At 62.2% G+C, this 109,833-nt stretch carries 117 protein-coding genes and 6 tRNA genes (1 of these 123 only partly in view); 40 read left to right on the top strand and 83 right to left on the bottom strand.

What is annotated here, in order from left to right; translation table 11 throughout:
- The 5 genes from sthA to B5M41_RS13170 form a co-directional block, all read right to left on the bottom strand.
- A protein-coding gene (gene sthA / locus B5M41_RS13190) for a Si-specific NAD(P)(+) transhydrogenase (RefSeq protein ID WP_134649173.1) crosses the window boundary here: on the bottom strand, window positions 1–171 show its 5' end (the start). The gene continues 1,236 nt to the left of window position 1, outside the view; 171 of the gene's 1,407 nt are visible here — the first part of the coding sequence; the start codon lies at window positions 169–171; its stop codon lies beyond the left edge, outside the window.
- Between the two features lie 136 nt (window positions 172–307).
- Window positions 308–1,117, bottom strand: a complete 810-nt coding sequence (gene radC, locus B5M41_RS13185; RefSeq protein WP_230640085.1) for a RadC family protein — start codon at window positions 1,115–1,117, stop codon at window positions 308–310.
- A 29-nt stretch (window positions 1,118–1,146) separates the two neighbouring features.
- The gene (gene map, locus B5M41_RS13180) at window positions 1,147–1,974 is read right to left on the bottom strand and encodes a type I methionyl aminopeptidase (protein WP_134649175.1); all 828 of its coding nucleotides are present in this window, start codon (window positions 1,972–1,974) and stop codon (window positions 1,147–1,149) included.
- Window positions 1,975–2,004: 30 nt separating this feature from the next.
- Window positions 2,005–2,724, bottom strand: a complete 720-nt coding sequence (gene sfsA / locus B5M41_RS13175) for a DNA/RNA nuclease SfsA (protein WP_134649176.1) — start codon at window positions 2,722–2,724, stop codon at window positions 2,005–2,007.
- Window positions 2,725–2,739: 15 nt separating this feature from the next.
- Window positions 2,740–4,596, bottom strand: a complete 1,857-nt coding sequence (locus tag B5M41_RS13170) for a PHA/PHB synthase family protein (RefSeq protein WP_134649177.1) — start codon at window positions 4,594–4,596, stop codon at window positions 2,740–2,742.
- A 126-nt stretch (window positions 4,597–4,722) separates the two neighbouring features.
- Here B5M41_RS13170 and B5M41_RS13165 point away from each other — a divergent pair, with 126 nt between their 5' ends.
- The 4 genes from B5M41_RS13165 to recJ all read left to right on the top strand — a co-directional run bounded on the left by B5M41_RS13165 (window position 4,723) and on the right by recJ (window position 9,873).
- Window positions 4,723–5,061, top strand: coding sequence for a hypothetical protein (locus B5M41_RS13165; RefSeq protein WP_134649178.1), 339 nt, complete (start codon window positions 4,723–4,725; stop codon window positions 5,059–5,061).
- Between the two features lie 274 nt (window positions 5,062–5,335).
- Window positions 5,336–6,556, top strand: a complete 1,221-nt coding sequence (locus B5M41_RS13160; RefSeq protein ID WP_134649179.1) for an LL-diaminopimelate aminotransferase — start codon at window positions 5,336–5,338, stop codon at window positions 6,554–6,556.
- A gap of 54 nt (window positions 6,557–6,610) precedes the next feature.
- A complete protein-coding gene (locus B5M41_RS13155) occupies window positions 6,611–7,933 on the top strand; it encodes a homoserine dehydrogenase (protein WP_134649180.1) in 1,323 nt (440 codons plus the stop codon).
- 137 nt (window positions 7,934–8,070) lie between these two features.
- A complete protein-coding gene (gene recJ, locus B5M41_RS13150; RefSeq protein ID WP_167719071.1) occupies window positions 8,071–9,873 on the top strand; it encodes a single-stranded-DNA-specific exonuclease RecJ in 1,803 nt (600 codons plus the stop codon).
- A 34-nt stretch (window positions 9,874–9,907) separates the two neighbouring features.
- Here recJ and B5M41_RS13145 read toward each other — a convergent pair.
- From B5M41_RS13145 to B5M41_RS13125, 5 genes are all read right to left on the bottom strand, one after another.
- A tRNA-Glu gene (locus B5M41_RS13145) sits at window positions 9,908–9,982 on the bottom strand.
- A 140-nt stretch (window positions 9,983–10,122) separates the two neighbouring features.
- Window positions 10,123–10,197 (bottom strand) — tRNA-Glu (locus tag B5M41_RS13140).
- 137 nt (window positions 10,198–10,334) lie between these two features.
- A tRNA-Glu gene (locus B5M41_RS13135) sits at window positions 10,335–10,409 on the bottom strand.
- A gap of 144 nt (window positions 10,410–10,553) precedes the next feature.
- Window positions 10,554–11,819: a YcbK family protein gene (locus tag B5M41_RS13130; RefSeq protein WP_134649182.1), complete on the bottom strand. Its 1,266-nt coding sequence runs from the start codon at window positions 11,817–11,819 to the stop codon at window positions 10,554–10,556.
- A 338-nt stretch (window positions 11,820–12,157) separates the two neighbouring features.
- A complete protein-coding gene (locus B5M41_RS13125) occupies window positions 12,158–12,598 on the bottom strand; it encodes a VOC family protein (RefSeq protein ID WP_134649183.1) in 441 nt (146 codons plus the stop codon).
- Between the two features lie 195 nt (window positions 12,599–12,793).
- On the opposite strand from B5M41_RS13125, the gene B5M41_RS13120 reads away from it, so the two are divergent.
- The 10 genes from B5M41_RS13120 (at window position 12,794) to B5M41_RS13075 (ending at window position 21,665) form a co-directional block, all read left to right on the top strand.
- Window positions 12,794–13,372, top strand: a complete 579-nt coding sequence (locus B5M41_RS13120; RefSeq protein WP_134649184.1) for a cold-shock protein — start codon at window positions 12,794–12,796, stop codon at window positions 13,370–13,372.
- A 17-nt stretch (window positions 13,373–13,389) separates the two neighbouring features.
- A complete protein-coding gene (locus B5M41_RS13115; RefSeq protein WP_134649185.1) occupies window positions 13,390–13,875 on the top strand; it encodes a DUF192 domain-containing protein in 486 nt (161 codons plus the stop codon).
- A 101-nt stretch (window positions 13,876–13,976) separates the two neighbouring features.
- Window positions 13,977–14,053: transfer RNA gene (locus tag B5M41_RS13110), tRNA-Pro, on the top strand.
- A 290-nt stretch (window positions 14,054–14,343) separates the two neighbouring features.
- Window positions 14,344–15,342 (top strand): septal ring lytic transglycosylase RlpA family protein, encoded by a 999-nt coding sequence (locus tag B5M41_RS27030; RefSeq protein ID WP_160872310.1) that lies wholly within the window; start codon window positions 14,344–14,346, stop codon window positions 15,340–15,342.
- Window positions 15,343–15,413: 71 nt separating this feature from the next.
- Entirely contained in the window at window positions 15,414–16,577 is a 1,164-nt protein-coding gene (locus B5M41_RS13100) for a D-alanyl-D-alanine carboxypeptidase family protein (RefSeq protein ID WP_134649187.1), read from the top strand.
- A gap of 128 nt (window positions 16,578–16,705) precedes the next feature.
- Entirely contained in the window at window positions 16,706–17,389 is a 684-nt protein-coding gene (gene tmk / locus B5M41_RS13095) for a dTMP kinase (protein ID WP_160872280.1), read from the top strand.
- Window positions 17,386–18,417 (top strand): DNA polymerase III subunit delta', encoded by a 1,032-nt coding sequence (locus tag B5M41_RS13090; protein WP_134649189.1) that lies wholly within the window; start codon window positions 17,386–17,388, stop codon window positions 18,415–18,417. Before tmk ends, B5M41_RS13090 begins: the two co-directional genes overlap by 4 nt.
- Window positions 18,418–18,497: 80 nt before the next feature.
- Window positions 18,498–20,048, top strand: coding sequence for a methionine--tRNA ligase (gene metG / locus B5M41_RS13085; protein WP_134649190.1), 1,551 nt, complete (start codon window positions 18,498–18,500; stop codon window positions 20,046–20,048).
- A gap of 7 nt (window positions 20,049–20,055) precedes the next feature.
- Window positions 20,056–20,835, top strand: a complete 780-nt coding sequence (locus B5M41_RS13080; RefSeq protein ID WP_134649191.1) for a TatD family hydrolase — start codon at window positions 20,056–20,058, stop codon at window positions 20,833–20,835.
- Window positions 20,836–20,837: 2 nt separating this feature from the next.
- Entirely contained in the window at window positions 20,838–21,665 is an 828-nt protein-coding gene (locus tag B5M41_RS13075) for an MBL fold metallo-hydrolase (protein ID WP_134649192.1), read from the top strand.
- On the opposite strand, the gene B5M41_RS13070 is transcribed toward B5M41_RS13075, so the two are convergent.
- Complete coding sequence (locus B5M41_RS13070; RefSeq protein WP_134649247.1) at window positions 21,653–22,597, bottom strand: phosphoribosylaminoimidazolesuccinocarboxamide synthase; 945 nt, start codon at window positions 22,595–22,597, stop codon at window positions 21,653–21,655. The two genes, B5M41_RS13075 and B5M41_RS13070, sit on opposite strands and share 13 nt — an antisense overlap.
- 172 nt (window positions 22,598–22,769) lie before the next feature.
- Complete coding sequence (locus tag B5M41_RS13065) at window positions 22,770–23,168, bottom strand: GFA family protein (RefSeq protein ID WP_134649193.1); 399 nt, start codon at window positions 23,166–23,168, stop codon at window positions 22,770–22,772.
- Between the two features lie 273 nt (window positions 23,169–23,441).
- Between B5M41_RS13065 and B5M41_RS13060 the strand changes: the two genes are divergently transcribed.
- Complete coding sequence (locus B5M41_RS13060; RefSeq protein ID WP_134649194.1) at window positions 23,442–23,864, top strand: DUF4864 domain-containing protein; 423 nt, start codon at window positions 23,442–23,444, stop codon at window positions 23,862–23,864.
- A 12-nt stretch (window positions 23,865–23,876) separates the two neighbouring features.
- Here B5M41_RS13060 and tgt read toward each other — a convergent pair whose 3' ends face one another.
- The 6 genes from tgt to coaD form a co-directional block, all read right to left on the bottom strand.
- Window positions 23,877–25,007 (bottom strand): tRNA guanosine(34) transglycosylase Tgt, encoded by a 1,131-nt coding sequence (gene tgt, locus B5M41_RS13055; protein WP_134649195.1) that lies wholly within the window; start codon window positions 25,005–25,007, stop codon window positions 23,877–23,879.
- Window positions 25,004–26,062 (bottom strand): tRNA preQ1(34) S-adenosylmethionine ribosyltransferase-isomerase QueA, encoded by a 1,059-nt coding sequence (queA, locus tag B5M41_RS13050; RefSeq protein WP_134649196.1) that lies wholly within the window; start codon window positions 26,060–26,062, stop codon window positions 25,004–25,006. Before queA ends, tgt begins: the two co-directional genes overlap by 4 nt.
- Window positions 26,063–26,069: 7 nt before the next feature.
- The gene (locus tag B5M41_RS13045) at window positions 26,070–26,519 is read right to left on the bottom strand and encodes a DMT family transporter (RefSeq protein ID WP_134649197.1); all 450 of its coding nucleotides are present in this window, start codon (window positions 26,517–26,519) and stop codon (window positions 26,070–26,072) included.
- A 76-nt stretch (window positions 26,520–26,595) separates the two neighbouring features.
- The gene (locus B5M41_RS13040; RefSeq protein ID WP_134649198.1) at window positions 26,596–27,111 is read right to left on the bottom strand and encodes a peptidylprolyl isomerase; all 516 of its coding nucleotides are present in this window, start codon (window positions 27,109–27,111) and stop codon (window positions 26,596–26,598) included.
- An 80-nt stretch (window positions 27,112–27,191) separates the two neighbouring features.
- Window positions 27,192–27,758 carry a peptidylprolyl isomerase gene (locus B5M41_RS13035; protein ID WP_134649199.1) on the bottom strand — a complete coding sequence of 189 codons (567 nt, stop codon included), beginning with the start codon at window positions 27,756–27,758 and terminating at the stop codon, window positions 27,192–27,194.
- A gap of 33 nt (window positions 27,759–27,791) precedes the next feature.
- Complete coding sequence (coaD, locus tag B5M41_RS13030) at window positions 27,792–28,286, bottom strand: pantetheine-phosphate adenylyltransferase (RefSeq protein ID WP_134649200.1); 495 nt, start codon at window positions 28,284–28,286, stop codon at window positions 27,792–27,794.
- A 372-nt stretch (window positions 28,287–28,658) separates the two neighbouring features.
- On the opposite strand from coaD, the gene B5M41_RS13025 reads away from it, so the two are divergent.
- On the top strand, window positions 28,659–28,823 hold the full coding sequence (locus B5M41_RS13025) for a hypothetical protein (protein WP_167719054.1): 165 nt from the start codon (window positions 28,659–28,661) through the stop codon (window positions 28,821–28,823).
- A gap of 123 nt (window positions 28,824–28,946) precedes the next feature.
- Here B5M41_RS13025 and gyrA read toward each other — a convergent pair whose 3' ends face one another.
- Window positions 28,947–31,736, bottom strand: coding sequence for a DNA gyrase subunit A (gene gyrA / locus B5M41_RS13020; RefSeq protein ID WP_230640080.1), 2,790 nt, complete (start codon window positions 31,734–31,736; stop codon window positions 28,947–28,949).
- A 238-nt stretch (window positions 31,737–31,974) separates the two neighbouring features.
- Here gyrA and B5M41_RS13015 point away from each other — a divergent pair, with 238 nt between their 5' ends.
- Window positions 31,975–32,604, top strand: a complete 630-nt coding sequence (locus tag B5M41_RS13015; protein ID WP_134649201.1) for a MarC family protein — start codon at window positions 31,975–31,977, stop codon at window positions 32,602–32,604.
- Window positions 32,605–32,612: 8 nt separating this feature from the next.
- On the opposite strand, the gene B5M41_RS13010 is transcribed toward B5M41_RS13015, so the two are convergent.
- Window positions 32,613–33,179 (bottom strand): GNAT family N-acetyltransferase, encoded by a 567-nt coding sequence (locus tag B5M41_RS13010; RefSeq protein ID WP_134649202.1) that lies wholly within the window; start codon window positions 33,177–33,179, stop codon window positions 32,613–32,615.
- 178 nt (window positions 33,180–33,357) lie between these two features.
- Window positions 33,358–33,897: a single-stranded DNA-binding protein gene (locus B5M41_RS13005; RefSeq protein WP_134649203.1), complete on the bottom strand. Its 540-nt coding sequence runs from the start codon at window positions 33,895–33,897 to the stop codon at window positions 33,358–33,360.
- A gap of 282 nt (window positions 33,898–34,179) precedes the next feature.
- On the opposite strand from B5M41_RS13005, the gene uvrA reads away from it, so the two are divergent.
- Both uvrA and B5M41_RS12995 read left to right on the top strand, forming a co-directional pair.
- Window positions 34,180–37,098, top strand: a complete 2,919-nt coding sequence (gene uvrA, locus B5M41_RS13000; RefSeq protein WP_134649204.1) for an excinuclease ABC subunit UvrA — start codon at window positions 34,180–34,182, stop codon at window positions 37,096–37,098.
- Between the two features lie 19 nt (window positions 37,099–37,117).
- A complete protein-coding gene (locus B5M41_RS12995; protein WP_134649205.1) occupies window positions 37,118–37,930 on the top strand; it encodes a DUF72 domain-containing protein in 813 nt (270 codons plus the stop codon).
- 61 nt (window positions 37,931–37,991) lie between these two features.
- Here B5M41_RS12995 and B5M41_RS12990 read toward each other — a convergent pair whose 3' ends face one another.
- Window positions 37,992–39,482 (bottom strand): NAD(P)H-hydrate dehydratase, encoded by a 1,491-nt coding sequence (locus tag B5M41_RS12990; RefSeq protein WP_134649206.1) that lies wholly within the window; start codon window positions 39,480–39,482, stop codon window positions 37,992–37,994.
- Between the two features lie 365 nt (window positions 39,483–39,847).
- Between B5M41_RS12990 and B5M41_RS12985 the strand changes: the two genes are divergently transcribed.
- Window positions 39,848–40,186, top strand: coding sequence for a P-II family nitrogen regulator (locus tag B5M41_RS12985; protein WP_003515720.1), 339 nt, complete (start codon window positions 39,848–39,850; stop codon window positions 40,184–40,186).
- Window positions 40,187–40,248: 62 nt separating this feature from the next.
- Window positions 40,249–41,658, top strand: a complete 1,410-nt coding sequence (gene glnA / locus B5M41_RS12980) for a type I glutamate--ammonia ligase (protein WP_134649207.1) — start codon at window positions 40,249–40,251, stop codon at window positions 41,656–41,658.
- 90 nt (window positions 41,659–41,748) lie between these two features.
- On the opposite strand, the gene B5M41_RS12975 is transcribed toward glnA, so the two are convergent.
- Entirely contained in the window at window positions 41,749–42,783 is a 1,035-nt protein-coding gene (locus B5M41_RS12975; RefSeq protein WP_134649208.1) for a TAXI family TRAP transporter solute-binding subunit, read from the bottom strand.
- Window positions 42,784–42,912: 129 nt separating this feature from the next.
- Complete coding sequence (locus B5M41_RS12970; RefSeq protein ID WP_134649209.1) at window positions 42,913–43,866, bottom strand: hypothetical protein; 954 nt, start codon at window positions 43,864–43,866, stop codon at window positions 42,913–42,915.
- A gap of 155 nt (window positions 43,867–44,021) precedes the next feature.
- Between B5M41_RS12970 and hspQ the strand changes: the two genes are divergently transcribed.
- Complete coding sequence (hspQ, locus tag B5M41_RS12965; RefSeq protein WP_134649210.1) at window positions 44,022–44,354, top strand: heat shock protein HspQ; 333 nt, start codon at window positions 44,022–44,024, stop codon at window positions 44,352–44,354.
- A gap of 115 nt (window positions 44,355–44,469) precedes the next feature.
- On the opposite strand, the gene B5M41_RS12960 is transcribed toward hspQ, so the two are convergent.
- From B5M41_RS12960 to pcsA, 6 genes are read right to left on the bottom strand one after another with little or no spacing between them, the layout of a single operon-like run.
- Window positions 44,470–45,540 (bottom strand): BMP family ABC transporter substrate-binding protein, encoded by a 1,071-nt coding sequence (locus tag B5M41_RS12960; RefSeq protein WP_134649211.1) that lies wholly within the window; start codon window positions 45,538–45,540, stop codon window positions 44,470–44,472.
- 53 nt (window positions 45,541–45,593) lie between these two features.
- Window positions 45,594–46,514 (bottom strand): ABC transporter permease, encoded by a 921-nt coding sequence (locus B5M41_RS12955; RefSeq protein WP_134649212.1) that lies wholly within the window; start codon window positions 46,512–46,514, stop codon window positions 45,594–45,596.
- Entirely contained in the window at window positions 46,514–47,608 is a 1,095-nt protein-coding gene (locus B5M41_RS12950; protein ID WP_134649213.1) for an ABC transporter permease, read from the bottom strand. Before B5M41_RS12950 ends, B5M41_RS12955 begins: the two co-directional genes overlap by 1 nt.
- Window positions 47,598–49,172: an ABC transporter ATP-binding protein gene (locus B5M41_RS12945; protein ID WP_134711023.1), complete on the bottom strand. Its 1,575-nt coding sequence runs from the start codon at window positions 49,170–49,172 to the stop codon at window positions 47,598–47,600. Before B5M41_RS12945 ends, B5M41_RS12950 begins: the two co-directional genes overlap by 11 nt.
- A 48-nt stretch (window positions 49,173–49,220) precedes the next feature.
- Window positions 49,221–50,192, bottom strand: a complete 972-nt coding sequence (locus tag B5M41_RS12940; RefSeq protein ID WP_134649215.1) for a quinone oxidoreductase family protein — start codon at window positions 50,190–50,192, stop codon at window positions 49,221–49,223.
- A gap of 18 nt (window positions 50,193–50,210) precedes the next feature.
- Complete coding sequence (gene pcsA, locus B5M41_RS12935) at window positions 50,211–50,936, bottom strand: phosphatidylcholine synthase (RefSeq protein WP_134649216.1); 726 nt, start codon at window positions 50,934–50,936, stop codon at window positions 50,211–50,213.
- A 247-nt stretch (window positions 50,937–51,183) separates the two neighbouring features.
- On the opposite strand from pcsA, the gene B5M41_RS12930 reads away from it, so the two are divergent.
- Window positions 51,184–52,392 (top strand): UbiH/UbiF family hydroxylase, encoded by a 1,209-nt coding sequence (locus tag B5M41_RS12930; RefSeq protein ID WP_134649217.1) that lies wholly within the window; start codon window positions 51,184–51,186, stop codon window positions 52,390–52,392.
- On the opposite strand, the gene B5M41_RS12925 is transcribed toward B5M41_RS12930, so the two are convergent.
- Window positions 52,360–53,322 carry an AEC family transporter gene (locus tag B5M41_RS12925; RefSeq protein WP_134649218.1) on the bottom strand — a complete coding sequence of 321 codons (963 nt, stop codon included), beginning with the start codon at window positions 53,320–53,322 and terminating at the stop codon, window positions 52,360–52,362. The two genes, B5M41_RS12930 and B5M41_RS12925, sit on opposite strands and share 33 nt — an antisense overlap.
- Window positions 53,323–53,364: 42 nt before the next feature.
- Window positions 53,365–54,114 carry a cytochrome c biogenesis CcdA family protein gene (locus tag B5M41_RS12920; protein ID WP_134649219.1) on the bottom strand — a complete coding sequence of 250 codons (750 nt, stop codon included), beginning with the start codon at window positions 54,112–54,114 and terminating at the stop codon, window positions 53,365–53,367.
- Between the two features lie 258 nt (window positions 54,115–54,372).
- Here B5M41_RS12920 and B5M41_RS12915 point away from each other — a divergent pair.
- Window positions 54,373–54,457: transfer RNA gene (locus tag B5M41_RS12915), tRNA-Leu, on the top strand.
- An 87-nt stretch (window positions 54,458–54,544) separates the two neighbouring features.
- On the opposite strand, the gene wrbA is transcribed toward B5M41_RS12915, so the two are convergent.
- Entirely contained in the window at window positions 54,545–55,144 is a 600-nt protein-coding gene (wrbA, locus tag B5M41_RS12910; RefSeq protein ID WP_134649220.1) for an NAD(P)H:quinone oxidoreductase, read from the bottom strand.
- A gap of 168 nt (window positions 55,145–55,312) precedes the next feature.
- On the opposite strand from wrbA, the gene B5M41_RS12905 reads away from it, so the two are divergent.
- The 4 genes from B5M41_RS12905 to B5M41_RS12890 all read left to right on the top strand — a co-directional run bounded on the left by B5M41_RS12905 (window position 55,313) and on the right by B5M41_RS12890 (window position 62,144).
- Window positions 55,313–56,068: a competence/damage-inducible protein A gene (locus B5M41_RS12905; protein WP_134649221.1), complete on the top strand. Its 756-nt coding sequence runs from the start codon at window positions 55,313–55,315 to the stop codon at window positions 56,066–56,068.
- Between the two features lie 64 nt (window positions 56,069–56,132).
- The gene (locus B5M41_RS12900; RefSeq protein WP_134649222.1) at window positions 56,133–56,975 is read left to right on the top strand and encodes a universal stress protein; all 843 of its coding nucleotides are present in this window, start codon (window positions 56,133–56,135) and stop codon (window positions 56,973–56,975) included.
- Window positions 56,976–57,098: 123 nt separating this feature from the next.
- Window positions 57,099–57,596, top strand: coding sequence for a xanthine phosphoribosyltransferase (gene gpt, locus B5M41_RS12895; RefSeq protein ID WP_134649223.1), 498 nt, complete (start codon window positions 57,099–57,101; stop codon window positions 57,594–57,596).
- Between the two features lie 729 nt (window positions 57,597–58,325).
- Window positions 58,326–62,144, top strand: coding sequence for a vitamin B12-dependent ribonucleotide reductase (locus B5M41_RS12890; RefSeq protein ID WP_134649224.1), 3,819 nt, complete (start codon window positions 58,326–58,328; stop codon window positions 62,142–62,144).
- A gap of 658 nt (window positions 62,145–62,802) precedes the next feature.
- Here B5M41_RS12890 and B5M41_RS12885 read toward each other — a convergent pair.
- Complete coding sequence (locus tag B5M41_RS12885; RefSeq protein ID WP_167719057.1) at window positions 62,803–63,834, bottom strand: AIPR family protein; 1,032 nt, start codon at window positions 63,832–63,834, stop codon at window positions 62,803–62,805.
- On the opposite strand from B5M41_RS12885, the gene B5M41_RS12880 reads away from it, so the two are divergent.
- The 5 genes from B5M41_RS12880 (at window position 63,816) to B5M41_RS12860 (ending at window position 69,148) form a co-directional block, all read left to right on the top strand.
- A complete protein-coding gene (locus B5M41_RS12880) occupies window positions 63,816–64,409 on the top strand; it encodes a hypothetical protein (RefSeq protein ID WP_167719060.1) in 594 nt (197 codons plus the stop codon). The two genes, B5M41_RS12885 and B5M41_RS12880, sit on opposite strands and share 19 nt — an antisense overlap.
- Window positions 64,410–64,597: 188 nt before the next feature.
- Complete coding sequence (locus B5M41_RS12875) at window positions 64,598–65,869, top strand: KAP family P-loop NTPase fold protein (protein ID WP_134649226.1); 1,272 nt, start codon at window positions 64,598–64,600, stop codon at window positions 65,867–65,869.
- Window position 65,870: 1 nt separating this feature from the next.
- Complete coding sequence (locus tag B5M41_RS12870; RefSeq protein ID WP_134649227.1) at window positions 65,871–66,914, top strand: hypothetical protein; 1,044 nt, start codon at window positions 65,871–65,873, stop codon at window positions 66,912–66,914.
- Between the two features lie 881 nt (window positions 66,915–67,795).
- Entirely contained in the window at window positions 67,796–68,185 is a 390-nt protein-coding gene (locus B5M41_RS12865; RefSeq protein ID WP_134649228.1) for a hypothetical protein, read from the top strand.
- Between the two features lie 9 nt (window positions 68,186–68,194).
- Window positions 68,195–69,148, top strand: coding sequence for a TniB family NTP-binding protein (locus tag B5M41_RS12860; RefSeq protein WP_134649229.1), 954 nt, complete (start codon window positions 68,195–68,197; stop codon window positions 69,146–69,148).
- A gap of 520 nt (window positions 69,149–69,668) precedes the next feature.
- Here the strand turns inward: B5M41_RS12860 and B5M41_RS12855 are convergent.
- From B5M41_RS12855 to B5M41_RS12840, 4 genes are all read right to left on the bottom strand, one after another.
- Window positions 69,669–70,922, bottom strand: a complete 1,254-nt coding sequence (locus tag B5M41_RS12855) for an OmpP1/FadL family transporter (protein ID WP_134649230.1) — start codon at window positions 70,920–70,922, stop codon at window positions 69,669–69,671.
- A 346-nt stretch (window positions 70,923–71,268) separates the two neighbouring features.
- Complete coding sequence (locus B5M41_RS12850; RefSeq protein ID WP_134649231.1) at window positions 71,269–74,196, bottom strand: valine--tRNA ligase; 2,928 nt, start codon at window positions 74,194–74,196, stop codon at window positions 71,269–71,271.
- Between the two features lie 138 nt (window positions 74,197–74,334).
- Window positions 74,335–75,129: a PopZ family protein gene (locus tag B5M41_RS12845; protein WP_134649232.1), complete on the bottom strand. Its 795-nt coding sequence runs from the start codon at window positions 75,127–75,129 to the stop codon at window positions 74,335–74,337.
- Between the two features lie 238 nt (window positions 75,130–75,367).
- Complete coding sequence (locus B5M41_RS12840; protein ID WP_134649248.1) at window positions 75,368–76,018, bottom strand: protein-L-isoaspartate O-methyltransferase family protein; 651 nt, start codon at window positions 76,016–76,018, stop codon at window positions 75,368–75,370.
- 316 nt (window positions 76,019–76,334) lie between these two features.
- Between B5M41_RS12840 and exbB the strand changes: the two genes are divergently transcribed.
- Window positions 76,335–77,312 carry a tonB-system energizer ExbB gene (exbB, locus tag B5M41_RS12835; RefSeq protein WP_230640078.1) on the top strand — a complete coding sequence of 326 codons (978 nt, stop codon included), beginning with the start codon at window positions 76,335–76,337 and terminating at the stop codon, window positions 77,310–77,312.
- A gap of 4 nt (window positions 77,313–77,316) precedes the next feature.
- Entirely contained in the window at window positions 77,317–77,745 is a 429-nt protein-coding gene (gene exbD / locus B5M41_RS12830) for a TonB system transport protein ExbD (protein ID WP_134649233.1), read from the top strand.
- Window positions 77,746–77,810: 65 nt separating this feature from the next.
- Here the strand turns inward: exbD and B5M41_RS12825 are convergent, their stop codons facing one another.
- The 7 genes from B5M41_RS12825 to B5M41_RS12795 all read right to left on the bottom strand — a co-directional run bounded on the left by B5M41_RS12825 (window position 77,811) and on the right by B5M41_RS12795 (window position 81,616).
- Window positions 77,811–78,308: a YciE/YciF ferroxidase family protein gene (locus B5M41_RS12825; RefSeq protein WP_134649234.1), complete on the bottom strand. Its 498-nt coding sequence runs from the start codon at window positions 78,306–78,308 to the stop codon at window positions 77,811–77,813.
- Window positions 78,309–78,429: 121 nt separating this feature from the next.
- Window positions 78,430–78,503 (bottom strand) — tRNA-Cys (locus B5M41_RS12820).
- Between the two features lie 537 nt (window positions 78,504–79,040).
- Window positions 79,041–79,733, bottom strand: a complete 693-nt coding sequence (locus tag B5M41_RS12815; protein WP_461675937.1) for a sunset domain-containing protein — start codon at window positions 79,731–79,733, stop codon at window positions 79,041–79,043.
- Window positions 79,726–79,932 (bottom strand): hypothetical protein, encoded by a 207-nt coding sequence (locus B5M41_RS12810; RefSeq protein ID WP_134649236.1) that lies wholly within the window; start codon window positions 79,930–79,932, stop codon window positions 79,726–79,728. Before B5M41_RS12810 ends, B5M41_RS12815 begins: the two co-directional genes overlap by 8 nt.
- Window positions 79,929–80,213 carry a hypothetical protein gene (locus B5M41_RS12805; RefSeq protein WP_134649237.1) on the bottom strand — a complete coding sequence of 95 codons (285 nt, stop codon included), beginning with the start codon at window positions 80,211–80,213 and terminating at the stop codon, window positions 79,929–79,931. Before B5M41_RS12805 ends, B5M41_RS12810 begins: the two co-directional genes overlap by 4 nt.
- 90 nt (window positions 80,214–80,303) lie before the next feature.
- Window positions 80,304–80,582, bottom strand: coding sequence for a hypothetical protein (locus B5M41_RS12800; protein WP_230640077.1), 279 nt, complete (start codon window positions 80,580–80,582; stop codon window positions 80,304–80,306).
- On the bottom strand, window positions 80,582–81,616 hold the full coding sequence (locus B5M41_RS12795) for a glycoside hydrolase family 19 protein (RefSeq protein ID WP_230640076.1): 1,035 nt from the start codon (window positions 81,614–81,616) through the stop codon (window positions 80,582–80,584). The genes B5M41_RS12800 and B5M41_RS12795 overlap by 1 nt, the downstream gene beginning before the upstream one ends.
- A gap of 81 nt (window positions 81,617–81,697) precedes the next feature.
- Between B5M41_RS12795 and B5M41_RS12790 the strand changes: the two genes are divergently transcribed.
- Window positions 81,698–83,182: a hypothetical protein gene (locus B5M41_RS12790; RefSeq protein WP_134652640.1), complete on the top strand. Its 1,485-nt coding sequence runs from the start codon at window positions 81,698–81,700 to the stop codon at window positions 83,180–83,182.
- Between the two features lie 247 nt (window positions 83,183–83,429).
- Here the strand turns inward: B5M41_RS12790 and B5M41_RS12785 are convergent, their stop codons facing one another.
- Genes B5M41_RS12785 through B5M41_RS12730 form a run of 12 tightly spaced genes read right to left on the bottom strand, consistent with a single transcriptional unit; the run spans window position 83,430 to window position 92,591 of the window.
- Window positions 83,430–84,437, bottom strand: coding sequence for a hypothetical protein (locus B5M41_RS12785; RefSeq protein ID WP_134652638.1), 1,008 nt, complete (start codon window positions 84,435–84,437; stop codon window positions 83,430–83,432).
- A 2-nt stretch (window positions 84,438–84,439) separates the two neighbouring features.
- Window positions 84,440–84,628 (bottom strand): hypothetical protein, encoded by a 189-nt coding sequence (locus tag B5M41_RS12780; protein ID WP_134652636.1) that lies wholly within the window; start codon window positions 84,626–84,628, stop codon window positions 84,440–84,442.
- Window positions 84,625–85,407 carry a hypothetical protein gene (locus B5M41_RS12775; protein WP_134652634.1) on the bottom strand — a complete coding sequence of 261 codons (783 nt, stop codon included), beginning with the start codon at window positions 85,405–85,407 and terminating at the stop codon, window positions 84,625–84,627. The genes B5M41_RS12780 and B5M41_RS12775 overlap by 4 nt, the downstream gene beginning before the upstream one ends.
- A gap of 3 nt (window positions 85,408–85,410) precedes the next feature.
- Window positions 85,411–86,343 carry a hypothetical protein gene (locus tag B5M41_RS12770; RefSeq protein ID WP_134652632.1) on the bottom strand — a complete coding sequence of 311 codons (933 nt, stop codon included), beginning with the start codon at window positions 86,341–86,343 and terminating at the stop codon, window positions 85,411–85,413.
- Between the two features lie 15 nt (window positions 86,344–86,358).
- Window positions 86,359–87,159 carry a DUF2612 domain-containing protein gene (locus B5M41_RS12765; protein ID WP_134652630.1) on the bottom strand — a complete coding sequence of 267 codons (801 nt, stop codon included), beginning with the start codon at window positions 87,157–87,159 and terminating at the stop codon, window positions 86,359–86,361.
- Complete coding sequence (locus B5M41_RS12760; RefSeq protein WP_134652628.1) at window positions 87,159–88,049, bottom strand: hypothetical protein; 891 nt, start codon at window positions 88,047–88,049, stop codon at window positions 87,159–87,161. Before B5M41_RS12760 ends, B5M41_RS12765 begins: the two co-directional genes overlap by 1 nt.
- Window positions 88,046–88,411, bottom strand: a complete 366-nt coding sequence (locus B5M41_RS12755) for a hypothetical protein (RefSeq protein WP_134652626.1) — start codon at window positions 88,409–88,411, stop codon at window positions 88,046–88,048. Before B5M41_RS12755 ends, B5M41_RS12760 begins: the two co-directional genes overlap by 4 nt.
- On the bottom strand, window positions 88,408–89,067 hold the full coding sequence (locus B5M41_RS12750) for a Gp138 family membrane-puncturing spike protein (RefSeq protein ID WP_134652624.1): 660 nt from the start codon (window positions 89,065–89,067) through the stop codon (window positions 88,408–88,410). Before B5M41_RS12750 ends, B5M41_RS12755 begins: the two co-directional genes overlap by 4 nt.
- On the bottom strand, window positions 89,067–90,035 hold the full coding sequence (locus B5M41_RS12745) for a baseplate hub protein (protein WP_134652622.1): 969 nt from the start codon (window positions 90,033–90,035) through the stop codon (window positions 89,067–89,069). The genes B5M41_RS12750 and B5M41_RS12745 overlap by 1 nt, the downstream gene beginning before the upstream one ends.
- The gene (locus B5M41_RS12740) at window positions 90,035–90,349 is read right to left on the bottom strand and encodes a phage baseplate plug family protein (protein ID WP_134652620.1); all 315 of its coding nucleotides are present in this window, start codon (window positions 90,347–90,349) and stop codon (window positions 90,035–90,037) included. The genes B5M41_RS12745 and B5M41_RS12740 overlap by 1 nt, the downstream gene beginning before the upstream one ends.
- Window positions 90,349–90,921, bottom strand: a complete 573-nt coding sequence (locus B5M41_RS12735; RefSeq protein WP_134652618.1) for a phage baseplate protein — start codon at window positions 90,919–90,921, stop codon at window positions 90,349–90,351. The genes B5M41_RS12740 and B5M41_RS12735 overlap by 1 nt, the downstream gene beginning before the upstream one ends.
- A complete protein-coding gene (locus tag B5M41_RS12730; protein WP_134652616.1) occupies window positions 90,921–92,591 on the bottom strand; it encodes a tape measure protein in 1,671 nt (556 codons plus the stop codon). Before B5M41_RS12730 ends, B5M41_RS12735 begins: the two co-directional genes overlap by 1 nt.
- A 54-nt stretch (window positions 92,592–92,645) precedes the next feature.
- Here B5M41_RS12730 and B5M41_RS12725 point away from each other — a divergent pair, with 54 nt between their 5' ends.
- Together B5M41_RS12725 and B5M41_RS12720 are read left to right on the top strand one after the other, a co-directional pair.
- Entirely contained in the window at window positions 92,646–92,969 is a 324-nt protein-coding gene (locus B5M41_RS12725) for a hypothetical protein (protein WP_134652614.1), read from the top strand.
- Window positions 92,954–93,430, top strand: a complete 477-nt coding sequence (locus B5M41_RS12720; RefSeq protein ID WP_134652612.1) for a thermonuclease family protein — start codon at window positions 92,954–92,956, stop codon at window positions 93,428–93,430. Before B5M41_RS12725 ends, B5M41_RS12720 begins: the two co-directional genes overlap by 16 nt.
- A 178-nt stretch (window positions 93,431–93,608) precedes the next feature.
- On the opposite strand, the gene B5M41_RS12715 is transcribed toward B5M41_RS12720, so the two are convergent.
- Genes B5M41_RS12715 through B5M41_RS12660 form a run of 12 tightly spaced genes read right to left on the bottom strand, consistent with a single transcriptional unit; the run spans window position 93,609 to window position 100,706 of the window.
- Entirely contained in the window at window positions 93,609–94,046 is a 438-nt protein-coding gene (locus B5M41_RS12715) for a phage tail assembly chaperone (RefSeq protein WP_134652610.1), read from the bottom strand.
- The gene (locus B5M41_RS12710) at window positions 94,039–94,473 is read right to left on the bottom strand and encodes a phage structural protein (protein WP_134652608.1); all 435 of its coding nucleotides are present in this window, start codon (window positions 94,471–94,473) and stop codon (window positions 94,039–94,041) included. The genes B5M41_RS12715 and B5M41_RS12710 overlap by 8 nt, the downstream gene beginning before the upstream one ends.
- A gap of 13 nt (window positions 94,474–94,486) precedes the next feature.
- A complete protein-coding gene (locus B5M41_RS12705) occupies window positions 94,487–95,629 on the bottom strand; it encodes a DUF3383 family protein (RefSeq protein WP_134652606.1) in 1,143 nt (380 codons plus the stop codon).
- Between the two features lie 32 nt (window positions 95,630–95,661).
- The gene (locus B5M41_RS12700; RefSeq protein ID WP_134652604.1) at window positions 95,662–96,171 is read right to left on the bottom strand and encodes a phage neck terminator protein; all 510 of its coding nucleotides are present in this window, start codon (window positions 96,169–96,171) and stop codon (window positions 95,662–95,664) included.
- Window positions 96,168–96,494 (bottom strand): phage head completion protein, encoded by a 327-nt coding sequence (locus B5M41_RS12695; protein WP_134652602.1) that lies wholly within the window; start codon window positions 96,492–96,494, stop codon window positions 96,168–96,170. Before B5M41_RS12695 ends, B5M41_RS12700 begins: the two co-directional genes overlap by 4 nt.
- Window positions 96,491–96,970, bottom strand: a complete 480-nt coding sequence (locus B5M41_RS12690; protein ID WP_134652600.1) for a hypothetical protein — start codon at window positions 96,968–96,970, stop codon at window positions 96,491–96,493. The genes B5M41_RS12695 and B5M41_RS12690 overlap by 4 nt, the downstream gene beginning before the upstream one ends.
- Window positions 96,967–97,173, bottom strand: a complete 207-nt coding sequence (locus tag B5M41_RS12685) for a hypothetical protein (protein WP_134652598.1) — start codon at window positions 97,171–97,173, stop codon at window positions 96,967–96,969. Before B5M41_RS12685 ends, B5M41_RS12690 begins: the two co-directional genes overlap by 4 nt.
- Window positions 97,174–97,183: 10 nt before the next feature.
- Window positions 97,184–97,573: a DUF4054 domain-containing protein gene (locus B5M41_RS12680; protein ID WP_134652596.1), complete on the bottom strand. Its 390-nt coding sequence runs from the start codon at window positions 97,571–97,573 to the stop codon at window positions 97,184–97,186.
- A 49-nt stretch (window positions 97,574–97,622) separates the two neighbouring features.
- Window positions 97,623–98,135: a hypothetical protein gene (locus B5M41_RS12675; protein WP_134652594.1), complete on the bottom strand. Its 513-nt coding sequence runs from the start codon at window positions 98,133–98,135 to the stop codon at window positions 97,623–97,625.
- Between the two features lie 10 nt (window positions 98,136–98,145).
- Entirely contained in the window at window positions 98,146–99,084 is a 939-nt protein-coding gene (locus B5M41_RS12670; protein ID WP_134652592.1) for a DUF2184 domain-containing protein, read from the bottom strand.
- 12 nt (window positions 99,085–99,096) lie between these two features.
- Window positions 99,097–99,561 carry a structural cement protein Gp24 gene (locus tag B5M41_RS12665; RefSeq protein WP_134652590.1) on the bottom strand — a complete coding sequence of 155 codons (465 nt, stop codon included), beginning with the start codon at window positions 99,559–99,561 and terminating at the stop codon, window positions 99,097–99,099.
- A complete protein-coding gene (locus B5M41_RS12660; protein WP_160871309.1) occupies window positions 99,561–100,706 on the bottom strand; it encodes a DUF2213 domain-containing protein in 1,146 nt (381 codons plus the stop codon). Before B5M41_RS12660 ends, B5M41_RS12665 begins: the two co-directional genes overlap by 1 nt.
- Window positions 100,707–100,741: 35 nt before the next feature.
- Here B5M41_RS12660 and B5M41_RS12655 point away from each other — a divergent pair, with 35 nt between their 5' ends.
- Complete coding sequence (locus B5M41_RS12655) at window positions 100,742–100,933, top strand: hypothetical protein (protein WP_134653274.1); 192 nt, start codon at window positions 100,742–100,744, stop codon at window positions 100,931–100,933.
- Here B5M41_RS12655 and B5M41_RS12650 read toward each other — a convergent pair.
- The 5 genes from B5M41_RS12650 to B5M41_RS12630 form a co-directional block, all read right to left on the bottom strand.
- A complete protein-coding gene (locus B5M41_RS12650; RefSeq protein WP_160871308.1) occupies window positions 100,930–101,619 on the bottom strand; it encodes a phage head morphogenesis protein in 690 nt (229 codons plus the stop codon). The genes B5M41_RS12655 and B5M41_RS12650 overlap by 4 nt on opposite strands.
- Before the next feature lie 125 nt (window positions 101,620–101,744).
- On the bottom strand, window positions 101,745–103,601 hold the full coding sequence (locus B5M41_RS12645) for an anti-CBASS protein Acb1 family protein (protein WP_134653270.1): 1,857 nt from the start codon (window positions 103,599–103,601) through the stop codon (window positions 101,745–101,747).
- Window positions 103,594–103,752: a hypothetical protein gene (locus B5M41_RS12640; protein ID WP_160871306.1), complete on the bottom strand. Its 159-nt coding sequence runs from the start codon at window positions 103,750–103,752 to the stop codon at window positions 103,594–103,596. Before B5M41_RS12640 ends, B5M41_RS12645 begins: the two co-directional genes overlap by 8 nt.
- On the bottom strand, window positions 103,749–105,290 hold the full coding sequence (terL, locus tag B5M41_RS12635; RefSeq protein WP_230640075.1) for a phage terminase large subunit: 1,542 nt from the start codon (window positions 105,288–105,290) through the stop codon (window positions 103,749–103,751). Before terL ends, B5M41_RS12640 begins: the two co-directional genes overlap by 4 nt.
- A complete protein-coding gene (locus tag B5M41_RS12630) occupies window positions 105,190–105,639 on the bottom strand; it encodes a terminase small subunit (RefSeq protein WP_230640074.1) in 450 nt (149 codons plus the stop codon). Before B5M41_RS12630 ends, terL begins: the two co-directional genes overlap by 101 nt.
- Window positions 105,640–105,693: 54 nt before the next feature.
- On the opposite strand from B5M41_RS12630, the gene B5M41_RS12625 reads away from it, so the two are divergent.
- The gene (locus B5M41_RS12625; protein WP_134653247.1) at window positions 105,694–105,951 is read left to right on the top strand and encodes a hypothetical protein; all 258 of its coding nucleotides are present in this window, start codon (window positions 105,694–105,696) and stop codon (window positions 105,949–105,951) included.
- A 235-nt stretch (window positions 105,952–106,186) separates the two neighbouring features.
- On the opposite strand, the gene B5M41_RS12620 is transcribed toward B5M41_RS12625, so the two are convergent.
- The 9 genes from B5M41_RS12620 to B5M41_RS12580 all read right to left on the bottom strand — a co-directional run.
- Window positions 106,187–106,441, bottom strand: coding sequence for a hypothetical protein (locus tag B5M41_RS12620; protein WP_134653249.1), 255 nt, complete (start codon window positions 106,439–106,441; stop codon window positions 106,187–106,189).
- A 29-nt stretch (window positions 106,442–106,470) separates the two neighbouring features.
- The gene (locus B5M41_RS12615) at window positions 106,471–106,644 is read right to left on the bottom strand and encodes a hypothetical protein (protein WP_167719547.1); all 174 of its coding nucleotides are present in this window, start codon (window positions 106,642–106,644) and stop codon (window positions 106,471–106,473) included.
- Window positions 106,645–107,207: 563 nt separating this feature from the next.
- Entirely contained in the window at window positions 107,208–107,843 is a 636-nt protein-coding gene (locus B5M41_RS12610) for a hypothetical protein (protein ID WP_134653251.1), read from the bottom strand.
- Complete coding sequence (locus B5M41_RS12605; protein ID WP_134653253.1) at window positions 107,840–108,286, bottom strand: hypothetical protein; 447 nt, start codon at window positions 108,284–108,286, stop codon at window positions 107,840–107,842. The genes B5M41_RS12610 and B5M41_RS12605 overlap by 4 nt, the downstream gene beginning before the upstream one ends.
- Window positions 108,283–108,486: a helix-turn-helix transcriptional regulator gene (locus B5M41_RS12600; protein ID WP_134653255.1), complete on the bottom strand. Its 204-nt coding sequence runs from the start codon at window positions 108,484–108,486 to the stop codon at window positions 108,283–108,285. The genes B5M41_RS12605 and B5M41_RS12600 overlap by 4 nt, the downstream gene beginning before the upstream one ends.
- The gene (locus B5M41_RS12595) at window positions 108,483–108,938 is read right to left on the bottom strand and encodes a helix-turn-helix domain-containing protein (RefSeq protein WP_134653257.1); all 456 of its coding nucleotides are present in this window, start codon (window positions 108,936–108,938) and stop codon (window positions 108,483–108,485) included. Before B5M41_RS12595 ends, B5M41_RS12600 begins: the two co-directional genes overlap by 4 nt.
- Complete coding sequence (locus B5M41_RS12590) at window positions 108,935–109,270, bottom strand: helix-turn-helix domain-containing protein (RefSeq protein WP_209020922.1); 336 nt, start codon at window positions 109,268–109,270, stop codon at window positions 108,935–108,937. The genes B5M41_RS12595 and B5M41_RS12590 overlap by 4 nt, the downstream gene beginning before the upstream one ends.
- A complete protein-coding gene (locus tag B5M41_RS12585) occupies window positions 109,267–109,551 on the bottom strand; it encodes a hypothetical protein (RefSeq protein ID WP_209020923.1) in 285 nt (94 codons plus the stop codon). Before B5M41_RS12585 ends, B5M41_RS12590 begins: the two co-directional genes overlap by 4 nt.
- Window positions 109,552–109,609: 58 nt before the next feature.
- Window positions 109,610–109,833 (bottom strand): hypothetical protein (locus tag B5M41_RS12580; RefSeq protein ID WP_230640073.1); only part of this gene is annotated, 224 nt, incomplete at its 5' end.

Below are 109,833 nucleotides of genomic sequence, written 5' to 3'. Positions count from 1 at the left end.
CGCGGTTTCGCGCAGGGTCTTGGAGGGGATGGTGCCGGTGTGGACGGACACGCCGCCGACGCGTTTGCCCTGCTCGATGACGAGAACCTTACGCCCGAGCTTGGCTGCCTGGATGGCGCCGCGGCGGCCGGCCGGGCCGCTGCCCACGACGACGAGATCATATTCCTGCATGTAAGATAGCCCCAGTCCTGTGCGGGAAGAATCATATTGCATCGCAGCAATTGTCTTCGCCCATCCAATTTCGTCAACCGAATGTGGCAGCAAACCGTTTCAATCGGATGAAAGACCGATCGTCCGACTTCGGAATTCACATAAGTCTCAAACCCTTGAGGCTGACATGTCCGTCCTTGCCGATGATGATATGGTCATGCACCGTGATACCAAGCGGGCGGGCGGTTTCGACGATCGTCTTCGTCATGTCGATGTCCGCCCGCGACGGGGTGGGGTCTCCCGACGGGTGATTGTGGACCAGGATGATGGCGGTGGCGGAGAGCTCGAGCGCGCGGCGCACCACCTCGCGGGGATAGACGGGGGTGTGATCCACCGTGCCGCGGCCTTGCACCTCGTCGGCGATCAGCGTGTTGCGCTTGTCCAGAAAGAGGATGCGAAACTGCTCGCGCGGCTCGTGGGCCATGGCGGCATGACAGTACTGTATGACCGAGGACCAGGAGGCGAGCACCGTCTTGTCCCGGATCTCGCTCTTCAGCGTGCGCTGGGCGACGGCGGCGATCAGCTTGATATCGAGCGCGACGGTTTCTCCGATGCCGCTGACTTCCTGGAGCAGGGCTGGTGTCGCACCGAAGACCCCGGCGAGCGTGCCGAATTTGCTGAGCAGCGCTTTGGCGATCGGCTTGGTGTCGCGGCGGGGAATGAGGCGAAAGAGAAGGAGTTCGAGGATTTCATAGTCGGCGAGCGCCGTATCGCCGCTTTCACGAAAACGAAGACGCAGACGGTCACGGTGCCCGTGGTAGTGCTTCTCTTCAGGTTCGCTCGTGGCAATGGGAGCTGCGGTCCGCGCCGGCCGCTCCGCAAAATATCCGCGTTCGTCGGTTTCATGGAAAAGATCGCCGGCAGGCGGCGCGTTGTCCGCCTTGGCGGCGGACGAGGGCTGGTCGATACGGCCGCGCGATCCCTTCATGGCGATCCTTAAGTAGGCAAACCGGGGCGGTCGAGGCCGCCGGGCGACAGCGTGAAGATTTCACATCCGTCAGCGGTGACGCCGACCGTGTGCTCGTACTGGGCCGACAGCGAGCGATCACGCGTCACGGCCGTCCAACCATCGGAAAGCACCTTCACATGCGGGCGGCCGAGATTGATCATCGGTTCGATGGTGAAGATCATGCCCTCGCGAAGTTCCGGGCCTTCGTTCGCCCGCCCGTAATGGAGGATGTTCGGTGCATCGTGAAACAGCCGGCCGACGCCGTGGCCGCAGAAATCGCGCACCACCGAGCAGCGCTCGGCCTCGGCATAGGCCTGGATGGCTTCGCCGATGGCGCCGGTGCGCGCACCGGGCTTGACGGCGGCAATGCCGCGCATCAGGCATTCATGGGTGACTTCGAGCAGCCGTTCGGCGGCACGCTTGATCTCGCCGACGGGATACATGCGGCTGGAATCGCCATGCCAGCCATCGAGAATGTAGGTGACGTCGATGTTGACGACGTCGCCTTCGCGCAGCGGCTTGTCGTTGGGGATCCCGTGGCAGACGACATGGTTGATCGAGGTGCAGGTCGATTTCGTATAGCCGCGATAGTTGAGCGTGGCGGGCAGGGCGCCATTGTCCATGCCGAACTCGAAGACGAAGCGGTCGATCACGTCGGTCGCGACACCGGGCTTCACGAGCGGATAGAGTTCGTCCAGGCAGCGGGCCGTCAGCTGACAGGCCTTTCGCATGCCCTCGAAGGCCTCCGCATCATAAAGACGGATGACGCCCGTGTTCTTCAACGGCGCCGCCGACGCTTCAATATAAGTCACCATGGTCCAGCTTTCTTCATTCTCCAGCGACCGTCATAAAACAGCGGCACCGGGTTCGTCCATGGCGATCGATGCGACAGGCCGGATTTGCGACGGCGTAACGGCACATTTGACCGCATAGGCCTCCACGCCACGGGAAAGCGCCCGCCGGAACCCGGCCGCATAGAACGGATCGAGGTCGGCGCAGATGCGGAAGAGATCGCAATCCTCGCGCTGAACGAGATAGAGCATGATCGCGCGAAAACCGGCGTCAACCATATCGCCAAGCTCTTCGAGATGCTTTGCGCCCCGCGCCGTCACCGTATCCGGGAACTCGGCAAGCCCCGCGGCGCGGCGAAAATGCACATTCTTGACCTCCACATAGGCGGACGGCCGCGCATCGCCGGACAGGAGGATATCGATGCGCGAGTTGCGGCCGTACTTCTTCTCGCGTTCGACCAGCGGATAAGTCGCGAGATCGGAAACGAGGCCGGCATGGATAGCCTCTTCCGCCAGACGGTTCGGCAGGCCGGTATTGATGCCGACCACGGTGTCATCCGCCTCGACAAGCTCCAGCCGGTAACGATGCTTTCGCGTGGGACTATCGCTCGTCGACATCCAGATGCGGGATCCGGGCGCGGTGAGGCCGCGCATCGAGCCGGTGTTCGGGCAGGAGCCGGTAATCGCCGATCCGTCGTCGAGGATCGCATCGAACAGGAAGCGCTTGTAGCGCTGCACGAGGGTGCCGGGGATAAGCGGCGGATCGAAGATCATCGCTGGATCAATTCGTCAGGCGCGCACGCGCACATAGGAGCCGGGGGCTTCCTCGATGGAGTTCATGCTGCCGCCGGTCTTGCGGGCCGGCACCATCCGGTCGTCCTCGGCCTTGATCCAGGCATGCCAGTGCGGCCACCACGAGCCGGCGGTTTCCTTCGCCTTGCCGATCCAGGCCTCGAATTCGCCCTTTGCCGGGCCGCCGGTCCAGTACTGGTACTTGTTCTTATCCGGCGGGTTGACGACGCCGGCGATATGGCCGGAGCCGGCCATGACATAGGTGACCTTGCCGCCGAACAGCTGGCTGCCGACGAAAACCGACTTCGCCGGCGCGATATGGTCTTCCTTGGTGGCGAGATTGTAGATCGGAATTTTCACGTCCTTCAGGGAAAGCGTCTTGCCCGCGAGCACCATCTCGCCCTTGCTCAGCGTATTGTTGAGATAGCAATTGCGGAGATAAAACGAGTGGTTGGCGGCAGGCATTCGCGTGGAATCTGAATTCCAATAGAGGAGGTCGAAGGGCATGGGATCCTGGCCCTTCAGATAGTTGTTCACGACATAGGGCCAGATCAGTTCGGAGGCGCGCAGCATGTTGAACGCTGTCGCCATCTTGGAGCCGTCGAGGTAGCCCGTGGCCTGCATGCCGCGCTCGATGAGGTCGATCTGCTCCTCATCCGCGAAAACCTTGAGATCGCCGGCATAGGTGAAGTCGACCTGCGTCGTGAACAACGTCGCGCTGCGGATGCGTTTGTCGCCTTCCTTGGCATGCAATGCCAGCGTCGCCGCCAGCAGCGTGCCGCCCACACAATAGCCGATCGCGTTGACCTCGTCCTCGCCGGTCGCCTGCTTGATCGTGTCGAGCGCGAAATCGATGCCCTCGCGGGCATAGGCTTCCCAATCCTTGCCGGCATGCCGTTCATCCGGGTTCACCCACGAGATGACGAAAACCGTATGGCCCTGGTCGACTGCCCATTTGATGAAGGATTTCGCGGGGTTGAGGTCGAGAATGTAGAATTTGTTGATCCACGGCGGGCAGATGAGGAGAGGGCGTTTCAGAACCTCCGTCGTCGACGTGTCGTACTGGATGACCTGACAGACATCGCTCTGCGCCAGCACCTTGCCCGGTGTGAGCGCCATGTTCTCGCCGATCGCGAACTTGCTGGTATCGGTCTGGCGCAGCTTTAGGTCGCCGCGGCCGGCCGCAATGTCTTCAGCCAGCATCTGCATGCCGCGCACGAGGTTCGCGCCGTTCGCAGCGACCGTTTCGCGATAGAGCTGCGGATTGGTGGTAACGAAGTTGGAGGGCGAAACCGCACTTGCGATCTGCTTCACGTAGAAGGCCGCCTTGTGGCGTGTGTGCTCGTCCAGGCCCTGGGCGTCGGTCACGAGTTTCTCGGCCCAGTCCGACGTCACGAAATAGGCCTGCCGCAGGAAATCGAAGAAGGGGTTCTTCACCCAGTCCTCATCGGCGAAACGCTTGTCCTTGGCGTGGGGATCGGGCGCGGAAGCCGCATCCTCGCCGCCCATCCGGCCGAGCGTGCGCGACCATATGTTGAAATAGCTGCCCAGCAGCATGGTCTGCGCTTCAAGTGTGCGGCGCGGATCGGCCATCCAGTATTCGGAAACCTTCGAGAGGGTCTTGACCATGTCGACCATCGGTTCGGAGACGGTATCGACCTTCGCGCCGCTTTCGCGCGGGGCAAGCCAGGCGGAGGCGGCCTTGCCGAGCTGCTCGACCATGCGGGCGATATTGACCGTCAGCGCCTCGGGGTCCTTCACGACATAGGGCTCGATCGTTGCGGGATCGAAGGGCTGGAAACCGGGCTTTTCGCCGGCGGCATCGCGTTCACCCGCTTTGCTGTCCTGCGCCATGCTTTCCTCCCGATTTTATTGTCTCGTTTTGCATTTTTACATTCTCTGCGAAACAGATTACAAGGGCCAGACAGCCTTTCGCGGCACGATCCGGAACCCGTCGTTTCGACAGGAGCATACAGCCATATGGCGTTCGAATTCAGGCGCTTGAGCGTCGTCCTTCTCATGGCCGCCCTGCCGGTGGCTTTCGGTTCCTGCAGCTCGACGCCGCGGGATCCCTCGGTCAATGCCGGTGCCAACCGCGCGGACGTCTATCCGGATATCACCGCCATCGTCAGCGCGGAGACGCAGCAGATGAGCGACGAGCAGGCGGCCGCCAACGGCGAGAGCCTGGCGGCGCTCGCGAAACGGCGCAGCGCCGGCCAGATTTCCGATGCGGAATACCGTCGCCAGCTCGCCGAATTGCAGGCGCTGCGCGAGAACCACGGCAAGGCAACGCTTTCGGAGATCGAAGGCACGAATTAACGCTTGCGTTTCTTGCCGTTTGGCAGCAAAGCGAAAGGCGGTCGAAGGGCCGCCGGCGCGGGCGAAGCGTGTTCATTTCGAACGTTTTCGCCGCTGCATGATTCCTTGAACCGGGCACGATCCAAGGACAAAATTATGCGGCAATTGAAATGCTACTGCACCGTCTGCGCGCCGATTGTGACGCGCAGACGGTGCAGTAGCGCCGGTTGATCGAATCGCGCGGGGTTTGCTCCGGCCAAGCCGGGATAGGGCGCCGCGCCCAACGGGGTTGAAGATGGAAGAGTTTCACAAGGTCCGGCGTCTGCCGCCATATGTTTTCGAACAGGTCAACCGTTTGAAAGCAAGCGCGCGAGCGGGTGGCGCCGACATCATCGACCTTGGCATGGGCAATCCGGACCTGCCGACCCCCAAGGCGATTGTCGACAAGCTCTGCGAAGTCGTCCAGGACCCGCGCACCCATCGCTACTCCTCCTCCAAGGGCATTCCGGGCCTTCGCCGCGCGCAGGCCGCCTATTATGCGCGCCGCTTCGGCGTGAAGCTGAACCCGGAGACGCAGGTCGTCGCCACGCTCGGCTCCAAGGAAGGCTTCGCCAATATGGCGCAGGCGATCACGGCGCCCGGCGACGTGATTCTCTGCCCGAACCCGACCTATCCGATCCACGCCTTCGGTTTCCTGATGGCGGGCGGCGTCATCCGCTCCATGTCCGTCGAACCCGACGAAAGCTTCTTCCCGCCGCTCGAGCGCGCCGTGCGCCACTCGATCCCGAAGCCGCTGGCGCTGATCATCAACTACCCGTCGAACCCGACGGCGCATGTGGCCACGCTCGATTTCTACAAGGATGTCATCGCGTTCGCGCGCAAACACGACATCATCGTGCTGTCCGACCTGGCCTATTCCGAAATCTACTTCGACGACAGCGCGCCGCCGCCGTCCGTTCTGGAAGTGCCAGGCGCCATGGACGTGACGGTGGAGTTCACCTCCATGTCCAAGACCTTCTCCATGCCCGGCTGGCGCATGGGCTTTGCCGTCGGCAACGAGCGGCTGATCGCCGCGCTGACGCGCGTGAAGTCCTACCTCGATTACGGCGCCTTCACGCCGATCCAGGTCGCGGCCACGCACGCGCTGAACGGCGACGGCTCCGACATCGCCGAAGTGCGCAACGTCTACAAGCGTCGTCGCGATGTGATGGTCGACACGTTCGGCAAGGCCGGCTTCGAGGTTCCGCCGCCGGCGGCCACCATGTTCGCCTGGGCGAAGATCCCGGAAAAGTTCCGCCATCTCGGCTCGCTGGAATTCTCCAAGCTGCTCGTCGAAAAGGCGGATGTCGCGGTCGCCCCGGGCGTCGGCTTCGGCGAGATGGGGGACGATTATGTTCGCCTCGCGCTCGTCGAGAACGAACACCGCATCCGCCAGGCGGCGCGCAACATCAAGAAGTTCCTGTCGACGGCCGACGAGACGATGCACAACGTCATCTCGCTCAACGCCCATCGCTGAAATCCACCCTCCGCGGCCTGCGGAGGGTCTCTTCCAAAACGTTAGGACATGACCATGGCTGATGCCCTGAAGATCGGCATTGCGGGCTTGGGGACCGTTGGTGCCTCGCTCGCGAAGATTCTCGTCGAACGCAGGGATATGCTCACCACGACGTGCGGCCGGCCGATCGAGATCGTTGCAGTGACAGCCCGCACCAAGGGCCGCGACCGTGGAGTCGATCTGTCCGCCGCCGAATGGTTCGACGACCCGGCCGCCATGGCGCGCGATGCGACCATCGACGTCTTCGTCGAGCTGATGGGCGGGGCCGGCGATCCGGCACTCGCAGCGGTAAAGGCGGCGCTGTCGCGCGGCGTGCACGTCGTCACCGCGAACAAGGCTCTGCTCGCCGCCCATGGCGTCGAGCTTGCCGCCATCGCCGAAAAAAACGGTTGCATCCTCAACTATGAGGCGGCAGTCGCGGGCGGCATTCCGGTCATCAAGGCGCTCAGGGAATCGCTGACGGGCAATACGATCTCGCGCGTCTACGGCATCATGAACGGCACCTGCAACTACATCCTGACCAAGATGGAGAAGGAAGGCCTGTCCTTCGAGGTGTGCCTCAAGGAAGCCCAGCGCCTTGGCTATGCCGAAGCCGATCCGGCCTTCGACATCGAAGGCAACGACACCGCTCACAAGCTCTCGATCCTGACGACGCTCGCCTTCGGCACGAAGATCGCGGCCGATGACATCTATCTCGAGGGCATCACCAACATCTCCATCGACGACATCCGCGCGGCGGCCGATCTCGGCTATCGCATCAAGCTTCTGGGTGTTGCGCAGCGGACCGATACGGGCGTGGAGCAGCGCGTGCATCCGACCATGGTGCCGCTCGACAGCGTGATCGCGCAGGTGGACGGCGTGACGAATGCGGTAGCGATCGAATCGGACATCCTCGGTGAGCTGCTGATGGTCGGTCCGGGGGCGGGCGGCAACGCCACGGCCTCCGCGGTGCTGGGCGATATCGCCGATATCGCAAAGAGCCGTCCCGGTGCGCAGACCGTTCCCGCGCTCGGCCGTCCGGCTGCGGCACTAGCACCGTACAAGCGCGCGCAGATCCGCAAGCATCACGGCGGCTACTTCATCCGCCTCTCGGTCGAGGACCGCACCGGCGTCTTCGCCAGCATTGCCAAGCATATGGCGGAAAACGGCATCTCGCTCGAATCCATCGTACAGCGTGCCCAGTCCACGGCCGAATCGACGGATCCGAAGACCATCATCCTCGTGACCCATGCGACGATGGAGGATTCCGTCCGCAAGGCGGTGGCGTCCATCAAGGCAGAGGGATACCTGGTCGGCGAGCCGCAGGTGATTCGCATCGAGCGTCCCAAGACGGCGTGATTCGCGCTGACGGTATCGCGGCGCGGATCGGCCGTTCATCCTGACCTCTTCGCGCTCGCGCGTGGAGGGCGGCCGACGGGCCGGATGAGGGACGGCCTTCGGATGCAGGGGGTAAAACGACCGGAGTCGCGATGAGCATGTTGGAAAACGCCGATCCCGTCCCCCGCGCCTTTCTCGGCGTCGAGCGCTCCGCGACCGGGCAGCGCTGGATGGCGCGGCTCGATCAGGCGGGAGAGAACCGCGCGCTGGCGATGAGCCAGACCCACGGGCTGCCCGACCTGATTTCCCGGGTGCTTGCCGGGCGGGGCGTGCCGTTCGAAAACGCGCTCGAATTTCTGGATCCGACATTGCGCCGGCTGATGCCGGAACCCTACAGCCTGATGGACTGCGAAGCGGCCACCGAGCGGCTGGCGCGCGCTATCGCAAACCGCGAGCGCGTGGCCATCTTCGGCGATTACGATGTCGATGGCGCATCGTCATCTGCACTGCTTTATCGTTTCCTCGCGCATTTCGGCGTCGAGGCCGAAATCTACATTCCCGACCGGATCTTCGAAGGCTATGGGCCCAATCCGGCGGCGATCGGCCAGTTGATCGAGCGCGGTGCGCAACTGATCGTCACGGTTGATTGCGGCTCCACCAGCCACGAATCGCTTGCCGTGGCGCGCGAACGCGGCGTTGATGTTGTGGTGATCGATCACCATCAGGTCGGCGTGGACCTTCCGCCCGCGCTTGCCCTGGTCAATCCGAACCGTGAGGACGATCTTTCGGGGCAGGGGCATCTGTCGGCCGCCGGCGTCGTGTTTCTCGTGCTCGTGGCCCTGCAACGGCTCCTGCGCACGCGCGGCGATGCCCGCGCCGGCACGATCGATCTCCTGTCCATGCTCGATATCGTCGCGCTGTCGACGGTGTGCGATGTCGTGCCGCTCAAGGGCCTGAACCGCGCCTATGTCGTAAAAGGCCTCGTCGCCGCCCGTCATCTCGGCAATGCGGGATTGACGGCGTTGCTCAAGCAGGCAGGCATCGGTGGCCCCGTGACGCCCTATCACCTCGGCTTCCTCGTCGGGCCGCGCATCAATGCCGGCGGGCGCATCGGCGACGCGGCGCTCGGCAGCCGGCTTCTCACCATGGAAGAGCCCGGAGAGGCCGAGCGCATCGCCCGGCAACTGGACGAACTCAACCGCGAGCGCCAGGCGATGGAGGCGGTCATGCTGGCGGAGGCGGAAGCCGAGGCGCAGGCAGAATACGGCACAGGCGAGAACGCTTCCATCATCATCACGGCCCGCGAGGGCTGGCATCCCGGCGTCGTCGGCCTGCTGGCCTCCCGTCTCAAGGATCGTTTCCGGCGGCCGGCCTTTGCCATCGCCTTCGATCCTTCCGGCAAGGGCACCGGCTCGGGCCGCTCGATCAGCGGGTTCGACCTCGGCCGCATGGTGCGTGCCGCGGTGGATGAGGGCATTCTCGTCAAGGGTGGCGGCCATGCCATGGCGGCCGGCCTCACGGTGGAGCGCGCCAACCTCGGCCGGCTGCGCAGCTTCTTCGAGGAGCGCGCCGAGCGTGTCGTGCGCGACCTCGTGGCGGTGGAAACGTTGAAGATCGACGGGGCGCTCAGCGCCAGCGGTGCGACGCTCGCGCTTGCCGATCAGCTTGAGCAGGCGGGCCCCTATGGTTCCGGCCATCCGCAGCCGATCTTCGCCTTGCCGGCGCACCGTGTGCGCGATGTGCGGCCCGTGGGTGCCAACCACCTGCGCGTCAGCCTGGAAGGGCCGGACGGTGGCCGTCTCGACGCCATGGCGTTTCGCGCGGCCGAAGCCGATCTCGGCCTCTTCCTGATGAAGGAACGCGGTCAGGCGGTGCATTTCGCCGGCACGCTTTCCGCCGACAGCTGGCAGGGCAACAGGCGCATACAGTTTCGCATTCTCGATGCGGCAAAGGCATTCTGAGCGCGGCTGTTTGTCTGAACAGGGGAAAGAACCGTGGCACGCCCTAGGGGAGTCGAACCCCTCTTTTCAGAATGAAAATCTGACGTCCTAACCGATAGACGAAGGGCGCGTGCGGTGGGCGTCTTCTAATCAGGGCAGCGGATTCGTGCAAGCCCTAAATGCAGGATTTTTCTATTTTTCTTGCCCGCAAACAGAGTGCCCATCGGCACCGGTGGCGGGCGTATAAAAGCATTCGAGGGGAGAGAACCGTGGCACGCCCTAGGGGAGTCGAACCCCTCTTTTCAGAATGAAAATCTGACGTCCTAACCGATAGACGAAGGGCGCGTGCGGTGGGCGTCTTCTAATCAGGACCGGCCGGATGCGCAAGATGAAAAATGCCGTAAGTCGCAACTTTTTCAATGCCGAACGAACGGGTTCGGATGATTGCGCGATAACGATCGTGACCTGGGGGAGAGGGACCGTGGCACGCCCTAGGGGAGTCGAACCCCTCTTTTCAGAATGAAAATCTGACGTCCTAACCGATAGACGAAGGGCGCGTGCGGTGGGCGTCTTATAGAAGGGCGTTTTCGGTTCCGCAAGCGGGAAAAAGCCGTTGTGACAAAAAAATGAAAGGCCGCCTCAAGGGCGGCCTCAACATTTGGAAAACTGAAGTTTCCCAGATATTTACGGCTGAAGTCCGGCTACTTGCGGCGGCAGCGCCAGTTCCAGTCGCGCTCCGGTCCGATATCGATATGCACCGATTCCGTATGGCAATAGGTGCCCACGCCGCCGCGGCCGGGCATGCTGCGTAGATATTCGGCGAGCTCCCATTTGCTCACGCCGGCAATCTGGATATCGGCGGCTTCGCAACGCGTGTGCAGCGATTGTTTCGCCCGGTTCACCTTCACGTCGCGCAGGCCGGACGTGACGATGATGGGCTTGTCGTAATGGTGTTCGATGTTCTTGAGAACCTGCAGCAGCTCCGGCTTGAAGCAACCCGTCTTCACCTTCTCGGTCTGCAGCCACAGTCCGTTCGGCGCGAGGCGCGCAAGGCCGGCGAGCGAGGCCACTTCCTTGAACTGCGGTGCGTCGTCTTCGACCTCATCGGATTCCGAATGGTTTGTGGAGAACATCGCATTGGCGGTGGAAACGCCGGGCAGGGTCCCCAGCGACGCCTTCTGCGTGGAGCCCGCGGTGTCGCGGTTCAACACCCGCCGCTCTCGCGTAGCGAAGCGCTCGCCGTTGAAATCGTCTTTCGCCGCATCCCGCTTGTTGGCGAAGAGCGAGGCGAGGGTGACCTGCTTGCGCTGTCCGGTCTGCGTTTCCGGCACGCTTCCGACAGTCGCGCCGAGGGTGTTCTCACCGTCCTGGGCGGCAATCGCCAGTTCCGCGGGATTGGCGTTTTGCGTTTCCGCAACGAGCGCCGAGCGTGCCGTCTTCGGGATCGGTCCCGTCTCCGGCAGGGCGAGCGCCTGCTCGCCATCAGCCGACGGCTGCACGGACGCGCCCACCTGCGGCATGTCCTCGACCGGCAGGCGGCCATCCGCCTCGGTCGTCTGCGCAGCACCTGTGGAATAGAGGCTTGTCGTTGCCGGATTGGTGCCGGTCCTCTCGGCAGCATAGGCCGCGCCCGACGGGGTCACCTGGCCGCCATTGGAGTAGATGCTGGCCTTGTTGGCATCGAGCGACGCGGGCTGCATGACGAGGCCGGCCATCTCGGCCTTTTCCGTTTGCTGGCCGGTCGTCGCCGCATCGGCGGAGGCCTCGGCAGACGCCGTTTCGGCGACGACAGGCGTGGTCGTTTCCTCGCCGCTCGCGGCGACGGCATCGTCCTTGGCCCGGGCGGTCGCATTGTCCGCGCGCAAATCTGTAGAGACTGCGGAAACGCAGCCCGAGAGTGTGGCGACCGAGACGGCCAGCAGCAATCCATACCGCAGCGTCTTGAGGCCGGGCCACTTTCCTTGCATGTCCTGCAAAGGCTTTCCCCCGCTTTCGACGTTCGGGCCTCCGGTCTTGCCGCCGGAAAGGCCAATTCTTCAAACAGTCGCAACCGCAGTCGATGAAGCCGTGAGGCCACGCTGCGATTGCCGCGATGTTAGCGCTTGAGCCGATGGTGTAAAGGCCGGAGCGCCGGGTGCCGTGAGCGCAAACGAGCGCAATCCGGCCGAACAAAGGCCCGAATCGCCGCGTTACGCTTGAAGAACGGCCAGGAAAGCAAGAAATCCTGGCCGAATACGGCGAAACGATGATTTGTCACGTTCACCCTAGAGCCCGGGGTTTGCCCGGGGCTTGCGTTGCGGGCGAATTACCAGCTGCCGGTGTTCTGCATCGAGGCCCAGGGTTCGGCAGGCGCAAGGTTCTCGCCCTTCTGCAGGATCTCGATGGAAATGCCGTCCGGCGAGCGCACGAACGCCATGTGGCCGTCACGCGGCGGGCGGTTGATGACGACGCCGTTGTCCATCAGCTTCTGGCAGACGGCATAGATATCGTCGACCTCGTAGGCGAGGTGGCCGAAATTGCGGCCACCGGCATAATCCTCGGTGTCCCAGTTATAGGTGAGTTCGAGGCAGGGTGCGGCGTTCGCGCGCGCCGCCTCGACATCCCCAGGGGCGGCCAGAAAGATCAGCGTGAAGCGGCCCTTCTCGTTCTCGTACCGGCGAACCTCCTCAAGGCCGAAGAGCGTGCAGTAGAAGTGAAGGGACTGGTCGACGTCTTTGACGCGAACCATCGTGTGAAGATAACGCATGAAAATATCCTCTGAACCCGGAATCAAGCGGAAGGTTATGGTTTTGTCAGCTTGAGGCAAGCCTTGAAGGCTACCAATGCAGCCGGCAAAAGTTTCAAGGGGGCTTGCGCAGTCGCATCGGGACAATGTTATTCTTATTCTCAAGAATCAGTTAACCGTAACTCATGTGACGCGTAAACGAGGGGCTGGCAGGTCATGGCAGACAGGGTGTCTTCAAAGGAAATCACGACGCGTGATGACCAGAGCAATGACGCCGTTGATCTGATCGAGATCACCGGGGTCATCAAGTGGTTCGATGTCGCCAAGGGGTTCGGCTTCATCGTGCCCGACAACGGCATGCAGGACATCCTGCTGCACGTTACCTGTTTACGCCGCGATGGCTATCAGACGGTTCTGGAAGGCACGCGCGTCGTCGCGCTCGTGCAGAAGCGTGAGCGTGGCCACCAGGCTTTCCGCATCCTGTCCATGGATCAGTCCACGGCGGTCCATCCCTCGCAGATGCCGCCGGTTCGCACCCACGTGCAGGTCACGCCGTCCAGCGGGCTCGAGCGCGTGCTGGTAAAATGGTTCAACCGAACCAAGGGCTTCGGCTTCCTGACGCGCGGCGAAGGCACCGAGGACATCTTCATTCACATGGAGACCCTGCGCCGCTTTGGCCTGACGGAGCTGCGGCCGGGCCAGGTCGTGCTGGTGCGCTTTGGCGACGGCGAAAAAGGCCTGATGGCAGCCGAAATCCATCCGGATCTCCCGGTCGCGGGCAACAGGCCGCATTGATGGCGGTCGGCGCGCGAATGGCAGGCCTTGTACGTCTGGCCGGGTTTTTCGCGGCATTCTTTTTCCTCACGTCTTTCGGTGCTTCCGCCGCTGAGACATTCGATACCCAATCGCTGACCATCGTCACCCGCGACGGCCGCAGCCATGCCTTCACGGTGGAGCTTGCCGTAACGCCGCGCCAGCGCGAGCAAGGGCTGATGCACCGCCGCGAGATGGCGCCCGATCACGGTATGCTCTTTGCTTTCGGCGAAACGCGTCAGGTCTTCATGTGGATGAAGAACACCTATATTCCGCTCGACATGCTGTTCATCGCCAAGGACGGCAAGATTACCGCGATCAAGGAAAATGCCGAGCCCCATTCCGAATCGATCATCGATTCCAGGGGCCCGATCGACTTTGTGCTGGAGCTCAACGGCGGCACGGTCAAACGCCTCGGCATCCGCACGGGCAACCGCATTCAGAACGAACTCGTGGAATCGATGCGCAAGGCGAAGCAGCCCTAAGGCGAAGTAGCTCTGGGCAATTCATCCACAAGCGCACGAAAACAACCGTTTGCTGTTGCGGCAAAGACCGGATGCGTGTATCTCCCCATCGCCGGGACGGACGGAGTGTAGCGCAGTCTGGTAGCGCATCTGGTTTGGGACCAGAGGGTCGGGAGTTCGAATCTCTCCACTCCGACCACCGGCGAAGGCTTCAGAACATCGTTCTTCCCGACCGCATTGATGCGGTTTACCGGTGCTTTTGGCGCTGCTTCCCAGCGTATCCGCGCGTGCCGCCTCCATCAATATTAACCATGCATAAACCATAATTCGCGGAAGCTGGACCGGAGTTTGGCGTTTGCTCGCAATTTCGCCACGTTGCTGGCATGATTAACGCACTGTTATTTACTGAGTGGCATTGACGGTCGACTTGCAGGGGCAGGGTTAGGCTGGCACACCGTCGGGGACAATAGCGGCGTGGGACATAAAGACATCAAGAACACTGTGAACCGATTTGGCACGGCCCTCAGGTTCATCGCGATTCCGCTTGTATGCGCCGGCCTCGCTGCCTGCGCGACGACGTCGGCACCGACCAAGAAGAAGCCCCGCAGCAAGGAGTTCTTCTCCGAATCCGAATATGGCGTGAAGGCAAGCCCGCGCGTCGTGGAGGAAGGGCAGGCCGTTCCCAAGGGCGGCGGCCGCTATCAGGTCGGCAAGGCCTATCAGGTGCGCGGCAAGTGGTACCAGCCCAAGGAAGAGCTCGGTTACAACAAGACGGGTCTTGCCTCCTGGTACGGTTCCGCATTCCATGGCCGCCGCACGGCCAATGGCGAGGTCTACGACAAGTACCACCTGTCGGCCGCCCATCCGACCTTCCCGCTGCCCAGCTACGCACGCGTCACGAACATGGAAAACGGCACGTCCGTCATCGTGCGCGTCAACGATCGCGGCCCGTTCCATGAGGGACGCGTGATCGACGTGTCCTCCAAGACGGCCGACCTGCTCGACATGAAGCGCACGGGCACGGCGAAGGTCCGCGTGCAATATGTCGGCAAGGCGCCGCTCGAGGGCAACGACATGCCCTATCTCATGGCATCCTATGTCACCAAGGGCTCGCGCGTTCCCGCCGTCGATCCCGGCGGCCAGATCGCCACGGGCGTGATGGTCGCCTCTGCCGACAGTCGTTCGCTGCCGAGCGACGGTTCCGGCACGCTTTCTGCGCCGACGGGCAGTGCCATGACCGCGCTGGCCAACACGGCGGCCCAGGAAAACACCCCGTTCCAGGTGATGGAGCAGTTCGTTTCGCTGCCCGATATCGGCCCGATGCCGATGGAGCGGCCGAATTTCACGCCCCAGCTTTCCGCTGATCCGAGCTATGCGGCGGCCTATGCCGACGAGCGCGTGCGCGACGCTTCGGGCGCCTTCGACGCAATCCTCACCATCGACGGCAAACTGACGCCGCTGTCCGCACTCGCCGATAACGCCGGCTGACCCGTGGCGGCCGTCAAAGCCGTTTGCGATTGGCGCGGGCCTATGGGAGTGTGACGGCATCCGGAGTCGTCATGCATCATCGTCTGTTCATTCTCCTCGCTTTCCTCGTCTTGCTGCCGGGATTTGCGTCCGCCCAGTCTGCGGCGCCGCAGGCCGGCTTCGACGTGAAGGCCAAGCAGGTCTACCTCATCGAGGCCGAGACGGGCACGGTGCTGTTCGCGCGGGCGGAAGACGAGGCCGTGCCCGCCGCGTCGCTTGCCAAGCTCATGACCGTGGCGACGGTCTTCAAGGCCCTGGCCGCCGGCGAAACCACGCTGGAGACGCAATATCCCGTCAGCGAATATGCCTGGCGCACGGGCGGCGCGCCGTCGCGCACCTCCACGATGTTCGCCGCGCTGAAATCGAACATCCGCGTCGAGGACCTCATTCGCGGCATTGCCGTGCAGTTCGCCAACGATGCCTGCATCATCCTCGCCGAGGGCCTGGCCGGTTCGGAAAGCGCCTTTGCCGAGCGCATGACGAAGGAGGCGAGGGCGCTCGGGCTGGAACGCTCGGTCTTTGCCAATGCCACCGGCCTGCCGAACCCCGACAACAAGGTGACGATGCGCGAGATGGTGGTTCTGGCCCGCCACCTCCAGACGACCTATCCCGAGCGGATGGGGTATTTTGTCGAGCCGGAGTTCGCGTGGAACAAGATCGCGCAGCGCAACCGCAATCCGCTTCTGGCACTCAATATCGGTGTGACCGGCTTTGTCACGGGCTTTTCAGAGGAGGGCGGTTATTCCATCGTCGCGTCGGTCAACCGCGACGGCAAACATCTGCTGCTGGCCATGAGCGGGCTGGAGAACGACAAGGTCCGCATCGAGGAATCGCGCCGGATCATCGAATGGGCGCTGTCGTCCTTCGAGCGGCGTACGCTCTTCCGTGAAGGCGAGACGATTGCCGATGCGAGCGTCTATGGTGGGGCAAGCGGCAAGGTGCCGCTGGTGGCCGGCGAGCAGGTCGATGTCTTCCTGCCGAAGGACAACTCGCAGCGCCTGGTCGCCCGCGTGGTCTACACCTGGCCGCTGCGGGCCCCTGTCCAGCCGGGACAGGCCGTCGGGACGCTGCGCATATCCAATGAGAAGCAGCTCTTGCGCGAGGTCCCGGTGAAGACGGCGGGAACAGTGGAGGTGGGCACGCTGCGCTCGCGGGCGCTGGATGCGTTGGTCGAACTCTTCTTCTTCTGGATATGAGCGGGCAGGGCGGGGCGAAAAGCGTTTCGCCTGCCGGAAACATGGGGTAGTAGTGGTCCGATTCATCTCGGCCCTGCCGGATTTCGACTGAAGACGCCGCGTTGCGGCCACAGCAACGGAAACAGGATTTGTCTGCCGCACCCGGTTTGTTTGTCACGTTCGAAGGCGGCGAGGGCGCCGGAAAGTCGACGCAGATCCAGCTTCTCGCACAGGCCTTGCGCGCGCGCGGCATGACGGTGCTCACGACGCGTGAACCGGGTGGCTCGAAGGGGGCGGAGGCCGTCCGTCACGTCCTTCTTTCCGGCGCTGCCGAACCGTACGGCATCCGCATGGAGGCGATCCTGTTTGCCGCCGCACGCAGCGATCATGTCGAACAGGTCATCCGTCCGGCGCTTGCGGCGGGCAGCGTCGTGCTGTGCGATCGCTTCATGGATTCCTCGCGCGTCTACCAGGGCATTACCGGCAATCTCGAACAGACCTTTATCGAGGCGCTGGAGCGGGTCGCGGTCAATGGCGTCGTGCCGGACTGTACGGTGATCTTCGACCTGCCGGCCGCCGTGGGTCTGGAGCGTGCCCGCAAGCGCGCCGCCGGGCCGAACGAACAGCCCGACCGTTTCGAAAAGGAAGAGCTGCAGACGCACGAGAAGCGGCGCGAGGCCTTTCTCGATATCGCCGAGCGCGAGCCGCTGCGCTGCCGGGTCGTCGATGCCACACGGACGCAGGAGGCGATTGCCGCGGACGTCCTGGCCATCGTCGAGCCGTTGCTGCCCATCGCTGCCGCCCGCAGGCAGGATCCGGAGCAGGTTTCGTGAGCGACGAGCGCCCGGGCATTCTGGATGGAGCGGTCCATCCCGCCGAGCAGACGAAGCTCTTCGGCCATGCCGAGGCGGAGGATTTCCTTGCGCGCTCCTATCGTTCGGGCAAGGGGCATCACGCCATCCTGATGGAGGGGCCGGAGGGGATCGGCAAGGCGACGCTCGCCTTCCGCTTCGCCAACCACGTGCTGCATAACCCCGATCCGTCCGCTGCGCCGGAGAGCCTCGCCGCGCCCTCGCTCGCCTCGCCGATCACCCGTCAGCTGGCGGCCGGCTCCTCCCACAATCTGCTGCACCTTACACGCCCGGTGGACGAGAAGAGCGGCAAGGTGAAATCCGCCATCACCGTGGACGAGGTGCGCAAGGCCGGAAAATTCCTGGCGCAGACCTCGGGCACCGGCAACTGGCGCATCGTCATCATCGATCCCGCGGATGATCTCAACCGCAACGCCGCCAACGCCATCCTCAAGATCCTGGAGGAGCCGCCGAAGCGGGCGCTCTTCCTTGTCCTGACCCATGCGCCGGGCAAGCTGCTGCCGACCATCCGCTCGCGCTGCATGCCGCTGGCGCTTGCGCCGTTGTCGGATGCGGATCTCGTCTCGGCCCTGGACAGCCTCGGCGTCGCTCCATCAGGCGAACGGGCAGGGGCGCTGATCGAAGCAGCGCATGGCAGCGTCTCCGAGGCGCTGAAACTGGTCAACTACGGCGGTTTCGACATCGTGGAAGCATTCCGCGCCATCGTCGACGGACCGGCCGAACCCCCACGCCGCGACGTGCACAAGCTGGCCGATGTGCTCTCCGCGAAAGACAGCGACACCGTCTTCTCCTTCTTCTGCCAGCACGCGGCGGATTTCGTGACGGACAGCGCCCGCGCCGCGGCCCTCGCCGGCGACATCGCCCGCGCCGACCGCCTTGCCCAACTTTCGTCGCAACTCGGCGAGCGCATCGCCATCGCGCAGGGCTACAACCTCGATCGCAAGCAGACGATCATCACCGTGCTCGACGATATCCGGGCGGCGCTTTAAAGCAACTTGCTGTTTCCCTCTGCGGCGGCATGGTCTAATACCTTGCGGCAACGCACAACCGAAAACAGAACGTAGCTTTCATGACCGACACGTCCCGCTTCTACATCACGACCGCCATTTCCTATCCGAACGGCAAGCCGCATATCGGCCATGCCTATGAACTGATCGCCACGGATGCGATGGCGCGCTACCAGCGGCTGGACGGACGCGATGTCTTCTTTCTGACGGGCACGGACGAGCACGGCCAGAAGATGCAGCAGACCGCGCGGAAGGAAGGCATTGCGCCGCGGGAATTGGCCGATCGGAATTCGAAAGAATTCAAGGATATGGCCGTTCTTCTTAATGCATCGAACGACGACTTTATCCGCACCACGGAACAGCGCCATTACGAAGCCTGCGCCGAGATCTGGCGCCGGATGGAGGCCAGTGGCGACATCTACAAGGGCGGTTATGCCGGATGGTATTCCGTCCGCGACGAAGCCTATTACCAGGAGAGCGAGACCGAGAAGCGCGACGACGGCGTTCGCTACGGCCCGCAAGGCACACCTGTCGAATGGGTGGAGGAGGAGAGCTACTTCTTCAAGCTCTCGGCCTATCAGGACAAGCTCCTGAAACACTATGAGGACAACCCCGATTTCATCGGCCCGGCCGAGCGCCGTAACGAAGTCGTCTCCTTCGTCAAGTCCGGTCTCAAGGACCTGTCGGTCTCGCGCACGACCTTCGACTGGGGCATTCCGGTTCCGGGCGATCCGGATCATGTGATGTATGTCTGGGTGGATGCGCTGACCAACTACATCACCGCAACCGGCTACCTGACCGATCCCGAGGGACCGCGCGCAAAGTACTGGCCAGCGAATATCCACATCATCGGCAAGGACATCATCCGCTTCCACGCCGTCTACTGGCCGGCCTTCCTGATGTCGGCGGGCCTGCCCCTGCCGGAACGGGTCTTCGCGCATGGCTTCCTGCTCAACAAGGGCGAGAAGATGTCGAAGTCGCTCGGCAACGTCGTGGATCCGGTCAACCTTGTCAGCCATTTCGGCCTCGATCCGATCCGCTACTTCTTCCTGCGCGAAGTCTCCTTCGGCCAGGATGGAAGCTATAGCGAGGAGGGCATCGCGACCCGCATCAACTCGGATCTCGCCAACGGCATCGGCAATCTGGCCAGCCGTTCGCTGTCGATGATCGTCAAGAACTGCGACGGCAAGATACCCGAATGCGGTGAATTGACGGATGCCGACCGTGCGATGCTGGCCTCCGTCGACGCGCTGCATGCGATCACGCGCGAGGACATGGGCAAGCAGCAGATCCACAAGGCGCTCGCCGCGATCATCGCCGTCGTGTCCGAGGCCGACCGTTATTTCGCGGGCGAGGCGCCCTGGGCGCTCAAGAAGACCGATCCAGTCCGCATGGGCACCGTGCTTTACGTGACGGCGGAAGTCGTGCGCCAGATCGCCATCCTGCTTCAGCCCTTCATGCCGGAATCGGGCGGCAAGCTGCTGGATCTCGTCGGCGCGGGCGCAGACAAGCGGGATTTCGCAGCACTGGGCGCCGCAGGCCGCCTTGTCAGCGGCACGCCGCTGGAAGCGCCCGCACCGGTCTTCCCGCGCTACGTGGCGCCCGAGGCGTAAGGTCGTCATGCTGATCGACACCCACTGCCATCTGGACTTTCCGGACTTCGCGGCGGAGCGCGACGATATCGTCGCGCGTGCGCACGCGGCCGGCGTGAAGCAGATGATCACCATCTCCACACGGGTGCGGAAGTTTCCGGACATACTGGCGATCGCCGAGACCTATCCGAGCGTGTTCTGCTCGGTCGGCACGCATCCGCACAATGCGGACGAGGAGCTGGATATCACCGTCGCGGAACTCGTGGCCTTGTCCCGACATCCGCGCGTGGTGGCGATCGGCGAGGCGGGTCTCGACTATTTCTACGACAACGCGCCGCGTGACGCGCAGGCGATCGGCCTGCGCAACCACATTGCCGCCGCCCGGGAAACCGGCCTGCCGCTCGTCATCCACAGCCGCTCGGCGGACGACGACATGGCGGCGATCCTGACGGAGGAAACGGGGAAGGGCGCCTTCCCCTTCCTGTTGCACTGCTTTTCCTCCGGGCCGGATCTCGCCCGTACCGGCGTGGAACTCGGCGGCTATATCTCCTTTTCCGGCATCCTGACGTTCCCAAAGTCGGAGGAGCTGCGCGAGATCGCCAAAACCGTGCCGCCGGAGCGCATGCTGGTGGAGACCGATGCGCCCTACCTTGCGCCGAAACCGTTCCGCGGCAAGCGCAACGAGCCGGCCTATGTCGCGCACACGGCGGCTGTGCTGGCCGAGACCATCGGCGTGAGCACCGAGGACATCGCGCGCATGACCACCGAGAACGCCTTCCGCATCTTCTCGAAGATGCCGCGGGTGTAGCCGTGGTCTATCGGCGGCGCTTTACCATACTCGGCTGCGGTTCGTCGCCCGGCGTGCCGCGCATCACCGGTGATTGGGGTGCCTGCGATCCGCAAAATCCGAAGAACCGGCGAACGCGCGCGTCCTTCCTGGTGGAGCAGTTCGGGCCGGATGGGGTCACGACGGTCGTCATCGATACGGGGCCGGATTTTCGCACCCAGATGATCGCAGCCGGCGTCGCCGAGATCGATGCCGTTCTTTATACGCATCCCCATGCCGATCATATCCACGGCATCGATGACATCAGGGGTTTCGTGCTGCAGAACCACCGTCAGGTGCCGATCTGGGCCGACGAGCCGACCATGGAGCGCATTCGCGAAGGCTTCGGCTACTGTCTCAAGACACCCGCCGGCAGCATGTATCCGCCGATCATCACGGAGAACCTGATCGAGCCGAAAGACGCGCCGGTGACGATCCACGGGCGAGGGGGCGCCATGACGTTCCAGCCTCACCTTCAGGTGCATGGCCAGATCCATTCGCTGGGCTTTCGCATCGGCGATGTGGCCTACTGCTCCGATGTCAGCGATTTCCCCGAGGAAACCCTTCCGCGTCTGCACGGCCTCGACGTGCTGATCATCGACGCGCTCCAGTATCGCTATCACTCGAGCCATCTCTCAATCAGCCAGGCGCTGGAGTGGATCGAGCGATTGAAGCCGTCCCGCGCGATCCTGACCCATATGCACGTGCCGCTCGATTACGATACCGTGCAGCGGGAAACGCCGGATCACGTGGAGCCCGCCTATGACGGGCTGCGCTTCGAAATCACGCTGGCCGGCGATCAGGTGAAGTAAGGCGCCAGATTCTTGCGGATTCGGTGGAGCACCGTATCCTCGGAAAGATCGGGAACGAACGTCTTTCCCGTAATCTGTTCAAAGGCCTGGATGTAGACCTTGGAGGTCTGCTCGACCAGGTCGCGCGGGATTTCCGGAATCGGATCCTTGTAGGGATCGCAGCGCTCGGTGACCCAGGCGCGCACGAAATCTTTGTCGAAGCTCGCCGGACGCCCGCCGGCGGCAAAACTTCTCTCGTAGCTGTCGGCAATCCAGTAACGGCTGGAATCCGGCGTATGGATCTCGTCCGCCAGCACGATGCGGTCGTCCTTGTCCGTCCCGAATTCGTACTTGGTATCGACGAGGATCAGCCCGCGTTCGGCTGCGCGCGCCTGTCCGCGTGCGAAGAGTGCCAGCGCATAGCGCGACACCGTTTCCCACTGTTCCGGCGTCAGCAGGCCCTGGGCGAGGATTTCTTCGCCCGACAGCGGTTCGTCATGGCCGCCGTCGAAAGCCTTGCTGGTGGGCGTGATGATCGGCTCGGGAAGCTTTTCGTTGTCCCTGAGGCCATCCGGCAGCGTGATGCCGTACATTTCGCGCTCGCCCTTGCGATACTTGGTCAGGATCGACGTGCTGGTCGTGCCGGCCAGATAGCCGCGCACCACGATCTCGACCGGCAGGATATCGAGCCGCGTGCCGATCACCACATTCGGATCCGGATAGGACTGGACGTGGTTCGGGCAGATGTCGGCGGTTTCCTCGAACCAGTAGCGCGCCGTCTGGGTCAGGACTTGGCCCTTGAAAGGAATGGCGGTCAGGATAACGTCGAAAGCGCTGAGCCGGTCCGTCGCGATGATGATGCGGCGACCATCCGGCAGGTCATAATTCTCGCGAACCTTGCCATTGTAGCGGTTCGGCAGTTCCGGAATGTAGGCGTCGGAGAGAATGCGCAAATCGCTCATGAGCAAGGCTTTCGCTGTTGGTTCCGTCTGCCGTTTCGCTTAAGGCTGGGAGAGGTTCCGGGTCAAGGCGGAAACCGGTTTTCCAGCGTCTTTGGCGAATTTCGTCCGATGATTAGTTCCATAATCTATCTTATCTGATCTAAATATGTAGCCCCCCAGTTCCTCAATCGCCGTCCTCGAAACGTCCCTCATTCTCCCGGTCGCGCTCGTAGAGCTTCTTGATTGGAAACGGCGGAAGCCAGGATTCCCGGCGGATGGTCCAGAGTTCGTAGGTCGGTACCAACTGGTCGGGCGCGTCGAGCGCGCCGAGGTTCACCTCGATCTCGTCGTCGCTGCGGGAGAATACGGAGGAACCGCAACGCGGACAGAAGAAGCGGCTTTGATAGTCCCGCGTCTCTCCGTGCACCGTGACCGCATTGTCCGGGAAGATCGCCGAGGCATGGAAAAGCGCGCCATGGTGCTTGCGGCAATCCATGCAATGACACAGGCCGACGCGATACGGCGGCCCCGCCGCCTCGATGCGAACGGCACCGCAGAGACAACCACCTGTGAACCGTTGCATGGTCTGACCTCCTGCTCTTGCCGTGGCGCTCTGAAACTGAAAATGAGCTCGCCCAGCATTGACCACTTCTCTCACGCGCAGGCGCGGCTGACAAACGCAACGCACAAATTTATAAACTTGCCCCAAGTAAGCAACATTAAAATACGGTGATATATATATGAAAGAAAACAATAAAATATATGAGAATGCCGTAAGTGGGGTGGCAGCTCGATAAGCATGCGTTCTGCACGAAAACACGCTATTCTAACCGACGATCAGAGTGAGGAGCGTGCCATGAAACGTGCTGCCGCCATATCCCTCAGTGCATTGTTCGTGGCGGCCTTGCCGTCTGTGGCTGGCGCGGCCGAGCCTCTGGACACCGTCCAGGATATTATCGAACGTCAGATCGCCGCGTTCCTGGCTGACGATGCGGCAACCGCCTATGCCTTCGCCTCACCGGCCATCCGCGAAAAATTCGCGACCGAAGACGCGTTCTTCGACATGGTCAGAAAGAGCTACACGCCGGTCTATCGCGCCGGCAACTTCGCCTTTGGCCGCTCGAAGATCGTTGGCGACATGGTGGTGCAGGAGGTGTTGATATCCGGGCTCGACGGAAAGGACTGGACGGCACTCTATCAACTCCTGCGGCAGCCGGATGGCAGCTACAGGATCAATGGCGTGCATATGGTGCGCACGGCGCCGGGGCCTGAAATCTGAACGTGCGAGCGGTCAGAGCGGGGCGAGATCGCCCCTCGCCCAATTTTCCTGCGTCTCCGCCATGAAGTCGGCGAAACGGCCCTCCTCGATCGCCTTGCGGATGCCGGCCATCAGGTCCTGGTAATAGGACAGATTGTTCCACGTCAGCAGCATGCCGCCGAGGGATTCGTTGGCGCGGATCAGATGATGCAGATAAGCGCGCGAGTAATCGCGGGCTGCCGGGCAGTTCGATTCCTCATCCAGCGGACGCATGTCCTCGGCATGGCGGGCATTGCGCAGGTTGATGCGGCCGCGCCGGGTGAAGGCCAGGCCGTGGCGGCCCGACCGGGTCGGCATCACGCAGTCGAACATATCGATGCCGCGGGCGACGGATTTCAGCATGTCGTCTGGCGTGCCGACGCCCATCAGGTAACGCGGCTTATCAAAGGGCATGTGCGGAATGGTCGTGTCGATCATGTCGAGCATGACCTCCTGCGGTTCGCCCACCGCAAGGCCGCCGATGGCATAGCCCTTGAGATCCAGCCCGGCGAGCGCCTGCGCAGAGCGCACGCGCAGATGCGGGATATCGCCGCCCTGCACGATGCCGAACATCGCCTTGCCGGGCTGGTCGCCGAAGGCCGCCTTGCAGCGCTCGGCCCAGCGCAATGACATTTCCATGGCGCGCTCGATCTCCGTGGGCGATGCCGGCAGCGCCACGCATTCGTCGAGCTGCATCTGGATATCGCTGTCGAGCAGGCCCTGGATTTCGATGGAGCGTTCCGGCGACATGTGATGCAGCGCGCCGTCCACATGGCTCTTGAAGGTCACACCCTGCTCGTCGAGCTTGCGCAGGCCCGAGAGCGACATGACCTGGAAGCCGCCCGAATCGGTGAGGATCGGGTGCGGCCAGCGGATGAGCTCATGCAGGCCGCCCAGGCGCGCGACGCGCTCAGGCCCGGGCCGCAGCATCAGGTGATAGGTGTTGCCGAGAATGATATCCGCGCCAAGCTCGCGGACCTGGTCCAGATACATCGCCTTGACCGTGCCGACCGTGCCGACGGGCATGAAGGCGGGCGTGCGAATGGTGCCGCGCGGCATCGAGACCTCGCCGCGACGGGCCTTGCCATCCGTGGCGAGAAGCTTGAACTGGAAGGTTTCGGTCATGCGTGGTCCCGGAAAAGCAGGCTGGAATCGCCGTAGGAATAGAAGCGGTAGCCGGACGAAATGGCATGCGCATAGGCGCCGCGCATCGTCTCCAGGCCGGAAAAGGCCGAAACGAGCATGAACAGCGTCGACTTCGGCAGATGAAAGTTCGTCATCAGGATATCGGTCGTGCGGAAGCGGTAGCCGGGCGTGATGAAAATACCCGTCGCGCCGGACCATGGCTTGATCGTGCCGTCCTCGTCGGCGGCACTTTCCAGAAGGCGTAGCGAGGTCGTGCCGACGGAGACGATGCGGCCGCCCCTCGCCTTCACGGCATTCAGCGAGGCGGCGGTTTCCTCGGAGACATAGCCGATCTCCTCGTGCATGACATGCTCGGTCGTGTCGTCGGCCTTGACCGGCAGGAAGGTGCCGGCGCCCACATGCAACGTCACGAAATGCCTGATGACGCCGAGCGCATCGAGCTTCTCGAACAGCGCGTCGGTGAAGTGCAGGCCGGCGGTGGGCGCGGCGACGGCGCCCTCTTCGCGGGCATAGATCGTCTGGTAATCCTTGCGGTCCGCCTCGTCTTCGGCGCGCTTGGAGGCGATATAGGGCGGCAGGGGGATATGGCCGACGATCGCGATGGCGCGGTCGAGTTCGGGACCGGAGGCATCGAAATGCAGCGTGACCTCACCGCCCTCGCCCTTGTTTTCCACGGTCGCCCAGAGCGTGCCGAAGGCGATGCGGTCGCCCGGCTTGATGCGCTTGCCGGGCTTGGCGAAGGCCTTCCAGCGATCGCCGGCTATGCGCATGTGCAGTGTCGCCGACACCGCCTGCCCGCCCGCTCCTTCCCGATGGCGGATGCCTTCCAGTTGAGCGGGAATGACGCGCGTATCGTTGAAGACAAGCGCATCCCCTGCCCGGAGCAGCGACGGCAGATCCCCGACGGTGAAATCCTCGTAGGGTGTCTCCGTGCCCGGACGCACCACGAGCAGCTTTGCCGCCTCGCGCGGGGTCACGGGGCGCAACGCGATGTTTTCTTCCGGCAGGTCGAAATCGAAAAGGTCGACGCGCATGGTTTTCTCAGAGGAAGCGGATCATAAGGGCGCCCGCGACGAGCAGGACGGCGCCGCCGATGCGCCCGACGGAGATTTCGCGAACGGCCATGCCGAGAAAACCGATGCGGTCGAGCAGGATGCCGGCGAGAAGCTGGCCGGAAACGGCAAAGGCCATGACAGCGGCAGCACCGATGCGCGGCGTGAGAAAGATCGCGGTCGTGACATAGACCGTGCCCAGCGCGCCGCCGGCGATATAGAGCCAGAGGTCCGGGCCGCGCCAATCCGGCGAGCGCCCTTCAAAAGAAGAGGTCAGCAGAACGACAAGGGCGAGGATGGCGGCACCCGACAGGAATGACACGCAGGCGGCCGCGACCGGCATGCCGAGACCACGTCCGAGCATGGCGTTGATCGGGGCCTGAATTGCGATGCACGCGCCGGCCGCGATGCCGAGCAACGCCCAGAGGAAAGCAGCCATATCGCCGGTCCTTGAAAAGAAAACAAACAAAACCGCGCCCGCCGGGGCGGGCGCGGTCGAAAACGATCGGTTTCTATCAGGCCGCTACGTCGGCGGCAACCTTCATCGAAACGATGGTATCGGGATCGCGCACCGGCTCTCCGCGCTTGATCTTATCAATGTTGTCCATGCCTTCGATGACCTGGCCCCACACGGAATACTGCTTGTTCAGCCAGGGTGCGTCGGTGAAGCAGATGAAGAACTGCGAGTTGGCGGAGTTCGGCATCTGGCTGCGGGCCATCGAGCAGGTGCCGCGCACATGGCTCATATTGGAGAACTCGGCCTTGAGGTCCGGCTTGTCGGAGCCGCCCATGCCGGCGCGCGACGGATTGAAGTCCGCGCCGCCGGTCTTGCCGTACTGCACGTCGCCCGTCTGGGCCATGAAGTCCTCGATCACGCGATGGAAGACGACGCCGTCATAGGCGCCTTCGCGCGTCAGTTCCTTGATGCGTGCCACGTGGCCCGGTGCGAGATCCGGAAGCAGCTGGATGACCACCTTGCCCTTCGTGGTTTCCATGATGATGGTGTTTTCCGGATCCTTGATCTCGGCCATGGTCTCTCTCCTTTAAAAGCCTGCCCCAGAGGTGTGTTCTTCCTTCGGGATTACAACAGGCACCTCATCAAAAAATGGCGTTACTTGCCGACGGTGACCTTGATCATGCGGTCGGGGTCGCTGACGGAGCCGTTGTTGGCGTCGTCGCCGCGCTTGATCTTGTCGACATTCTCCATGCCAGAGACAACCTTGCCAACGACCGTGTACTGGCCGTTCAGGAAGTCGCCGGGCGCGAACATGATGAAGAACTGCGAGTTGGCGGAATTCGGATCCTGCGCGCGCGCCATGCCGACGGTACCGCGCTCGAACGGGATGTCCGAGAACTCGGCCGGCAGATCCGGCTGGCTGGAGCCGCCCGTGCCGGCTGCCTGCGGCTGATAGCCGTTCTCCATGTCGCCATACTGCACGTCACCCGTCTGGGCCATGAAGCCGTCGATCACACGATGGAAGGCGACGTTGTCGTATTCGCCGGCCGCAGCAAGCGCCTTGATGCGCTCGGCGTGCTTCGGCGCCTTGTCGTTCAACTCGATGACGACGGGGCCGTCCTTGAGCTGGATCGTGATGAAATCGGCAGCCTGGGCCACGAAGGCGCCGGTTGCCGTCGCCAGGAACAAGGCGCCTGCGAAGGCGGTGCGGAGAATGTTCATGATAGCTCCCTTGATGGGTTCAGGATAATGGGCTCAGCCCTTCTGGCGGGCCTTGAGGGCCGCAAGGACGGGCGCCGGAACGAAAGCACTGACATCGCCGCCCATGGCCGCGATCTGACGGACCAATGTGGCGGTAATGGGCCGCGAAGCAGCGCCGGCCGGCAGAAACACCGTCTGGATATCCGGCGCCATCTGCCGGTTCATGCCGGCCATCTGCATCTCGTAATCAAAATCCGTCCCGTCGCGCAGGCCGCGGATCAAGAGACGCGCGCCGTGTGCGCGCGCGGCATCCACCACGAGATTGGAGAAGGAGACGACGCTGACATCCCCTGCCCGTTCAGGCAGTACACCGGCGATCGACTGGCCAATGAGGTCGGCGCGCTCGTCAAAGGAAAAAAGCGGCGTCTTGCCGGGATGGACGCCGATCGCGACGATGACCCTGGACGCCACGTTCAACGCCTGCACGAGAACGTCGACGTGGCCGTTGGTGAACGGATCGAAAGAGCCAGGATAGAAGGCGACTGTCATCGGCGAGGTCCCGTTTGCCCGCCTTTTGTCACGGACAGCGGTGATCTGCAAGGGCACGGCCTGACGCACCCGCGCCTATCCCCTGCGGCGATCATGAACAGCACATGAATGAACCGTTCAAGGTCATTTCAGGCGGGCCATGTCTAAATGACAGCATAAGGCCGGGAACAAAAGTCGTTGCGGGGCATTTTACCGACCGAATGAAGTGAATGAAGCATTGCGTTTCCTTAGAACGGAAAGGAACACCAAGATGGCACTTGCTCTACTTTGCATGGCAATGTTCATCGCGCTCAGCGTTGCGGCTTTCAATGCCCTTCGCGAAGAGGATCGCCCGGCTGCCGCTGAAGGTGCCGGTCGCGGGAAATGGCTGCGGTGAGCGAGTATGTGATCATGGCTTTGCTTACCATCATTTCCACGCTCTTCATCAGCGCGGTTTTCGTCGTGGACTTCGCCCGGACAATTCTTGATCTGAAACGAGATCGCGCGGCCCTGAAGAAAACCAGGCTGAAAACGGAAGCAGGCGGCTTCGGCGTCTAGCGCCCCTTTGCCGCCGTTAGTGCGGGTGGCTTCCCTCCAGGCCGCCCGCCAACATTGAAAAGCCGGACGGTCGTTCCCTGCCCGTCCGGCTTTTTCACGTTTGCTGGGCTTCTCCGGCGAGGCTTACGCCTCGCCCTCGCCTTCATGACCGGCGTCGATCTCGCCATCCACGACGGCGGCCTCGCCCTCGCCCTCGATCTCGTCATCGCCTTCCGGCTCGCTGATGCGCTCCACGGAGACAACCTTCTCGTCCTTCGCGGTCGAGAAGATCGTGACGCCCTTCGTGGCGCGGCTGGCGATACGGATACCGTTGACCGGCACGCGGATCAGCTGGCCACCGTCGGAGACGAGCATCAGCTGGTCCGTTTCCTCGACCGGGAAGGCGGCGACGAGTTCGCCGATTTCGCTGGTCTTGGAGGTGTCCGTTGCGCGGATACCCTTGCCGCCGCGGCCGGAGGTGCGGAAGTCGTAGGAGGACGACCGCTTGCCGAAGCCACGCTGCGACACCGTCAGCACGAACTGCTCGAGCGCCTTGAGTTCCTGGTAGCGCTCTTCCGAGAGGTCGCCGACTTCGCCGACATCCTCGCCCACCAGTGCGATTTCCTCTTCATCCGCACCGCTTGCGCGCCGCTCGGCGGCGGACCGCTTGAGATAGGCGGCCCGTTCCCACGGCTCGGCATCGACATGGCTGACGATCGTCATCGAGATGATGCGGTCGCCGGCGCCCAGATTGATGCCGCGCACGCCGACCGAATTGCGGCCGGCGAAGACACGCACATCATCGACCGGGAAGCGGATGCACTGGCCGAGCGCCGTCGTCAGCAAGACGTCGTCACGATCCGTGCAGGTCTCGACATTGAGGATCTCGTCGCCGTCCTCCTCGAGCTTCATCGCGATCTTGCCGTTGCGGTTGACCTGGACGAAGTCGGAAAGCTTGTTGCGACGCACCGTTCCGCGTGTCGTCGAGAACATGACGTCGAGGTTTTCCCACGTCGTCTCGTCCTCCGGCAGCGGCATGATGGTGGTGATGCGCTCGCCGGGCTCGATCGGCAGCATGTTGATCAGCGCCTTGCCCTTGGACTGCGGCGTGCCGATCGGCAGGCGCCAGACCTTCTCCTTGTAGACGATGCCACGCGAGGAGAAGAACAGCACCGGCGTGTGCGTATTGGCGACGAACAGGCGGGTTGCGAAATCCTCGTCCTTCATGGCCATGCCGGAGCGGCCCTTGCCACCGCGGCGCTGGGCGCGATAGGTCGCCAGCGGCACGCGCTTGACGTAGCCGGCATGCGAGACGGTGACCACCATGTCCTCGCGGGCGATCAGGTCCTCGTCGTCCATGTCGGGACCACCTTCGGTGATCTCCGTGCGGCGCGGCGTGCCGAACTCGTCCCTGATGGCACCGAGCTCGTCCTTGACGATCGTCATGATGCGCAGGCGCGACGACAGGATGTCGAGGTAATCCTTGATCTCCTCGCCGATCTTGTTGAGCTCCTCGTCGATTTCGTCGCGGCCGAGCGCCGTCAGGCGGGCAAGACGCAGTTCGAGGATCGCGCGGGCCTGTTCCTCCGAGAGATTGTAGGTCAGGTCCTCATTGATGCGGTGGCGCGGGTCGTCGATGAGGCGGATCAGCGCCTCGACGTCCTTGGCCGGCCAGCGGCGCTCCATCAGCTGCTCGCGCGCCGTCTGCGGATCGGGCGCGCTACGGATGAGCGCGATGACCTCGTCGATATTGGCGACCGCGATTGCGAGGCCCACCAAGACATGGGCGCGGTCGCGCGCCTTGCGCAGCAGGTACTTCGTGCGGCGGCTGACGACTTCCTCGCGGAAGGCGACGAAGGCGCGCAGCATGTCCAGCAGCGTCATCTGCTCCGGCTTGCCGCCATTGAGCGCCACCATGTTGCAGCCGAAGGAGGTCTGCAGCGGCGTGTAGCGGTAAAGCTGGTTCAGGATGACGTCGGCATTGGCGTCGCGCTTCAGCTCGATGACGACGCGGTAGCCGTCGCGGTCGGACTCGTCGCGAAGATCGGAAATGCCCTCGATGCGCTTGTCGCGCACCAGCTCGGCCATCTTCTCGATCATCGTCGCCTTGTTCACCTGGAAGGGAACCTCGGTGATGATGATCTGCTCGCGGTCGCCGCGCATCGGTTCGATGGTGGCGCGGCCCCGCATGACGACGGAACCGCGGCCGGTCTCATAGGCCTGGCGGATGCCGGAACGGCCGAGGATCAGCGCGCCGGTCGGAAAATCCGGGCCCGGAATATGCTGCATCAGCTCGATGAGATCGATCGCGGGATTGTCGATCAGCGCGATGCAGCCGTTGATCACTTCCGAAAGGTTGTGCGGCGGAATGTTCGTCGCCATGCCGACGGCAATGCCACCCGCGCCGTTGACCAGCAGATTCGGGAATTTCGCGGGCACCACGACCGGCTCGCTCATCGTGCCGTCGTAGTTGTCGCGGAAGTTGACGGTCTCCTTGTCGAGATCGTCGAGCAGCGAATGGGCGGCCTTTTCCAGGCGGCATTCCGTGTAGCGCTGCGCTGCCGGCGGGTCGCCGTCGATGGAGCCGAAGTTTCCCTGGCCGTCGATCAGCGGCAGGCGGAGCGACCAGTCCTGCGCCATGCGCGCCAGGGCGTCATAGATCGCCGAGTCGCCGTGCGGATGGTATTTACCCATCACGTCACCGGTGACGCGGGCCGACTTCACGTACTTCTTGTTCCAGTCGACGCCCATCTCGCTCATCGAGTAGAGGATACGCCGGTGCACGGGCTTGAGACCGTCGCGCACGTCCGGCAGCGCACGGGACACGATCACGCTCATGGCGTAATCGAGATAGGACCGCTGCATTTCCTCGATGATGGAAATCGGCTCAATGCCAGGAGGGTTCTTTCCGCCGGGTGTCGTTTGTTCTGTCAATTTCGGTCACGATCGTTGTTCAGAATCAGATGCAATTTTATAGCCTACCGGCGCCGGAAGCGCCAATTTTGCCAAGGGTTTTGAACAGGCTTTTCCCAGGAAATCCGCGAATTTGCGCATTTTCATGGCCGGGCCGCCGCCGCTTTGCGCGCGCCCTTCCCTTCGGGCGCGCCCTCGCCTAACAATGTCGCTTCAAGGCCGCGTGGAACGGTCATGCAACGGCGAGGGAAACGACCGGATGCTCACCACGGACACTGTGATCAATGCGATCACGACGCTGCTCGTCACCATCGATCCGCCCGGCCTTGCGCCGATCTTTCTCGGGCTCACCGTCGGCATGACGCGTGCGCAGCGCAAGCAGGTGGCCCTGCGCGGCTCGCTCATCGCTTTCTGCATCCTCGCCGTCTTCGTGGTCACCGGGTCAAGCGTGCTGTCTCTGCTCGGCATCTCCATCGGCGCCTTCCGCATTGCCGGCGGCCTGCTCCTCTTCTGGATCGCCTTCGAGATGATCTTCGAGCGCCGCAACGAGCGCAAGGAGAAGACGAGCGAGGTGGCGATCACCCGCGACCACATCCACAACATCGCGGTCTTCCCGCTCGCCCTGCCGCTGATTGCCGGTCCGGGCGCCATTTCGGCCGCGATCCTGCTGTCCGGTTCATTTCCCTCGGCGCTGGAGCGAAGCGCGCTCATCGGCGTGCTGGCGCTCTGCATCGCCATCCTCTTCCTCGCCCTCGTCATCGCCGACCGCATCGACCGCTTCCTCGGCAACACCGGCCGCGCCATCCTCACCCGCCTGCTCGGCGTCATCCTCGCGGCGCTCGCGGTGCAGTTCGTGGTCGATGGCGTGAAGTCGGTGTTTATCCTCTGATGCAGCGGTCACGCGCGGCGCACCGCCTTCCACTCCCTTGCCAGGACGGCATAGATAAACTCGTCGCCCCAGACGCCATTGAACCTGTCGTTTTCGATAAGGTGCGCCTCGCGGCGCAGGCCCAGACGCTCGACCACACCGATCGAGCCCGCGTTTTGCGCATCCAACCGGGCGAATATCCGATGGAAACCGAAGGTCGAGAAGCCGATATCGATCATTGCGGCCACCGCTTCCGTGGCATATCCGGCACCGGCATAGTCCGGGTTGAAGATATAGCCGACCTCTCCCTGAAGAGCCTCCCTGCTGCCGAGCTTCAATAGCACCTCGCCAAGCAGCGCCTCATCGCCCCTGCGCACGACGGCGAGCCGAAAGACATCGCCGTCCTGTTCGAAGGGAGCCTTCAGAACATCGGCAAATGTCTGCTCCAGCGCTTCGCCCTGCGGTGGATCGGCGTAGAGGTAGCGGTAGACTTCCGGGCGGGAGTGGTAAGCCCCGAAGGCCGGAAAATCGGTCTGGACGAACTTTCTCAGGATGAGGCGGTCCGTCCTGGTGGTCATGTGCTTTTCCTGCTGCATGGTGCCCTAGCTAGGAAGGCACAGAGCCAGCCGCAAGGCATCGGGTGTGCCCGGCCACGGGAAACCTGCCCACAAGAAGCCATCTCGCCCGGATGTTTGCCACGTATGAAACAGAAACCCGGCGCCAGGCCGGGTTTCTTGGTGTGGTCGAGAAGAACCGAACTTTCAGACCGGGTTCTCAGAACGGGATGTCATCATCCATGTCGCGCGAGAGCGAGCCACCGCCCGAACGGCTGCCGCCGCCGCTGCTGGCGCCACCGGAGGCCGGACGCGAACCGTAGTCGTCGTAGCCCTGGCCGCCGCCGGCACCGCCGAAATTGCTGCTACCGCCGAAGTCGCCGCCGCGGCTTGCGCCGCCGCCCTCGCCCCGCCCATCCAGCATGGTCAGGGTGGAGCCGAAGCCCTGCAGCACCACTTCCGTCGAGTAGCGGTCGTTACCTGTCTGGTCCTGCCACTTGCGCGTCTGCAGCGCGCCTTCGATATAGAGCTTCGCGCCCTTCTTCACATATTGCTCGACGACCTTGCACAGGCCTTCGTTGAAGACGACGACATTGTGCCATTCCGTCTTCTCGCGGCGCTCGCCGCTGTTGCGGTCACGCCAGGTCTCGGACGTGGCGATACGCAGGTTGGCGATCGGCCGACCATCCTGCGTGCGCCGGATTTCCGGGTCCGCACCGACGTTCCCGATCAAGATCACCTTGTTGACGCTTCCAGCCATACCCGTATTCCCGTTGTCGCGCCGGGCAAAGGGGCACCCGGCATGTGTCACTCGATTTAAGATACCTTATCGACTGGAGCGCGCCAGCGCGCCCCACGCAAGCGACAATCCACAGATTGCGCATTTTTGTTCTTTTTTTGTTCTATTAATTCCCTACACTCTTGTCAACCGAATCGGAAACGGGCACGGAATCTTCTCAAGGGCGCATGGACACGCGGCTGCCAATCCCTACATAGAAGCCGACCTTTCCTGAATGCGCAACGACTTCTGACGCTGGATACCATGAGCGAACTCAAGACCATTTCCATACGCGGCGCGCGCGAGCACAATCTCAAAGGCATTGATCTCGATCTGCCGCGCAACAAGCTGATCGTCATGACCGGGCTTTCCGGATCGGGCAAGTCGTCGCTCGCGTTCGACACGATCTATGCCGAGGGCCAGCGCCGCTATGTCGAGAGCCTCTCGGCCTATGCGCGCCAGTTCCTCGAGATGATGCAGAAGCCGGACGTGGACCAGATCGACGGCCTGTCTCCGGCCATCTCCATCGAGCAGAAGACGACCTCGAAGAACCCGCGCTCGACCGTCGGGACCGTCACCGAGATCTACGACTATATGCGCCTGCTGTTCGCGCGCGTCGGTGTACCGTACTCTCCGGCCACCGGCCTGCCGATCGAAAGCCAGACCGTCAGCCAGATGGTCGACCGCGTCATCGATTTCGGCGAGGGCACCCGTCTTTATATCCTGGCTCCCATCGTGCGCGGCCGCAAGGGCGAGTACAAGAAGGAACTCGCCGAGCTCATGAAGAAGGGCTTCCAGCGCGTCAAGGTGGACGGTCAGTTCTACGAGATCGCCGACGTGCCTGTTCTCGACAAGAAATACAAGCACGACATCGACGTGGTGGTGGACCGTGTCGTCGTGCGCCCGGATCTTGCCTCGCGCCTCGCCGATAGCCTCGAGACGTGCCTGAAGCTCGCCGATGGCCTCGCCATCGCCGAATTCGCCGACAAGCCGCTTCCAGCAGAGGAAACCGCCGCCGGCGGCTCGGCGAACAAGTCGCTGAACGAGACGCATGAGCGCGTGCTGTTTTCCGAAAAGTTCGCCTGCCCGGTCTCCGGCTTCACCATTCCGGAAATCGAGCCGCGGCTCTTCTCGTTCAACAACCCCTTCGGCGCCTGCTCGACCTGCGATGGCCTGGGCAGCCAGCAGAAGATCGATCCGGACCTCATCGTGCCGGAAACGGAACGCACATTGAAGGATGGCGCGATCGCGCCCTGGGCCAAATCTTCCTCGCCCTATTACAACCAGACGCTGGAAGCGCTCGGCGCCGCCTATGGCTTCAAGCTGTCCAACCGCTGGTCGGAACTGTCGGAAAAGGCGCAGAACGCCATCCTGAACGGCACGGACGAGAAGATCGAGTTCAACTACAAGGACGGAGCCCGCTCCTACAAGACGGTGAAGACCTTCGAGGGCATCGTGCCGAACCTCGAGCGCCGCTGGAAAGAAACGGATTCGGCCTGGTCGCGCGAGGAGATCGAGCGCTACATGTCGGCCGCGCCCTGCCCGGCCTGCAACGGTTTTCGCCTGAAACCCGAGGCGCTGGCGGTCAAGATCAACAAGCTGCATATCGGCGAGACGACGGCCATGTCGATCCGCGTGGCGCGCGACTGGTTCGAGGCGCTGCCGGAGCATCTCAACGCCAAGCAGAACGAGATCGCGGTGCGCATCCTCAAGGAGATCCGCGAGCGGCTGCGCTTCCTCAACGATGTCGGCCTGGAATATCTGTCGCTGTCGCGCAATTCCGGCACGCTGTCGGGCGGCGAAAGCCAGCGCATCCGGCTTGCCTCGCAGATCGGCTCCGGCCTGACGGGTGTGCTCTACGTGCTGGACGAGCCGTCCATCGGCCTGCACCAGCGCGACAATGCGCGCCTGCTGGATACGCTTCGGCACCTGCGCGACATCGGCAACACCGTCATCGTCGTCGAGCATGACGAGGATGCGATCCTGACGGCCGACTATGTCGTCGATATCGGTCCCGCCGCCGGCATCCATGGCGGCCAGGTCATCGCACAGGGCACGCCGGAGGAGGTCATCGCCAATCCGGCCTCGCTGACCGGCAAGTATCTTTCGGGCGAGCTGTCGGTCGCCGTTCCAAGCGAACGCCGCAAGCCGAAGAAGAAGAAGGAAATCAAGGTCGTCGGCGCCAAGGCCAACAACCTGAAGAATGTCACGGCTTCCATTCCCCTCGGCGTCTTCACGGCTGTCACGGGCGTGTCCGGCGGCGGCAAGTCGACCTTCCTGATCGAGACGCTCTACAAGTCCGCCGCCCGCCGCATCATGGGCGCACGCGAAATTCCGGCGGAACACGAGCGTATCGACGGCTTCGAATATATCGACAAGGTCATCGATATCGACCAGTCGCCGATCGGCCGCACGCCGCGCTCCAACCCGGCGACCTATACCGGCGCCTTCACGCCGATCCGTGATTGGTTCGCGGGGCTTCCGGAAGCGAAAGCGCGTGGCTATCAGCCGGGTCGTTTCTCCTTCAACGTCAAGGGCGGGCGTTGCGAGGCCTGCCAGGGCGACGGCGTCATCAAGATCGAGATGCACTTCCTGCCCGATGTCTACGTCACCTGCGACGTCTGCCACGGCAAGCGCTACAACCGCGAGACGCTCGATGTCACCTTCAAGGGCAAGTCCATCGCCGACGTGCTCGACATGACGGTGGAGGAAGGCGTCGAATTCTTCGCCGCCGTGCCGGCGGTGCGCGACAAGCTGGTAACGCTCAACCAGGTCGGCCTCGGCTATATCAAGGTCGGGCAGCAGGCCAATACGCTGTCGGGCGGCGAGGCGCAGCGCGTCAAGCTTGCCAAGGAACTGTCCAAGCGTTCCACCGGCCGCACGCTCTACATTCTCGACGAGCCGACGACGGGCCTGCATTTCCATGATGTGGCGAAACTGCTGGAAGTGCTGCACGAGCTGGTCAACCAGGGCAATTCGGTCGTCGTCATCGAGCACAATCTCGAGGTCATCAAGACCGCCGACTGGATCATCGACTTTGGCCCCGAGGGCGGCGATGGCGGCGGCGAGGTGATCGCCGAAGGCACGCCGGAGGATGTGGTGAAGATCGAGCGGTCCTATACCGGGCAGTTCCTGAAGGAGCTGCTGGAGCGACGGCCGATCAAGCGGATCGCAGCGGAATGAGGAAAAAGGGAGGACGATGATGAGCGCATCCGGCACGATCAGAACCGGAATCGGCGGCTGGACCTTCGAGCCCTGGGAGGGAAGCTTCTATCCCGAAAAGCTGGTGAAGAAGCGCCAGCTGGAATTCGCCAGCCGCGAACTGACGACGATCGAGGTCAACGGCACCTATTACGGCTCTCAGAAGCCGGAGACCTTCGCGAAATGGGCGTCGGAAGTGCCTGACGGTTTCATCTTTTCCCTCAAGGCCAGCCGATTTACCACCAACCGAAAGGTTCTGGCCGATGGCGGCGAGTCCGTCCAGAAATTCCTGACGCAGGGCCTGACGGAGCTTGGTGAGCATCTCGGCCCGATCCTCTGGCAGTTCGCGCCGACCAAGGCGTTCGATCCGGAGGATTTCGAGGGCTTTCTCAAGCTCCTGCCGGAAAAGCAGGATGGCTTGACGCTGAAGCACGCGCTCGAAGTGCGCAACGAAAGCTTCATGGCACCGGAATTTGCCGCGCTGGCCCGCAAATACAATGCGGCCGTCGTCTATGCGCATCACGCCGAATACCCTGAGATTGCCGATGTGACGGCCGATTTCGTCTATGCCCGCCTGCAGAAGGGATCCGACGATATCGAGACCTGCTATCCGCCCAAGGCGCTGGATGAGTGGGCGGAGCGGCTGAAGGCCTGGGCGGCAGGCGGTGAGCCATCCGACCTGCCGAAGATCGACCCCGACACGAAGCCGGCGAAGAAGCCGCGCGATGTCTTTGCGTTCTTCATCACGTCGGGCAAGGTCAATGCGCCGAATGGCGCACGCGAATTGCAGAAACGTACGCAGCCGCGCGCGTAGTCATTCGCGCTTCGCGATGGGCGATATTCAGCCTTGCCCATTGATGTCGCCCAGAGAAACCTCACTTCAGCTGGTCGAGGCCGGTCAGGGCGTCGATCAGCGTTTCGGCCGTCAGGCCTTCGCCGGCCAGGCGGCCCGCCTCTCCATGGCGCCAGACCGCGCTCGCCGCGGCCTCGAAAGCCGGCATGCCCTGTGCGAGATGCGCGCCGACGAGACCGGCCAGCACGTCGCCGGACCCGGCGGTCGCGAGCCATGGCGGCGCATTGTCATTGACGAGCGCGCGTCCGTCCGGTGCTGCGATGACGGTGTCCGCGCCCTTGAGGACGACCACGCCGTTGCTGCGCGCCGCGGCCTTTTGTGCCCGCTCGATCTTCGAAAGCGTGCTGTCTTTCGCGATATCGGGAAACAGCCGGGCGAATTCGCCGTCATGCGGCGTCAGCACCAGGCGCGGCGCCGGTCCTTCGAAAAGATCGAAAAGTGCCTGCTGGTCACCGCGGAAAGCGGTTATGCCGTCGGCATCGAGAACCAGGCGCCGTTCGCCCGAGGCGATCAGGCCGGCATAGCATCGCGCCCGTTCACCGTCGCCGAAGCCGGGGCCAAGCACGAAGGTCTTGAGCCGGGCATCCTCCAGCAAGGCGGCGAGATCGCCTTCACCATCGATCGGCTTCAGCATGACCGCCGTCAGCTGCGCGGCGTTGGCGGGCAATGCCGCGGTCGGAGACAACAGCGTGACAAGCCCCGCGCCGGCGCGAAGGCCTGCCATCGCCGAAAGCCTTGCTGCCCCCGTCGCGGTGGCAGGCCCGGAGAAGACGGCGAGATGACCCCGCACATATTTATGCCCCGCCCCCGTTTCTATCGGCAGGACATCCCGCCAGGCGGCCGGCGCATTGACGCCGATCTCTCCCCCATGGGCGCGCAGGATGCGCTCGGGTATGCCTATGTCGAAGATTTCCAATGCGCCGGCCAGCATCCCGCCCGGCAGGAGAAGATGCCCGGGCTTGCGGCACATGAAGGTGACGCTTGCGGCGGCCTGGAAGGCGGCGCCGCGGACTGCGCCGGTTCTGCCGTCGATACCCGAGGGAAGATCCACCGCAAGCACCGGAATGGCGCTTTCATTGATGCTTTCGATAATCGAGACCACATCCGCTGCAAGGTCCCTCGCCAGCCCCGCGCCGAACAGGGCATCCACCACGACGTCGCCGGTCCGGGGACGATAATCCGCAAGCGGCGCGACTAAGCCTGTGAACTGCCCGAAGGCCGTGGCCGCATCGCCGCGCAGCGCTGCCGGGTCGCCCAGTGCGTGAACCGCGATTTCCGCGCCGGCCGCCTGCAGCGCCCGCGCCGCCACATAGCCGTCTCCGCCGTTGTTGCCGGGACCGCAGAGGATGACGAAGCGAAGGGCACCGGCAAAGCGGCGCAGCGCGCAGGCGGCCACCGCCTGCCCTGCCCGCTCCATCAGGCCATAGCTGGAGAGACCCGATGCGGCGGCGGCGCGATCGACCTGCCCCATCTCTTCGGGCGTGAGCAGCAATGTGTCCTTATGGCTGTGCATGGCACACCATGCCCGGAAAATCCTCAGCTCGGCAAGAGCGGTAACCCGCCCTCCCAATAAGTCTATTATTTATGCAAATGCCCATATTGAATGCTCAAATTTGCGGCTTTTGAAGCCATGGCCGGCGGCATGTTCGCGCCGCACGGCAACCGGCCCCGAAAAGTGATAAATTTTAGGCAGATTTCGCTGGCCCTTTCGGCTGCAAATCCGCATCATCGGCGACGTGGCGACGAGCGGTTTCATCTTGAAACGGGATTTTTCGGTTTCGACACCAGTCCTGCCTCAAGTTGGCATGCTACATGCATTGGATGTTTGCAGCGGGCGCAAAACGCGCGCAAACGGGAGAAGCGGAGAGACATTTTCTCATGAAAAAGATCGAAGCGATCATCAAGCCCTTCAAGCTCGATGAGGTGAAGGAAGCCCTTCAGGAAGTTGGCCTGCAGGGTATCACCGTCACCGAAGCGAAGGGCTTTGGACGCCAGAAGGGGCACACGGAGCTTTACCGCGGTGCCGAATATGTTGTCGACTTTCTGCCCAAGGTGAAGGTCGAGGTCGTTCTGGCCGATGAAAATGCGGAGGCCGTCATCGAGGCCATCCGCAACGCCGCCCAGACCGGCCGCATCGGCGACGGCAAGATCTTCGTCTCCAATGTCGAAGAAGTCATCCGCATCCGCACCGGCGAGACCGGTGTCGACGCCATCTAATCCCGCCTGGCCGTCCGGCCCGGGCTTTCATAACCTCGTCATCTCACACAGGGACTACACACATGACGACTGCCAATGATATCCTCAAGCAAATCAAGGAAAACGACGTCAAGTTCGTCGACCTGCGCTTCACCGACCCGCGCGGCAAGCTGCACCACGTCACGATGGACGTCGATTGCGTCGATGAAGACATGTTCGCCGACGGCGTCATGTTCGACGGCTCCTCGATCGGCGGCTGGAAGGCCATCAACGAGTCCGACATGGTGCTGATGCCCGATACCGCGACGGTTCACATCGACCCGTTCTTCGCGCAGTCCACCCTCGTCGTCATGTGCGACATCCTCGATCCGGTCTCGGGCGAATCCTACAACCGCGACCCGCGCGGAACGGCCAAGAAGGCTGAAGCCTACCTCAAGGCATCGGGCATCGGCGACACCATCTACGCAGGTCCGGAACCCGAATTCTTCGTCTTCGACGACGTCAAGTACAAGGCCGACCCGTACAACACCGGCTTCAAGCTGGATTCGTCGGAGCTCCCCTCCAACGACGACACCGACTACGAGACCGGCAACCTCGGCCATCGCCCCCGCGTCAAAGGCGGCTACTTCCCGGTTCCGCCGGTCGACAGCTGCCAGGACATGCGTTCCGAAATGCTGACCGTGCTCAAGGAAATGGGCGTCACGGTTGAAAAGCAGCACCACGAAGTGGCGGCCGCCCAGCACGAGCTCGGCGTCAAGTTCGACACGCTCGTCCGCAGCGCCGACAAGGTGCAGATCTACAAGTACGTCGTGCACCAGGTCGCCAATGCCTATGGCAAGACGGCAACCTTCATGCCGAAGCCGATCTTCGGCGACAACGGCTCGGGCATGCACGTCCACCTGTCGATCTGGAAGGACGCCAAGCCGCAGTTCGCCGGCGACGAATATGCCGGCCTGTCGGAAACCTGCCTCTACTTCATCGGCGGCATCATCAAGCATGCCAAGGCGATCAACGCCTTCACCAACCCGACGACGAACTCCTACAAGCGCCTCGTCCCGGGTTATGAAGCACCGGTTCTGCTCGCCTACTCGGCCCGCAACCGCTCGGCATCGTGCCGCATTCCGTTCGGCACGGGTCCGAAGTCCAAGCGCGTCGAAATCCGCTTCCCCGACCCGCTCGGCAACCCCTACCTCGGCTTCGCCTCCATGCTGATGGCTGGTCTCGACGGCATCAAGAACAAGATCCATCCCGGCAAGGCCATGGACAAGGACCTCTACGACCTGCCGCCGAAGGAACTGAAGAAGATCCCGACGGTCTGCGGCTCGCTGCGCGAAGCTCTGGAAAGCCTCGACAAGGACCGCAAGTTCCTCACGGCCGGCGGCGTCTTCGACGACGACCAGATCGACGCCTATATCGAACTGAAGATGGCCGAAGTCATGCGCTTCGAAATGACGCCGCACCCGGTCGAATTCGACATGTACTACTCCGCCTGATCGGCGCTTTTCCTCCCGCCTTCGGGCGGGAGGCCTCCCGAGACGAAAAACCCGGCCAGTGGCCGGGTTTTTTGTTGGTCTGCGATGCGGTCAGGGCTTCAGCCGCTGCTTGAGGAGGTTGAGATATTCCTCGTTCGAATCGTCCGCGGCGCCCGTTGCCGCGCCGGCTTGCGGCTTGCAGGCCGGCTTGTAGTCCAGCGCCATGCCGGCCTTGACGCAGACCCCGACCTGCCAGCCCGGCGGCAGCGCGGTCAGGTCGACGGTCTTCCATTTCGGATGTCCCGTCGCCTTCAGCTTGTCGAGGCCACCGATGATCAGGCTGGAGAAGTCGGCGACCGTCTTGCAACTGTCGCGATGATAGGCGTTGCGCTTGACGTCGTAGTCATAGGTCATCATCACGGCCTTTACCGCGACGAGGTCGACGGGCTCGTCCTGGAACGAATAGGTGCCGGCTTCTATGCGCGAGGGCGTATAGGTGGCGAGCAGCGGCGCTTCGGTGATCGGCAGGAGGTGGAACTTCGCCTTGTCGATCGTGTTGCCGGAAAACAGCGATGCGGGCGCGCCCGCGACATAGAAGAACGCGTCGATCTCGCCGGAAAGCAGCTTCGGCAGCGCCTCGTCCGGGTTGATGTCGACCCGCTCACCCGCCTTCACCTGGAGGATGTCCATCACCAGCGTCGCGGTCAGGAAAGTCCCGGAATCCTTCTTGCCGACGGCGACCTTCTTGCCGGCGAGGTCCTTTACGCCGGCAATCTCCTTGCGCGCCAGCACGTGGATTTCCTCGTTGTAGAGCGGGAACATGATGCGCACGCCCTTTACCGCCTTCTGCACCTCGGGATCGTTCGCCTCGAAGGTCTTCAGATATTCGAGCACGTCGCTCTGGACGATACCGAACTGCGTGTTGCGGCGGTTGCGCACGCCGACGAAGTTCTCAAGCGACCCGGCACTTTCGACGACGTTCAGCGTCAGCCCGCACTCCGCGCCGAGCGCGGCGATGTCGCGGCCGATCTTGATATAGGTGCCCTGCGGGCCGCCCGTCATGATGCTGCGCTCGAACGCCTGTGCCGATGCCGTTCCCATCGACAGTGCAAGGCCGAGCGCGGCGGCCAGAACTGATCGCTTCATGCAAATCTCCTTCCGTGGGCGGGCATTTTTCCCGCAGGTCAGGGCCGTCTGTTAAAGGCTGAAACCACCCATCGACGTGTCTTCACGACCTGGCAGAACAGTACCGTGCCCGGCCTTCGCCGCAAAGGCCTAGCAGTCGCTGTCGAGATCGCGCATCAGGCCGCGAAGCGCCAGGATGGGCACGCGGTTCAGCACGCTGCCGAGCGCGTTGGTCACGCATTCTCCGGAAACGAGGGTCTGTTCCAGCTGTGTGCGTTGCGTCCCCGTCAGCCGGTCGAGCCCCGGCGTTTTCTCGATGGCCTGCGCCACCAGTGCGGCGTTGCGGGGGCTGCGACCGTCGGCCGGCTTGGCGTTGTCGCGCGCGCCGTTGTCATCCGCCTGTTGCGGGCTCTTCGGCTGGGCGGCCGTCTCCAGCGCGACAATCCTCTCCGCAAGGGCGGCGTTGCGCGCCGTCAGTGTCGCGTTCTCCTGGTTCTTTCGGGCGATTTCGGCCACCAGGTCGGGCAGCTCGCGGGTGCGGAGCCTTTTGACGGCCTGCTCGGCCTCGGCAAGTTCCCGGCGCAACGTCTCCGCCTCGGCCTCGAGGCGTTCGGTCTCGGCATTCCGGTTGGCCGCCTGCGTGCTGCGCGACTCCTCGATCGCCTTTTCGAGCTGTGCAATTTGCCCGGCTCGTTCGTCGAGCTCACGGGCGCGCTCGGTTGCAGCCGCCTCGGCGTCCTTCCGCAGCCGTTCGGCCTCGGCGAGTTTTTGACCAGCCAGCTCCAGTTCGCGCTGAAGTCCTGGAACGATCTCCTGTGCCAGGCGCACGTTTTCTGCGCTCTCCGCCGCGTCGGATCGGCTGGCATCGGCGCGCAACGCATCGAGCTGGTGCTTCAGGGCATCGTTTTCATCGGCCAGATCTGCAATGCGCCGGTTGCTGTCTTCGAGGGCACTTTCGGAGGGGGCGCCGGACATCGCGCGGAACGCGCCGTAACCGGCAGCGCCACCCAGCGCCAGGCAGACGATCGACGCGAACAGAATGCCGCCGATGCCGCTACCGCCCCCGGTTGCCCCGCCGCTGCCTCTGCCCCACTGATTGTTCATGCATTACGACCCGCTTGACGCTGTCTTTTGGAGGTACGCCGAAACCGGAGCAGGCGCAAGCGCCGCCGCCCTGTTCGGAACGCGTATCGCACGCGACCGGAACTATTGATGTTTCAGCGCAATTACCCAAATATAAGGAGAAAGGTAGGTACGCCATGAAGATGCGTCATGCAAAATTTGCCATCGGCGATGTGGTCCGCCACCGGGTTTTCCCGTTCCGTGGCGTGGTCTTCGACGTCGACCCCGAATTCGCCAACACCGAAGAGTGGTGGAACGCCATTCCGGCGGAAATCCGCCCGTCGAAGGACCAGCCCTTTTACCATCTCTTCGCGGAAAACGACGAGTCGGAATATGTCGCCTATGTCTCCGAGCAGAATCTGGTCGCGGACGATAGCGGCAAGCCCGTCCGCCATCCGCAGGTCCGCGCGCTGATGGACGTGGATGAAGGCCACTACAGGTGGAAGGAACAGAGCGGTATCTTCCATTAACCGCTCCGGCAGGCCGCGAGGCCGACCGTGACGATCCGAAAGGCGCGTCACGGGTGCTTCAAACGAAAAGGCGCTCCATCGGAGCGCCTTTCTGTTTTTGGGATGATCGATCCGATCACTTCGGCAGTTGGTCGTCCACGCCGGCGATGTAGAAGTTCATGCCGAGAAGCGTGCCATCGTCGGAAACGGCGCCATCAGCCAGCCAGTCCGAGCCATCCTGCTTCTTGATCGGACCGGTGAAGGGGTGCAGCTCGCCGGAGCGGATCTTCGCTTCGGTCTCTTCTGCCAGCTTTTTCACGTCGTCAGGCATGTTCGTGTAGGGCGCCATGGTGAGGATGCCGTCCTTCAGGCCGTCCCACATCTGTTCGGACTTCCACGTGCCGTCGAGAACGGCCTGGGTGCGCTTGATGTAGTAGGCGCCCCAGGTGTCGACGATGGCGGTCAGCTGCGTTTCCGGGCCGGCCTTGATCATGTCGGAGGCCTGGCCGAAGGCCTTGATGCCACGCTCGGCGGCAACCTGCATCGGCGCGGTCGTGTCGGTATGCTGCGTCAGGATATCGACGCCCTGGTCGACCAGCGCCTTGGCGGCATCGGCTTCCTTGCCAGGGTCGAACCAGGTGTTGGCCCAGATGACCTTCACCTTGAAGTCCGGGTTCACGGACTGGGCGCCGTGGACGAACGAGTTGATGCCCATGACGACTTCCGGGATCGGGAAGGACGCGATGTAGCCGGCGAGGCCCTTCTGCGACAGCTTGGCGGCAATCACGCCCTGGATGTAGCGGCCTTCATAGAAACGCGCATTGTAGGTCGCGACGTTCGCGGCCGACTTGAAGCCGGTTGCATGCTCGAACTTCACGTCCGGGAATTTTTCCGCAACCTTGATGGTCGCGTCCATGAAGCCGAACGACGTGGTGAACACCAGTGCGCAGCCGGAGCGGGCCATGCGCTCGATCGCGCGCTCGGCATCCGGGCCTTCCGGCACGTTTTCGAGGAAGGGCGTCTCGATCTTGTCGCCGAAGTGGTCCTGCAGCGCCTGGCGGCCGATGTCGTGCGCCTGCGTCCAGCCGCCGTCGGTCTTGGAGCCGACATAGATGAAGCAGATCTTCGTCTTGTCCTGAGCGCTGGCAGCGGCGGCAAAGCCGAGAACGGCGGCCGATGTCGTGAGAGCGAGAATGATTTTCTTCATTTTATCCTCTGTAGGTGGGTTGGATTGGTTGTGTCCCGTCTTCTTGTTCTTCGTCACCGATCAGGCACGAATGGCTTGCCGAGGCAGGCGGGCGTGTTGATCAGCGTCATGCGCCGATTATGCGATATCAGGATTAGTACGATAACAGTGGCGGCATAGGGAAGAGCCGACAGGAATTGCGAGGGAATGCCGAGACCGAGCGCCTGGGCGTGCAGCTGGCTGATCGAGACGGCGCCGAAGAGATAGCCGCCCGCCAGCAGCCGCCACGGCCGCCACGAGGCGAAGACGACGAGCGCCAGCGCGATCCAGCCGCGCCCGGCCGACATGTTCTCCACCCATTGCGGCGTATAGACGAGCGACAGCTGCGCGCCGGCGAGACCCGCGCAGGCGCCGCCGAACATCACGGCGAGGTAGCGCGTGCGGATGACATGGATGCCGAGCGCATGCGCCGAGGCATGGTTGTCGCCGATCGCGCGGATCTTCAGCCCCGCCCGGCTGCGGAACAGGAACCAGTTCACGCCGAACACCAGCGCAATCGACAGGTAGAAGATCAGGTCCTGCTTGAACAGAATGGGCCCGATGAACGGAATATCGGAGAGGAGCGGAATGACGATGGGCTGAAGCTTGACGCCGGACATGCCGACATAGGGCTCGCCGATCTGCCCGGATACGCCAAGGCCGAGGATGGTCAGCGCAAGGCCGGTCGCCACCTGGTTGGCGACGAGCGTCAGCGTCAGGAAGCCGAAGAGCAGTGAAAACAGCGCGCCGCAGGCAATGCCCGCGAGAATGCCGATATAGGGCGAACCGGTGGCCTGCGTGGCGGCGAAGGCGAGCACCGCCCCCATCACCATCATGCCCTCCACGCCGAGATTGAGCACGCCCGCCCGCTCGGAGACCAGCTCGCCGAGCGAGGCGAGCACCAGCGGCGTGGCGGCGGTGACGACCGTCAGGAGGATGGCTTCGATGATACCCATCAGTGCGCTCCCCCCTCGCTCGTCTGGCCGAACCGGGAAAACACCAGCCGGATCCGGTACTGGATCAGCGTGTCGCAGGAGAGCACGAAAAACAGCAGCAGGCCCTGGAAGACGCGTGTCACCTTGTCGGAGACGCCGAGCGTCAGCTGCACGGCCTCGCCGCCGACATAGGTGAGCGCCAGGAACAGGCCGGCGGCGATGATGCCGAGCGGGTTGAGGCGGCCGAGGAACGCGACGATGATGGCGGTGAAGCCGTAGCCGGGCGAAATGATGGGCTGCAACTTGCCGATGACGCCGCTGACTTCGGAAATGCCGGCAAGTCCGGCGAACGCGCCGGAAAGCAGCATGGAGAACCAGATCATGCGCTTGGAGGAAAAACCCGCGAAGCGCCCTGCCCGTTCGGACTGGCCGAGCACGGTGATCTCGAAGCCTTTCAGCGTATAGCGCATCATGATCCACAGGCCGACCGCGGCGACGATGGCGAAGACGAAGCCGAGATTGGCGCGCCCGGAGGATATGAGCTCGGGCAGGATCGCTTCCGGCGCGAAATCGCGTGTAACAGGAAAATTGTAGGCATCCGGGCTGCGCCAGGGGCCGCGCACCAGCCAGTCGAGGAAGAGCTGTGCGATATAGACCAGCATCAGGCTCGTCAGGATTTCATTGGTGTTCATCTGCGCCTTGAGGAAGGCGGGTATGGCGGCATAGAGCGCACCGCCGATCATGCCGAAAATCAGCATCAGCGGCAACACCAGCGACGAATGCCAGTCGTGGAAGACGACCGGCACGATGGCCCCCGCAATCGCGCCGGCGATGAACTGCCCCTCGGCGCCGATGTTCCAGTTGTTGGAGCGATAGCACACAGACAGCCCCGCGCCGATCAGGATCAGCGGTGCGGCCTTGATGGCGATCTCATGCAGCGACCAGATGTCGAGCAGCGGCTCGATGAAGAAGCTGTAGAGCGCTGAAACCGGGTCCTTGCCCAGCAGCGCGAACATGATGCCGCCCGCAAACACCGTCAGCGTCAGCGCCAGAAACGGGGACAGGACGGAAAACAGGAGGGACGGGTTGGCGCGTCGTTCCAGTTCAATGCGCATGGGCCACCTCTTCGCCTTCCGTCTTGCCGTACATTCCACCCATCAGGAGGCCGATCTTTTCGCGCGTCAGCGCGTGCGCGGGATAGGCATCCGACAGGCGTCCCTCGCTGATGACGGCGATTTCGGTCGCCACCTCGAAGATCTCGTCCAGGTCCTGGCTGATGACGAGAACGGCCGAGCCGGATTTGGCGAGATCGACGAGCGCCTGTCGGATGCGGCTTGCCGCTCCCGCATCGACGCCCCAGGTCGGCTGGTTGACGATCAGCACGGAGGGCTGGCGGTCGAGTTCGCGCCCCACAATGTATTTCTGGAGATTGCCGCCCGACAGCGAGCCAGCCGCCGGATCGTCACCGCTCTTGCGCACGTCCATCGTCTCGGAAATGCGGCGCGATGCCAAACGCACGACCGCGTGCTTGATGATGCCGAGCACGCCGCCGCCGAGAAAGGTCCGCCGGTCGGACTGGTTGCGCGCCAGGACGAGGTTGTCCGACAGCGGCAGCGAGGGCACGGCGGCGTGGCCATGGCGTTCTTCCGGCACGAAGCCCGCGCCCATCAGGCGGCGCGCCGTGATGCCGAGATTGCCGGCCGGCTTGTTGCGGATGAACACGGCGGAGGCGTCCGCCGCGGGATATTCGCCCGAAAGCGCGTCGAAAAGCTCGCCCTGTCCGTTGCCGGCGACGCCGGCGATCGCCAGCACCTCGCCGCCCCGGACCTTGAGACAGACGTTCTTGAGGGCGACGGCGAAGGGCGTGCGCGCCGGCACGCTCAGATGACGCGCCTCCAGCAGCACGTCGCCCTTGGTGTTGGTGCCGGCGGTGCTCACGGACGCGACATCGCTGCCCACCATCATGCGGGCGAGCGAGGCGGGCGTTTCCTTGCGGGGATCGCAGGCGCCCGTCACCTTGCCGTGGCGCAGCACGGTCGCGCGGTCGCAGATGCGCTGCACTTCTTCGAGCCGATGGCTGATGTAGAGAACGGAGCGTCCTTCGGTCTTCAGCTTGTCCAGCGTCTCGAACAGCCTGTCGGCCTCCTGCGGCGTCAGGACGGAGGTCGGTTCATCAAGGATGATCAGTTCTGGGTTCTGCAACAGGGCACGCACGATCTCGATGCGCTGGCGCTCGCCGACCGAGAGATCCGCGACATGCGCCTTCGGATCGAGCGGCAGGCCGTAGAGATGCGAGAGGCGCGACGCTTCATCGGCGACCTTCGACAGCGATATGCCGGGGCTCAGCGAAAGCGCGATGTTTTCGGCGACCGTCAGCGCCTCGAACAGCGAAAAATGCTGGAACACCATGCCGATGCCGAGACGGCGGGCGGCGCCGGGGCTCGGGATGCGCACGGCCTCGCCCTTCCAGACGATCTCGCCGCTGGTCGGCGCCAGAACGCCGAAAAGCATCTTCACGAGCGTTGATTTTCCCGCGCCGTTCTCGCCCAGCAGGGCATGGATTTCCCCGGGCTGGATTTCGAGGTCGATGCCGTTGCAGGCGGCAAACGAACCGAACAGTTTTGTCAGGCTGCGAACGGCCAATAAAGGTCCGCCCGCGGATGCTCCAACGGCTGGCACTTTGCCCCTCTTTCCTGCGATCCCAGCCTTTTTGCCCCGTCGGGGCGGTCAGGGAATGAGCAGTGTCGTTCCACTCGTTTTTCTTGTTTCCAGATCCGTGTGCGCGCGCCCCGCGTCCGCCAGCGGATAAGTCTGATTAATATTGATACGCACTTTGTTGCTTTGCACAATATCAAACAGCGAGTTTGCACATGCATCGAGTGCCTCGCGCGTGGCGATATAGGCAAACAATGTCGGACGCGTCGCGAAGAGCGAACCCTTCTGGGCGAGCAGTCCCATGTTGAAAGCTTCGACCGGACCGGAGGAATTACCGAAACTCACGAACAGGCCGCGCGGCTTGAGGCAATCCAGCGACTTCGGAAAGGTGTCCTTGCCGACGGAATCGTAGACCACGTCGACACCCTTGCCATCCGTCAGTTCCCGAACGCGCGCTGCGAAATCTTCCTTGCCGTAATCGATGACATGGTCGTAGCCATGGGCAAGCGCGAGATCGATCTTGGCCTGCGATCCCGCCGTGCCGATCACGGTGGCGCCCAGCGCCTTGGCCCATTGTCCGGCGATGAGGCCGACGCCGCCTGCTGCGGCGTGGAAGAGGATCACGCTGCCGGGCTTCACCTGGTAGGTCTGCAGCAGCAGATACTGCGCCGTCATGCCCTTCAGCATCATGGCGGCCGCCGTTTCGAGCGAAATGCCGTCCGGCACGCGCACCAGATGCCGCGTCGCGACATTGCGTGCCGCTGTATAGGCGCCATCGGCCGAGGCATAGGCGACGCGGTCGCCGACGGCGAACTCGGTCACGCCCTCGCCCAGCGCCGTGACGATGCCTGCGCCTTCTTTGCCGGGAATGAACGGCAGCTCCGTCTTGTAGAGGCCGGTGCGGAAATAGACGTCGATGAAATTGAGGCCCACGGCCGCCTGCCGGATCTGCACCTCGCCCGGGCCGGGCGCCTCAAGCACAACGTCCTCGAGCTTCAGCACCTCGGGTCCGCCGAGGCTGCGAATGACGATCGCCTTGGTCATGGCATGCTTCCTTATATTCTAGCGGCGGCCGAGGCTGGGGAACACCTGCATCACGGCGCCGATGACATAGAGATAGAGACCCGTCGCGACCACGCCCCAGACCACCCAGGTGGGCGACGCGAAGTGAAGAAGCAGCGCATACCCACTCAGCAGCGCCCAAAGGAAGAAGACGGCGAGATTGACGTTGCGCAGCCGCTCCACGCGCACCGGGTGCAGGAAGTTGATCGGCATGAAGGTGAGGAAGACCGACACGAAAACGATGATCGACGCGGTCAGTTCGCTCGCCTGTATGACGAAAAGCGTGAACACCACCATGTTCCAGACCACGGGGAAGCCCGAGAAGAAATATTCGTCGGTCTTCATGCCCATATCGGCGTAATAGATGGCGCTGGACACCACGATGGCGCCGGCCGCCACGAAGGACCACGGCTCGCCGATCATGCCGCTCTGGTAGAGCGCGAAGGCCGGCAGCAGCACATAGGTCACGTAGTCGATGACATTGTCGAGCGTGTCGCCGGACCAGTTCGGCAGCACTTCCTTGACGCGCACCTTGCGGGCGATCGGCCCGTCGATACCGTCGACGAGCAGCGCGAGCCCCAGCCACCAGAACATGTCGACGAAACGGTGTTCCGCTGCGGCAACGACGCCGAGAAAAGCCAGGAAGGAACCGGATGCCGTCAGGATGTGAACAGAAAAGGCGCGGATTTCCGCGTAGGGCACGCGCTTGTAGTTGAAAAATTTCATTGCCGGTCGCAGTCCATCCTGGGGCTTTGTCACGCGTTCGTCCGTGCCGAACGCGCCCTCCTGTGCGGTCACGTCAGGTAATATGCATTGATTGCCCGCCATCGCCAGTGAAAATCCCCGCATTTGCGAGCCGTTTGCCGCCTGCGCGGATTCATCCCATGGAAATTGCCTCTTTGCCGGCCTAGTCTTGAGGGATAGAAGCCCAGCAAAATCTGTGGGTAATCGCGTCGCGCTGCGGAGGCCGGTCATGAGACAATTCGATATCGCCATCGTCGGGGCCGGCCTTGCCGGCAATCTCGCCGCTTTGGCGCTCGCCGACTCGGGGTCCAGCGTCGCGCTCATCGCCCCGCCCGCCCGCAAGCCGGACGGCCGCACGACGGCCCTCATGGACCAGTCCATCGCTTTCCTGAGGACGCTCGGCCTCTGGGAGGATATCGCCCCGCATGCCGCGGCGCTGGAAACCATGCAGATCCTCGACGGGACGACGCGCCTGCTGCGCGCCCCGCCCGTTGCCTTCCGTGCCGGCGAAGTCGGCCTGCCCGCCTTCGGCTACAACATCCCGAACGCGCCGTTCCTCGCGGCGCTGGATCGCAGGATTTCCGAAAACGCCGGCATCGTGCGCATCGAAAACGGCGTCACGGCCGTCAACACGTTCGAAACCGGCGTCGAACTGGTGCTGGATGACGGCGAGCGCGTCATGGCCGGACTGGTCGTCGGCGCGGACGGTCGGCAATCGCTGATCCGCCAGAGCGCCGGCATCGGCGTGCGCGCCTGGTCCTACCCGCAATCGGCGCTCGTGCTCAATTTCGCCCACGACCGTCCGCACGGCCATGTCTCGACGGAGTTCCACACGGAGAGCGGCCCTTTCACCCAGGTTCCCCTGCCCGGCGATCGCTCCAGCCTTGTCTGGGTGCTGCCGCCGAAGGAAGCGGCAAGACTCGCCGCGCTCCCCGTCGCCGAACTGAGCGTCGCCGTCGAGCAGCGCATGCAGTCCATGCTCGGCAAGGTGTCGGTCGAAGCCGGCGCCCAGAGCTTTCCGCTGTCCGGCATGACCGCCGACCGCTTCGGCAAGGATCGCGTGGTGCTGATCGGCGAGGCCGCCCATGCCTTCCCCCCGATCGGCGCGCAGGGCCTCAATCTCAGCCTGCGCGACATCATGGCCCTCAAGGACCTGCTGAAGACGTCAGCGACCGCGGACGATGCCGCGATCGGCGCGCGCTTCGACCGCAAGCGCCAGGCGGATGTCCGTTCGCGCACGCTCAGCGTCGATCTCCTCAACCGCTCGCTGCTGTCGGATTTCCTGCCCGTGCAGTTCCTGCGCTCGGCCGGCCTTCACCTGCTCTCCACCATCGGCCCGCTTCGCAGCGTCGTCATGCGCGAGGGTATCGAGCCGCTGGGCTCGCTCAAGGCGTTTCGCGACAGCTTACGGGAACGGGTCGGCCGGAAGCAGGCCTGACTTCACGAGGTAGAGAAGCGCCGTCACAGTGGCGACGGACAGCACCGTCGTCACGAGGATGGTCGCGGACGCCCGCTCCTGCCAAACGCCATATTGCTGGCCGATGACGAAGACATTCGTCGCGGTGGGAAGCGCTGCAAGCAACACCGCGGTATAGACCCAGACCGGATCGAAACTGCCGGCAAGCCCCAGCATGAGATACATCGTCACCGGCAGCAGGACGAGCTTCGCCGGCACGATATAGCCGATCTCGACCGGCACCCGCTTCAACGGCCGCAGCGCCAACGTCACCCCCATGGCGAAGAGCGCGCAGGGCGCGGCCGCCTGTGCGAGATAATCGATCAGCCGCTGCAACGGTGCCGGCGCTTCGAACCCGGTGAACGCGGCAAGGAAGCCGGCGGCCGTGGCGATGATGAAGGGATGCGTGACGATCCGGCGTGCGACGCCTGCGGCAAGCCGGTGCAACGGCTGCTTCTCACCACCGCCCAGCGCCATCAGGGCCGGCGCAATCGAGAAATGCAGCATGTTCTCGAAGCAGAAGATGAGCGCCACGGGAACGGCCGCCGGCTCCCCGAAGGCGAGCAACGCAAGCCCCGGCCCCATATAGCCGATATTGCCATAGGCGGCGGCAAGTCCCTGGATCGTCGCCTCGCGCGTCGTCGCGCGGCGCAAAAGCAGGCCGGCGGCGAAGATGAGCGTGAAAACCAGATAGGTGGCGCTGACATTGGCCAGGATGAAATCGATACGCGTCAGCTGCTCGATGGGCGTCTTCGCCACGAGCTTGAAGAACAGCGCCGGCAGCGCGATGTAGATGATGAACGTGTTGAGCCAGCCCAGAGCCTCGATCGGCTGGCGCGTGATCCTTGCGACGACATAGCCCAGGAAAATCATGCCGAAGAACGGCAGAACCAGTCCGATGATGTCCGCCATGGTTTGTCGCCCAATCCCGCATGCAGAGGCTGATGCCCCGCACTAGCCGATTTGCGAGAGAATGGGAAACGTTTGCTGGAACCAGATGGCGACGGCGCTGATATAGCCGAAGATGAAGGCCAGCCCGGTGAGAATGAGCAGGATGCCCATGACCTTCTCTACCGTGCCGAGGTGACGGCGGAACCTGACCAGAAAGCGCATGAAGGCGCCGGAGAAGCCGGCCGCGATCCAGAACGGAACGGCAAGCCCCAGCGAATAGACGGCAAGCAGCGCCGCACCGTCACCGACCGTCTCGCGTGCAGCCGCCACGCCGAGAATGGCGCCCAGCACCGGCCCGATGCAGGGCGTCCAGCCGAAGGCGAAGGCAAGACCCATGAGATAGGCGCCCGATGCCGTCGCAGGCTTGCCGCCGCCCTGGAAACGCGCCTCGCGGGCAAAGAGCCCGATGCGCAGCACGCCGAGGAAATGCAGGCCCATCAGGATGATGATGACGCCGCCGATCTGGGCGAGGATGTCGAGATGCCGACGCAGCACCATGCCGATCGTCGAGGCGCCGGCCCCGAGCGCCACGAACACGGTGGCGAAGCCGAGCGTGAAGAAGAAGGCGGCCAGCAGCACCGCGCCGCGCGTGTCGCGCCGGACGGCGACCGCATCTGCGCCCTTGAACTGCTCGACGGAAATGCCGGCCATGTAGCAGAGATAGGGCGGCACCAGCGGCAGCACGCAGGGCGAGAGGAACGACAGCGCTCCGGCAAGCAGTGCGCTCAAAAGGGAAATATCGGCAATCGACACGGGCTACTCCGCAAGGCCGGGGCAAGACGGCCAAGCCGCGCAGCACCGTGAGCCTCCAAACATGCCTCCTGATAGCCGCCGCACCACCGCCGTGCCAATCACCTTTTGGAGAACGCGGCGAAATGTCTTGGTGCCCCGTGGTTGCCGACGGGGAAACAAGTCAGCGTCTGGTAAATGATGTGCAGCAAACGGAATTTCCATCGCAATAGCGCTTGCGAGACTTCCAAAGTCACAGCGGCGTGTTATTTGAAGCTCAACGCGGGCGTGGCGAAACTGGTAGACGCAAGGGACTTAAAATCCCTCGGCCTTGGCTGTGCGGGTTCGATCCCCGCCGCCCGCACCAACCCTACAAAAGTGCGACAAACAACAAAAAGGGCGCGGCCCCTGACGCTGGCCGCACCCTCTTGTTCAGCGATGTTTCAGGAGAACATCAGGCCGAAAGCTTGGCCGCGAGCTTCGCGACATGGGCGCCCTGGAAGTGGGCGGCATCCAGTTCCACCTGCGAAGGCTGGCGCGAACCGTCGCCGTCGGTGATGGTGGAGGCGCCGTAGGGCGAGCCGCCCTTGACTTCATCGACGCCCATCTGGCCCTGGAAGGCATAGGGAAGGCCGGCAACGACGAGGCCGTGGTGAAGGAGGGTCGGGATGAAGCCGAGGATCGTCGATTCCTGGCCGCCATGTTGCGTGGCGGACGAGGTAAAGACGGATCCGACCTTGCCGACCAGCTTGCCGGCGGCCCACAGGCCGCCCGTCTGGTCCCAGAAATTGCGCATCTGCGAAGCGACCGTGCCGAAGCGCGTGCCGGCGCCGACGATGATGGCATCGTATTCGGCCAATTCGTCGACCTTGGCGATCTCGGCCTTCTGGTCCAGCTTGTAGTAGGACGCCTTGGCGACGTCTTCGGAAACCAGTTCCGGAACGCGCTTGACGGTCACGTCGGCGCCGGCCGACTTTGCGCCTTCCGCCACGGCGTAGGCCATCGCTTCGATATGTCCGTAGGCCGAATAATAGAGAACCAGTACCTTCGCCATTGTCGTCTCCTGTTCGAAAAAGGCTTTCCGCTTGATCGCGGCATCGTCTTGGATGTAGCACTTCGGTGTGACAGCGTCACAACCCGTCGGGTCGACAGACTGTTCACCCCGCGTTGACAATACCCGGCCATGCGGTCGGATTTCCATTCGAAATTTCAGGAAATGACCATGAGTTCCACGTCTGTCGCTACGGCTGCCATGCTTGCCATCGGGGACGAACTGCTGTCGGGCCGCACCAAGGACAAGAATATCGGCCAGCTCGCCGATGTGCTGTTCCTCGCAGGCATCGACCTCAAGGAGGTGCGCATCGTCGGCGACGAGGAGGATGCGATCGTCGAGGCGCTCAATGCGCTGCGCGCGCGCTACACCTATGTCTTCACCTCCGGCGGCATCGGCCCGACGCATGACGACATCACCGCCGATGCCATATCCAAGGCCTTCGGCGTGCCCTGCCTGCATGATCCGCTTGCCATGCAACTTCTCGGCGCCATGTACGAACGGCGCGGCGTCGAGTTCAACGAGGCGCGCCAGCGCATGGCGCGCATGCCGCAAGGCGCAGCCCACATCGAAAACGCCGTCTCGACGGCACCCGGCTTCCATATCGGCAATGTCTACGTCATGGCCGGCGTTCCCCAGGTCTTCACCGCCATGCTGGGAACCGTCATTCCCAAGCTTGAAGGCGGCGTGCCCATGCTGTCGCGCTCCGTCGCCTCCCCCTTCGGCGAGGGCGATATCGGCAGTGCGCTGGCGGCCATCCAGAAAAACCATCCCGAGACCAGCATCGGCTCCTACCCGCGTTTTTCCGAAAACCGGTTCTCGACGGAAATCGTCATTCGCAGCCGCGAGGAAGCGCCAGCGCAGGCCGCAGAACGTGATATAATGGCGATGATCGCCGAAATCGCGGCCGGCAAGGCGGCATCTTGATCCTGATCAAGGTTGCGGCTGCCGTGCTGGCGCAGATTTCGAACGAACCAGACAGGAGGCCGACATGACCTACAAGACGATTGTCGCAGTGCTGAGCACCGCAGAAGACGCCGGCAAGGTGACGGATCACGCCTTGGCGCTTGCCCGCCGCACGGGCGGCCACATCATCGGTATTCACGCGGAAGCGCCCGTGGTGGTGACGCTGATCGCACCGATGGAATATCCTGATCCGAACGCCGTGCTGCAATTGCAGGACCGGGCGCAGCAACAGTCCCGCGCGGTCGAGGAGGCGTTCCGGTCCCGTTGCGAGCGCGACGACATTTCCTATGAATGGCGGCTGTTCACCGGTTCGGCCGGCTACGCCTCCGCCGGCGTGATCGACAGCGCACGCAGCGCCGATATCGTGCTCGCCGCCCAGTTCGATCCGGATATCGACGGGCCGGCCCGCGAGGACATCGAGGACCTGCTCTATGAAAGCGGCCGCCCGCTCTATCTCGTGTCGAATGCACAGGCGGGGCCCGCGCCCATCGAGCGCGTGCTTGTCGCCTGGAACGGCTCGCGCGAATCGACCCGCGCCGTCTTCGATGCCCTGCCTTTTCTGACCGCGGCAACGGAGGTCGAGATTTTCGCGATCGATCCGCCGGAGACCGCCCTGCAGTCGCGGGATTTCTGCGGCGCGGAGCTTGCCGCCACCCTGGCGCGCCATGGCGTCAGGGCAACGGTGTCCTCCGGTGCCTCGGAGGGCCGGTCGGTCGCCGACGCGCTCAATCATCGCGCGACCGAAATCGACGCCGGCCTCATCGTCATGGGCGCCTACAGCCATTCACGCCTGCGCCAGCGCCTGTTCGGCGGGGTCACCAGCGCGCTGATGCGCGGTGCCCGCGTCCCGACATTGATGTCGCGCTGACGCGCCGAATGCGGTGACTTGCCTGTGGATCGGCGGCAGACGAGGGTCGGCCGCCGATTTTCTTGGGGTCAGGTTTGCAGTAGAGAGGTGGAATCTTGTTTTTCCGCCGTTCAGGAGCCCGTCATGTCGCTGCCCGACAAAGCCTTCCCCGTTTCCTGGGATCAGTTTCATCGCGACGCGCGCGCCCTCGCCTGGCGCCTGGCCGACGGCGACCGCGAATGGAAGGCGATCGTCTGCATCACGCGCGGCGGCCTTGTGCCGGCTGCCGTCATTTCGCGCGAACTCAATATACGCCTCATCGAGACCGTCTGCGTCGCCTCCTACCACGACTATGTCTCGCAGGGAGAAATGCACGTCCTGAAGGGCATCTCGCCGGAACTGACCCAGCAGGGCGGCGAAGGCATCCTCATCGTCGACGACCTCACCGACACCGGCAAGACCGCCGCACAGGTACGCGCCATGCTGCCGAAGGCGCATTTCGCCGCCGTTTACGCCAAGCCGAAGGGCCGCCCGCTGGTCGATACCTTCGTGACCGAGGTCAGCCAGGACACCTGGATCTATTTCCCCTGGGATATGGGCTTCACCTACCAGGAACCGATTGCAAAGGGCTCGCGCGGATAGGTCACCGCCTACCTGGCGCCGCGCCGAGCGCGGCCTGCTCGTCTCAAGCCGGCGCATGTGCCTGACATGCCGCCGGCTTTTTCTTGCCTGCGCATGGCTGGAGGACGGTTGGATAGAATCACCTTATCCACGGATCACATCGTGGTCGGCATGGCCATCCCGAAAGTCGTGGCGGAGAAAAATCCCGTGTTTTTACCCCTCATTTCTTCCTGTTTTCCACAACGGCCTGGCCGCCGCCCTGCCCTTTGCACCGGAACCGCCTGAGTTTTCAGGCGTTCGGCACTGTCCCCATTTTCCACAGCCCGGAGGCACAAGATATGGGGTTCAAACTTCGTTCACAAACCAGCCCTTGACGAGAATCAGGCAGATGGGGTTAATGAAAACCAAGGTTGCGGCGGCGCCTGAACCGTAAGTCACGAGGTCGGTTCTCATCACGAAAATCGCGTTTATGCGCATGTGGCCGGGCGGTAGGTCCGCTCGCCGCAGGGGTATTTAGCGCGTCCGTTTTCTGGTGCGCCAAAGTTTCCTGAACCACTGGCATAAAGAAACTGTTAATACTATATTTAGCGTTTGCAGCCAGAATAAGCACAAGATACAGGAATATCCGAGATCAATCGGGTTTCCCATACGGACTGGAAGATCGGGGCTGGCTGCAGGGACATTGCGGCCTGGCGGGGACTATTTTTGCCCTGTTTTTGCGACAGGATGCGGCACAGAGGACAACGGACAATGCGTATAGAACGTCGTTTCACCAAAGCTGGCCAGTCGGCCTATGCGGACATCGCGTTCCGCAAGGCCACAAGCGAGATCAAGAACCCGGACGGTTCCATCGTCTTCCGGCTGGCCGATATCGATGTGCCCCAGCAGTTCAGCCAGGTCGCAGCCGACATCCTGGCCCAGAAGTACTTCCGCAAGGCGGGCGTGCCCGCGCGGCTGAAGAAGGTCGAAGAAAACGACGTTCCGTCGTTCCTGTGGCGCTCCGTGCCGGATACCGAAGCCTTGAAGGCGCTCCCCGAGGGTGAGCGCTTCGGTTCGGAAACCGATGCCCGCCAGGTCTTCGACCGTCTCGCCGGCACCTGGACCTACTGGGGCTGGAAGGGCAAGTATTTCGCGACCGAGGAAGATGCCGCCGCCTTCAAGGACGAGCTCGCCTATATGCTCGCCACCCAGCGCGTCGCACCGAACTCGCCGCAGTGGTTCAACACCGGCCTGCACTGGGCCTACGGCATCGATGGCCCCGGCCAGGGCCATTTCTATGTCGATCCCTTCACCGGCAAGCTGACCAAGTCCAAGTCGGCTTACGAGCATCCCCAGCCGCATGCCTGCTTCATCCAGTCCGTCGAGGACGATCTCGTCAACGAGAACGGCATCATGGACCTGTGGGTGCGTGAGGCCCGCCTGTTCAAATACGGCTCCGGTACCGGCTCGAACTTCTCGCATCTGCGCGGCGAAGGCGAAAAGCTGTCCGGCGGTGGTCGTTCCTCCGGCCTGATGAGCTTCCTGAAGATCGGCGACCGCGCGGCGGGCGCCATCAAGTCGGGCGGTACGACGCGCCGTGCGGCCAAGATGGTCGTGGTCGATATCGACCACCCGGACATCGAGGCCTACATCAACTGGAAGGTCAAGGAAGAGCAGAAGGTGGCGGCGCTCGTCACCGGCTCGAAGATCGTCGCCGGTCACCTCAAGGCCATCATGAAGGCCTGCGTCAACTGCTCGGCCGAAGGCGACCGGTGCTATGAGCCGGCGGAAAACCCGGCGCTGAAGCGCGAAATCCGCGCGGCCAAGAAGTCCCAGGTTCCGGAAAACTACATCAAGCGCGTCATCCAGTTCGCGCGCCAGGGCTACAAGGACCTCGAGTTCACCACCTATGACACGGACTGGGATTCGGAGGCGTACCTCACCGTTTCCGGCCAGAACTCCAACAACTCCGTCTCCTTGAAGGACGACTTCCTGCGCGCCGTCGAGAACGATGGCGACTGGAACCTGACCGCCCGCAAGGACGGCAAGGTCATGAAGACGCTGAAGGCCCGCGACCTCTGGGAGCAGATCTCCTATGCCGCCTGGGCATCGGCCGATCCGGGCCTGCACTTCAACACGACGATGAACGACTGGCACACCTCGCCGGCCGCGGGCCCGATCCGCGCCTCGAACCCGTGCTCGGAGTACATGTTCCTCGACGATACCGCCTGCAACCTCGCCTCGCTGAACCTGCTTCAGTTCAAGGATGCGGTGACCAAGAACATCAACATCGCCGACTATGAGCACGCCGTCCGCCTCTGGACCATCGTGCTGGAAGTCTCGGTGATGATGGCGCAGTTCCCCTCGCGCCAGATCGCCGAACGCTCCTATGAATACCGCACGCTCGGCCTCGGCTACGCCAATATCGGCGGCCTGCTGATGTCCTCGGGCATTCCCTATGACTCGACGGAAGGCCGCGCCATTGCCGGTGCGCTGACCGCGATCATGACGGGTGTGTCCTATGCGACCTCCGCCGAGATGGCGAGCGAACTCGGTCCGTTCCCGAACTTCGAGCCGAACCGCGACAACATGCTGCGCGTCATGCGCAACCACCGCCGCGCCGCCTATGGCGAGACCACCGGCTACGAGCAACTGTCGGTCAATCCGGTTGCCCTCGTTCATGACGAGTGCCCGGACCAGACGCTGATCGTCCATGCCAAGGCTGCCTGGGACAAGGCCGTGGAACTCGGCGAAAGGCACGGCTACCGCAACGCCCAGACGACCGTGATTGCGCCGACCGGCACGATCGGCCTCGTCATGGACTGCGACACGACCGGCATCGAGCCCGACTTCGCGCTCGTCAAGTTCAAGAAGCTCGCCGGCGGCGGCTACTTCAAGATCATCAACCGCGCCGTTCCCGAAGCCCTGCGTACGCTCGGTTATTCGGAAAGCCAGATCGCCGAAATCGAGGCCTATGCCGTCGGCCACGGCAACCTGAACCAGGCGCCGGCGGTCAACCCCGGCTCGCTGAAGGCAAAGGGCTTCACCGACGAGAAGATCGAGGCGGTCAGCGCCGGTCTCAAGGCGGCCTTCGACATCAAGTTCGCCTTCAACCAGTGGACGCTGGGTGCCGACTTCCTGAAGGAGACGCTGAGGGTTTCCGACGAGCAGCTCGCCGACATGTCCTTCAACCTTCTGGAGCATATCGGCTTCACGAAGAAGGAAATCGAAGCCGCCAACATCCACGTCTGCGGTGCCATGACGCTGGAAGGCGCGCCCTTCCTGAAGCCCGAGCACCTGGCGGTGTTCGATTGCGCCAATCCCTGCGGCAAGATCGGCAAGCGTTACCTTTCGGTCGAAAGCCACATTCGCATGATGGCCGCCGCCCAGCCGTTCATTTCGGGCGCCATTTCCAAGACGATCAACATGCCGAACGAGGCGACCGTCGAGGATTGCAAGAACGCCTACATGCTCTCCTGGAAGCTTGCGCTGAAGGCCAACGCCCTCTACCGCGACGGTTCCAAGCTCTCGCAGCCGCTCAATGCCTCGCTGATCGAGGATGAGGACGACGAGGACGATGCCGTCGAAGCACTGGTCGCAGCTCCCGCTGCCGCCCAGGCCGTCACGGTCACCGAAAAGATCGTGGAGAAGATCATCGAGCGCGTCGTGCGCGACCGTGAAAAGCTGCCGAACCGCCGCCAGGGCTACACCCAGAAGGCCGTCGTCGGCGGGCACAAGGTCTATCTGCGCACCGGCGAATTCGGTGACGGCCGCCTCGGCGAGATCTTCATCGACATGCACAAGGAAGGCGCCGCCTTCCGTGCGATGATGAACAACTTCGCCATCGCCATTTCGCTGGGCCTCCAGTACGGCGTGCCGCTCGAGGAATATGTGGAGGCCTTCACCTTCACCAAGTTCGAGCCTGCCGGCATGGTCCAGGGCAACGACGCGATCAAGAACGCGACGTCGATCCTCGACTACGTGTTCCGCGAACTCGCCGTCTCCTATCTCGGCCGCCATGACCTCGCGCATGTCGACCAGTCGGACTTCTCCAACACCGCCCTCGGCAAGGGCATTCAGGAAGGCAAGACAAACCCGTTCTCGACCGGCTGGACGCGCGGCCACAAGCCGACGCTCATCCAGGGCGGCCAGTCGGGCGAACGTCAGCTCGCCGAGCCCAAGGGTGCGGCCACTGCCGCTCCGGCAAAGGCGGCCGTGGCCGGCAACGTGACGGCTTTCGCCGGCAGCGCCGCCCGCAAGATCGAGCCGACGGTTGCGATCTCCACCAACGAAATCGTCGCCTTCAAGCGCGATTACGAGGAGCGCGCGGCCGAACTGGCCGAGGAGATCGCGGAAGAGGTCGCCGGGGAAGCCGAACAGAGCGTGACTGCCCTCTTCTCCGACAAGGCCGCAGCCGAAGCGGCTTCCGCCAAGGCGGACGCCAAGAAGCTCGAAGCCGAGCGCCGCATGCGCTCGATTGCCCAGGGCTATACCGGCAACATGTGCTCCGAGTGCCAGAACTTCACCATGGTGCGCAACGGCACCTGCGAGAAGTGCGACACCTGCGGCGCAACGAGCGGCTGCTCTTGATCTGACACCGATGACTGCCCCGTGTCCCCAGAAATGCGTCTAAGCCCCTGATTCACGTCTGAGGGACTTTTAGAAATGCGTCTTCGGACAAGGGACGGGGACGGCTGCAAGATTGACGACCTGTTTGTGGCTCACTCATCGCTGGCTACAACCGAAAACGCCGCCCGGCTAGACTGTCTGGCGGCGTTATTTTTCGTAAGCGGTCCAGCTTAGATTGTTTTTCGATCAAAGATTTTGCCCCACACGTGCCCACCAATTCCCCGTCGCTCGACAAGTAAACGAGATACGAGCCTTTCTTGTCGGAACATCCTGATTTCCCGATGACACAGGACACACCGATGCAGCCCACCCGGGGGTCGCCGTCCTCTGTTAGCTTCTTCTTCAGATTGCAGAGATAGGTCTTCCGTGCTCCTCGAATAGCCGGCCGACTCCAATGACCAGATCAAAACGACCACCGAAACTTCCCAAGCCAGATGATTATCGAGACGTCCTTTCTCGCGGGGACATCACATTCTTGAAAAAGAAAAACGCTGGCGGGCGGGCGAATAGACGAGGAAACGACTACGAGGTTCACTGTGCCGTTTTTCTAGTCGCCATAATCATTGCGGCGATTCGAGAGGCGGGTGACGCGAGGGAGGCGCGTAAAGCTTGGATCGCTTCACAAATCGACGGATTTATTGACGACTTGCCGTTGCCAGATCATTCTCAGATTGATCTCGCTTCCAATCCGCTGACTCACAAGGGCGACAAGGTAGGCCACAATCTGAGCGCGATAACCGGGAAAATTCCCTTCACGGACCGCCTTTTGAGCTGCCTTGAATATGATAGCTTTGGCGATCGTGTCCTTGTACCAGTCCTCGGTTGGGCTCCACTCGCCCTCCTCGACCTCGTCCAGCCAGGCCTTATAATTGTACTGCGCACCGTTGGAGACCAGATGCGGCAGGCCGGCCCAGGCGTTGATGTACTTAGCAAGATCGGTCTTCGAGAACTTCCGGGCGGGGGGGCAACGTATCTTGAACCGCCGCTTTGCAGCGAGACTGCTACCCTCCCGGGAACGGGCGACGTTGTATTGTCCCCGCGTCCTTTCGTAAAACCACAATCCCCGCTCTCCCGGAAGCCAGACCGATCGCGATAGACGTTCGATCTCGATGTGGAACGGTCTGTTAGCCGAGAAATCCGCGATCTGGACGATGCTCTGCGTATTCGCATAGGAGGAGATTTCACCGACGAACGACGGTTCGTCTGCCTCCCGCACTACCGTGAGTTTCATCGCGACTTCGGCGCGCGAGATATCCGTTTTCTCCGCATACATCACGTGGTGAAGCGCTGCGAGGGTCTGACCGCCGTTCACGATCTGGAGGCCATGTACAAACTTGACCGCCGAGCCGTCGTCGGTCAGTTCGACGTCACGAGCCGTGGCCGAGATTCCGTTGTTGTACGCCAGGAAGCGTTCCTGATTGGTTTTGAGCGTGCGACGGATGCCGGCGTTGACCTTGTTGTTGCTGCCGAGGAAAGCACGAACGTTATACTCGAGAAGCGCGACATCGTACTCCTGATAGAGTTCGGCGAGGAAGGCACCCGACACAATGACGAGCGAGCAATCGTAGCTGGGGTCGGGGAGCTTCCGGGATATAAACCTTATCGGATTGCCGTCGCGATCGAGGAAAGGCGGTGTCGGACGAGGCGTCAAAGCTCGGAGACAGCACGCGGCAGCTTGCCGCGGCGGTAAGCGGCGCTCTGTTCGGTGGCATCGGTCTGGTCGTCGCGCGCTTGACGATGAGCACCAGCAGCGCCGCGGTCGCCGCTGGTGTACTTCTAATCGGATTCGTACTTTGCCTCTATGTAACGGTGACCATAGTAAGCGGACGCCAGTTTGTGTCGATCCAACGCGACCTGCGGCAGCAGTGGCGCGGTCGACTCTATCGCTTCATTCCGGAAAAAGAATACGAAAACCTAGTCACCAGCCCCGCAGACAGAGCCGAAGCAGCCTTCAAACTTGCATCCTGGATAAGCGGCGTCCTTGCCGCGGTGATGATGATCGCGGTGTTTTGCGTAACCGTGCCGGAACTGTGGGAAAGCGCCAAAGCCTGGCATAATGGCTCCGCTCGAGACAGCGATGACAAGCCGGCTCGCGGAACCTGCGGCCCGCCTGCTGTCCTCGATGATCAGCTAATCGTAGCCCAACCCTGCTCATTACAGGCCGTCGATGAACTATCAATCCCAGTAGTTTTTGGAAGCCCAAAAGTCGCAGCAAAGAGCGTCTAACGAGAATACGGCATGCAGTCGGGCTGGCGTGAAGAAAAAAGATTGGCACAGCATGCGACAACGCGTTGAATCGTGGACCAAACTTGTGAAAATCAGCTAAAACTTGCCGTTTGCACCTAGCTGCCGCTTGGGTGATCAAGACTTCTCCAGTACGAACGATAAAACAAAGTCCAATCCAAGTTCGAATCATGCGTTATAGCGACCGTCCCATCAGCCTGCCTCAAGATGACGCCTTGGGACGCGCACCATTCTCACTCGCACTCGCCAATGCGATCGACAACCTAGCGGTTGCCAATGACGGCTTTGTCATCGGTCTGATTGGCGAGTGGGGCTCTGGAAAATCTAGCGTGGCCGAGCTTACCATTCGGTACCTCAGGCATGTTGATATGATCCGTGCCTGCGGAGAGGATGAGGATGTACCCTCAATCTTTGATCTGGAAGCGATGGCCGACGCCTTTAGCCGGGTTGAGCATCTGATCGACGATTTCCTTGAAAGAAATCTCGACGTCCAACTTTGGAACAAGCACCACCGGGACCGACAATTCAGAATTCAGTGCGGTTCGACCGAAGACACGGAACTGGCGTTACGCTACTGGGACCTACTCCGGCGGCTGGAAGAGAAACCGCGCAATATAGTCGTACGGTTTTCACCTTGGCTATTTCCAGGCAAGGCCGAGCTCGCAAGTGCGCTGCTCAGTGATCTTGCGCGCGTCGTTGGGGAAAAACTTGGCGACGACGTTCGGAAAGCATTCGCTTCGGTGTTGAATCGACTTTCTAATGTGGTTCCGATCGTGGGAGCTGCCACGGACGTCGTGGCGCAAGCGGGTTTAGGTGGATTATTTTCGGCGGGGGTCGACGTCTCCAATCGATTGGCAAAGCGGATGACGGATGGACCAACGGTCGAAAGTGTTCGAGCGCGTCTGCGGAAAAAGCTTGGCCGGTCGAACAGAACCAAAATCCTTGTAGTCGTGGATGATCTCGATCGGCTGACGCCTGATGAAGCGGTGGAAATGGTTTCCCTTCTGAAAGGGCTCGGCGACCTTCCGAACGTGGTTTACCTGCTCTGCTATGACGAAGTTAGGCTTGGAAGTCTGATTTCCACCTCATTCAACGTCGACGGACACGAATATCTGCAGAAGATCGTTCAGTATCCAATTCACCTTCCGCCGCTTGAACCTCCAGAGATACTCAATCTTCTGAATGCTGACCTTGAGTCTCTCGTTACAAACTGGTCAACAGTAGCGACACGCAGGCTAAACATTGCTTGGTTTCTAACGCTAAGCCGTTACATTGGGACTCCGAGAGATGTTAGAAGACTGATGAACTCGTTTTCGGTAGCTCTTTCCGGGGTTGGCAGCCATACCGATCCCGTCGACCTGCTCTTACTCGAGACCCTTCGTATCCACGAGCCAGCGGTGTACCACTGGCTGAGGAGAAACTACAACGATTTGGCGGTCTAATATGTCCCTGGGCGATCTAGCAAAAAAACAACTCCTAGCCCTACTCAAGGACGCAAAGAATGAGGATGCAGCAAGAGCCGCGCTTTCGATTATGTTTCCGCAGGCTAAGGGCTTGCTCGGAACCGAGATGCTCGACACTTTGCAGCGACATAACGAACGCAACAGTCGGCGCATCGAGAAAGCCGATTTCGCGAAAAACTACTTCCGGCTCACGCCAGACACTGCGCTCTCGAGTACAGCCGAATTCGAAGCTGACATCTTCAGCGATCCTGCCGACGTCTTTCGTGATTACGAGCTTCGTCTGATGGCGGCGGCGGAGAAAGACCGTCCACCTATCCGTCGCTCGCTGATCGAGTTGGTAGGCGAGGCTCTACGGGATTCCAATACAGATCGAGAGGCTTGGTTCGTTGCCTTAATGGACTATGCTCATATTCTTCTCTCTAACGAAGGATGGCAAGCCGCAGCCCTTTTCGACTCCTCTATGGAAGATTCAATCCGCGCAATGGTCACGCAAGCTTTGACGGATTTGTCGGAGGATGAGCGCGTTAGTCTAATGAAATCCGCGATCGACAAAGCCTCAGATATCTCACTGCTTAGCGAACTAATGCGTCATTTGGCTGGAGACGTGACAAGTGAGGGTGCGCCGGAGAAAAGCCATGCCCTCGGTGTCGCGACCAGCGATCTTCGTAAAAGACTTCTCGATCGCGTGAGATCGCTGGCCGCCGAGGGAACCTTGCTGGATCAAGCGCAGCCCCGCGACATACTTTGGTTTTGGTGGGGCACCGGAAATGGCGAAGAGGTCTTGACGTTCACGAAGCAGGCAATCGAGACGCCAGAGGGCTTGCGAGCGCTGTTGATAGCGCCCCTGAGTCCAGTGAGATCGACCGCGGGCAACTACGAGAAAGTCTCTCGGCAAAGCTGGAACAAGATAGTTGACATAAGGGCGTTGGAAGAAAAGGCGCTTTATCTGTCGATGCAGGGCGATGTTGACGGCGCGATCGCGCAACGTTTTCTCAACGCGCTGCAGAAGGATAATGGCCTTTAATCGGACAAGGATATGGCCTTCCGGGGGCGAGTGCGGCTTGTCTCTGAATGGCGACAGCCTAATCGGGCCCCGCGGAATTCGCGCTCGATGCGGGCGCATCCCATAGTTGCTCCCACCCGTCGGCCTGCCCCGGTGTAAGCTTCTCGACTACACGGACGAGCCGCTTCGAATTAGAGACAATACCGCCAATAGGTACCGAGTGGGTTCCCACCGGCAGATGGACGTTCACAAACGCTACCTTGGCACCTACGATAAGTATCTCCATGTTCGCGGGCAAGTGCCCCTGAGGCAGCAGGACACCACGATCGAAGAGTCGCTTGTGGCTCTGTCGAACAGACTTGTGCGTGGAACGCGGCATCGCTAGCGTGGTTCGGACCTTTTTGCCAGCGTTGCGTAGCGTGTCGCCTATCCTCGCCAAGGTCTCGCCGACCTTCAACGTTCGGCCCCATGTCGCCCCACTCGGCCTGAGCCAGATCACATTGCATACTTTCTCCGCTGACCCGAAATCGCCACCCGCTGTAATGAGCCGATCGAAGTTGCGTGGTAGATATGGCGCTCCCGTAGAAGCGCTGAATTCCACTCCCGGAAAGGCAATGCTGACGAGTGCGTCACGCCAGGCATCGGTGTCATCCGGATTGTTGATGACCTGCGTAAACCGCGTGTCACCAGTCATTCGTTCGAACTCCGTCGCTGCGGTGGAGGCCGCATCTGCCCCCGTTTGCATATGCCACGCGTCAGTTGCTGCAACAGTGAGCTTGTTATAGTTCGCTGTCCGTTAGAACAGTTTGCATTTCACTCGTCGTGAAGCCGATCTCGCCATCATCCGAAGGGCCCTCAGGGAGACTGAGCACGACATCAAGGTTGCGGAGGAGAGGCATAACGTGGCCGCGCATGCGGTCACGGAAGCCGATCTCCTTGATGCCAACCGGACCTTGTTCAAGAACGTCCTCTTCCAGCCGAACGCCAATCGGGACTGGGGAGACTATGTTCCAGCAGAGTTTGACGACACCCCGCCCGAGCTGCCGCCCACGTCTGTTCCCCACAGCGCCAGGGATGTGGTGGGACCCAGCATCTCGACTCCCCTTGATCCTGACCGTTTCGCCAAAGCGCGGCAGGAGGCCAATGCGGAGGACGGCGAGACGCCGTCTGCTCGACGGCGAACTCCAAGCCCACGCAGGATCGCCAATGACGAGGATGCCGGGCGCGTCGAGGCAAAGCCATCTCAGCGCAAGCGACTGTTCAATCCGGACTGGAAAGTAGACGAGAAGTGAGGACCCCACGTGGATGAGCTGAGCAGCGGCGGCGGACGGAGCCATGGCAGGAAGACGCTGGATTCCAATAACCAGCGCATCTTCGACCTCATGGCGAGCGTTCGCAGCACATACTTCAAGACGAAGAATGACGAAGAACTCCTGGTGAAGCTCCGACGCCTCGAGCGTGGCATCCAAGACGAGCGCGCGCCCGGCCACGCCCTTATCATTATGGGCGAATCCGGCACTGGCAAGAGCGCGATCGTGGAGAAGGCGCTCAAGTCGCTCGACACCCTCCAGGACTATGACGACGGCTACGGCAATCTGATGCGCCCGATCCTCTACGTGATCGCGCCACCTGGATGCACCATGACCGACCTCGCGGTAGAGATCCTGGAGCGCCTCGGGTACGAGAGCACCGTCATCGGTCGGGGGGCTTCCGTGTACAACAAACTCCGCCGAAGCCTACTGAACTACGGCGTTCGGCTCCTCGTGATCGATGAGTTCCAGCATGTTTTGGAGGCACCCAAGATCAAGGGTCCTGCCTTTGTGGCCAATTCAATGAAGAATATGCTGCAGGACAAATCATGGCCAGTTCACCTCGCTCTGGTTGGGTTGCCGGAAATTGAAGCCGTGATCGAACGGGATCCCGCAGAGCAAATGGAGCGGCGCACGGACCCCTTGGTGGTGACAAATCCCACGTTCGAAGAAGATGCTGCTTACGTGGAGTGGATCGTGAACACTCTTGTCGAGGATCGCGCGGGGCTGAGGATGTCGCCCGATCAGCCCCACGAGTTCATCGAGCGGCTCATGCACGGCGCGCGCAGCCGCTTTGGCATCATCATGCAGATCATCTACTATGCGATCGAAGACGCCCTCGAGATGGGACAGGACGAAGTCTGCACGGAGAACTGGATCGAAGCCTACGCGCGCATGGCGAACTCGGTTCCCACAGGCGGGACAGTACCATGCAATGTGAAGTAGTCGCACTGCGCTACGTCTTCCAGCGAACAATCGAAGGACTGCCCGCAGCGATCAACTCCGCTGGTGCCTCCGGTGCCGTTCGAATTCTTCACGCCACTGTAGTCCGTAAGACGGCCCGATGTCCTGCTGCCCATTGATCGAAATCCCCCCGATACCGATTGCGACTACGCAACCTGAGGTGATTCTCAGATCCCCGCAACTACTGCCGTCACGGGCACACGAGTTGGCACACTTGAATATGGCCAGAGGAATACGACTGAACGCAGGGATCCGTAGCTCCCGTCATGCTACGCCTACCTGCAATGACACATTGCTTGGCGCAATGACATTCCCGGTGGCGCGAGCGCAGAATAGGCCTGTTGATTCCACAGTTTTATTAGCATCATCAAATGACAAACCTAGTGGCGCGGCACAGGGGCGGAAACGCCCCGGTTCTTGTTTTAGCTCAGAAAGACCTTCGCAATGTAAAAAGGCCCGGCGCTATGCGCCGGGCCTTTCGTCTTGAAGACTTGCCGTTAGATTAGAACTTCACCTTAAGGGAGGTCGAAATGGCGGAAACCAGGTCATTGTCGAAATCGTAGGCGGCACGGCCGAAGGTCTGGCCATCGCGTACGATCGGCCCAGATGAGCCGCTGGTCAGCAGGCCAAGGGCGCCGGAAACACGCAGCTCGATGTTTTCGGTCGGCGTATAGGATACGCCGGCGCCGAGCGTCCAGGTATCGGTATGCGTTCCCAAGCCGGTGGAGACGCCGCGATCCCACGCCAGGCTGAGCGCACCGCTCCACTGCTCGTTGAATTTATGGCCAACACCTCCCGAGACGGTCCAGCCATCCCGATAGAAGAGGTCAAGAGACGTTGCTTCCGTTGGACCGCGCGACGTGCAAGCGATGGCGCGTGTCGATTGCGGGCAGAACGACAGGCTCTGCAACTGGCTCCAGTCCGTCCATTTCACACCACCGAATACGAGCCAGCCAGGTGCTACGCCTGTCTGGAACTTGAACTCCAGAGAGTCCGGCATGCTCGCCGCCCCGAAAACGGGGGTGAGCCCGCCCGCAAGCGGGTTCCCACCCAAACCACCGGGAAGCTGCCTGAGATCAAGCGTGCCGGTGATGTTATCGAGATCGACCGCGCTGTTGTAGACAAGACTCGTGCGCAACGCGTATTCTTCAATTTCGTAGGCGGCGCCGACACGCCAGCCCCAGCCATCGCCCTTCAGATCCAATCGCCCTACGCCGCTGAACGGCAAAAACGCCGGCAGTTCTGCGGCAAGGCGCTCCTGAAAGCCCGAGACTTCCTGATAGAATGCACCGCCGATGATGCGGAATTTTCCCGGCCCGGCATCAAAAGAATAGGAGCATGTCGTAGCGTAATTGTTGCTCTTGATCTTGGTCTCGATGTTTTCGTTCGCACCGACCCAGTTTCGGCCCTGGTTAAGGTGTGCACCCCACGGCTGCGAATAGTCGAACATGCAGTCGACCGCCTCGCCGATGCCGGCCTTGAAACCGACCCTGGGAACCCAATACCCTTCCGTGGCGCGAACGCCGTCGCTCGGGCGACCGGCATTCGTCCCATCGAGCGGGTTCGTATCCCGCACATTGTTCAGCTTGCGCTGCGGGTTGACATAGGTCACGGACGAATCGATGACATAGTCTGACGGGTCGAACAGCAGGTCGATATTGTAACCGCCCCGTTCGAGGCCGCCCGCCTGTGCCGATGTGGCCGCCAAAAGCGTGGCGGCTGTCATGGCCCCGAGACCGAAATTCTTCTTACGCATGCGCTCCTCCCCTGCGAATAGCGACGTGCGGAAAGTGCCCCCTCGCACACGCCTGTCCATGAAGACTATCGAAGACGACATCCGACTTGGCAAACCCCAGTTTTTCGCGGTGTTTTCCAGCGCAGGTCGCGAAATTACGTAAGTTTTTTCTGAAGCCCCTCACTATGCCGAGCCTTCGGAAAATCTTTCCAAGAATCACTTAATAATTCCTGAAATTGAGATGACCATTTCCGGAGGACAGCACAATGTCACATTTTTGATACAGCGCGGCTTTTGTGCCCTGTCCTCAAATACAAAACCGCGCCGAAACGTTTCGGCGCGGTTTCGCAACGTCGGCAATGGAGAATCAGCCGGCCTCGCTGACCCGCGAAAGCGCCAGGGCCAGGCTGGCGAGCTGCTGCTCCAGTTCGACAAAGCGTTCCCGCTCCGCTTCGACGAGTTCGGGCTTGGCGTTGGCAACGAACTTCTCGTTCGAAAGCTTGCTCTCGATACGCGCCGCCTCGGCCTTCGCCTTGTCGATCGCTTTTTCAAGGCGGGCCTTCTCCACCGCGAGATCGATCAGGCTGCCGAGCGGCAGGCAGGCCGTGGCTTCGCCGACGACGATCTGGGCCGCACCCTTCGGTGCGGTGTCCTCGAGCACGATTTCGGAGACCCGTGCGAGACGACGGATCGCCGACTCGTGCGTGACCAGGCGGCTTCTCGTCTGCGCGCTGGTGCCGACCATGACGAGCGGCGCCGTCGCACTCGGCGGCACGTTCATTTCGGCCCGCACCGAGCGGATACCGGAAACGAGGTCCACCAGCCAGTTGATCTCGTCGGCGGCCGCATCGTCGGCATAGGCTGGGGCCGGCCAGCCCGCGTGGCAGAGGAGACCGTCGCGGCTCTTGCCCTCGCCGGCGGTATGCGCCCACAATTCCTCCGTCATGAACGGCATGAACGGATGGAGCAGCTTGTAGATCTCCTCCAGAACATAGGCCGCGCAGCCCTGGGATTCGGCCTTGGCCGCCGCGTCCTCGCCGCCGAACACCGGCTTCAGCAGTTCGAGATACCAGTCACAGAACTGGTTCCAGACGAAGCGGTAAAGCGTGCTTGCCGCATCGTTGAAGCGATAGGTCTCGATAGCCTCGGTGACGTCACGTGCCGTACGGGCGAGCTCCGTCAGGATCCAGCGGTTGATGGTGAGCGACGCGGTCTCCGGCACGAATGTCGGGTCGCTCGTCACGCCGTTCATCTCGGCAAAGCGCGTGGCGTTCCAGAGCTTGGTGCCGAAGTTGCGGTAGCCGGCGATGCGGGCCGGGTCGAGCTTCACGTCGCGCCCCTGCGCCGCCATGATGGCCAGCGTGAAGCGCAGCGCATCCGCGCCGTACTCGTCGATCAGTTCGAGCGGGTCGATGACGTTGCCTTTCGACTTCGACATCTTCTGCCCGTTCTTGTCGCGAACGAGGGCGTGCACATAGACGGTGTGGAACGGCTCGACCGGATTGCCGGCCTCGTCCTTCATGAAGTGCAGGCCCATCATCATCATGCGGGCAACCCAGAAGAAGATGATGTCGAAGCCGGTGACGAGAACATCGGTCTGGTAGTACTTTTCCAGCTCCTTCGTCTGTTCCGGCCAGCCGAGCGTCGAGAACGGCCAGAGAGCGGAGGAGAACCAGGTGTCGAGTACATCCTCGTCGCGCGTCAGGATCTCGCCCGGCGCGAAGTTCTCCAGCTTTTCCTCGACCCACGCCTTCCACGGACCTTCGTGGGCGATATAGTGCTGGATGGCAGCATGAAGCGCCTCTTCCTCGGTCTTTTCGACGAAGACCTGGCCGTCCGGGCCATACCAGGCCGGAATCTGGTGGCCCCACCAGAGCTGACGCGAGATGCACCAGGGCTCGATGTTCTCCATCCAGTCGAAATAGGTCTTTTCCCAATTCTTCGGAACGAAGTTGGTGCGCCCCTCGCGGACGGAGGCAATGGCCGGCTCCGCCAGCGTCTTGGCGTCGGCGAACCACTGGTCGGTCAGCATCGGCTCGATGACGACGCCGGAGCGATCGCCAAACGGCTGCATGATCTTCTTGTTCTCGACATAGGGAATGTCGTTGCCTTCGGCATCCTTGACGGTGACGGCAAGTCCCTCGGCATTGATCGCATCGACAATACGCTTGCGCGCCTCGTAACGGTCGAGACCGCGGTATTCGTCGGGAACGAGGTTGATGTCATCAACCTCGGCCTCGGTGGGAACCGCACCCGTGCGCGCAATTTCCAGCGCCTGCGCCGCATAGAAGGCATAGGGCTCGCCATCGGCGCGCATGGAAGCGCGGGTATCCATAAGGCGATAGAGCGGAATGTTGTTGCGGCGGGCGACCTGATAGTCGTTGAAGTCGTGCGCGCCGGTGATCTTGACCGCGCCCGAACCGAAATCCTTCTCCGGATACTCGTCGGTGATGATGGGGATCAGGCGGCGATGCTCTTTCGGGCCGACCGGGATTTCGCAGAGCTTGCCGACGATCGGTGCATAGCGTTCATCGGTCGGGTGAACGGCGACGGCGCCGTCACCCAGCATGGTCTCAGGACGCGTCGTGGCGATCGAGATATAGTCGCGCTCTTCCTGGAAGACGACGTTGCCGTCCTTGTCCTTCTCGACATAGGTGTAGGTCGCCCCGTCGGCCAGCGGGTACTTGAAGTGCCACATATGGCCGTCGACTTCCTTGTTCTCGACCTCGAGGTCGGAAATCGCGGTCTCGAATTTCGGATCCCAGTTGACCAGCCGCTTGCCGCGATAGATCAGGCCTTCCTTGTAAAGCGAGACGAAGACCTCACGGACAGCTTCCGACAGGCCCTCATCCATGGTGAAGCGCTCGCGCGACCAGTCGCAGGAGGCGCCGAGGCGCTTCAGCTGGTTGAAAATCAGCCCGCCGGATTCCGCCTTCCACTCCCAGACCTTCTCGATGAAGGCCTCGCGGCCCATCTCGCGACGGCCCGGCAGCTTTTCGGCGGCGAGCTTGCGCTCGACGACCATCTGGGTCGCGATACCCGCGTGGTCCATGCCCGGCTGCCACAGCACGTCCTTGCCGCGCATGCGCTCGAAGCGGACCATGATGTCCTGGAGCGTGTTGTTCAGCGCGTGGCCCATATGCAGCGAGCCCGTCACGTTCGGCGGCGGGATGACGATGGTGAAGGTCTCGGCGCCGGGTTCGGCGCCCTCGCCGGCGCTGAAGGCATCCGCGTCTTCCCATGCCTTGGCAATGCGCGGCTCGACCGCTGCGGAATCGTAATTTTTCTCAAGCATTTTGGTGCGTGGCCTGCTGTTTATCGGTGTGGTTTGTAAACCGGATGGCCGGCATGAAGTCAACAATATCAGAAGAAAAGCCGCCCCGGGGGCCCGGCGCGGCTTAAATCGTTCCTGTTTCGGGAGAGACGGGGGCGATCAGCGGCGCGAGCCGCGCGCCACCCGTTCGATTTCCTCGCGCACGAGGCGCTCCACCAGCGTCGGCAGGTTGTCATCCAGCCATTCCTGCAACATCGGACGCAGCATGTCCTCGGCGATCTCGTCGAAGGAACGGCGCGGGCCGGCATCGACCGCCTGCGCCAGCGCACCGAAGGAGAGCGCCACACGTTCGCCGACAGCGGGCGACACGAGTGCCGCGATATCCCTGGTGACCTCGGCCGTGGCGGCCTGTTCCTGCCGGGCCGGCTGTATGTCAACGGGCTGAACAGGAGCGGGCTCAGGCTCGGACACCAGCGCCGGTGCCGGTTCTTCGGCAGCGGGCTCCATCCTGGCAACGGGTTCCTCAACGGGCGTGAAGCGGCCGGCGCCGGCCGACATACGGCTCGTGACCAGCGGGCTCTCCTCGCGGGAACCCGGCGACGGGACGACCGGATCGCTTTCGGCCGGTTCGCGATGGGCAGCGACATGACGCTCGGATGCGGCACGGACGCGCGCGGCGACATCCGCCAGCGAAAGCGCCGGCTGGGCGCCCTGCCCGGGTTCGCTGTGCCGGATCGGCTGGACGGGAGCGGGCTGAGGCTCCTCCATCCTAAACCGCTCGAGGACGGCGGGATGGTCCGGCAGCGCGGAATGGCTTTCCGTGGTGATGTCGAAACCGTCGTCCTGCGCATCGGGAGCAAGGTCCGGCTGGGCCTCGTTGTTCTCGATGATCTTGCGGATGGACGCCAAGATTTCATCCATGGACGGTTCACGCGCTACATTTGGCTGAGCCATTTCTATCCCCGTTCTCTCGCGGCGGCCGCGGCGTACAAGACGTGGCGGGCCGGACCTGCCGAAGACCCTAGGCGAGTTCGCAGACGAACTAAATCGCCGCGAATCATGTGTCATCAGTGATGCACAGATTTGTTTACCCTGCCAAGGCCACGGGCGGAGCAATGCCCTGCGGCCCGGCAAAAGAAAGAGCCCGCAACGGGTGCTGCGGGCTCCTCGAATCCTTCCTGACAAAATCTCGTCAGAAAACGAAATCCTTGGCCTTGCGGAAGCCCGGCAGCGGCTTGACCGCCGTATTGAAGGCATAGCGCTCGGAAACATGGCCGCCTTCCTTGATGTAAAGGCGGGCCTGCGAGGCATTGCCGTAGCCTTCCACCACGACGAGGCGGCCGCCGTCGCGCAGCTGCGTGAAAAGCGCGTCGGGAACGAACTCGACGGCACCATGCACGAAGATCACGTCATAGGGGGCTTCAGCCGCATAGCCGGCCTCGAGATCGCCGGTAACGACAGCGACATTGTCGTAGCCGAGGCGCGCGAGCGTTTCGGTCGCGGTTGCAGCAAGGTCCGCATTGCTTTCGAGAGCCACGACGGAGCTGCCCAGATGTGACAGGATGGCCGAGGCATACCCCGTGCCGCAGCCCACTTCCAGCACCACGTCGCTTGCCGCGATCTCGGCGAGCTGGATGAGCTTGGCGAGCGGCGACGGCTCCATCAGGTAGCGGCCGGGCGCAATCTGGATATCGTTGTCGATATAGGCGAGCGGCTTTGCGGCCGCGGGCACGAACTCCTCGCGCGCGACGGTCAGGAAGGCGTCAAGCACGTCGTGCGACGTCACATCCGTCGTACGGATCTGGTTGTCCACCATCTTCGTGCGCGCTGCTTTGTAGTCAATCATCTCTAGCCCTTGAAGTGAGACGGCGTGAACCGGCGCAAAGGCCCGGTCCCGTGCCGGATGCATCGCAGTTCTCTTAGTGCGCTTTCGGGCCGGGTGTCCAGTGGCGCAAGGCGATTGCGCGCAAAAACCGCGCCCTTTGCCGATGACGCCCTACCAGGCCCGGATTGCCGTCATTTTATCATGAACAATAGAGTCAACATATTATTGCCTCTCGCACCGTAAATGTCGTATTGGACACTCATGTTTTACGGCGCCAGCGCCGTGTCCCTGCCCCACCGGGCTCTTGAACTTGAAGATGCAAGAGGAATACGCCGTGCTGAAACGGTCTCGACTGCTTTTCGCGATCATCCTGATGGCGATCACCGCCCCGCATATGGTTCTGGCGCAGACACAGACCCCGTTGGCCCAGACGGAAGGCCAGCCGGAGGCTGGCCAGAGCGAAGGTTCCACGCCGGCGATTACGACGCAAACCACCACGCAGCCTTCAACGGCGGACAATACGGCCGACGCCGCTACCGAACTCGATGCGCTCGATGCCGACGAGGCCGCGGGTGAGGAGCGCCAAGCCGGCCTCCCGCACGACCTGTCGCCCTGGGGCATGTTCATGGCGGCGGATATCGTGGTGAAGGGCGTGATGCTCGGCCTCGCCTTCGCCTCCATCGTGACCTGGACGGTGCTGCTGGTGAAGCTGGCCGAACTCGGTGCGGCCCAGCGTTCGGCGAGCCTCGCCGTTCGCGAACTCGTTGCCGCCCGCGGTCTGGCGGATGGCGAAGCGGCCGTCGGCCGCGGCGTCGTCGGTCGGATGACGCAGGCGGCGCGTGCGGAGATGAGTGCGTCGGAAGGCGTTCTCGATCATGTCTCCGATGGCGGCGTGAAGGAGCGCATCGCATCGCGTCTCGCCCGCATGGAAATCCATGCCGGCCGCAGCATCGCCAAGGGAACGGGCCTGCTCGCAACCATCGGTTCGACGGCGCCCTTCGTCGGCCTGTTCGGCACGGTCTGGGGCATCATGAACTCGTTCATCGGCATCTCGAAGGCCCAGACCACGAATCTCGCCATCGTCGCGCCCGGTATCGCCGAGGCGCTGCTGGCAACCGCCATCGGCCTCGTCGCGGCCATCCCGGCGGTCGTGATCTACAACTTCCTCGCCCGCGCCATCACCGGCTACCGCCAGAAGCTCGGCGATGCCTCTGCCGCAATCGAACGGCTTGCCAGCCGCGACCTCGATGTGCGCCGCGCCCACCGCCAGCACGCCCAGCGCGCCGCAGGCACCATCGCGAAGGTCGGGTAACGTCATGGCCAGCAAGATCAAGGAAGGCGGCGGCGACGATCTCGAGGAGAACAGCGAAATCAACGTGACGCCGTTCATCGACGTCATGCTCGTTCTGCTCATCATCTTCATGGTCGCGGCCCCGCTGGCCACCGTCGATATCAATGTCGACCTGCCCTCCTCCGTCGCCCAGCCGACGCCCCGCGAGGACAAGCCGGTCTTCATGACGCTGAAGAAGGATCTCAGGGTCTCCATCGGCAATGGCGAGATCGCGCGCGATAATTTCGGCCCCGAACTCGATGCGGTGACCGAAGCCAACAAGGACACCCGGATCCTGCTGCGCGCCGACAAGAGCGTCGACTATGGCAGCGTCATGGATGTCATGAACCTGCTGCGCGCCGCAGGCTACGGCAAGATCGCCCTCGTCGGCCTGGAAGGCGCCCCAGCGCAATAAACGCATGAGGGGCACACCCTGCGGTGTGCCCCTCATGAAAGTCAGCTCAATCACGCGCTCTGCCGCTAGGCGGCAGCCTTTGCCCTGGTGGTCGTCTTGTTGATGGCGGTGACGGCAAGGTTCGTGAGCTTGTTGTTCGTCGCCTTCTCCTGGTCGAGGATTTCGCTCAGGATCTTGTGGGCCTCGTCATGGCCGAGGTCCTTCGCCCACTCCCGCAACGAGCCATAGCGCGCGATCTCGTAGTGCTCGACAGCCTGACAGGCGGCCAGCAGGCCGGCGTCGAGAGCGGTGCCCTTGGCTTCCTTCATCAGGCCGTCGGCTTCCTTGATCAGCCCTTCGATGGCGTCGCACTTTTCGCCGGACGCCGTCTTGCCGATCGACTTGAAGACCTGCTCCAGCTTCTTGATCTGCTCCTTTGTCTCCGCAAGATGCTCTTCGGCAGCCTTGCGCAGCTCCGCACTGCCGGCGGCCTTCGCCACTTTCGGCAGAGCCTTGGTGATGGCGTTCTCCGCGTAATAGACGTCCTGCAGCGTATGTTCGAAAATGTCGGACAGCGATTTCATGGATTCCTCCTTCGGGCTAATGACGCGAGGAAAATCCATCTGTCGCGGAAACGTTCCGACGCCTCGGCAAAATAGGTCGCAGCGCGACCATCCGACATCGATTCATGTTGAGGGAAGAGAGTGGAGGCCTCGCCCGGAATCGAACCGGGGTGCAAGGATTTGCAGTCCTCTGCGTAACCACTCCGCCACGAGGCCGTCCGTTTGCTATAAAGCGAGTGGTGCCGGGCGTTTAGAACGAATTGAGAAAGGGCGCAAGGGGATATTTCCGAAATTCGTCCTCTTCAATTTCCGAAAAGCAGTTTCGGCATTGTTCTCGCGGCGGCATTGACTCTTTTCTCGCAGAGCATCATCTAGCCCGCGGGCGAAACGTGAACACATGAAGAACGAGGGATGCGGCCCTCCGGATGGAGAAGCGGTATGCCGGGAAATGGCACCTGGGCCGACATGATCGCCCTTGGAATGGAGGTCACAGTTTACTGCGACCCCTGCGATCGCAAGATCGATCTCGACCTGACGAAGTTTCCCCCGAACGAGCGAGCCATTGGCCGGCGCTACACATGCAGCCAGTGCGGTGGCAGAGGTCAGCCAATATGCAGCTCGGGAGTTAATAAGGATCGGACACCGTCCTACAACAGCCTCAAGCATCTGATCTGCGGCAATCAGAAGCCCTGAAACGCAAAAAGAGCCCCACCATCCCAGGCGGGACAGTGGGGCGTTTGATTCTGTTCAGACTTATCGAGCGGCAATGAACCCCGCCGACTTTGCCTCTGCTTCTGTCCTGAAACATCGCCTTGGCACCACGGCGGCGCGATATCGGCTGTTTGCCGTGTGGTAGAGCCGCGAGTTGGAAGCGACCCAGACCTCGCGGTTGGGTGGACACTGAGGCCGTGAGCCGTCGATCTTGAGGAAGAGGCGGCCGATGTTGGGTCGCTCAGAGACGTTGAGGTTCGCGCCGATCCAGACGCCGGCCGACATGGCGAGCGCCAGAGCGATAAAGAGCCAGGCCGATCGCTTGATGATGATTCCATGCTGCGACGTCTGGGGCGCCATGAACATCAGCAGAAAGCCTATCGCCATGACATGCCGGCCGAAGGACGAGGAGGCGGTGCCAGTCCACGACGCCGGCTGCCCGTACCAAAGCCACGCTAGGACGAACAGGCCGCTCCACACGGCCCCTGCCCCGAGCAGCCAAGTCCCGTAGACCGCGAGATGGCTGCCATCATCCTCGCCGCTCCTGTCGCCCATGACGACGACCCGGAAGGCGGTTTCGGAATACAGGACGAACGAGACGCCGCCGAAGGCGAGGAGCGCCAGCGAGCCAATAGCGCTCATGAACGCCCCGGGGACGAATGCCGCCACGGACCAGTAGAGCGCCACGGCGACGACCGAAGCAATCAGCAGCCAGTTCCCTTTGATTTTAACCACGGTCAAGCCCTCGCATCATCCCCATCGCGCCGGCCATGGTTTCCATGACCCGTCCGCCGCTTTCCAATTTCTGAACCTTCTGGCGAAGATCCTGCCGCCGTTGCAGCAGCTCTTGATCCGTGGCCGCCGATAGCCGCTCGAGGTGTTGATCCGCCTTTGGCGTGGCTCGGATCCTGAGAATGCGATGGAGCAGGGTCATGCTTTCTCCCCTCTCACGGCCATGGCGATCAGAGTTTCGTGCATTTTCTCCACGCCCTCGGCGACACGGGCGAGATTGCGAAGGTCGGCAATCTGATCATCCTTCGTCTTCTGATGGGCGGCGCGTTCTTCGGCGAGCAGAGCGTCCCGCTTGTCGAGATCGTTCCGCCAGGTCCGCACCACCCATGCCAGGGCGAGCCAGCTGAGGATGAGGACGCCGCCGACCACGCCGACATCGGTGATCGACTTGCCGGCATCAAGGATGGTCTGGTCTGGCATCATTTCCAGCAGCCTTGCCGCGTGCCGTGCGCGTTGTGCGAGGCAACACCGTTGGCAAGCGTGCGGTCATTCTGGGTGACGTAGAGCGCTGTCTCAAGGTTCATGGTCAGCTTGCGCCAGCCGTCGCATGCACTCGCGCTGGTCGTCTTCGAGCAGCCCGAGATAAGCGCACATGCCAGCAAGATCGGAACGAGAGATTTCATCATCGGTGGCGCTCCTTTCGCGCATGACCTCGATCGATTTTTGAAGGGCCGCGGTTGCCGCCTCGGTCTTGCCGGCAGATTTGCCGTAGAGATATGCGGGGCCGAGGATCAGGCCGGCGCCGAGGATTGCTCCGGCGCCGATCTTGAGGCCGTCCAGAAGGCCGAACATCACTCAAGCCCTTCGCGGACCTCACGCACGGCCCTGATGAGCCAGTGGCGAAGCACAAGAGCGAGAAGGGCAGCGAAGAGCAGCGCGCCACCAATGGCGATTATGCCCTGCCAGTTCATCCCCGACAGGCCGAGGGCGCCAAGACCACCGGACGAGATGAGGCCGCCGATCCAGCCGAAGAGGTTGAACTTCTTCTTCACCTCCTTCTCGACGGCGACGGGAACGACCTGTTTTTCCACCGGGACCGGCACTGCGACCTCGATCTCTTCCACAACTGGGGCCGTGGCGACGTCATCGGACAGGCGGTGTGCGGCAGTCTGCTTGAGGAGAGCCTTGTGCAGCGCGGCGCGGGTGAGCGGGCCCGACGTGCCGGAACGGTCCTTGAGGCCGGCATCAGCCTGGAAGCGCGGCATTTCATTGACGGCATAGCCGAGCAGCGCCAGCGACACGCGGTCGTAGTAGCGCAGGCGGTCGTCGTAGCCGTTCAGCCCGCCGTTAATCTTCCGCGTGATGTTCTCGATGTCGCCACGGTCGGCAAGGCGGTTCAGGCTCTTCTTGTCGGGGTTGCCCTCGTCCCAATACCAGATCGGCGAAAGCCCCTCCCAATGGTCGGTTGTGAGCTTGTCCGGTGCGTTCTCGAAGTTCGGCGCGGCGGCATCGATCTTTTTGGCCCACTTGGTGAAGGCGCGGTAGTTGTTGCGGCCCGTGACCTGAATCGGTCCACGGCCCCGGAAGCGCGAGCCGTCGCCCTTCTGGACGTTGCCGAGATCCTTGCGGCCCTCGTAGCGCTTCTGTGCCGGCGTCGGGCCCCAGATCTCGCGATCGTACTTGAAGCCCCCGCTCTCGTGCATGATCTGCGCGAGGAACTGTGCGAGACGATGCGGCTGGAGAAGGCCGAAGCGCTCGCCGTACTGGCGGATAGCGTCGATCACGCTTTGCGCATTGGCGCGCTGGGCATTGGTGAAGACTCGGCCGTAAGCTCGCTCCAGCAGAGCAAGCGAAAGCGCCGCGCCTTTCGGTACGGTTCTGTCCATGGTGATTTCCTAAGGTTGTTCGGGTGGTGTACTTCCGACTGTCAGTCTGTAGAGTGCGCGTCTGAAAATCGGAGGAAGGGCATGTCGATCGACCTAGACCACGCGCGGCGATTACGCACCGCCTCAACCGGTTCTGTCCTTCCGATACTTCTACTCACGGCATTCTCAGCGGTATTGGCTTTGTGGTCTGCCGCTTCTCCGCCCGCATTTTCGCCCGATGCAGCAAATTATCTGCATGCGGGCCACTCCTGGTCTATCGGACAGGTCGATACCGTTGCCTATAAGATCGGCTCACGTATTTACGTGGTCCTCGCCTACTACCTTCCGCAGCTCGTGTTCGGTGTCACAATTGACACGATAACCATAACTCTAGCGGGTTTTGCGCTTCTAACATTCTTCACGATCTCGGCTTGGTGCTATGCGACCTTGGAGCGGCCGGGCGCATTCTGGGTAAGCTTGGCGCTGATCCTCGTCGCCGCCGTTTGGATCGAATGGGACCGCCCCCTGACAGAGAATATCTTCACACCACTTGCTCTCGCTTCTCTCGGCATGTTTGACGTTGCCCAAAGGCGCGAAACGGGCGGGCAGGCTGTAGCATGGATGCTCGCCGCGTCGGCATGCTGCGGCCTTACGTTCGGTGTTCGCCCTGAATCGCTTTTTCTTTTCTGCGGCATGCTGGCGGCGACGGGCTTAAGCTATCGCCACAAGCGCTTCTCGCGAAGTGGTGCGTCGGCGCTGGTGGCGGGAATGATCACGGTCTATGCCGCAACCTGCATTATTCCGCCCGTGGTTTTCAAAGGCTTCACAGGAAAAGAGCTACCTTATCAGATCAAGGAGTATTTCCTGTTCTATCGCCCCGTCGCGTTCTTCGGTGATGCGGCGTTCGGCCCCGCAAGCAGGGAGCTGGCCGGAAAAGTGCAGGCCGACAGGCTGGGGACGCTTCCTAAAGAAGAGGTCATGGTATCCGGCATTGGCCAGTCCATAGTCATCGATGGACCCGAGTATGCTTCGAAGCTCTACGGTAGAGTTGGGATTGAAACTCTTAAGGCGGTCCCGATGGAGGTCACGCAGGATGTGGCGGCTTCCTTACTGCGTTATCTGTTCTCCCCTTCGACGCGCTTCAAAGTCGGGGACGGGAAAACCTATGATCAGAGGATGCAAGACGCGAAAAAGTGGTTGATCGAAAGAGACCACCGGCGGGAACGTAGGGCATATTTTGAAGGGCCGAACCCCTTCAATCTCACGACCTTCACCGACAACCGACTTTCGCTCTCACCGGTCATCGACGCTTTCGGGCGTTTGCCGCCGATTAAATTTTCACCGCCGCCGGCCGGGGTGACTTTGTTCTTCTGCGTTGTGACCGTCCTCGCTTGGCGTTGGGGGAAGCTACGTTCTCCATACACCGCCTCAATCTTATTCTTCGGTATGTCGATCGCGCTGGCCGCATTCAGCCAAGGATTCATCATGCGGTATTGGCAATCTGCGAGCCTACTGGCAGTGATCGCGGCGACGATGCTCATCGCGCAGCACATGTCGAAAAAGCGCCTGAAAGTTGATCAAGCATAAGAAGGTGTCATTAAGAGTTGAGAACGAAGGTTGACGGCTGTATGCTTGAGCCATTGCAATTTGGTTCTACAGATGCGCACCATTTTTTCCAGACTTCGCCATTTTTATCATCGCGTTCTAGGTCACACTGAATGGCACGAGACCACAACGCGCCAGCATTTTATCTGGAGGCGGTGGACCCAGGCCGGCTGGGAGTATCGGCAGATGGACGAAGATGAGGAATCCGATTCTGTCGCCAATTGGTCGATCAGGTAAGGCTTCCGAATACCGCGTCCGCCCATAGGCCGCCAAGAATGCCATATCCGCCATCTGTCGGGTGAACATCATCCTCAAGCGGGAGATCGAGCGGGTTCACTGCCCCGACATTGAGATTGATGTCGGGCGCAGCGATGGCATCATACTGCGCCAAGCGAACGATCGGCATACCGCGACGCTCGCCACTGGCGCGTGTGCCGAGAATTTGCAGATAGGCGGGTATGGAATACCGATCAGCGCTCTTGATAGTTCCTCGGATGATCTTGAGGACCGCAGTAGCGGCCCTTGCATACCGCTCCCGGAATGCGGCGTCCTGATCCTCCGTCGCGCCAGCGTAAAGCCCGCTATCCTGTTCGCCTTGGATCCAGAAAACGTGCGTCGGCTTCTCTGAGGAAGCCATACCGTTCAGATCAGAGCATACGGAAGAGTTGAGCGGACCGGATGCGTTACCGTCGTAATCCCACCAGTAGCGCGTCGAATCGGGCCTATATTCCTTAAGCGCCGCGCTACCGCCAGTGCACTTGTGCACGAAGGAGATTGCAGGCCGAACCGTGCCGGCGAGCGTGTGCAGCTCGTCCAGACGATCAACGAAGGACTGAACGGCTGGCGAATGTTCCCACTCCTGCCCGAGAGACTGGCCGACGATGAGGATGCGGACGGGCGCGGTGTTAAACGACGAAGAACGACCTTGCAGCCCCGATACGCCTCCGACGCTGACAACATCGTACGTCTCGCGGCCGGTGCGCTTGAAGGTGATCGACTGGCCGTGCTTGAGCGTGATGCCCCGCGTGCCCGTATCGGAAAACTTGCCGAACGGACCGGCATCCATCACGACGATACGGCCGGCCGGCGCGGAAGACGGATAGCGAACGGTATAGTTCAGGTTCTTCCGCATGCAATTGACATCGAGCCATACGTTACCGCTGCTGGTCGGGACGAGGTCTACCGTGCTTCCCGCCTGGTCGTACCGCAGAATGTGCTTACCGGGGCCGAAGCTCATGGTCAGGCCTCCGGCTCGATCTCGGGTGCAGCCTCCGGCTCGGGCGGATCGATGATGGCAAAACCGCCATCGATCGTCACCACCTTGCCGTCCAGCATGCCGGCGACGGCTGCTTGGTACTGCGCTTCCGTAATCTTGATCGTCTCCGAAGGGCTGGTCATGACACCGCCCTCAAATGCCCAGTATCTCATTTGATCCTCCTGAAAATTCGCACGCCGATGTTCTTCATTCGGGTTTCAGTGTCTGTCCGAGCCACCAAGGACAGGTCGAAGTTCACTGCATTTGTGCTCGCGGTTCCATTGTTTGGACGGTTAGCTACACCATTGGCCCCTGTGGTGAACGGACCTGTGCCGGTTAGAGCCTCCTGTCCGCCCGAAATGGTGCCCGTCACGTTCTGGATTGCGTCGTTCTGAAGGGTGCCTGCCGAGCCGGCCCGAAGCATGCGCCGCTCGGTGTTGATGAGCCGGATCGTTTGGCCGTTCATGGGCGATCCCGCGAGGCTGACCAAAGCCGTCGCCAAGACCAGCGGGGCGGAACCCGATACACTCTCGCTGCCAAGGCAGCCTTCGTTGTACTGGCCCGATCCAGTCAAGCCAGACGTCAGCTCCACGAACCGATAGAGGCTGCTGTTCGTGGGGGGAATATCCACGCCCGCCACGTTGTCATCTGCGACGTAGAATTCGCCGATGCCCTTTGAGAGCCATTTCAGGTCGGCCAAGGTGGTCGAGGCGAATTTTGCAGACGTGAGAAAGCCATCCGCCATTTTCGCGCGTCCTGCCGCGTTGGCCGATAGAACCCCGTCGACGAGCTTGGCGATCGTTACCGCAGCCGCAGGAATGTCGTTGCTGGTGAGAAGTGAAAGGATCTGAGCAATGGTCAGCTTGACCGTCAGGCCTTCCCTCATCGCAGGCACGACATGGTCGCGCCCTGGCAGAGCCGTAGGGCTCAGATCTTCGATCGTGATTCCCATCGGTTATGCCCTCGCGGCGAACTGCATCACAAGTGCATTCGAGTAATCGTACATTACGGTCTGCGAGAGACGGTAGCGATTGACGTCAAATGCAGTGGGTGCCGGGGTTCCGGTGGTCTTAGCCCCGATAGAAAAATCAGGAACGAACGTGTTGATGTTGTTCGCGCCGATGGTGGCGAGCGAGAAGTTGAAATCCTTCGGAGTGCGTGCCCAGTTGATCGCCTGATCAAAGTCAAAGCGCGCGCCATTTTGCCCGACGTCACGGCCGTTCGTGCCCGTGATGAGCGCTTGCATAGCCATGCGGTCCTTGTTGACGAGGTTCGTGATCGTCGGGACGTTGCTGGAGTTGGTCACGACCCTGGCGACGAGCATGTCATCGAAGGAACTGTCGAACGCGGCGTTCGCCTCGGCTAGCGTCGACGGGTTGTAGGCTCCAGACGACAGATCCTTCAGCGAGAACCCATCCGTCTTGTTCCAGCGGAGATGGTACGTCTTGCTCGCGTCTGTGGCCAAGTCCGTCTGTACGGTTGCGTACGGCGAGATGCCGCGGTGCAGGAAGTTGACGCCGGCGGGCACGCGCACCTGGCCCGTGGCCGGCGTGATGACCCCGAAGTGACCGTTTGCGTTCTGCACCTCCGGGAAGATAGGAAGCCGCGACGATGCCTGAAGCAGGGTCAGGTAGGTCGAAGGGTCGCCGCCGCCTGTCGATGCGTCGATCTGGGCCTGAATGGCCTTCCTCAACTGTTCCATATCGCCGTTGTCCGGCGTCAGGCCATTGAAGGTGATGACGTGGCCGATTTCGGACTGGAGAGACCAGAGCAGCCAGTTCCACAGGGGCAGGCTGAACGGTCCGCAGCCGATGCCGCTCTGGATTTCGTCAGCAGTAGGCACGCGCCGCTCGCCATCCCAGGCGAACGGGGGGTCAAAATCAGCCATTTTCGGGGTTCCTTATCAGCAGGAATAGGGTTTGAGATCGATCTCGCACATCATGTCGGCGCCCCGCGTAAGCGCGCCGGTCCAAAGTTCTTCGCCACTCTCGGTGACGAGAATGTCGCCCGCCTCGGTCGCCAGAGGCAGGCCGTCGGCTTCCCAATCCTCGCAGGGGCCGCCCCAGCCTTCGCCGAAGCCGGCGACCAGGAACGTGCCGAAGTGCCAGCGGGATACGATGCCTGGCGCGAGCGGCAGCGCGCGAGGCACGATTTGCAGAATGGCCGTCTCGGCCTCGCTGAGTTCACGGAATGGAGCGAGGACCACACGTCCGTTGCCGGCATCGAGAACCGCCGCCTGCTCCCCATAGAGAACTTGTAAAGAGGCGGTCAGGTCTTCGAGGCTGTAACGCGACTGCATCTGGAACGATCGAGAGATGAGCAGCTTCCGGTACATCTCGTCATCGTCGATACAGATCTCCGAAATGCCGTCCTCACCGCAACCCTCCCACGAGCCAACCTCGCAAGGGCCTATGATCGGTCGGTCGGTCGGCACGCCTTCGCAGGCAAATCCGTAGACCGGCTGGATGTCGCACACGCAGTGGCAGCGAGGGAAACCCATGCGCTTGCCGATCAGTGTCAGTTGATCACCAACGGCCGACTGGAGGTCGAAATGGCTCGGTAGATCGCAGATCGCCGTATGGATCTCCGCCACCTTCCGCATGTAGGTGCGGATCATGTGGAGGAGCTTCGGGCTTTCGCGATACTGCGTGAGGACCTTGTTGATTCCGTCCTCGACCATCGCATCAGGATCGACGCACGCCATCAGGGAGCCACCACGACCGCCACATCATCAGCGGCAAGGGAAGCGCGCTCGATGAACGCAATATCGACATCCTGATTGTCGCCCTGCGAAATGCCATCCCTCTGCCCGTTGATGGCGACCACCTCGACGTTGGAAAACAGGCTCTCGATGATAGACCGGACACGATAGTAGGACACATCCTCCCCATTCAGGAGGAAGATCGAAGAGAGAAATGCCGCCTTGATCGCCGAAGCGGCCGGCGGCGGGCAGCCCAGGGCATCGCGGCGCGTGCGGACGGTGATCGTCAGCTGCACGGGAACATCGATCGGGCGGAGGATGCGGAAGGACCGGCAGTAGCCGTCGATCACGCTCTCGACAATCTCAGTTCCGAAGATGGTCACGCCGGGCACGATGTACTGTCGTATGGCCCGGGCAATATCCTCCCCTTCGCCGCCCGTCACGGCAACGCAGATGGAGCCGGCAGGCATGCCGTTCTCGTCGACCTCGCCCGTGTCATTCACCCACACATGGGAGTACGTCACACCGTCAAGGGCCGCGATTGCTCGCGTGATATCCTGCAGGTCGATGCGGGCTTGGCCGGCATTCGTGATCGCGCGGCGATATTCCTCGTCGTTGGCTGTCCCTCGCCCGATCAGACGAATGCTGCCGAGGGTATCCAGCCGCGTTCCCTCTGCCTGATCCGGGTCATAGGACTGGTAGATGTCTTCTGCTTGCTCCCAGAGCTTCGTGATGATCTCGGCCATCAGGCCGTTGACCTGACCGAGCGGTGACTGAGGGGTCTGGATCACGCCCGGACCGAACTCGGTCACCAAGGCAGCCTCAATTTCGGCAAGCGTCACAGTGAGCGGCTTGCGCGAGAAACCGGTCGGCAAAACGCCATAGTCGGTCATAGGGCCACCTCTTCATCGAACATGGTCAGGACATTGATGCCGCGGATGATCAGGCCCCGCGTCGGCCGGTCGAAGGCGACGGAGAACGATGTGATCTCCTCGATGCCGTCGGTATCGAGCAGTTCAGCCTTCACGACGCTTTCGGCGAGCGCGGGGTCATATCCCTTGCCGAGAATCTGATCGAGCCACGGGACGCCGCAGGTCGTGTCAAGGAACCACTCGCCGGAATAGGTCTGGAGGCGTTGGCGCCCGTGTTGGCCGACCGCTTCCGCATCTGTCACGACTGCAAGGCTGCCGTCGACGCGAAGGAACAGGTCGTTTGTTGCCTCGTCGATCGCGAGGCCGATGCGAACTGCTGTCATAGGACCATCGCCCGAAGCTTGGCGGCGAGCGCCGCGAATTGACCTTGATGAGTGAGCGGCCAGATGCCTGCCGATGAGCCGCCCGACACCGTCGTCGTCTCATTGCCGAGCAGTTCAACCACCTGCGCCAGGATGTCGAAGAGGTTCCCCTCGGCCCCGTTGAGCTGGAACTTGCCGTCGGGCGAGCCCTTCATTCCGAACGTGCCCGACGTGTTGAACCTCAGGTGGAAGTTGTCAGCGTCCGCGTTCTCAAGCGGGGCCGAGAGACTGTCGCCGCCCGCGAGCGAGGCCCGCATTGTGGATAGGTGATAGGATCTGGCGTCATATGCGCCGCCGTCTCCGCCTTCTTCATAGTCATCCATCGCCCGCATCTGGGGCGCGAGCATCACCCGCGTGCCAGCGGCGACCGGGAACGTCATGCCCATGCCGTTGGTGCGCGGCTGGTCAACCGGCACCTCGTAAAGATCTGGCATGTCGACCTTCTGGCCGTTGTGCAGCGGCTTGTAGAGCGGACGAACGGTCGCGGTGCCCTTGGAAGCGTCGAACGACAGAACCTCGCCAGGGATCGGCCCCCACATGCTGTCCCGTTCGGCCTGCGCCTGCTGCCCCGTGATGTCGCGCGAGAGGTTCGTCGTCTTTCCGAGCAGGCCAACCATCAGCGCTTGATCCCCTCGTCTACCTTGCCGCCCTTGATGGCTTCGCCGGTAATGTCGACCTTGAACTCACCGGTGTAATTGTCGCCGGAGTAGGTGCATTCCGAGACCCTATACATCCCATCGGCCGCGTTCATTTCGAGCGTCTGGCTCTTGATCTGCACCCGCCTGTTCGGGCGGATTTCCGGGTTCAGGAGGGCCGAGACGCGCACGCCGTTGTCGGTGATAGCCGGTGTGCCGATCATGCCCGTCTCCGGCGTAATGAGCGCCACCGTGCCGACAAAGCCGTCACTTGGGACCAGTTCAAGGGTTTCGTTCTGGCTCGACCAGTAGAAGCCGTTGCCCCGGCCGATCGTGTCGAGTTCGCGCACGCAGGAGCCGCAGACGGCATATGGCCGCTTGAACGTCTTGCCCTCCAGTGCCTCGGGATACTTGAACTCGCCGCGGCTGAGGCCCTTGGCCTCCATCTGCTTCGCGATATCGTCAATCACGTCCTTGACGGGCGTGCCGGACGGGTAGCTCTTGCTGATCGTCGCCCTGCGGAAAGCGGCATCACCATCCCCGCAGGCGATCGTGGTGATGATGTTCGTCCCCTCGCGCTTGTGCTCGACGTCGCGAACCGCGCCCTTGAAGATGATGCCTACATTGCCGGAATACTCCGTCGCCACTCTGCCGAAATCCGATACGTACACGCCGTTTTCGTTTCGTCGGTAGTTGAGAACTCCAGGGCCCGCCATACCCGCAGGCGGCATATAGCCAGCCTCGAGCGTGATGGCGTCGAACTCCTTGCCCATCCCGTTACGCGTGGTCTCGGCGAGGTTGTAGAGCTTGATCTCCGCTGAGTTTGGCGAGGACGATATGCCCTTGCTGATGGAGAACTCGATCTTGATCTCATGGACTGAGACCAGGCCGGGATTGATGACCAGGCCGCCGTTGAACGAGGCCCTCACCTTTCTCAGGTACTGAAGCATCAGGCCGCCGCCAGTTCGGCATCAGAGGCATGGAAGAGCTTCACCGTTCCTGCGGGCAGCGCCTGCCGATCCGCGACCGCGCCCGGCGTGACGGCCGCGGCGAAGATTACTCCAAGGCCGAGATTGAACGGCGCCAGCAGATCGACGCCCGTCACGATGCGCCGGCCTTGCAGAACAGGCAGATCGTCAATGGCCAGATCGAAGCTCCAGCGCTCAGACGTCGGGTTATACCGCAGCCGGATCGTCACCCGGCGGTTGTTGATGATCGTGCCAAACTGTTGGTCGGCCGCATCGATGACGCGAAAGACTTCCATCAGTTGCCCGCCAAGCTCGAAAGGTAGGATTGATCGGCCGGCATGGCAGACACCACGCCCGCATCGCCGCGTTGGATGGTCTGTGACGCCCGATCGGGTGTAGCGCCGCCCTTGGCCCGCTCAGACGTGGCCGGCGCTGACCTGGTGCTCTTCTTGCCGCCGGGGTTACCGCGCTCGCTGTTGTCGCCCTCCGGGTCGGCCGCATAAGCCGTCCCGACAATGATCACCTCTTGCAGCTCCACCCTGCCCCGGAAGACGGACGAGAAACCGGCATCCCGCTCGGGATAGATTCCCTTCACGAGCATGTTGCTGAACACCTTCAGCCCTGTGACGAGCGTGAATGGCACACGCGATTCCTGAAAAGCCACCAGAGCGGCGAAGGTGGCGGCCGCATTCCCGCTTGCGACCTCCAGCCCGACCTTCTTCGGCATCACGACGGCATGGTCGGTTATCTTGGCTCCGGTCTCGATGGCGATCTCGGTGATGTCCAGTTCGGAACTGGGCTTCTCGGAAATCACGCAGTCGAGCGGGACCGGGCCGATGCTCGTAGAAAAGGCGATGATGGAGGACATCAGAAAGCATCGTCCTTCTCGAACCGAGACGCCCGCGCTGCGCCGGCGGTGGCGTTGCCGATCGCATTCCCGACAGCGTTGCCGGTAGCAGCAGACGCGTTTGCCACGCCGTTCACTACGACGTTCACGCCGCCGACGTTGACGCGCTGATCTCGGTTGTCAGCCATCGTATTGGTGACCGCCGCAGCGGATGCGCCGCCCTCCATCTTGGCGCGGTTCTCTTCAAGGTTCTGCAGCATGAACTTGTAGTCGAGCGCATCCTTGGTGAAGCCTGCGGTCGGGTTCTCGTCGGGCCTATCCACCCGGCGATTTCCGTCCATGTAGATGAACTTGCCTTCCTTATCGTAGCCGTGGCCTCCTTCGACATAGCCCGGCTTCGAGCGCGGGTTGTCGACGGCCTTCACCTGAGCGCCCTTGGCGTCCAGGCTGGCCAGATAGTCGAACCCGCTCTTGGCGAGGTAGAATGCAGCCGAGAACGCCCCGAGGGCAGCCGCCAGAGGCCAGACAGCGCCGGTGAACGTTCCCAAGATTGCGGCGGCACCAGAAAGCCCGAGCGCCGCAGTCCCAATAGCGGTGATTGCAGAGGCGACCGCATCGGGGTCAGCACCCAGGAAGTTGGCGAGCGAGTCCACGAAGTCGCCGATGACGGAATCACCGCCGCGGAGGTAGGTGAGGAAATCGTCGACGGCCAAGGCGAGCGCGCTGAACAGTGACACGACAGGGAAAAGGCGTATGCCGATCGCCAGAAGCGCCCACTTGAGCGATTCCCAGACGCCCTTATGCTCCTCGATCAGCTCGGCGATCGTGCCCCAATGCGCAGCAAGCCTCCAGCCGAACCGGGCGATGGCATCGGTGATCCATACGAAAGCCGCAGACCAAGACTTGGCCCACCGGTCGAGCGTTCCATCAAGGTCCAACTGGTTCAGGAAGTTGATGGCGCGGCCGAGCTGCCCTTTGACGGCATCGAAGAACCCCGCCTCCCCGATCCGGCGCTGAAAATCCGTCCATGTGTCGGACAGGTTCGAGATCATCCCGTTCCAGGTCTTCGACTGGCGAACCATGGCGCCGGAGAAGCGCTGGCCGAAGCGCTCCTGAATGAACTTTGTGATCTCCTCGCCGGTCTTCTTTGTCGTCTTGGTGAGGGTCTTGCCGTTCTCGGTCCACGAGAACGTCACTTGGTCGCCCGCCTGGCTGGCGCGGATACCGAACTCCTTCAAGCGCTCGAACTCGCCGGTGGACGCATCCGCGATCATCTCGACGGCATCGATCAGGCGCTTGCCCATTGCCGATGAAGCGTTGCCAAGATCCTCCATGAGCCCGTTCGTCGGGTCCATGCCGTAGGCCCGGAGCTTGACGAAGGCGGAGGTCAGTTCCTCCACCTCATACGGCGTCTTTTTCGCGAAGTCGCTGATCCAGTCGAGCGATGCACGAGCCTTTTCGGCGCTACCTTCCACGGTTTCGAGCGTGGCCTGGAAGCTCTCGAACTTGGCCGTGGTGGAGATGACCGACTTGCCAAGCGCAGCCGCTGCCGCTGCAGCAACCGTTCCGGCCGCAACCGCGAAGGTGGCGAGCCGCCGGGCAGCATCATCGATCGACTGCGTAAACGAGCGCAGCTTGTCTTGCCCCTTGACCTCATAGCCAAGGATAGCGACCAGTTCGTCAACGATCATTGATTGCAGACCTCAGTAGCCATATTGATGGGCACAACCCATGGGAGGATTTCGATGAAGAGTTTCGGACTTGCTATCTTCGCGCTTCTGGTTGCGGCGGCTTCAGTCGCGGCGGATAACTGGCGGGAGAAGGCCATCGCACTGGTCCAGGAAGAGCCGAAGGTCATCGAGGCGATGTTCCCTCAGCCAATTTCGCTATGGGTCTCGGTGCGCGATGACGGCTCAAATCGAGACGGATATGCAGATTACGTATGCTTGCTTTTGAGCGAGGCCGGCATGCCCGAAGGGGAACACATAACGATCAGAATCCTGGATGCCGCAGCGCTATCAAACGACCAAATGACCGAACTTGGCAGGAGCCAATGCTCAAAGGGTTAGTCATCACTCTCGCCCTCGCCGGCCCCGCATTTGCAGCAGAAGACATAACCGGCCGCGCCTCTGTCATCGATGGTGACACGATCGATATCCAAGGCGTCCGCATCCGGTTCGACGGTATTGATGCGCCCGAGAGCAGGCAGAGATGCCTCAACAGCGCCGGAGAAGCCTACCGCTGCGGCAAGACCTCAGCCGAAGCGCTAGACGCGTTCCTCGCCCAATCTCGGCCGGTTTCCTGCAAGAGGACCGGGCGAGACCGCAACCGGATCGTGGCAATCTGCACCCGTGCAGACGGAACCGACGTGAACCGATGGCTGGTCCGCAACGGTCACGCCATCGACTGGCCGAAATACAGCAAGGGACGGTATGCCGCTGAGCAGCGTGAGGCAGAAGCAGCGAGGGCCGGGATATGGGCCGGGATCTTCGAGTGGCCTTGTGTCGTGCGCGGCGCGCGCTGCGACTAATCCTTGCTCTTTTCCTGCATCGCCCCCTTCAGATCGAGCGCTTCATGAGCGTCCATGACGTCTTGAAGCGTGACCCATTGCCTTAGATCGGCCTGAGTATAGATCGGCGGGTCTGCAAGGATCGGCCGCCACAGCCACATGTTGAGGTTCGGGGCTATGCGCCCGACCTCGGCATTGGTCAGGCCCTTCCCGCCACCCCGCGGCTGCCACTGCCCGGCGCGGCGGAGAAAAAATCCCCGAACACCTCTTTCAGAACGAAGGCCACGACCGGGATGATGGCGCCGAAGTCTTCGGACAGGTCCCCGTCGAGGTCCATTGTCTCGTAGTGCCCCGACGGACGCTTGAGCTTGGCAAGCCCGACTATATCGCCGACCAGATGAGCGAATTCGTGGGGCTCCAGCCCCTCGAAGACGCCGGTGAGCACCCCGATGAACTTGACGCCGACCGCCTGCTTGGCTTCCTCGCTCTGGGCCGACCGAATCGCGCCGATAAGGTCGGGCAGCTGGTCGGCCACGCCGCCGGCCGCACGCATCAGCCGGGCTTGCAGGCGCAGCGCCTCAGATGCAAGGGGCCGGTCAACCCGGATTTCCATGTTCCGGATCTTACGCTCAGCCATTCGGAATCTCCGCATTGAACTCGCCGGTCACGAGGACCCATTCGCGAACCGTGGCATTCGCGCCCTTCGTGTCAGTCGGCGCGGTCTGGATGAAACACTTGTCTGCCGTCCCGCCCTCGCCGCTCGACGTGTCGTAGGCGGTGACCGGGAATGCCGTTGCCGGCGAAGCAAGAGCCTGCTGGCGCTTGAGCTTCTGCTGGAGCAGCCGGTGCGTCGGGCTGGTGTGCTGCAGCCGGAGCGTGATCGTCGCGCCGCGGTTGGCTGAGACGGAGAACAGGGCCGAGCCGTCGGCGCCGATGAGCATGGTGCCCTTGTCGGCGATCGGCGCGATGCTGATTGCATCGTCACCGTCCCAGAGGCCCTGGATGATCTGGCCATCGACCGTGTTGGCGGTATTGATGAATCCATATGCGGAAGTAAGTGCCATGGGTCAGGCCTCCTTAGAATGCCATCTGGTAGCGGACGACGGCATAGTGGACCGCGCCGGCATAGCGGAAGCGGCATTCGATGTTCGGCGCGATACGGGCCTTGCGCTGGCTTTCCGGCACGTCGAAGACGCTCGGAACGGTGATCTGCACCGCGGCCTCGTAATCGCCCGTCTCCGGGTTGAGGTCGTTGGCGACGATGCCGGCGCGAATGGCTTGCTGCATGACCGTGCGGACCGCGCCGGCCAAGACCTGCATGCCGCTGTCGTCGAAGCGGACGCGCGGGTTATTGAGGAAGATGCCCAGCATCTCCTCCTCTGTCCGGGCAATAATCCAGTCCGTCGCGTGGATCTCGTCGAGGAAGACGTTTGCCGTGAGGGTCGAGCCTTCGACGACAAAGTTGCGGCTGCCGATGTCGATATAGGTGTTGGCCATATGGCCGGCGGCTTCCGACTGGCCGACGCCGGGCGTGAAGCCCGTAACGGCGGTGAGCGCAGCGGAGCCGATGTTCACGGCGGGGATGCCCGGCAGATACTTGAACTTGGCGGTGTAGGCCGTGTTCGCTTCATCGAAGCTGCGGGTCTGCATGTACGCAGCGAGCGAAGCAGCGGGATAAACGTCTGCCGTCGTGTGATAGAACACGCCGGCGCGATCAAAGTCACCCTTGTTCGCCGCAGCAATCGACGTGGTAGCAGCCGGGTTCTCGGTGTCGTCATCGTTGCTGTCGATGATCGCGAGCTTCGGCTTTGCCTGGATCCAGGTCAGGAGGGCCGAGAGGGCCGCCACGTCGCGCAGATTGGCCGCGATGGTGAGGAAATACCAGTCGCTGTCGTAGGCATAGAGGAGATCGAGCTGAGCGGTCAGTTCCGGGCCCGTCATCGTGCCATCGTCGGCGACATGGCCGATCTTGAGCAAGCGCGGGCGCGGGTTCTGCGAGAACGCCGAGAGCGCGGCCTTGTAGGCGCTGGTGGTCGGCGCCCAGTCGGTGGCGACCTCTTCCATCGAGCCGTAGGCCTTGGTGCGGGCCGTCGTGTCGACCTTGCCGGCCACCGTCTCGGTGGTGATGATGAGTTGCGTCCCGAAGCCACGGCGGCTGGGGAAAGCGTCATTGCGCGAGACAGAGACGTCCACCACGCGCGAATAGGGGATCACCGCCATGGCGATTTCCTTTCTGGTTGAGTTTTCAGGGGTTACTCAGCCCGAGCGATGTCGAAGCTGTAGTCGTCGATGACGTCGACCTCGCCGACGCTGTCACGGATGATGCCGCGAACGATGATGTCCATCTGAGCGCGGGGCTGCCATGCGTTGTTGATCCAGTCCGGCACGTCCCGTATGGCTGAAACCTCATGGACATGCAGGCCGGGCATAAGCGGCTCCATGACCTGAGATACCTTCATGGCCGATACGATGGGCCGGAGCCGATCGGTCGGGCTCGGGCCGTAGGCGTGAACCGAGAACCGCCATTCCATTTCGATGACAGGAGCCGCCGTGACGATCTTCTCGCCGGCCGAGTTCTCCGCATCGGTCTCGGTGTATTCGGTCTGCTGGTGCCAACGCCGGACCTCTGCCGTGCCGGTGTCGTTGACCATGACGTAAGACAAAGCCGGCGTCGGGCCGGACTGATGGGCCTTGATCGTGGTTGCGCCCGTCTTGGCCTTGACCCAGCGAACAAGGGCGCTGTGGACCTCATCATCGGTCATGCCAGTTTCCCCAGCGCGGCGCGGTAGAACGCACCGTCATCCCTCGGCCAGACGAACAACACCCGGTAGCGCACGCCCTTGTGGGTGATCACGTCGTCGAGAAGGATGTCCGATCGGCTCCAGCACATCCAGCCGGCCTCGGCGCGGATGCCCTCCGGCATGTCCATCAACTGATTGCCCTTCACCGGCTGAATGGCGGCGCGGATCGTGGCGCTCGCAGCCGCACCCGGCACCCACTCCCCATCCTCATTGTAGGCGCCACCGCTTCGGCTCCGGGTGACGTTGACGGCCTCCCCGTCGATGGCAATGGCAACGTCGATCATGATCCGTCCCACACCTTCCAAGTCACCGCGCCGCGCATCTCGCCGGAATCGATCAGCGGGTTGCTTGAGCCTTTGATTTCAATGGTCGTCGGGCTGTTAGGCGGCGACTGGAGCGACGTGATGCTCTCTTGCACATCGCCCTGCGCCATGATCCCGAGCTTCGCCAGCACGACCGAGATAGAAGTCTTGCCGGTGAGCAGCTTCGCCGCCGACGCTCGCATGCCGTGCCGGTACTTGCCCTTGTTGTCCCGCATGGCGTTGCGGAGGAATGGCCGCTCTGGAACCGGACCGCCCCAGCCCCCGCCGGAAGCGCCTCCGCGCGTGCCGAACTCGTTCCAGACGGCCTTCTGGATATTGTCGCTGTCGGCCTCACCGGATGGAAAGCCGACCTTTACCTTCTTGGGGCCGCGCAAGCTCAGCTGGATCTTCGACAGATCGACATGCCGGCGGCGCACCACATCGACTGTAAAGCTCACGCCTCGCTGGCCTCGGAAGGCTCGGAGGGCGTTTCAGGGACCTTGCGCGTGCGGCCGTCAATCGACAGGTCCTGCGATGCCCTGACCAGCTTCTCGCCGGCCTCGGTCAGTTCGACGTCGCGGCTCTTGCCGGGATGGATGAACACCACGCCGCTGGTGGTGTGGACGCCCTGGCGCTCTTTGCCCTTGTTCGTCACTTTCATGGCTTTCTCCTCAGACAACGGCCACGGCCGGGAAGTTCCGGCGCATGATGGCCAAGTATTCCTGCCCGTATGCCGTGAGCATGTAGCCGCTTGCGGCGCTTCCGTCCGACGAACCGCCGGGAGTGGCGAACTCCGTCTCGACGTCGCCAACCTTGCGGCGCTTGACGATGCCCGTCCCTGCCGATCCTTGGCCGGAAGCGGTGCGGGCTGGCTCTCCTTCCATCGTCAGCCAGTGAGCGACGAGAAGCATCTGAGCGCGGGCGCGGTCCTTCTCGACCCACGTCTCGCCCACCTCTGCCACGGCATCGTCGATCATCAACTGGATCAGGGCATCGCTCACCGGCGCGAATTCCGGGTAGCGGGTCTTGAAGGTTGTTGGAGTCGGGGTGGTATAGGCCATCTTCCATCCTCTGGAAGGAATACCCGGCGGAAAACCGCCGGGCTATTCGTTACTTCTTGGATGCCTCTACGTATGCGGCCTTGTCTTCATCGCTCATTGCGTTGAAAGCATCGGCATCCGCCTTGGAAAGGCCCGACAACAGCATGGTTTCACCCTGCGTGACGTTGAACTTGCCGCCGCCGTGATGTTCAGCCTTGAGCGCTGCCGGTTGGCCGGAGGCGCCTCGATCAGCGATCAGCTTTTCCAGATCCGCGACCTTGGCCTTTTCTGCCTGAAGCTCCGACTGAAGAGCAGAGTAGCTTGCGTCGAAACGCTTGCGCATCTCCGCCATCTCTTCGGTATCGCCGTTCTCATCACGCTCGCCGAGCGCCGACTTCTTCTTGCCCTTGCCGTCGATGATGAGAGACCCGTCCTTGACGAGCGCCGCAACGACGGGGTGCTCTTTCGATTCATCCCAGATCTCGGGCTCCACCGCGATGGAGCCGTGGCCGGGGACAACCTGACCCGTGGGGAGGCCGATGCCTCCCGCGAGGGCATTTTCGATAGTGACCTGTTTGGACATGGCTGCCTCCTCAGATGCCATCGAGGTAGCGCATCGCGCCCGGACGGCGCACTTCCACGCCACCGGTGCGGAAGATGCCCGGAACCTCGAACTTCAGGAGCCGCTGCTCTGCCTGAAGCCAGCGCAGCGGCATGGGGACGTGCATTTTCACGACATCAGGCGTGCGGCGATAGGCGACCATGCGCTGGGTGCTGCCGGCGCCAGCGGTCTCAAGACCGAACACGGCACGAATGGTCAGCGGCCGACCGGTACGGGCCGTGTAGACGTTGGCCCGCAGGATGTAATCCAGCAGGTTGGTCTCGGACGTCGGATCGAGACGTTTGCCGATCAGATAGTTGTACCGATCCTGGCTGATCAGGATGGTATCTGCCGTCTCGATGCCGTTCGATTCGGTGAAGATGAGCCCGAGCACGCGGTTGAAGTCGGCGACCACTTCGTCCGGGGTTTTGGTCGGCCAGGTTGCCGTACCGCCTGCACCGTTCGCGGCGGTGAGAGCGGTGACGCTGGTCGTGTTGATGAGGCCGGACATGCCGAGCTTCGACCGGCCGATGAACGCGAGGTTGTCGATGAACTGCTCGTACTTGCGACGGGCCGCATCAGCGCGCTCATCGGTCAGGCGGATGCCGTATGCCTGGGCATGGGCAAGCTCCTGGAGATTGTAGCGGTAGCCAATGCCGACCATGAAGACGCGGCTCGAACCCTTGTCGAGCTTGAAGTCGACAAAGTTGATGTCGTCGCCATCGGGCGCGAATTCACGGGCTTCGCCAATGTCATCGCCCATCGAGAAGAAATCGATGGCGGTCGTCCAGTCCGGCGCGGAGTTGTCGACCGGGACAAGTTCCCGGTACTGAAAGTCCGGGTACTGGCGGGCATAGATGCCGGGCTCGATATAGTTCTGCGCGGTGCGCAGGAAGTTCAGCGCCAGAGCGGGCGCATCAGTCGTGAACATGGTGATGTCCCCTTACTTGGTGACGCCGAGGCGAAGCTTGGCGATCTGGTTGGTGGTAGAGGTGACCGTCGCCCATTCCGCGTTCTCGATCAGCTGGTTTGCGCTGGAGTTCGAGACATTGGTGAAGGTGCCGGTCGGTGTCATGTAGACGGGATCGCCCTGCGCAACGGCGACGAGCGCCGTGACCCAGATCGAACCGTTTTTCATCACGCTGATCTGGTCGTAGGCCTTGAAGACCTCGCCCTGTTCAAACGGGATCGTGCGATCCGCCACGGCGATGCCAGCGAACTTGCCAATGGCCGCCGGAAGAGCGACCGTATCCTCGACCGTGCCGAAGAGAACGCCGCGCCCGAACGGGATATCGGCGGAAGCGGCGGCCACGATCATCGAAATGATGTGATGTGGCTCCGTCGTGGCGATCATGCCGGGATAACCCTTCGGCGTATCGCGAGAGTAAGAGACGGGAGGGATTGCCATTATGCGGTCTCCTTCTGGTTACCCTGCCAGGCGTTGCGATCACGCTGAAGCATGGCTTCGTAGGCCTTGTTGCTGTCGGTGAGATTGGCCGGCGCGCTGAGGCCATCGGCGACGACGCGGGCGAACGGATCGGGGTTCTTCTTGGCGTCTTCGGCCAGGATGTCGAAGCGCGCATCGATGTAGGCCTCGGGCTTGCCGGCGAGAGCCGCATCGCCGAGCTTGGCGACGACCACGGCCTTGCGGATATCGGCGTCGGTCAGACCTTCGGTCTTCACGTCCTTGGCGATGGACTTGGCAACGGAGATGAGGTCCGCGCGGGCCTGCACCTTGGCGTCGAGAGCCTTCTCGTCGAGAACATTGGCCTTGAGGGCGTCGATTTCGGCGTCCTTTTTGGCCAATTCGGCGTCCTTGGCGGCGATAGCCGTCTGGTGCGCCTTCTCGGCGTCGATGAACTTCGTGTTGGCATCGGCAAGTCGCGACTGCAGCGTGCCGATCACCGTGGCTCCCTGGTCGGTTACTTCGACCGGGATGCCATCGACGGTAACCGTCTTCAGGGTCATGATCTTTTCCTTTTCGGGTTGCTGATCATTGGTCACAGGGGCGGCGCCCCACGAAATCGCACCGTCACCGATGCGAGCTTGAGAACCAGCCCGCGCCCGATCGACGATCGCGAGATGGTTGATCTTGATGTTCGATTGCTGGGCGTCGAAGGCCGAGCCATCCGGAGCCACCCCGTCACCCCAGACGAGTTCACAGGTGTAACCGGCCGAAAGCTCGCGCTTGCCGGTCTCGACGGCCTCGATCGCTGCGGCGTCCTTCAGGATCAGCGGCAGGTGGACCCACTCGCCATCCTTTTTGGCTGCCGTGCTGACCTCGCCGACGGCGAGCTTCTTCCAGTTGTCGGCGGTCACAGCCTCCGCCGGGTGATCCATGGTGACCGGGGCGTGCGTGAAGCTCTGGAGGCTGGCATCGGCAAAGACCTGATCAGCGGGGCGGTAGACGCGCACCACGGGCAGTTCCGGCTTGCCGACCTCGGCCCCCGCATAAAGCTGGATGCCCGTGCGGACCGAGCGCGCCTCGGCGACAAGATATCCATCGGCCGTCCGACGCGTGCCGGACACCGCTACAGCGTCGGTGAATTGCATGGACATTGATCCTTTGATGCGATTACATCGCCGGCATGACCGACGAACAGTTCCGAGCCCTGCGCACGTTAATCCTTGACCAGAACGTCAAGATCGAAGCGCTGGCGCTCGAAATTCGGAAGCTCAAGCGGTCGATCGAGACGACGGAAGTCATCCAGATCGGCCCCGATGACATCGGCGATCGAGTTGACATGCCCGATGACGTCAAGAGGCTGCTGGGCCTCTAGAACTCGACGATACCCCGCGCGATGCATCGGCAGTTTATGGGCTGGCCTGGCGGAAGCCCCTGCTCCGCGCCGGTGGCCTCGCCCCATTTGTAGACCTTGCCGTCCATCCTGCGATGACGCTCGCGAACCCGCTCGTCCCGGCTGGTCATCCACGAGTAGGACGTCACGCCTGCCTGCTCCTGCCGGATGCGGTTCATATCGCTGTTCAGCTTGGCCGTCTGGTCCCGGGCGATGAGCTTCGCCCGCCGATCGGAGATGCCGAAGCCCTCGGCCAGCGCCTTCCGCAGCGTGGTCACCGAGTTCCCGGCGATACTGTTGTCATAGACCGCCTGCTGGATCCGCTTGATTGTGTCGTCGGCCAGGCCGGTGATGAGCGCCGTGTTGCGACCGGCGGCGGCTTCCAGATACGCGGCGAGGTCTTCCATCTGCACCACAGACCGAAGATCGATGCCCAGCGTTCTCTTGGCGGTGGCCATGAACGCTTCCGTGTGCCGGACCGCCTCCAGACGCATGACCCGGTTCACCGTGTCCGATGCGATCCTCTGTAAGGCGGCGGTGAGTGCAGCCAGACGATTGAACCACGACGGGTCCGCATCCCTCGTCATCGCCAGGCGCTTTTGCGCAAGTTCCGACTGATAGAGCGGAATGACGCTTTCCCGCGTCTCCCGCGCCATCTCGGTCAGCATGGAGCGTAGGGCGGCGTAATACTCACGTTCGGTTGACAGCCTTGGCTCTATAGCAGGCAGCTCAGCCTTGGTGCCCTTTGCTCGGCCGGCAGACCGGCCAAGCTTGGCGAGTGAATAGCGGAGCATCATTCCTCGCGAATGCCGGCTTGCCAGTCTTCCTTGACCTCCTGGAAGATTTCCGGCCCCAGCTCGATCTTGCCGCGGAACGGCTCGATGCTGTCGATGTCCGGCGCATCCGGGTCATAGCTGATGGTGATGTGCGGCTGGTACTCTTCGTGATCCCACGACGCACCGTTCCGCTTCATATCCTCATGGCGCCACGACAGCGCGCTTGAGGCGAACGCCAGCACCTTCGCCTCGCCGTTCTGGCCGAACGCTTCCATGAGGCGCGGTCCGCCGGCGGGGATGGTCAAGCCGCCCTTGCCGTTGTCCGACCAGTTGTCGCCCATCTTCATCCAGTCGACCGGAGTGCGGCTGAACGTGATGGTGACGTGCAGGTCATCCGCCGGGAGCGTGGTCTTGAAACCCTGCCCCTTCGCCCATGCAATGAGTTCGTCGGCGTTCAGGACGTCACGACGGACATAGAGCGTGCGCGGAGCGGCATCGCCCATCTGCTGGCGCGCCGCCTCGGCTTCGGCTTTCGCTTGAGCCTCTGCTTCCTTTTTCGTCTCGAATTCCTTATCCCAATCCGTGCCGGTCTCTTCCATGGCCTGGTCAAGGCCGGGATAGAACGAGCTTTCGACGAGCTGGTTGGCTACGACGGTTCGCAGCTCTTCCGAGGTGAACAGGCCGGTGCGGCCGAAGATTTCGGAGGTCTCGGCGTACATCTTGCCGATCTCGGCCTGCTCCTTCTCCGTCATCTGCTTGAGCGGGGACCACTCATAGAAGATTTCCGCAGGGCGGCTGCCGAGCGCAGACCGGATCAAACATTCGTCGAGCCGATACAGCGCCGGCGTCATCTCCAAAGACTGGATGGACGACACCCGGTCGTAATAGTTGTTCATGTCCGATTCGCCGGTGGCGCTCATGCCTGCCGGCGACTGGCCAAGGAGACGGGTCACCGGGATATCGGCGGCGCCGGCTGCCATCTGCAAGAAGGTCTGCATGATCTCCGGCAGTTGGGCGAACGTCACCTGCTTCCGCTCGTATTCCTCATCCTTATCGAGGATCAGGGCACGGTTGACGCCCTTGGCGGTTGCAGCGAGCGCGAAACGCTCCAATAGCCGGCTGCTATAGGCCGGATCGGCGAGGCTCGCCATGAAATCCGGTATGCGGAACACGTCAACGTTCGCCTCAAACACGAGCGATGCGATATTGGCCGCCGTGGCGTCGGCGTTCTTCATCGCCGTGTAGACGGCTTCCAGGATGCTGTCGCCCCACCCTTGGTTCGGTCCCTGCGACAGGAGATTGTCGGCATGGGGTGCGCCTACGAAGACGGCAAGGCGCGAGGGATGGATACGAACCATCGAGGCCGTCGACGAGCCCGTGACCTCGTAATAAGCGGGGCGGCCATAGAACTCCGAAAGCACGTCCTGGCTGATCTCACCGGCGGAGACATCGCGACGGCCCAGCACCGTCAGGTACTTGATGCCGCCTTTGCTGATGCGCTCCGGGTCGAGGGGCTGCATCAGGTCCGTGTCGCCAGTGCCGATGTACAGAGCAGCGCCGCCCCACAGGCGGGCCTTGACCTTCACCTCAAGCAGCTTGTGCCAGAACCCGAGACGCTTTTCCTCAGCCTCGATAAGCTCAATCTGATCCTGTTCCGCCTGCCAGTCGCGGCCCTTGCGCACGGCGTCCATGGCGGGGATGTCCACAATCTTCCGGCCAAGCCAGTTGCTCTTGTAGATCGCGGCCAGTTGGTAGTCATCGAGATACTGCAGCACATAGGCGGCCGTGCTTATCTTGTCGCGCAGCGGATCGCCAAGGCCGGCGACGACAGACCGGAGGCTGTCATTCGTCCGAAGCTGTACGACATTACCCATTGCGCTTGTCCCTGAGTTTCGGCGGGTTCTTCACCACGTCCCGAGCAATCCGCGGCAAAGCCTTCACCACGCCCTTCACGCCGCCCTGCTTGCGGGCCTCGGCAATCATCTGCCGGCGCTTTTCACAGGAGCCACAGGCCATGGGCGTCATCCAACGTTTGCGAGAGTGTACGAGGACCCGAGGGCCAGTTCGTTCAAGGCGTCCGCGAAGGCGTCCACCTGGTCGTCGTGAGGCGCGTTCGGGAACGAGCACACCTCGTCGAGAAAGTCCGTATTCCAGAGCCCGCGCAGGAGCTTCACATTCCCCGCCTCGGTCTGGGCAGAGGCAGGCGTTGCTCTCGTCGCCTTATCACCGGTGGGCTGAACCACCTTGACCTTGTAGCCGGCGAGCAGCTTGATCTTGCTTTCGGCATCGGCCTTGCCTGCGGCGCCTGGGTCCTGAGGCATGCGGATCGTGACGGATAGCCCGTCCTGCGATGCATGGTTCTTGAGCTTCGTGTTCACCTCATTCGGCGACCACCGGCCGCGGTCCACATGCTCGACATAAAACGTGCCGTTGACGTAGGTCATGCGCAGACCGACGGTCCAGTCGGGCGATCTGCCGGGCGTCGGCTTGCTGGCCGCGAAGTCCCATGCCCTGCACTTCTTCCCGCCCGCCGGGATGGCGTCGACAATCTCGAAGTCGCCGCGCTGGAACATACCGCCGGACCGGGGCGCCGGCCGCTGCTGATACTGCCCAGAGTAGGCGTATGAGCCTTTGGCACGCTTAAGCCGCTCGATCTCTTCCCGGGGGAACCGCTCGGGAAAGAGCAGTTCGCCCTCTTCCGTCCGCGGGTCCTCAAAGAAGAGCTCGCCGTCGACATAGGTCTTGCATGCCCGGGCCGGCTCGAACTCCATCGGCAGGTTCAGGTGAACGAACCCGATATCCAGTTCCAGCGCCACCGCCGCAACATCCTGCTCGTGCAGGCGCTGCATGATGATGACGATTGCCGACGTCGTGACGTCGTTCAGGCGGTCCGAGATGCCTTCCCGGAAGATACGAACCGCTGCTTGGCGCTCGGTGTCGCTCTCTGCCGTTTCAGTCGAATGCGGGTCGTCGATCTTGACCCGATCGCCACGGCCACCGGTCATGGAACCGAACGGTCGAGCCTCACTGAACCCGCTGCCGGTGTTCTCGAACTTGCTCTTGGCGTTCTGGTCGCCGCGGAGCTTGAGGTCCCACACAGCCTGGAACTTGTCGCTCTCGATGAGGCGCCGAAGCTTCAGGTTATCGCGAAAGACGTTCGGCTGGCTGTACGATGTCGCCAGCACCTGAATGTCTGGTCGACCACACGCCCCCCACTCCCATGCGGTCCAGAAGACCTGCAGGAGAGATTTCATCATGCCGGGAGGCACGGTCATGATGAGGAATTGTATCTTCCCCGCCGTGACGGCCTCAAGATGCTTGCACATCGCCCGGAGTGCCCATCCGAACCGAAGCTCTTTCTTCGGCTCAAGGACGGTCCAGAACTCCTGGATGAACCCTTCCAGCGTCTGGCACCGGGCCCGGATGCGTTCGGCGTCCTGCGATACCCTCTGCCGTTCGGCCTCAGCCGCCCTCCTCGCCCTCTCCGCTCGGATCGCCTTCATCATCATCGCCGGATCCACCGGCAAGCGGACCGAAGAGAGCTTCGAGGCGATCGAGGTCATCTGGGCTCACGTTTGAAAGGTCTACTGTCTGGATCGGCCCGCCATTGGGACCGGAGTGCTCGCGCTTCACCGGGGCATAGCTGCCCTGCATCTTGTTCGCCTCAGCGATGGCAGAGATGGCCACGCGCGCGTCTTTCTCGGCGTGGCTGTCGAAGATCGTCTTGAGAGCCGAAAGCCTGTCAGCGGCCGTCCATTCGGCTTTTTCGGCCACTCTGGACTTAATCTCGTCGACGCGGCGCTGAACGCTGTCATTTGCTGTCAGGCGGGAAGCGTTTCCCCGATCTGGCTTGTAGCCGGCAAGCGCATAGGCCTCATCCGCCGTCTTTCCTTTCGCCAGCGCTTGAGCCATGCTCTCATGCCGTGCATTTTTCAGGACTGGCATGGGCTAACCTAGGAGGAACAAATGAAGGATTGGCAGGTCATCAGATACGATAGCCTTGAGAGACAAAAGATTTGGAGGCTACCGGGCTCACTGACCGAGAGCGAAATTGAAGAATTGCTTCGTAGACTTGTTGCCCACGATCTCATCCAAGACGAAATTGTTGGGGCGTCACGTCCTAAAGGAGACCCTCTCAGATCCTCTCATTTCGATCGAAACGGGGCCGGCGTACCGATCTCCTTTGGTAACAACCCGCATTACACCGCGGCCAGAATCAGCTGATCCGCGCCTACCTCTACCCTCCACCGAGGATACAGAGACAAGCATCGCATCGACTCCAGCAGTTTAGGGGAGCATCCTACAGTTGTTCGAACCAGGGAGGTGCTGCGTCATGGCTCGACAGATTGCTCTAGTCGTCATTATCGGTGTTGCAGCCTACGCCTGCTTTTGGATGGCGTGGCAGTGGTTTTGAGAAGCCGGACCTGAGCCCGGCTCTCGTTTCGGGTATGCGGGAGCGTTAGTCCGGTCGGCCACCGGAAAGACTGAGGCCGTGGGTGGCGTAGCTCTCGCGATAGACCGGCTTGAGATCGGCGATCTTGCGGTAGGTGGCGACAGAGAAATCCGCCACGGCGCGCCAGTCGAACTTGGCCGGGATGAGCATCACGGCGCGGAAAAATGCGTCCGCGAGGCCGTATGCCAGGGTGATGACGGGATGCATCACGAACGAAGCGACAGCTACGATCGTCGCGAATGTCAGGCTGCGGTATGCCATGCTGGTTCCTTTCTGCTGGGGTGGAGGGGTTAGGACCACGGCAACATGAGCGCGGCCTTACGCCCGTAGGCGTCTCGGTATCCGGTCAGCCGCAGCCAGAGCCACGGCAGGATAGAATGATAATACGGGAGCGGGATAGCCGGCTCCCACTTGCCGGTCTGGTTATTCAGCCACATCGTGCCGCCAGCATGAACCGTCGTCATCGCTCTCTCCTGGAAATGCGAAAGCCCGCCACCAGTGAAGGCGACGGGCAATAAACCGGATTTTTCGGCTTTCTCAAGTCATTGGCATTGTTGACGAAAAGTGCCCTATCCCGGGGAAATCCCGTGAATTAAGCAGGACGCCGCATTAACCGGTCTGCGGTGGGTAGCTCTGTATCGGTTGAGCCGTCCTGAGCCTGCCGACAAGCGACAGGTGGGTGATCGCTTAACCAGTGTCCGCCCGGCCCTAAAGACCTATTTTTCAGGCCGTTGAGGGTGATCGCCTAGCGAATTCCGCCCAGGTAAATACACCGGATTTTTCGGTCTTCTCTGTTACGGCTATGCCGTATGGGGTCGGGAGAACGAGCAAGCCCGCGAGACTTCTCGTTAAAGATTGGGCGGATGGTTCGCGGAATTCCGCCCGAATGTGCCTTCGCGTTGCCGGGGCACATACTCCCGATCTCGTTTGCCTTTCGGCGAATTTGGTTGCGGTGGGAGGATTTGAACCTCCGGCCTCTTGGTTATGAGCCAAGCGAGCTACCGGGCTGCTCTACACCGACTTATTGCTATGCCGCCTCGCGCTTCCGCTGATCCCTCTGGCGGCGCATCTCGTTCCGCTTCTCCGCCCATGAGAAATCCCGAAGCTCGGGGACTGCTGTCGGGCTGAAAGCGTCGTCGTCTCGCCAGGTGAGTGTGTGCGACGGTTCGTCTATGTTGACCGAAATATGGTCGATTTCCGGGCCAACACGCAACAGGTCGGAATCGCCATTTTCGTTATTCTGCAATGGCTTCCGAATTAAAGCTAATGCAATATGCGAAATCGCCCGGTCTTTGCGGCGCCTTCCGGTCTCGACGTGGATGCCCTCTTCATCGCACCAGCGCTTGAACGGGCGGCCGCCGGCCTTGCCGATTGCCCAGTGCCAAAGGCAGCGCCGTTCGCTTTCGTCGTCGACGAGAATGACGAGGCTGTTCGCCTTCTCCCAGTCGGACACGTCGCTCGTCTTGAGGCGGGTCGATCGCTCCTCCCAGAAGCTGTCGCGCTCCTCAGCATAGCGCTCTCCGCCCCAGCCGGCTTGATCGGCCGCTGTATGGATGAAAGGCAAGCTTTGCGCCTTGAGCCGCGCCGGTCGCGCCGTGTCGGGCAAGCGCCGATCGGTCTCGGCTGCGCGGATGAAAAGCTCGATGATCTCTTCTCGGGTCATGCTGTCCTCCGTCGCTCGTCGAATAGGTCGCCTTGGGCCGCATTCGGCCCGAACACTCTCACCACCCGCTCATATAGCATGCCGGCGAGCGCATGGCGCTGATGGGTAATCCCGCTGAGGTCTCTAGCGATGAACTGCAGCTGCCCCACAGGCGTCTTGTCGAAGCATTCGAGCCATTCCGTAGGGCGCTCCTCGATAATGCCGTGGCAGGCTTCCACGAGGTCGCTGACAGCCCAGAAGAGGTATTCGTCGAGTTGCCCCTGATTGTTCTCGGTCTCCGCCAGGGTGGAGATCACCATGCGGAAATGTGCCTCGCCCCGGCTGCGCAGTATCCGCTCCATCGTCACCACGGCACGAGTCTGGCGGATATCGGGATAGGCCCGGCCGTCGATGATCTCGATGCCGTATTCAGCGCAGAGGGCGGAGACGCGAGGGTCGATCAAGTGATCCACCCTTTCCGAAAGGCGATGCCCAGCAAGCCATTGGTGTTGTGGGTGCCTGTTATGTCGAAGGCCTTGGCGATATAGCTGTTTGCCGTGTGACGGCTTATGCCGAGGATTTCCGCGGCCTCGCGGGCTGACTTGCCGTCGGCGAGGAGCTTGAGAACGTCGATCTGCCGGGGCTTGAGAGGCGTTTCGCTCATATTTCACCAGCCCGCTTGCGCTGCTCGACCTTATCAATGGCGTACCAGACGCCCGTATGGTCCCGCTTGTTGAAGATGATAGCGATTTCCTGCAACGACGGCGGGGCTTCAAGCAGGTTGCGTAGTTCCCACATGAGCAGATGCCGGATCGGGATGAGGTGCTTCTGCCGCGTCGTGCCGATGATGTCGCCGTAGGAGAAGCCGAGTTCCATGCAGCGTTTGGCGACGTACCGCCGGCAACGGCCGATCGGCAAGGTGTCCTGCCATGCTTCCCATGCCTTGACGTGGTGATCCTGCTGGACTCCGACGAACGGCGGCGGTGGTGGCGGGAGTTCCCGGGATATGTTGCGGGGTCGCGTGATACCCATCAGGCGCTTGCGGCGCTCTATGATCGCGGCGGCGGGGTTCGCGGGGTCGAAGGGCTGTACCTTCATCGGTTGCCAGTTGATCATGCTGCTTCCCTTCCATTCTCGAACCGGCAAAGCCGGTACCCCACGAACCTGCGGCCATCGATGTCCCAGCCAATCGACCGGAGCTTCTTACGGAGCTTCGAGATGTGCGCCATAAGGCTGTTTCGGGTTTCAGGCTCTCCATCGCCGACGTCTTCATAAAGCGCCTGCATCATCTGGTCGCCGCTTACGGAGCTCGGAAACGCAAGAACCATCGCATCGAGCGCAAGCTGTTCTTTTCGCGGCTTTGGGAGCGCGTCCAGAACATCCAGGTCATCGATAGGGATCGTGGTCCTTGGCCTCTTGCAGCACGGGCAAAGGTCAGACTCTCTCATGCCGACACCTTCTCTCTCTCGCTCGCCGCCGGGCGGGCCTTGAAAAAGCTCGCCGCCCTCGCCTTGGCCGTGCCGCAGCGCTCGCCATCCCGAACCAGATGGCCGTTGAAGTAGGCAAGCAGGTGCTTGTTGACCGCGCGCAGGGCCTCCAGTTCGGTATCGAAGACCGTCGGCGTGCCCTTGTCGCCCATCAGAGGCTTGGGCTTCGCGTCTCGGGCGAACCTCAGCATGGCCCACCAGCCAATGCCGCGCTTGACGGCGTATCCAGCGAACTCGTTCATGCTGCTGTATCTCCATAGATGGCAGAAAGGGCTCGTTCGGTCCGGAGGATCGCACGGCCTATGGCTTCGGGGATTTGCGGGACGACGGCATCGCCGAACGCTTCGACAATGAGGCTTGCTGCAGAAGTCCCTTTTGGACCGCCGACTGCAATGCGCGTGCCAGCCACCCAGGCGGAAAGCCCATCATCCAGTTGTAGGTGAGCGGCAAGGTCATCGAGGGACCAGTCAGTCCGCCATTCTGCAACGCGGCCGCAATCTGCCGTGCGTACTGCCATTTGTCGG

Origin of the sequence: Shinella sumterensis (genome assembly GCF_004514425.2) — a bacterium.
GTDB lineage: Bacteria > Pseudomonadota > Alphaproteobacteria > Rhizobiales > Rhizobiaceae > Shinella > Shinella sumterensis.
Note: the sequence above shows the minus strand (reverse complement) of the source record. Positions and strands in the feature narration are given on the sequence as shown.

Excerpts from the sequence above, each read along its gene's own strand:
- map (WP_134649175.1), bottom strand. The coding sequence starts at position 1,974 with ATGGTGACTTATATTGAAGCGTCGGCGGCGCCGTTGAAGAACACGGGC.
- sfsA (WP_134649176.1), bottom strand. The coding sequence starts at position 2,724 with ATGATCTTCGATCCGCCGCTTATCCCCGGCACCCTCGTGCAGCGCTAC.
- B5M41_RS13170 (WP_134649177.1), bottom strand. The coding sequence starts at position 4,596 with ATGGCGCAGGACAGCAAAGCGGGTGAACGCGATGCCGCCGGCGAAAAG.
- B5M41_RS13165 (WP_134649178.1), top strand. The coding sequence starts at position 4,723 with ATGGCGTTCGAATTCAGGCGCTTGAGCGTCGTCCTTCTCATGGCCGCC.
- B5M41_RS13160 (WP_134649179.1), top strand. The coding sequence starts at position 5,336 with ATGGAAGAGTTTCACAAGGTCCGGCGTCTGCCGCCATATGTTTTCGAA.
- B5M41_RS13155 (WP_134649180.1), top strand. The coding sequence starts at position 6,611 with ATGGCTGATGCCCTGAAGATCGGCATTGCGGGCTTGGGGACCGTTGGT.
- recJ (WP_167719071.1), top strand. The coding sequence starts at position 8,071 with ATGTTGGAAAACGCCGATCCCGTCCCCCGCGCCTTTCTCGGCGTCGAG.
- B5M41_RS13130 (WP_134649182.1), bottom strand. The coding sequence starts at position 11,819 with ATGCAAGGAAAGTGGCCCGGCCTCAAGACGCTGCGGTATGGATTGCTG.
- B5M41_RS13125 (WP_134649183.1), bottom strand. The coding sequence starts at position 12,598 with ATGCGTTATCTTCACACGATGGTTCGCGTCAAAGACGTCGACCAGTCC.
- B5M41_RS13120 (WP_134649184.1), top strand. The coding sequence starts at position 12,794 with ATGGCAGACAGGGTGTCTTCAAAGGAAATCACGACGCGTGATGACCAG.
- B5M41_RS13115 (WP_134649185.1), top strand. The coding sequence starts at position 13,390 with ATGGCAGGCCTTGTACGTCTGGCCGGGTTTTTCGCGGCATTCTTTTTC.
- B5M41_RS13100 (WP_134649187.1), top strand. The coding sequence starts at position 15,414 with ATGCATCATCGTCTGTTCATTCTCCTCGCTTTCCTCGTCTTGCTGCCG.
- metG (WP_134649190.1), top strand. The coding sequence starts at position 18,498 with ATGACCGACACGTCCCGCTTCTACATCACGACCGCCATTTCCTATCCG.
- B5M41_RS13080 (WP_134649191.1), top strand. The coding sequence starts at position 20,056 with ATGCTGATCGACACCCACTGCCATCTGGACTTTCCGGACTTCGCGGCG.
- B5M41_RS13065 (WP_134649193.1), bottom strand. The coding sequence starts at position 23,168 with ATGCAACGGTTCACAGGTGGTTGTCTCTGCGGTGCCGTTCGCATCGAG.
- B5M41_RS13060 (WP_134649194.1), top strand. The coding sequence starts at position 23,442 with ATGAAACGTGCTGCCGCCATATCCCTCAGTGCATTGTTCGTGGCGGCC.
- tgt (WP_134649195.1), bottom strand. The coding sequence starts at position 25,007 with ATGACCGAAACCTTCCAGTTCAAGCTTCTCGCCACGGATGGCAAGGCC.
- queA (WP_134649196.1), bottom strand. The coding sequence starts at position 26,062 with ATGCGCGTCGACCTTTTCGATTTCGACCTGCCGGAAGAAAACATCGCG.
- B5M41_RS13045 (WP_134649197.1), bottom strand. The coding sequence starts at position 26,519 with ATGGCTGCTTTCCTCTGGGCGTTGCTCGGCATCGCGGCCGGCGCGTGC.
- B5M41_RS13040 (WP_134649198.1), bottom strand. The coding sequence starts at position 27,111 with ATGGCCGAGATCAAGGATCCGGAAAACACCATCATCATGGAAACCACG.
- B5M41_RS13035 (WP_134649199.1), bottom strand. The coding sequence starts at position 27,758 with ATGAACATTCTCCGCACCGCCTTCGCAGGCGCCTTGTTCCTGGCGACG.
- coaD (WP_134649200.1), bottom strand. The coding sequence starts at position 28,286 with ATGACAGTCGCCTTCTATCCTGGCTCTTTCGATCCGTTCACCAACGGC.
- B5M41_RS13015 (WP_134649201.1), top strand. The coding sequence starts at position 31,975 with ATGCTCACCACGGACACTGTGATCAATGCGATCACGACGCTGCTCGTC.
- B5M41_RS13010 (WP_134649202.1), bottom strand. The coding sequence starts at position 33,179 with ATGCAGCAGGAAAAGCACATGACCACCAGGACGGACCGCCTCATCCTG.
- B5M41_RS13005 (WP_134649203.1), bottom strand. The coding sequence starts at position 33,897 with ATGGCTGGAAGCGTCAACAAGGTGATCTTGATCGGGAACGTCGGTGCG.
- uvrA (WP_134649204.1), top strand. The coding sequence starts at position 34,180 with ATGAGCGAACTCAAGACCATTTCCATACGCGGCGCGCGCGAGCACAAT.
- B5M41_RS12995 (WP_134649205.1), top strand. The coding sequence starts at position 37,118 with ATGAGCGCATCCGGCACGATCAGAACCGGAATCGGCGGCTGGACCTTC.
- B5M41_RS12990 (WP_134649206.1), bottom strand. The coding sequence starts at position 39,482 with ATGCACAGCCATAAGGACACATTGCTGCTCACGCCCGAAGAGATGGGG.
- B5M41_RS12985 (WP_003515720.1), top strand. The coding sequence starts at position 39,848 with ATGAAAAAGATCGAAGCGATCATCAAGCCCTTCAAGCTCGATGAGGTG.
- glnA (WP_134649207.1), top strand. The coding sequence starts at position 40,249 with ATGACGACTGCCAATGATATCCTCAAGCAAATCAAGGAAAACGACGTC.
- B5M41_RS12975 (WP_134649208.1), bottom strand. The coding sequence starts at position 42,783 with ATGAAGCGATCAGTTCTGGCCGCCGCGCTCGGCCTTGCACTGTCGATG.
- B5M41_RS12970 (WP_134649209.1), bottom strand. The coding sequence starts at position 43,866 with ATGAACAATCAGTGGGGCAGAGGCAGCGGCGGGGCAACCGGGGGCGGT.
- hspQ (WP_134649210.1), top strand. The coding sequence starts at position 44,022 with ATGAAGATGCGTCATGCAAAATTTGCCATCGGCGATGTGGTCCGCCAC.
- B5M41_RS12960 (WP_134649211.1), bottom strand. The coding sequence starts at position 45,540 with ATGAAGAAAATCATTCTCGCTCTCACGACATCGGCCGCCGTTCTCGGC.
- B5M41_RS12955 (WP_134649212.1), bottom strand. The coding sequence starts at position 46,514 with ATGGGTATCATCGAAGCCATCCTCCTGACGGTCGTCACCGCCGCCACG.
- B5M41_RS12950 (WP_134649213.1), bottom strand. The coding sequence starts at position 47,608 with ATGCGCATTGAACTGGAACGACGCGCCAACCCGTCCCTCCTGTTTTCC.
- B5M41_RS12940 (WP_134649215.1), bottom strand. The coding sequence starts at position 50,192 with ATGACCAAGGCGATCGTCATTCGCAGCCTCGGCGGACCCGAGGTGCTG.
- pcsA (WP_134649216.1), bottom strand. The coding sequence starts at position 50,936 with ATGAAATTTTTCAACTACAAGCGCGTGCCCTACGCGGAAATCCGCGCC.
- B5M41_RS12930 (WP_134649217.1), top strand. The coding sequence starts at position 51,184 with ATGAGACAATTCGATATCGCCATCGTCGGGGCCGGCCTTGCCGGCAAT.
- B5M41_RS12925 (WP_134649218.1), bottom strand. The coding sequence starts at position 53,322 with ATGGCGGACATCATCGGACTGGTTCTGCCGTTCTTCGGCATGATTTTC.
- wrbA (WP_134649220.1), bottom strand. The coding sequence starts at position 55,144 with ATGGCGAAGGTACTGGTTCTCTATTATTCGGCCTACGGACATATCGAA.
- B5M41_RS12905 (WP_134649221.1), top strand. The coding sequence starts at position 55,313 with ATGAGTTCCACGTCTGTCGCTACGGCTGCCATGCTTGCCATCGGGGAC.
- B5M41_RS12900 (WP_134649222.1), top strand. The coding sequence starts at position 56,133 with ATGACCTACAAGACGATTGTCGCAGTGCTGAGCACCGCAGAAGACGCC.
- gpt (WP_134649223.1), top strand. The coding sequence starts at position 57,099 with ATGTCGCTGCCCGACAAAGCCTTCCCCGTTTCCTGGGATCAGTTTCAT.
- B5M41_RS12890 (WP_134649224.1), top strand. The coding sequence starts at position 58,326 with ATGCGTATAGAACGTCGTTTCACCAAAGCTGGCCAGTCGGCCTATGCG.
- B5M41_RS12875 (WP_134649226.1), top strand. The coding sequence starts at position 64,598 with ATGCGTTATAGCGACCGTCCCATCAGCCTGCCTCAAGATGACGCCTTG.
- B5M41_RS12870 (WP_134649227.1), top strand. The coding sequence starts at position 65,871 with ATGTCCCTGGGCGATCTAGCAAAAAAACAACTCCTAGCCCTACTCAAG.
- B5M41_RS12855 (WP_134649230.1), bottom strand. The coding sequence starts at position 70,922 with ATGCGTAAGAAGAATTTCGGTCTCGGGGCCATGACAGCCGCCACGCTT.
- B5M41_RS12850 (WP_134649231.1), bottom strand. The coding sequence starts at position 74,196 with ATGCTTGAGAAAAATTACGATTCCGCAGCGGTCGAGCCGCGCATTGCC.
- B5M41_RS12845 (WP_134649232.1), bottom strand. The coding sequence starts at position 75,129 with ATGGCTCAGCCAAATGTAGCGCGTGAACCGTCCATGGATGAAATCTTG.
- exbD (WP_134649233.1), top strand. The coding sequence starts at position 77,317 with ATGGCCAGCAAGATCAAGGAAGGCGGCGGCGACGATCTCGAGGAGAAC.
- B5M41_RS12825 (WP_134649234.1), bottom strand. The coding sequence starts at position 78,308 with ATGAAATCGCTGTCCGACATTTTCGAACATACGCTGCAGGACGTCTAT.
- B5M41_RS12810 (WP_134649236.1), bottom strand. The coding sequence starts at position 79,932 with ATGACCCTGCTCCATCGCATTCTCAGGATCCGAGCCACGCCAAAGGCG.
- B5M41_RS12805 (WP_134649237.1), bottom strand. The coding sequence starts at position 80,213 with ATGATGCCAGACCAGACCATCCTTGATGCCGGCAAGTCGATCACCGAT.
- B5M41_RS12800 (WP_230640077.1), bottom strand. The coding sequence starts at position 80,582 with ATGTTCGGCCTTCTGGACGGCCTCAAGATCGGCGCCGGAGCAATCCTC.
- B5M41_RS12795 (WP_230640076.1), bottom strand. The coding sequence starts at position 81,616 with ATGGACAGAACCGTACCGAAAGGCGCGGCGCTTTCGCTTGCTCTGCTG.
- B5M41_RS12790 (WP_134652640.1), top strand. The coding sequence starts at position 81,698 with ATGTCGATCGACCTAGACCACGCGCGGCGATTACGCACCGCCTCAACC.
- B5M41_RS12785 (WP_134652638.1), bottom strand. The coding sequence starts at position 84,437 with ATGAGCTTCGGCCCCGGTAAGCACATTCTGCGGTACGACCAGGCGGGA.
- B5M41_RS12780 (WP_134652636.1), bottom strand. The coding sequence starts at position 84,628 with ATGAGATACTGGGCATTTGAGGGCGGTGTCATGACCAGCCCTTCGGAG.
- B5M41_RS12775 (WP_134652634.1), bottom strand. The coding sequence starts at position 85,407 with ATGGGAATCACGATCGAAGATCTGAGCCCTACGGCTCTGCCAGGGCGC.
- B5M41_RS12770 (WP_134652632.1), bottom strand. The coding sequence starts at position 86,343 with ATGGCTGATTTTGACCCCCCGTTCGCCTGGGATGGCGAGCGGCGCGTG.
- B5M41_RS12765 (WP_134652630.1), bottom strand. The coding sequence starts at position 87,159 with ATGGCGTGCGTCGATCCTGATGCGATGGTCGAGGACGGAATCAACAAG.
- B5M41_RS12760 (WP_134652628.1), bottom strand. The coding sequence starts at position 88,049 with ATGACCGACTATGGCGTTTTGCCGACCGGTTTCTCGCGCAAGCCGCTC.
- B5M41_RS12755 (WP_134652626.1), bottom strand. The coding sequence starts at position 88,411 with ATGACAGCAGTTCGCATCGGCCTCGCGATCGACGAGGCAACAAACGAC.
- B5M41_RS12750 (WP_134652624.1), bottom strand. The coding sequence starts at position 89,067 with ATGGTTGGCCTGCTCGGAAAGACGACGAACCTCTCGCGCGACATCACG.
- B5M41_RS12745 (WP_134652622.1), bottom strand. The coding sequence starts at position 90,035 with ATGCTTCAGTACCTGAGAAAGGTGAGGGCCTCGTTCAACGGCGGCCTG.
- B5M41_RS12740 (WP_134652620.1), bottom strand. The coding sequence starts at position 90,349 with ATGGAAGTCTTTCGCGTCATCGATGCGGCCGACCAACAGTTTGGCACG.
- B5M41_RS12735 (WP_134652618.1), bottom strand. The coding sequence starts at position 90,921 with ATGTCCTCCATCATCGCCTTTTCTACGAGCATCGGCCCGGTCCCGCTC.
- B5M41_RS12730 (WP_134652616.1), bottom strand. The coding sequence starts at position 92,591 with ATGATCGTTGACGAACTGGTCGCTATCCTTGGCTATGAGGTCAAGGGG.
- B5M41_RS12725 (WP_134652614.1), top strand. The coding sequence starts at position 92,646 with ATGAAGAGTTTCGGACTTGCTATCTTCGCGCTTCTGGTTGCGGCGGCT.
- B5M41_RS12720 (WP_134652612.1), top strand. The coding sequence starts at position 92,954 with ATGCTCAAAGGGTTAGTCATCACTCTCGCCCTCGCCGGCCCCGCATTT.
- B5M41_RS12715 (WP_134652610.1), bottom strand. The coding sequence starts at position 94,046 with ATGGCTGAGCGTAAGATCCGGAACATGGAAATCCGGGTTGACCGGCCC.
- B5M41_RS12710 (WP_134652608.1), bottom strand. The coding sequence starts at position 94,473 with ATGGCACTTACTTCCGCATATGGATTCATCAATACCGCCAACACGGTC.
- B5M41_RS12705 (WP_134652606.1), bottom strand. The coding sequence starts at position 95,629 with ATGGCGGTGATCCCCTATTCGCGCGTGGTGGACGTCTCTGTCTCGCGC.
- B5M41_RS12700 (WP_134652604.1), bottom strand. The coding sequence starts at position 96,171 with ATGACCGATGATGAGGTCCACAGCGCCCTTGTTCGCTGGGTCAAGGCC.
- B5M41_RS12695 (WP_134652602.1), bottom strand. The coding sequence starts at position 96,494 with ATGATCGACGTTGCCATTGCCATCGACGGGGAGGCCGTCAACGTCACC.
- B5M41_RS12685 (WP_134652598.1), bottom strand. The coding sequence starts at position 97,173 with ATGAAAGTGACGAACAAGGGCAAAGAGCGCCAGGGCGTCCACACCACC.
- B5M41_RS12680 (WP_134652596.1), bottom strand. The coding sequence starts at position 97,573 with ATGGCCTATACCACCCCGACTCCAACAACCTTCAAGACCCGCTACCCG.
- B5M41_RS12675 (WP_134652594.1), bottom strand. The coding sequence starts at position 98,135 with ATGTCCAAACAGGTCACTATCGAAAATGCCCTCGCGGGAGGCATCGGC.
- B5M41_RS12670 (WP_134652592.1), bottom strand. The coding sequence starts at position 99,084 with ATGTTCACGACTGATGCGCCCGCTCTGGCGCTGAACTTCCTGCGCACC.
- B5M41_RS12665 (WP_134652590.1), bottom strand. The coding sequence starts at position 99,561 with ATGGCAATCCCTCCCGTCTCTTACTCTCGCGATACGCCGAAGGGTTAT.
- B5M41_RS12660 (WP_160871309.1), bottom strand. The coding sequence starts at position 100,706 with ATGCAATTCACCGACGCTGTAGCGGTGTCCGGCACGCGTCGGACGGCC.
- B5M41_RS12655 (WP_134653274.1), top strand. The coding sequence starts at position 100,742 with ATGACCGACGAACAGTTCCGAGCCCTGCGCACGTTAATCCTTGACCAG.
- B5M41_RS12650 (WP_160871308.1), bottom strand. The coding sequence starts at position 101,619 with ATGCTGACCGAGATGGCGCGGGAGACGCGGGAAAGCGTCATTCCGCTC.
- B5M41_RS12645 (WP_134653270.1), bottom strand. The coding sequence starts at position 103,601 with ATGGGTAATGTCGTACAGCTTCGGACGAATGACAGCCTCCGGTCTGTC.
- B5M41_RS12640 (WP_160871306.1), bottom strand. The coding sequence starts at position 103,752 with ATGACGCCCATGGCCTGTGGCTCCTGTGAAAAGCGCCGGCAGATGATT.
- terL (WP_230640075.1), bottom strand. The coding sequence starts at position 105,290 with ATGACCTCGATCGCCTCGAAGCTCTCTTCGGTCCGCTTGCCGGTGGAT.
- B5M41_RS12630 (WP_230640074.1), bottom strand. The coding sequence starts at position 105,639 with ATGGCTCAAGCGCTGGCGAAAGGAAAGACGGCGGATGAGGCCTATGCG.
- B5M41_RS12625 (WP_134653247.1), top strand. The coding sequence starts at position 105,694 with ATGAAGGATTGGCAGGTCATCAGATACGATAGCCTTGAGAGACAAAAG.
- B5M41_RS12620 (WP_134653249.1), bottom strand. The coding sequence starts at position 106,441 with ATGGCATACCGCAGCCTGACATTCGCGACGATCGTAGCTGTCGCTTCG.
- B5M41_RS12615 (WP_167719547.1), bottom strand. The coding sequence starts at position 106,644 with ATGACGACGGTTCATGCTGGCGGCACGATGTGGCTGAATAACCAGACC.
- B5M41_RS12610 (WP_134653251.1), bottom strand. The coding sequence starts at position 107,843 with ATGACCCGAGAAGAGATCATCGAGCTTTTCATCCGCGCAGCCGAGACC.
- B5M41_RS12600 (WP_134653255.1), bottom strand. The coding sequence starts at position 108,486 with ATGAGCGAAACGCCTCTCAAGCCCCGGCAGATCGACGTTCTCAAGCTC.
- B5M41_RS12595 (WP_134653257.1), bottom strand. The coding sequence starts at position 108,938 with ATGATCAACTGGCAACCGATGAAGGTACAGCCCTTCGACCCCGCGAAC.
- B5M41_RS12590 (WP_209020922.1), bottom strand. The coding sequence starts at position 109,270 with ATGAGAGAGTCTGACCTTTGCCCGTGCTGCAAGAGGCCAAGGACCACG.
- B5M41_RS12585 (WP_209020923.1), bottom strand. The coding sequence starts at position 109,551 with ATGAACGAGTTCGCTGGATACGCCGTCAAGCGCGGCATTGGCTGGTGG.